Genomic DNA, 110,404 nt, shown 5'->3' with positions numbered 1-110,404 from the left:
CTGTCTGGTGACGATAGCGAAGAGGTTCCACCCGTTCCCATGCCGAACACGGAAGTTAAGCTCTTCAGCGCCGATGATAATGAAGGGGCAGCCCTTTGTGAAAGTAGGACGTTGCCAGGCAATGAAACAAAGCTGTCAGATTGATTTCTGGCAGTTTTTTTTGTTTTTAGTCACATGAATAATTTTCCATGCCAAACCGGTTACTAGTGTTTCCCATAAGGTGAGGAAACGCCAATGCTGGTTATGATTCGTTATTTTATGTAAACCTAATTAGTTAATGTAGCATTGGAATAAGGGAGTGAGAGACCTCCCACCGTTCCATGACGGAAGGAAGGACACTAATCCACCAATTACATATAAAAAATGAAGCCGTTTCATAAACAAAAGAAACGGCTCTCGATCTTACAAGTGAGGCTTCTTTTTAACAGGCGGCGGGGAAAGCAAGGCAAGTATACCAGCTGCAAGTGGTAAAAACATCATGATCCATAGGATTTCATTGTAACTTCCAAAATAGTCGAACGCCATTCCAAATGGAAGCGGTCCAAGAGCAGAACCAACCACGACTGTTGTGGTGGCCATACTTTTTAATTTACCAAGGTTATTCAGTCCAAAATAGTTCGGCCAAATAATGTTATTGCATATTTTTGTAGTGCCGTCAAAAACACCCCACAGCACAATATATATCACGACGAGCCAAATTTGCTGAACATATATCAGCATAATGAGGGTAGCAGCGTTTAAGATAAAACCAGCTGAATAAACATGGTGTATGGGAAGTCTTTCTACGATAAACCCTGCAGCTAAGGTGAAAATAAATCCTGCTATCGGCATTAAGCTTAATAAAAAGGCGATAACGGTTCTTTCAATTCCTTTTTCTCCTAAAATCGAAAACAAATGAATGGTAATTCCAGTATTTATTAAAGCTGGTACAGCAGCACAAAGCATGGCAAACCAAAATTGTCTTGTTCGAACGGCTTCCTGGACGGTCCAAGAGGATGCTTTTCTTTTTTTGGCAGACTCTGCGGCAGCTTGCATTTGGTCTTTGCCCTTTCCTGCATCATCTGGAAGCAGTCCAACATCTTCTGGTTTATTTCGAATAAAAATAAAAGCAAGTGGCACAAACACGACGAGTAATAATATACCCCATAGTTGCCAGGCAAAACGCCATCCCCATGTTTCCATTAAAAATAGATTAATAGGTGGAAGAGCAGCCGCACTAATAAGAACGCCGAGTGTCATAAAACTCAGTGCGCGCCCGCGCTGTTTGTCAAACCATTGCGGGACGAGTGTGTTCGGTACAAGTGTCATAGAACCTTGCCCGAATAGACGAAGCAAATAAAAGCCGATAAACATCATAATCGGTCCAAGCAGCATACTATTCCAAAAGCAAGCGATAGCAAGCATTGTCCCCACAGTAACAGCCATAAAACGCTGACCCTTTTTATCAATTAATCTCCCGATTAAAAATAAGGATAAGCCAGCACATAACGTGGCTGCTGAATAAATACCGGAAATGGTTGTCCTTGAAGCCGAAAAGTCTTGAATATAGGCATCAAAGAAGACAGAAAAGGTATAGGTTTGGCCGGGACCGGAGAAAAACGCCCCTAAGCCGGAAATGAGGACAATAATCCAACCATAGAAAAAAGGAGGATTGACGGGGAGTTTTTGTTTAGCCGCTGGTTCAGCGGAAGATTTGCTCATGTTAGTCATGCTCTTCCCCCTTTTTGATTTTTTCGAGACACTAATATATCTTACCAGTCCCTTTGGGAACTGGCAATAAATAGGAATTAATTTTGACAATCATAGATTTCAAAAACGGTGCATACATTGAAATAGTGTTAACACAGAGAAGGGCAACGATGACGTAGAGATTTTTTAGTCCTTTAAGACAACCTGTCTATGAATTATCACCTCAGATGCACAAAATGGAATTATTTTAAAACATATATAAAGGAGGGCCATTCATGGGAGCTGAACGTTCGTCAGCACTTACATTTAACTTAGAAGAATCAGTATGGCTCGATAAAGGGCAGAAAATGAAGGAACTGCTGTCGCTCGGACTTGAACCTGACATTCGAATTGAAGAAAATATGGACTATGTCGCTATTAAAGGAGGACTTCATTTAAAAGGAGAATATCGGCCGTTAGGAGAAGAAGAACGAAGGGAGGAGCCAGCGGACGATAATCCTCCACCTCAATATGTGAAAGAAAATGAACAAAGAGATGACGGAACTGGTGAAATTAAACACTTTTTCCCGGTAGATGTGACCATACCGCTTAATCGCATTCATAATCTTGACGATATTTATGTGCAAATTGATGGTTTTGATTATGATTTGCCAGAGCCAGATTGTATTCAACTCACAGCAGATGTAAGTATAACGGGTATGAAAAATGAAGATGTAAGCCGTGAGGAAGAAAAACGAGAACCACTCACAGCACCGGAACCAATGCCACGATGGGATATGGAAGCAAAATATCAGCCAGAAGAAGCTGCACCTCCAGATTTCCCGCGTCCATATGATCGTTCATTTTCTTCTTATTTTCAAACCTCCAACCAGGAAAACGTAAACAATGATACAGACGAAGCAGTGGTGAGCCAAGAAGAAGCGGAACAAAGTCAGGAGCAAGTAGAAAACGAGATGGAATTTGAGCCAGAAGTAATACAAGAAACTAGAGCCGAAGAAACGGAAGAAGAAACGGAAGAAGAAACGGAAGAAGAAACGGAAGAAGAAACGGTAGAGAAAGAACCAACAGAGAAAGAACCAACAGAGGAAGAAGCAGATCAAGAGGTATCGGAGGAAGAAGTCGATACCGAGCCTCCTATTGTTACTTCTTTTCATAGTCGCACTGAAGCTGATGACACAGAAGAAGATACAACAGTAATAAGTGAAGAAGATATTGAAGCAGAGGAAGAAGAGCTGACAGAGGAAGATGAAAACGAAACAAAAACGGCATCCTCGTCTGACCGTGATGATAATGCTTTGTATTTGACAAAAGTGATGACAAAAGGGGAAGATGATTTTTCCCGAGTGAAAATGTGTATTATCCAAGAAAATGAATCATTAGATACAATAGCAGAACGTTATGATATTACGATCAGCCATCTTGTACGATACAACCGCCTGGACAAAGAGCATTTAGAAGAAGGGCAAATTTTATATATTCCCGCGTCCGCGGCAGGAAGTAATAAAAATGAAGGGTAACCTTGAAAGCATTCTTCAGCGCTACCCCCTCCATCCTTTACGTGTACAGCCATTTAATAAAGTAGCAAGAGTGGAAACTGCAGAAGGCATATTTGCGCTGAAAGAAACCCAATTAAACAAAGAGCAGGCGGAGCGTTTTTTACAGACGCTCCGTTTTTTTGAAAAGCAGCAAATGAAAACGGTAGTGCCGGTGCTGAGAAATAATTATGGCGATTGGTGCTGTATCGAAGATCATTATATGTATTATGTCACGCCATGGGGAAAGGAATGCAGCGGACTTCGGCGTGAATCGGAATTTTTTAAGGCATTAGCTATTTTTCATCGCTCTACTGAGTATAAAGAGACCATTCCGGAAAATGTATGGAAAGAACAAGGAGAGCTGTTAAAAAAGAAACGTGATCAGCAACTGCTGGAATTAGAAGCGTATGCGGATAGTATTGAAAAAAAACGATACTATTCTCCATTCGAGCTGGCGTTTCTTATGCATTTTCCGTTTTTATATCATCTCCATAAAGATTCCCTTTATTGGTATGATCAATGGGAAAGAAAAGCTGCAGAAAAAGAGAAGATACGCATCGTACGCTGCCATGGGCGCCCCTCCCCGGATCATCTCGTAATAGATGAATTTAGTAACTACCGTTTTATTAATCTCGAATACACCGCAGATGGTCATCCATTGTATGATGCCGCCTATTTGTATCGCTCTTGTCTAAAAGAAAGAATGTGGGAGCCTGTCCAGGCATATCCGTGGATAAAAACGTATGATTACCACTTTCTTCTTAAACCAGGCGATGAAGATCTTCTGAAAAGTCATCTCCTTAGTGAAGCCAATATTTATCCATTTTTAAAACAATCAAGCAGCCGTACCCTTGAAAACGAACCTGCCTTTACCTTCCAATTAGAAGAACGAATTTGGCTTATGGAAAAAATAAAAGAGGACCTAGCCACTTGGCCCGGCTCTTCTAAGAAAACAGAAGATTAATGAAAATCTCCACACAACAGAAAATTTTCGCTGTGTGGAGATTTTTATTTTTTTAACAAGTGAAATAACAATAAACTGTTAAACTGACAAGGATAATTAATAACATTACATCAAAGCTGGTCGGAAAAATTAACGTACGAAATAATTGAAAACATACAAGCGGCACTAATATTTGCGAACATGCTAACTTCCATTTTTTCCACCAGTATGGCTTTGAATTGTGCTTTTTCTTATGCTTTTTTGGGGGAGGATAATATGGAGGACGCGGCGGCCCGTGGTAAGGAGGATAATACCCCATTTTTCACCTTCTCCGCAAATAATGTTTTCTTTAGTGTATGCAGGTGCAGGGAAAGAGTGAGCCAGTGAAAAGAAAGAATCAAACAGGTTTTACATAAATGCAATGATAAACATAACCTCATCATATAAAATGTGAACGAGACTATTATTTTTGGCAGTGAAAAGGGATAAGGATAGTTCAAGGATGAAGACAATCGAATATTTCCGACTGGAACTTGATAATACGCGGTTATCCTTAATAAATTTGTTTACAGTGAGTTAGGATGATCAAGTATTGGTTATAAACGATTACTCAATGTGAAGAAATTTAGGGAATGTACCAGGAAAAAAGGCACCTCCTTGCTTAAATGGAGGGCTGCCTTTATTTACAGAAACACGATATTAAAAACTGTAAATTAGTAAGCTGTTAAAAATTAAAATGAAAGATATTACGAAAAAATGAGAATATTTGTGTGGCTGCAGGAAATTTTATTTAATTAAATGCATCATTTTCTTAAGGATGATTTGATATTTTCACTAGTTAGCACTGAAGTTAAAACGTACTATAGACCTCATCACATTCACCCTGTATTGGCTCATAAAAACAATGAAGTTTATATCGACCTACAAGGGGTTGGCCAAACCAGGTTGGTGGACAATCTCCTGGAGGCCGATGATACCATAAGCTATACTTAGCTGGCCACCGTCTTTCTCCGTTTATATTTCTTCGTGCTAACCGTTTTTCACTCTCTCTTGCTCTTTGATAAAACATACCATGTTCGACTGCTTCATAAGCATTAGGTTGATAAATCACTTGCGGGAGGGTCCGTAACCCTTCAAAATCGGAGCAATTGACTCTCGCTCGATTGACCGTAACAGCTCCTACATGTAGCATTCCTAATTGTCCTTCTCCTACGGCTTCGGCTCTCATCAGTCTGGCCAGAAGATTGATATCCGCATTGGAAGCCTTTATAACCGCCATAATGCACCTCCGTTTATTGAGCTATCTTTATAAATATGAGTCTTCGATTAAAATAATGACCTGTGAAGAACTTTGTTATTTTCTGTCTAATTTATTATGGGTGTATATAAACTGGTGTTCCTATTGGGATAATACTTGCCAACTCTTCTACATCTCGATTATGCATTCGAATACAGCCTCTGGACACCGCTTGGCCAATGGAGCTCGGATCGTTTGTTCCATGAATCCCATAATGTTCTTTGGACAGACTCATCCACATGGTACCGAACGGTCCTCCTGGGTTCGGTGCTTTATTAATGACAATAAAATTTCCGATTGGGGTCGCATACAGCATTCTTCCCACGGCAATCGGATACTGTTTTTGTAATACACCATCTTTTAATAGCCGGAGCCAGCGATTATGAATAGACACTTCTATTTGATATGGAATGGTGTCGGGGGATGGAAAGCCTGGTATAACAATAGATTGACCAGGATAAATAATATTTGGATCTATAGATGGGTTTGCATCGATGATTACAGAAAGCGGGATGCGATAATCTCTTGATATCTGTGTCAATGTTTCACCTGGTTTAACTGTATGAATCAGGGTATACACCTCCATAGGCTTTAGGTATCGCCCTACAGTATATGTAAAAGGTGAAGAGAGTTTACTAAAGGGGAGTGTTCCCTTTATAACCGGTCATTAAGGGCAAGAGAGAAGAGAGCTGGTCCAATGGGTGCCAGCTTGATTTATCCGTGTTAAGATTGTATTTTATTTAAAGCATAAATTAAATATTAGTTAATTTTATAAAGATAAACGAGTATATCTTTTTTTACGGCCTGCTTTCAAATAAGCTAAATTTGTATAGGGTCTGCTTTATCATCTATATAAGTAAATTTTCAATGGAAAGAGGTCGAGTACATATGTTTCGTTTATTTGTTGTTATTGGTTCTATCTTATTATGGGGAGGAATATCGTCAGGGTTTGTCTCTTCAGATGAGCATAAGTCAGATGGGTTGTCTGAAGAAGTTAAAAAATTATCTCGAAGTACAGAATGGAAGCAGGTAGAAAAAATAGATCTGGATTTTAACATCCATCACCCGCAGGGCATGACAAAAATTGGTGATCTTTATTACATTTCATCGGTTGAAATTCTTGAAGAAACAGAACAGTACGAAGAACCCAAGGGTGGTTATGAGCGTAGCCCGGGAGAAGGAATCGGCCATTTATTTATTATAGATGAAGAAGGAAATTTAGTTGAAGATCTGGAGCTTGGAGAAGACGATATGTACCATCCAGGCGGGATTGCTTATGATGGAGAGTATATTTGGGTTCCGGTTAGTGAGTATAGGCCTGATAGTCATTCCATCATTTATAAAGTTGACCCAAAAACAAAAGAGGTAACAAAAGAATTTGAAGCAGATGATCATATCGGCGGGATTGTAAAAGATGAAAAAAACAATAATATTTATGGAGTAAACTGGGGTTCGAGACAATTATATGAATGGAATGGAAAAGGAGAATTAAAATCTGTACAAGATAATAATAGCCATTTCATTGATTATCAAGACTGTGAAGGAGTCGATAAAGGGAATATGTTATGCACTGGTTTAGCTGAATTGACTGCTGATACTGATGAAACATATGAATTGGGAGGATTGGCTTTACTGAACAAAAAGACGAAAGAAATTCAACATGAAATTCCAATTTCAGAGTTTTCCTCTAATAATCACAATATTACTCGTAACCCCGTATTTGTTGAAAAAATGGAGAAAGGACTAAGACTTTTCGGTGTTCCCGATGATGACTATGCATCCCTGTATATTTATGAAACAGAAACGCAATAATATTGTGGAGCATTTTCAAGTTTGCATGAAAGCTTTTAGTACCATTAACCGACATGTTCGATGAATCATAAGGCAGGGATAACTCAGGCAAAAATCAGTTCGTTTAATTAATGAGTACCAATCATTAGTAGATTCTCACTTTATATATATAGAAATATGAGTCGGAGAGAGAAAATATAGATACAAGAAGCTGTCAAAAAGGGTGCCCTATGACAGCTTCTTTTACATTTTAACTTAAATTAAAACCAGTTAATAGGCTGCGGTGCGGTATTTTCAAAGACGTGTTTTACTTCGGTGTATTCTTCGAGCCCTTGTTTTCCCAGCTCTCTGCCGATACCTGAGGATTTGTATCCTCCCCATGGAGCTTGGGCGAAGTAAGGGTGGAAATCATTAATCCAGACGGTTCCCATGCGGAGCTTACTGGATACTCTTTCAGCTTTTTTAATATCTGTTGTCCATACAGCGCCGGCAAGCCCGTACTTGGAGTCATTTGCTAATTGTGTCGCTTCTTCTTCGGTGCTGAAGCGCTCAACGGATAATAGAGGTCCAAATGTTTCTTCCTGAACGATGCGCATGGACGTATCGCAGTTTGTAAAAATAGTCGGTTCAAAAAAGAAACCGTCCTGCAATTCGTCTGCTTCAGGGCGTTTCCCCCCGATAACCAAGTTAGCACCTTCATTTATACCAATCTCTACATAGTTTTCTACTTTTTCACGATGCGCTTTTGAAATGAGCGGACCGGATTGGGTGGACTCATCAAAGCCGTTTCCTAATTTTATTTGTTTAGTTCGCTCCACTAAGGCCTCAACAAACTTATCATGAATCGTGTCTTGCACGATTAAGCGCGCCCCTGCAGAGCATACCTGGCCGGCGTGGAAAAAGACAGCATTCAAGGCCTGGTCCACAGCTGTGTCAAAGTCTGCATCATCAAATACAACATTTGGATTTTTTCCGCCCAGTTCAAGGGCGATCTTTTTAAAGTTTCCTGCAGCGGCTGTCATGATTTTGCGACCGATTTCTACGCCGCCGGTAAAGGAAATAAGGTCTACGGCATGGCTTTCGGCAAGAAGCTGTCCAGTTTTTTGGCCGGCCCCTAAAATTAGGTTCACTACTCCTTTAAGAACACCAGCTTCTTCGATGAGCTCGGTTACTTTAATAGTAGTTAAAGGAGTAATTTCACTTGGCTTTATAATAATTGTATTTCCTGCAGCTAAAGCGGGAGCAATTTTCCATGCAGCCTGCAGCAGTGGATAATTCCATGGTGTGATTTGTCCGCAGACCCCGACAGGTTCTCGTACAACTTTGCTTTTGGAATCAGGGATAGGCGATTCAATCAATTCTCCGCCATCTTTATCGGCTAGGCCAGCATAGTAGCGGAAGACTTCTGCAATATCGGACATATCTTCATGACTTTCTGTCAGCGTTTTGCCTGTATCCAGGGTTTCAAGCTCTGCCAGCTCTTGTTTGTCGCGTTCAATCAGCTCGGCGATCTTCAAAACAAGTTTTCCGCGCTCAACTGCTGGAGTGTGCGGCCAAGTTCCTTCATCAAAAGCTTTTCTGGCTGCATCAATGGCAGATTGCGTATCCGTTTCGTCACCTTCTGGGACTTCTTCAATTGCTTCCTGGTTGAATGGATTAATGATAGTGCGGGTTTGACCGCTCGCAGCAGCAACCCATTCTCCATCTATAAACATTTTTTTAGCGCTCATATCGTAACCTCTTCCTTTATTGAAAATTTAACTAAAAACGCTTGTGCTGTGAGGAGGCTGAACTTTTGTATTCGGATCAATATAATGCTTTGCCTGGCTGATTGCGGTTGGAGCTTCTCCAAAGCCTGTAGCAATCAGCTTTACTTTTCCGTCGTAGGTTGCAATGTCGCCAGCAGCATATATTCCAGGAATGTTAGTCTCCATCTTCTGGTTTACCAAAATTGAATTTTTTTGAAGCTCCAGTCCCCATTCTTTAATAGCTCCAAGACTGGAAAGAAAGCCGTGGTTCACAATCAGAGAATCTACTTCTAAATTTTCGGAGGACTCGCCTTTGTTTTTTTTTAATACGATGGATTGGATAAAATCCTTTTCCCCAACCAATTCATCAATGATCACAGGAGTCTTAATGTTAACCGTAGAGTCTTTTAATTGGTTGACGCTGTGTTCGTGAGCTCTAAATTTATCTCGGCGGTGAACAAGGGTAACTTCGTCTGCGATTTCTTCGAGCATAAGAGCCCAGTCCACAGCTGAATCTCCTCCGCCGGATACGCAAACTCGCTGGTTTTTGAAGGCCTGCAGGTCAGTGATAGAATAGAAAAGGTTCTTTCCTTCGTATTGTTGGGCGGATTCATCTTTAAGACGCCGAGGTTGGAAGGCCCCTGCTCCGCCTGTGATCAAAATAGTCTTAGCGTAGTGAACAGCTCTTGTCGTAGTCACTTTGAAAAGTTGTTCTTCAAGCTTTTCAACATACTGAACGTTTTCTTCCAAGCATATTTCTGGATCAAATTGCTTGGCTTGTTCTTCGAGGTTGGCTACCAAGTCTTTGGCTAATACTTTTGGGAAGCCGGCAACATCATAAATATATTTTTCAGGGTACAGTGCCGCCAGCTGGCCACCGACCTGCGGCAGACTGTCAATCAGTTTGACCGACATTTCGCGCATACCGCCGTAAAAGGCGGCAAATAATCCTGTTGGTCCTCCGCCAATAATAATGGTGTCAACGACATGTTCAGAACTTTTCATATCAAATCACCTTCTCGTCCATTAAATTACTTATATACGATAACGTCTTCGTCCTCTATTCTTACGTTAAAGCTGGCGAGTTTTTTGCTTGGATTAGCCAGCATTCTTCCTTGGTTTTTCATATCGAATTCTCTTCCGTGCCAGGGACAGCGGAGAATCTCGTCTTTATGGCAGTAATGATAATCTCCGGGTGTACTTTCGTCAGTAGTTGCTCCGCAAATAAGACCTTTACCGATAGGAGCCCCCTGGTGGATACATTGATTCATAAAGGCGTAGAAATTGCCGTCCTGCGTTCGGCAAACGATAATATTTTGCTTACCGAAAAACGATTCAAGTATTTCACCGGGCTGTATATCAGATGTTTTACAAATAACTTGTTCCTTCATCATTATCCCTCCTTTTTATCAGGCAGTTTCGGATAAAATGCTCTAGCGTTTTCAGCGAATATTTTCTCTTTCAGTTCAGGTTCCATATTTGGAAGCGCACGTGTTGGAGAGTCATAGTCCCAGTGGGGATAGTCTGTAGAGAAACATAGCATTTCATCTGTCCCCATTTGGTCCAGAACGGACATAAATTCCTTTTTTGTTAATTCTTCAGCAGGCTGAGTAGTAATTCGTACATGTTCTTTCATGATTTCACTTGGCTTTCGTTTCAGCCATGGTACTTCATGGCGTAAATCCCGAAATTGCTGATCCATCTTCCACATCAAGTGAGGGATATGGGTAAAACCGCCTTCTATCATCATCAATCCGAGTTTTGGAAATTTCTCAAATACCCCGTTATAGACCATATTGGCAATTATTTTCATATGAGCAGTCGGGATTAAAGTATGCCATTCGATAAAATATCTCGGCCACTTGCCGTAATAAACGGGCGGTTCATTGTGATGCATGCCGATCATTAAATCGTGTTTTTCCGCTGCTTCAAAAATCGGGTGATAGTATGGATCTCCCCACATAATGTCATCAATTGGGAGTAAAATCTGCACCATTTTAGGATGAGAGCCGGCTCGTTCAATTTCTTTAATGGCTTCGTCACGATCCTGGGCTGCAATGTGAACAGATCCATATAAACGATCATCTTTTTCCAGCCAATGTTCAATTTGCCAGTCATTATAAGCGGTTGCCAGAGCAGCCGCCATTTCGTACCAGCCGTGCATCGAGGACGGCGAAGGGTCTAGGGCGCCGGTTAAAATACCAAACTCATGCCCCACGTCATCTAAAAGCTGTTCTTGCATGAATGCTAAATCTGAACCGGCAGGCCGGCCGTCAGGAAGGATAGCATCTGCCCGATCTACCCCTGCTGTTGCAGGCTGGGTATAAGGCATATGTTTTTCTTGGATCCAATGACAGTTCTTCATATAATGTTTGAACGGTTCGTCAAGATACTCAAGGATATCTTTGTAGTGAACTCGCTCATGTATATCCGTATCTATTAATCGAATTTGCTGCTTCGCCAATGAAATTCCTCCTTGTCGTTTACTGTATGTATCATTTAAATAGTAACAGGGCTTAAAAACAGCGCCAAATCCGCTGAGAGCGATTGAGTATAAATTAGATTGTTCAGTGAATCTCAGTGAACCTCAGTGAAGTTCAGTGATAGATATTTAATTTTTTTAAGAAAAATTAAATTTTTAAAACAAGGTAAGTGTGGAGAAAAGAGCTTAGTCATGCCTTTTAAGACGGGCCTTAGATAGATTTTTAGATAAAGTAATAATGCGGCACTTTATGTGTCTGTTCGGCACATCTCGTTTGCAATTCATTAGAAACATATGTAAGATAAGAAACTGTTGCAAAAATCCATCTATAATCACTGTTGCTTTCTAAGAAAAAAATCATTAGATAAGAGGTGAGTATATGAAGAACGCAACCTATGTTTTTTGGTATAGTATCGCGGTTTGCGCATTGGTTGTTTTGTGGGGAGGTATTGCACCGCAGCATTTAGAGGCTGTCACAACAAATGCGACTACCTTTATCTCTACTAGATTTGGATGGTATTACTTATTGATTATTATGATGATGCTGGCTTTTTGCGTTTATTTAATATTTTCACGATTCAATAAAATTAAGCTCGGTAAGGAAGACGATAAACCTGAATTTAGCCTTCCTACCTGGTTTGCTATGTTGTTCAGCGCTGGAATGGGGATTGGGTTAATTTTTTGGACAACCGCTGAACCAATCTCTCATGCTTTCATAAGCAGTCCGAGTGGAGAGGAAGGTACTCCTCAAGCTATCAAGCAATCTCTCGAATATTCTTTTTTCCATTGGGGAATTCATGCATGGGCGGTCTATGCCCTTGTTGCATTAGTGCTGGCTTATTTTAAATTTCACAAAGGTTATCCAGGTTTAATTAGTGCTACACTAGTACCTTTATTTGGTCAAAAACGGATGGAAGGTTCTGCTGGGAAACTAATTGATATCTTAGCTGTCTTTGCAACAGTGGTGGGTGTAGCTGCTACGCTTGGCTTTGGTTCTGCCCAAATAAATGAAGGTCTGGCTTTTCTATTCAGTACCCCGAATAACTATGGATTTCAATTATTAATACTGGTTGTGGCTACTTTTTTATTTATCATTTCAGCCTGGTCCGGTCTAAGCAGAGGAATTAAGTACTTAAGTAATGTGAATATGGTATTGGGCTTTTTACTAATGGTACTTCTTTTAATTGTTGGTCCTACCTTGTTAATACTGAATATGTTTACTAACTCTATTGGTGGATATATTACCAACTTTTTTGAAATGAGTCTTAGGCTGGAGCCGTTAAATCAAGAAAATCGTACGTGGATTGACAATTGGACAATCTTTTATTGGGCATGGTGGATTTCATGGTCTCCATTCGTAGGGATTTTTATTGCACGAATTTCAAAAGGACGCACGATAAAAGAATTTATGGCAGGAGTTTTATTTGTCCCTGCTATTGTTTGTTTTATCTTTTTTGCGGTATTTGGCGTTTCGGCATTAGAAGTTCAAGAGGCAGGTCTTGCTAATCTAACTGATTATTCTATGGAAACGACGACATTTGCAGTCCTTGAACATTATCCGCTAGGAACGATTTTGTCGATCCTTACTATCGTGGTTATTGCTATATTTTTTATTACCTCCGCAGATTCCGCAACCTTTGTTTTGGGTATGTTGTCGACATCAGGTTCGTTAAACCCTCCACGAACGGTAAAGATTGTATGGGGATTATCCCTATCAGCGATGGCTGCTATCATTGTATACTTCGGTGGCACAGATGGATTGCAAAATGTGCTTATTGTCGCAGCATTTCCGTTCTCGATTGTCATATTGATGATGGGATACTCGTTTTATTTAGCGGCTAACCAAGAAGTAATGGCTTCAAAAAAGAGAACAGAGATCAGAAAAAAAAGAAAAGAAACCCGCCATGTCGAGTCTATGTAAAAGAAAAGCCCTCATATACTAGAAATTCTAGTATGTGGGGGCTTCATTTGTATTCATGTATTATTCCATTACTTCATAAAATGCTGCCTTCTAGTGAAAGATATGAACGGAGGTGATAACCGTGCCAGCACCTGGAATTTTTCAACTTCCAATTGGAGACTGTCCGCTATAGCGCCATTTTAAAATCAACCATGAGAATGCGAGGATGGCTTAAAATACCTCCATACTATCACCCGCCTGCGCCTGTGAACAAACATCTTAATGCCATATAAATTGTTTAACAGCTTATTTGGACGTCCCCAATTTTGTATATTAAACTAAAAGAGGAAAATTAAAGTTTCTTTATATTTTCTAATTATTGACACAGGAGAGGTTAATATGAATATTAAGGACCAGGTTGTGTTAGTTACCGGAAGCAGCAGAGGTCTCGGAGCATCGATAGCAAAAGCGTTTGGAAGAGAAGGTGCCAGCGTAGTCGTTAATTATGTAAAAAATGCCGATAAAGCTTTAGAAGTATTAGAGAGCATAGGCGATGATCATGCGTTAGCAGTTCAAGCAGATGTAAGAGATGAATATCAAGTGGATGAGATGTTTAAAAAAGCGAAAGAACATTTTGGGAAGCCGGTAACCACAGTAGTGAATAATGCTTTAATTCATTTTACTTTTGATGCGGTGAACAAAAAAAACACAGATACACTTACCTGGGAAGATTACCAGGTGCAGCTGGAAGGAAGTGTGAAATCTGCATTGCACACCGTACAAGCCGCTAAACATGACATGGTGGACTTAGGTTTTGGAAGAATCATTAATATTGGAACCAACCTCTTTCAAAATCCTGTCGTTGCTTATCATGAATACAATACAAGCAAAGCGGCGCTCCTTGGTTTCACGAGGAATATGGCAAGGGAGCTTGGTTCTGAAAACATAACGGTTAATATGGTGTCGGGCGGCTTATTAGAAAAAACGGATGCTAGTGCTGCAACGCCAGATGAAGTTTTTCAGGTCATAAAAGAAAATACACCGTTGCAAAAAGTAACAACTCCAGAAGACGTAGCTGATGCTGTGCTGTTTTTCTCATCTCCATGGAGCCGCGCTGTAACAGGACAAAATCTTGTAGTGGATGGAGGCTTGGTAATGGATTAAATTTTGAAGAAGAGGCAATATAACGATTCGGAAAAACTTACCGCACTGGTAAGTTTTTTTGTGAAATATAACTGGGTGACCAAGGAAGGTGTAATTAAAAAAAACCGCTTACATATATTTTTAAAGACACCAGGGAATAAAGACATATTAATTCGTACTACAAAGGGGGCAGGTCTAGACATGGCTTCTTTTCAGCAGGGCCATAAGGAGACTGATAAGTTCGATGCAGTCGTGGTAGGTGCAGGATTTTCAGGTCTGTATATGCTTCATCGCTTGCGGGAGGCGGGCTTTACTACTAAAGTGTTTGAAGCAGGAGAAGATGTAGGCGGCACATGGTATTGGAATCGTTATCCGGGAGCTCGCTGTGATTCAGAAAGTATTTATTATAATTATACTTTCTCGGACGAGCTTTTGCAGGAGTGGACATGGACATCAAGATACCCAGAGCAGCCGGAAATTCTGCGTTATCTTAATTTTGTAGCGGACAAGTTTGAACTGCGGCGTGATATTCAGTTCAATACAAAGGTTATGACGGGTCATTATGACAAGGAAACTAATAACTGGTCCATTCGAACAGATGATGGAAAGGACATATGCGCTCAGTACTTCATTACAGCTGTCGGCTGTCTTTCTGCTGCCAATTTACCTGAGTTTAAAGGTTTAGAACAGTTTAAGGGAGAATGGTATCATACCGGACGCTGGCCTCATGAAAAAGTCGATTTCAACGGTAAACGTGTTGGTGTGATAGGAACAGGCTCAAGCGGTGTGCAAGTTATTCCTGTTATTGCCAAAGAGGCAGAACACCTGACTGTTTTTCAGCGTACGCCTCAATATAGTGTACCTGCCAGAAACCATCCTTATGACCAGGAGTATATACAAAAAACGAAAAATAATTATAACGAAATCAGGCAGCAAACTAGAGAGTCTGTATTTGGTGTGCCGGTAATGCCTAGTGAACGATCGGCATTAGAGGATCCTCCAGAAGAAAGAGAAAAAAAATATGAGGATGCTTGGCAAAAAGGCGGTATTTTCCATTTACCAACCACTTATGGGGATTTGACCATTGATAAAGCGGCAAATGAAACCGTATCCTCCTTTATTCGTTCCAAAATACGAGAAGTTGTAAAGGATTCGAAAACAGCAGAAAAGCTAATGCCTACGTATTATTACGCAACAAAACGACCAATTACAGACACTAATTATTTTGAAACTTATAACCGGGATAACGTTACTTTGGTAGACGTTAAATCGGAATCAATTAAAGAAATTACTGCAAAAGGCATTCGAACAGCTGCAAACGAATATGAACTAGATACTATCATTTTTGCAACCGGTTTTGACGGAATGACGGGTCCTTTGTTTAAAATGGATATTCATGGAAAAGAAGGCCAATCCTTAAAAAGAAAAATGGGAAGACGGCGCGCAAACGAGAACGTATCTTGGCATAGCCACTGCTGGTTTCCCGAATCTGTTTATGATAACTGGGCCAGAAAGCCCTTCTGTCTTAAGCAATATGCCTGTCTCGATTGAACAGCATGTAGAATGGGTTTCTGATTGTATTGAATACTTGCGGGATAATGATGTAAAAACAATTGAATCTTTAGTGGAAGCAGAGGAGAATTGGAGTAAGCATTGCAAGGAGGTAGCTGATAAAACACTTTATCCTGAGACCGATTCATGGTATACGGGAGCAAACATTGCTGATAAGCCTCAAAGATTTCCAATTTATCTTGGGGGAGTAGGTCCTTACCGTGAAATTTGCAACGAAGTCGCCGCTAATGGATATGAAGGATTTTCCTTAAAATAGTTAGAATAATCTGAATTAAGAATTGTTAAATTCAATTATTATATCAAGGAGGAATAATTCGATTATGACTTTAGATCCTCAAGCAAAATTTATTTTGGAACAAATGGAAGCAGAAGAGGCTCCATTATTGCATACGCTCACTCCTGAAGAAGCGAGAGAATCAATCGACATGGGACCGCTGGCGGGTGAGCCTGAAGAGGTTGGTAAAGTAGAAAACAGGACAATCCCTGGTCCTGCTGGAGACATACCAGTTCGCATTTATACACCGCAGGGTCAAGGTCCTTTTCCAGCCCTGGTTTATTATCATGGAGGCGGCTGGGTCATTGGAGATCTTGATGGCGTTGAGGTACCTTGCCGTCTTTTAACTAATAGAGCCAACTGTGTAGTTGTTTCTGTCGATTACAGGCTGGCTCCGGAGCATAAGTTTCCTGCAGCTGCTGATGATGCCTTTGCCGCAGCAAAATGGGTAGTAGGAAATGCTTCAACTATTCAAGTCGACGCTGAGAGGGTTGCTGTCGGCGGAGACAGCGCAGGAGGAAATCTTGCTGCTGTAGTTGCACAGATGGCAAGGGACAAGGGAGGTCCTTCTATTTGCTTTCAAATGCTCGTTTATCCGGTGACCAACCATTCTTATGAAACGGACTCTTATCATGAGAATGCAGATGGATATTTCTTAACAAAAGATAGTATGGTCTGGTTTTGGAACCATTATTTACGAGATGAAACGGACGGAAAGAACCTTTATGTTTCTCCGCTGCTTGCTGAAAACCTTAGCGGACTCCCTCCGGCATTAGTTTTAACCGCAGAGTACGATCCTTTAAGAGATGAAGGAGAAGCTTATGCTGAGCGGTTAAAAAATGCAGGAGTTCCAGTAGAGGTAACGAGGTATAGCGGAATGATTCACGGATTTTTCTGGATGCCGGGTGTGCTCCAACAAGGAAAACAAGCTATAGAACAATCAGCAAATGCTTTAATAAAAGTGTTTTCCAGGTAGTTTATTTTAAAAAGGACACTTCCGTTTTAGGAGGTGTCTTGCTTTTTTAAGGGAAAACATAATTTTCTTAAAAACTCTTATTTGTAAATGGTTATATAATTATTTAATATGAAAAAGAGCGGATGATATCAAAAATAAACATGATCGAAGGAGAGAAAGTTTTGGTTCAAGAAATATTATTAAATAATACGTTAATAAAAGTAAATAAATTTAAAAATGAAAAAGTAAATGGTTTGCACAAGATCTCCTTTAATTTTAAAGTAAGCAGTGAAGAATATTATGAAATCACCACATTATTATATAGAGGGACATTTCAAGTGAGCGTTCTAGAACAGAATTTAACCTTTAAAGGAACGATTCAGCAATATTCCTCTTCTATCACGAATTTGTATGAAAAGGGACAAACAGGCGATTTTCATTTGAGCTTGATCGAAGTGAAACAGTAAGAAAGAAGGCAGAGAACATGAAGCTGAGTATATTAGATTTATCTCCAATTTCGTCAAATCAAACAGCACACGAGGCATTGAATGAATCGATGAAATTAGCGCAGGCTGGGGAAATGATGGGGTATTCGCGTTATTGGACAGCAGAGCATCACGATCTTCCTGGACTGGCTTGTCCGGCACCGGAAGTGCTGCTGAGTTATATTGGCGCCAATACTAGTACAATTCGGATTGGCTCAGGAGCTCTTTTGCTTCCGCATTATAAGCCATTTAAAATTGCAGAACTATTTAATATGCTGGCAGTATTGTTTCCAGGACGAGTCGATCTCGGAATTGGACGGGCCCCTGGAGGGTCTGCGGAGGTAACGAATGCTTTGTCTGATAACTTTTTAAAAAACGTTGGAAAAATGCCAGAGTTAGTAAGAGATCTGCTTCATTTTTTAGACAATGACTTCACAGAGGAGCATCTGCATACAAAAATTACAGCATCGCCCTTTCCAGAAATCCCACCAGCACCATGGATGTTAGGGACAAGTGAAAAAAGCGCGCTGCTTGCGGCCGAGAACGGCGTGACTTACACATTTGGTCAGTTTATGAGTGATCAAGATGGAGCAGCGATCATAAAGAGCTATAAAGAAAACTTTAAGCCAAGAAAAAAAGGGGACAGGCCGCGTGTGATCGTTACGGTGTCTGCTCTTTGTGCAGAAACACCCGAAAAAGCAGAAGAGATCGCGCTAAGTTCGCTCATTTGGGAAGTACAAAAAGATAAAGGAGAAGGACAACTTGGTGTTCCTTCTATGGAAACAGCAAAGCAGACAGAATTAAATCAGAAAGAAAAAGAATCATTATATAAAAGAAAACAAAAGATGATAATCGGCGATCCTAAAGATGTAAAACAAAAACTAATTGAATGGGAAAAGCATTATCAAGCGGATGAAATGATGATAAACACGATTACATACAATCCGAAGGACAGGCTCCATTCTTATGAATTAATTGCAGATCATTTTATTTCGTGAAGTACCTTATGAAAAATACATGACTTCCGATTCCATTTCATGTATAACAAAAGTATAGTGTCTTTCATTCGCAGAAAGAAATATGAAAAAGGTAGGTCAAAATGACAGCAGAAAATGAAAATATTACTAGACTGGAAGTGAATAGCAAGGAAATTATAATTATCGGCACGGCTCATGTTTCTAAACAGAGTGCGGCTCAAGTAAAGGAAGTTATCGAAGCAGAAAAGCCGGATTCTATTTGTGTTGAATTAGATGATCAGCGTTACCAGTCGATAATAAATAGAAACAAATGGCAAGATATGGACATTTTTAAAGTGATTAAAGAGAAAAAGTCAACGCTTCTGTTAATGAACCTTATTATTTCCTCTTATCAAAAGCGAATGGGAAGTCAATTTGGTGTTCAGCCTGGCCAGGAAATGATTCAGGGGATTGAATCTGCCAAAGAAACAGATGCAAATCTTGTATTAGCAGATAGAGATATTCAAATCACCTTTTCCCGTATTTGGCATGGGGTTGGATTTTGGGGAAAAATGAAATTGTTCTTTCAAATGATTTACAGCTTTTTCTATAATGAAGACATTTCTGAAGAAGAACTGGAAAAATTGAAATCTCAAGATATGCTTGATTCGATGCTTAACGATTTAACCATTTATTTTCCCAAATTAAAGGTTCCCTTAATTGATGAACGAGATCAGTATTTATCCCAAAAAATTAAGGATGCACCTGGTAATAAAATAGTAGCGGTGTTAGGAGCTGCACATGTACCCGGCGTTAAAAAAGAAATAAGAAAAGAACATGACTTACACCGGTTATCCCAACGTCCGAAAAAATCAAAAGCTCCTACTATTATTGCCTGGAGTATACCGCTTCTTATTCTTGCAGTGATTGCCTATACCTTTTATGCCAATCCTTCTGTTGGTTTGCAGCAATCCATCAGCTGGCTTCTTTGGAACGGTTCGTTTTCCGCTCTTGGAGCAGCGATTGCATTAGGTCATCCGCTAACCATATTAACAGCTTTTGTGGCAGCCCCGATCACATCTCTTTATCCACTGGTTGCAGCTGGATGGTTTGCGGGAATTGTACAAGCTTATATGAAGCGTCCGCATGTGAGTGATTTTGAAACCTTAAATGAAGATGTTTATAGTGTGAAGGGTTTTTGGGGTAATAAGGTAACTCGCATTTTATTAACTGTTATTTTGGCAAATTTAGGGAGTACATTAGGAACGATGATCGGCGGAGCTGATGTTGTTCGTTTATTTTTAGAAAACTTATAAAAAGTTAAATTTCTGATAAAACAGCCCGTGGAGTGATGCGGGCTGTTTTAAAATTGGATAAAGTAAATGACAGCAATTAAGGAAAGTATTATGATAGAGACAAAAAGTAAGGAAAACTTTCGAGAAGTATAAGCTTCTTGTATCTCCTCCCAGTTTACAGGTTTCATTCCGCTCAGCCAAAATACGACAATAGCAGAGAGAACAATAGATGAAATGTTCACTAACAATAATAAGAGCGGAGTAAGGGCAGCCTGCCATTTGGCAGCACCCACTGTCATTCCAAGTACCACAGCAGGAGGCAGCAAGGCAACAGAAACCATAACCCCTACAAAGGCTTCTGCCACTCTTTTTAAAAAAGAGATTGCTCCTGCAGCGCCAGAGGCCAGGGCAGCAACGATGTCAATCAATTCTATATTCATACGCGACAAAAATTCTTGACTGTTAACGGGAAGAACAAAAAAATAACCGAATGTTATCGCAACCCCTAATGGAATCGCCAGTCCATATAGTGAAGATATTATAGACTGACGTAAAAGCTTATAGTCCCCAAGTACAGATGCAAATGCGACTGCAGAAAAGGGTCCGATAAGAGGCGCGATCATCATAGCCCCGATAACAATGGCGGGGCTGTTTTTAATAATGCCGGCAGTGGCTACCAAAGCAGATAGAAATAAAAACCATGAAAAACTCTTGCTTATCTCACTAGATTCATACACAACAGAATAGAGTTCATGACGGCTGGCCCGGATAAGTTCTCTTTCCTCTTCTTTTTCTTCTTCTGCTTTCTTTTCTAGTTTATCTTGTTTATCTACGACATGGGGGATATACGTTTGCAAGGAAAATAATAGAGCTTTTAATTCCTTGTTTCGGCTGGATTCTTGTTCTAAATAGTTAAGAACGTCTTCTGAATGTTTAGTTTCCACTAAAATTCGAATAAGCATATTATCCGAGGATTCATATGAAGTCCAATGCGAAATAATATCAAACTTTTCTAATTCAGTATTAAACATAGAGAATGAGTCTTGCGGGACATAAACCTCAATGAGCTGCATCGACATTTGTTTATCCTCCGTATACGGATCTACTGATTAGTTTTCTATATTGAAGAAAATTTTAATCTTAAAAAAGAGGCTGAAAAAACAAGACGGCAAGCTAGCATTTAGCGGGCCGTCTTTCTAAAGGAAGTCTGAATTTATTTCCAATTTTTTAAATGATATCCAGGAAGCGGCATTTACTAGCTGAACGTTCCGATTTATTGTCCGTCTTTTCCACGATACGATCCCTTCCATCCGAAATACAATTCAACCACATTCATCTATTTCTTTTTGGCTTAATGTCTGTTTCTTCGGCATCCATATCTATCTGCTCCTGGACATCATATTGAATCTTTTTTTCAGTTAATGTATCTTTTTTAAAGTTTACATCGGGCTGCATGTTGTTATTTCTGCTTGCTTGTTCGTTCCAATCACTCAAAGTCATTCACTCCTGCCAAAAGTTTATTCATAGTCTGCGTTTTCGGCATTAATTTTATGAACGGATTATGAAAAGATATAAAAGTATCTATTCCATGGCAGCATCTCGAATATGTTACAATAGATCATAATGATAACGATTAAGAAAAAGGAGTGAAATTGCATGTCTGTGACAGAACACCGTCAGGAAGCACCAAACATGGTTGGCTGTATGGTTATTACCGTTTCCGATACGAGAACAGAAGAAAATGATAAAAGCGGCAAGTTAATCCACGAATTTCTTGATTCCTGCGGCCATAAGACGGTAGATTATAAAATCGTCAAAGATGAATATAAAGAAATTCAGCATTTGATACAGCAGGCTTCTCAAAATGAAAAAATTGATGCTGTTTTATTAAACGGCGGCACAGGAATTGCAAAGCGGGACACTACATATGAAGCGGTACAAGATATCTTAGAAAAAGAAATACCAGGTTTCGGTGAATTGTTTCGGTATTTAAGTTATGCAGAAGATATTGGGTCTGCTGCTATTCTAAGCCGGGCTGTGGCAGGCGTTTATAATGACACAGCTATCTTTTCGATGCCTGGTTCTTCAGGAGCTGTACGTTTGGCTATGAATAAAATTATTGTACCTGAATTAGCGCATGTGATTAGAGAGGTTCATAAAGATCTTTAAACTGCCGTCAGAACCAGATAAAGGAAGCCCTTAAGTAAACACTTTTGCGGCTTTTTTTATACTGTTAAACAGTATAAGTAAAACTACGGCATACGCCGTAAGGATTCGGTGATAAGCCGAGTTTTTTTATTGTTTAGAAAATTATGTTTTTACAAGCTGTGGATAACTATCTCCATATTGTTTGTTTGATCCGCGTCTAGCTTCAGCGCCCAGCCTCTCGGGGTTAAATAACCTCCAGTCATTAAAGGCAAAGAGCGCCTTTATTGCCTGGAGAACATTTACCTATCGAGGCTTACCAGGGCGCTTGCGCTTATGTTCATGAGATGAAGAAAGAAGTAATGATTGAATTATAGGAAAGAACCGTGCATAATTTGAAGTTAAGGTTTTTATATTTTTATTATAAAAATTAACTGGAAGGGAAGGTGAAAAAATATGTCGGACCGTTCGGAATATAAAGATAAAATTACGTCCTTACAGTTCCGATTAGGACCATTTGGTGCTGCAGTACCGCTAGTCTTTTTTGTTGCTTGGGCGGTAACCACTAGTGTCTTACAAATCTCTTCTGAAATCAGTTTAGTCATGGGAGCTATGATTGGCTTAACTGTCGGTTTGCTTCTTTGTAAAAGCCGGTGGGAACATTATGCACAGGGCTTGTTTGAAGGCTTATCACAGCCAGTGGGTGTTGTAGCTATTGTGGCATGGTTTTATGCGGGCATGTTTTCTCAAGTGCTGCAATTAGGAGGATTAGTAGAAGGTCTTGTTTGGATCGGTATAGCTACAGGAGTAACCGGAGGGATTTTTGTAGCGCTGACTTTTGTTCTGGCTGCGGTATTTTCTACTGCGGTAGGAACAGGATACGGTACTACGGTTGCCTTTTGTACTTTAATGTTTCCGGCTGGTGTAGCGACCGGGGCAGATCCTGTTATGCTTTTTGGAGCCATTTTAGCTGGAGCTGTTTTTGGAGATAATTTAGCACCTGTATCAGACACAACCATTGTTTCTGCTACGACACAAAATGCTGATGTGCCAGGAGTCGTGCGAAGCCGTTTTAAGTATTCGATCGCTGCAGCTGTACCTTCTATTTTTTTATTTGCACTGTTTGGGGGAGGAGGTTCATCCTCGTTAGGAGAACAAGAAGCGCTTACTTCTATGATGAATTCAACGGATCCAACTGGTCTTATTATGTTGCTGCCTTTTGCATTAGTACTTATATTAGCGTTAAGCGGTCACCATCTATTAACTTCTTTAACATGGGGCATCATTTCTTCCATCCCATTAATCCTGTTATTAAACTTAGGGACATTCAGCGATATTATTCATTTTGATGCAACATCTGATGATATCATACAAGGTGCGCTTATTGAGGGGATTAAAGGATATGTAAACATGGCTGTATTAATCTTATTGATTGTAGCGGCAGCACATCTTATGCATTTAGGGGGAACGATGCAGGCGATTACAAATGGAGTGATCAAATGGGTTCGTTCCTCTATGCGGCGGGCTGAATCGGCAATGTGGGGCATTGTGGCACTTTTAAATAGTGCGATTACAATTAACACTGCTGCCGAGATTGCTGCTGCCCCTTTTGTAAGAGCCATTGGCGAAAAATACCGTATTCATAGATACAGAAGAGCCAACATGCTTGACGCTGTCACATCATCTTTAGGCTATATATTCCCGTGGGGAGCACCTGTTTTACTAGGCTGGTCCACGATTCAAAGCATGCAGGAGACGTATACTTGGCTTCCAATTGTTCAGCCAAGCGAAGTATTTCCGTTTGTTTTTCATGGCTGGTTTTTAGCTCTTATTATGCTTTTTGCCGCTTTAACCAGCTGGGGATTACGTTATGAAGGAAAAAAAGGAGAAGCTCTGAAGTACAAACCAAAAGATTAGCCTTAAAAAGATTTCATGAAAGCCGTCCTTATAGCCAGGGACGGCTTTATTGCCATTTAGAAGATACTTGAATATAAACATTTATTATTCTGTTGGAAGCTTTGTATAGAATGGTGGTTTTAACCCTGCCTGTTGAGGAATAATAAAGATATTCGTAAATGGAGCAGTGAAAGGAGGAACAAATGACGCTATGAATCAAGACTCTATAAAGCAAATGATAGATCAAGTACGGCATTGGTTAAAAGAGCATGAGGACAAAGCTTTTCGAGAAATGTTTCTTGATTGGCACGGGAACGATCAGATGCAAGTCATTCGGGAACTGGAAAAACAAGAACGGCTGCTGCTTTATGATTGGCTTACGCCAGAAGAGTTTTCCAATATATTTCAAGAGATGGACTATGAAGATCAATTTTTTACTATTAAGGAAATGGACGAAAATTATGCCGCTCAAATGCTGAATGTAGTAAGCGCAGACGATGCCGCTGCGTTTTTTGATAAAATTCCAAGGGAAGAAAGAAAAGAATCTCTCCTTAGAATGATGGATCCCGCTGAAGCAGCAGATGTAAGAGAAATATTGTCCTACCCTCGTGAAACAGCCGGTGCCATCATGACAAAAGAATATTTAGAGATATTTTCTGATCAAACCGTTGCTGAGGTCATGACATTTTTAAGAAAGTCCGAGCAGGATGTAGAAACCATTTATTATTTGTATGTGGTAAATGAAGAAGGGAATCTTGTCGGGGTTGTATCGCTTCGTGATGTGATCGTAAATAACGAAAATAAAATGATTCGAGATATTATGAGCACGAGAGTCGTTTCTGTAGAGGATGACCTTGACCAGGAAGAAGTAGCGGAAATCATCAAAACATATGACCTGCTGGCTGTGCCGGTTGTTAATAAACAAAAGGATTTGGTAGGGATTGTAACCGTTGACGATGTGATGGATGTGCTTGAAGAAGAAATGACAGAAGATATTGGGGAAATTTCAGCATCAAAAGGGTCAACAGATGCAAATTTAACCGCATTTCAAGCGGCTAAAAAAAGAGCACCCTGGATTGTGCTTCTTATGTTTCTCGGTCTGATCACCGCCAATGTTATTGGGCAATTTGAAGAAACGTTAGAAGCAGTCGTGTTATTATCTGTTTTTATTCCATTAATTATGGATTCAGCTGGCAATACGGGCACGCAGTCATTAGCTGTGGTTGTTCGAAGCTTGGCGACCGGTTCATTTGAACGAAAAGGAATAAGGCAAATGCTGAGGCGTGAACTTGGCACCGGTGTTTTGATGGGATTGATATGTGCTGTGGTGCTGGTGATTACGGTCAGCGTTTTATATGGAAATCCGATGCTTGCCGGCATTGTAGCTGTTTCCATTTTTCTAACTTTAAGTGTGGCTGCATTCATTGGAGCTCTGCTGCCGCTTATTATTAATAAGCTTCATATTGATCCTGCTGTAGCATCCGGTCCTTTTATCACTACGCTGAACGACATTATTGGTTTACTCATTTATTTCACCATTGCTACGGCATTAATTCAATATCTTTAAAAAGAACACCTGCTGAAGGATCATCAGGCTGTTCTCTATCTTTCTAGGACTCATGATAAATTACAATTTTTCCGAAAAATTTCTGGCTTTCTAAGGCCTGATAAGCTTTTTTAGATTGTTCAAACAAAAAGACAGTATCTACGACAGGGTTTAATTTTTTAGCTTCGATGAGGCTGTTCATAGCTTCAAAGTCATCCCGGCTGCCTACTCCAATCGTTCGGATGGAAGCTCTGCCAAACAAGTCAAATTAATCGATTTTTCCCCCACCCGAAAGCTCTTTTGTAATCTTTCCCCAGCTTGGTTTTTTTATAATTGATGACTTCTTTTGTACCTCCTTTCAGCTTTTTCCTCGTTAGAAGTTGTAGCAATGACATTTGCCGCCGTTTCCAAGCGTTAGTACAGTACCTTCAGTAGCCAATGGGCGCGAAAATAATAAAAAGAGAAATGCTCTGCAAGCGGATATAAAATTGGCTTTAAGAGCCGGTTTTTATAAAAGGAGGACAGGTGAATTTCCATCCGAAAGGTAATCAAGGAAGTTTGTCCATACGTTATGTTTTTAATTTCATAGTATAAAAGATGAAAGGAGGGTTTCAAATGAAACTCTATTTAGATCCGGGTCACGGAGGGAACGATACCGGGGCAACGGGTAATGGCTTACGAGAAAAGGATATTAATTTAGATATTGCATTGAGAATAAGAAATATTTTGTTAAACGAATACCAAAATGTAGAAGTACGGATGAGCAGAAGATCGGATAGAGCAGTAAGCTTAAGCCAGCGTACGAATGATGCGAATCAATGGGATGCCGATTATTTTTTATCTATCCATTGTAACGCCTACAATGGGCAGGCAAGAGGCTATGAAGATTATATCCACAACAGCTTGTCTGATTCTTCTCGAACAGCTCAAATCAGGGACAGTATGCACCGGCATATCGTGTCTATGAACCGTCTATCAAACCGGGGAAAGAAAAAAGCAAATTTTCATGTTTTACGAGAATCAAGAATGCCGGCATTACTAACAGAAATCGGTTTTATCGATAACAGCAGTGATGCTGCAATTATGAGGGAATCTTCCTGGCGCCAGGCTGTGGCCCGAGGACATGTTAATGGGCTAGAGGAAGCATTTAACCTGCAGCAAAAACAAGACTATGGCACTTTTTACCGGGTCATAGCGGGATCCTTTGCAAATAGAGAAAATGCAGAAAATCGAGCATCTTATATTGAGGAGAACGGGATTGGTGCCATTGTTGTATTAACGACTATTTCAGGGCAAGTTAGATACAGAGTTCAAGCAGGTTCTTTTAAATATAGAGAAAATGCCGAAACAAGAATAGATCGGCTAAGGCAAATAGGAATCGAGGATGCTTTTATCGTAATTGATCAAGATAATACCAATGAAGATGTTAACGATGGAGAAGAAGCATATACTATTATGGGGCCTGCTTTATTATCTCCTGAACTTTTAAATCGGTTTGCAAAAACTGTTAATCCTGACGCACCAGAATTAGGATATTACTACTTGAAGTATGGAGAATACTATGGAATAAGAGGAGATGTGGCTTTTGCCCAGGCCATACACGAAACAGATTATTTCCGATTTACTGGGGTTGTGAAACCTGAACAAAACAACTTTTGCGGTTTAGGAGCAACAGGTCCGGATAATCCAGGAGCAAGCTTTGAAACACTAGAAGAAGGGGTGCTTGCTCATTTACAGCATTTGTATGCTTATAGCTCTACTTCTGAACTGCCCCGTGAATATCCATTAGTAGACCCTAGATTTCAGCGTGTCGAAAGAGGTTCAGCTACGACCTGGATTGGTTTGAATGGCAAATGGGCCGTGCCAGGAGACAGATATGGACAAATGATATTAAACATTTATGAAAGTAATGTAAAAGCCAGTCAGCAGACATTAGATGACTTACTCGAACAAATTAGAGCATAGGGTAAACATGAAAGACACAAGGATGGAATAATCATTTTTGTGTCTTTTTTAGGATTTTCTTTGAATATAGTTCTTAAGGAAATAAAAAGGAAAAGATAGAATAACAATGACTAATAGGATACTTATTTTGGAGCTGTTTCTTATGAAAACAAATAGAGGGCACATGAGTAATGAATTAGGTATTGTTTTAAAGGAATCAGAATTAGAAGGGTTCCTGCTTCTCTTCCAAAACTATCTCACTAGGTCAAGCAATAAAAAATATAGTTTATATTTCTATCAAAATGTTCCATTGCTAAAAACAAAAATGGATGAACTTTCTTTCGAAGAAAAAAATCTGTTAAAAGTGAAAATTGATTCTTTTATTGCATATCTCGATAATGTTAATAAAATTCAATTTCCTTCTCCATTTATTATCGGGGTATTTACAGCGGTCGTATCGCTGGTTTTAGGAATTATGATAAGAGATCCCGCCACGTTTCCCAATTGGGCGTTTTTACTTGTAATATCTTGTTTTGTATTGGTTATTCCGGGGATCTCCTGGCTTAATTTGGACCAATCGGTAAAAAACGCAGAAATTAAAGAAGTTTTAATCATATTAAAGGGGATATTAGAAATGAATGGTTAATGAACGCCTTAAATTTTAATATAAGGGAGCTTATTCAGAAAGGAGCATGTTTTTGATACCTACCTTTTTTGGAAATAATATTATGTTTCAATTCACAAAGCGCCAATTTTAATGTTTATATATAGTAGATAGATGAAGCAGTCTCACTTCCCATTATTAAAAAAAAGCACATAATTAATGAAACAGTTTATACGAATAGAGTAGAATTCCATACATTATTAATGTAATAAGTTTATAGTTCAAAGGAGGAATGTAATATGTCTTTTATTTCACGTAAACCAGTTAGCAACTTTGCGTTAATAGTTGTACTGTTCATTCTTTTAGTTATCGTTGGTACAGCTTTTGTATCTTGGTAAGATGAAGCAGTAAAGTCTCTGTATACTGTAAAAACCATTCTACAACACCTCCAATCTCCTTTAGCAGAAAAAGGCAAAGGCAATAATTGCTTTTGCCTTTTATTTTTCTAACTTTACGTGCAATCTACTTCAAATTTGTGCCCATTCCTAGATTATTTCTTATTCGATTTCCACTGGATGTAGAGTACAGAAAGATTACTAGGATACCGCCTTTTAAATATGTCACAAACAATTTTATCAAAAGTAACATATGGTATAGGAGTGCATTTTTATTTTAGGAGGAAAATATTAATGAACATGCCAGTGGAAACAGCTGCGCGAAAATTTCTTCAACAATCATTTCCTCAATGTGATGTTGCTTTTTTGGCTGGAAGTGCAGCAAGAAAAGAGTTAACCGAACGTTCCGATTTGGATATCATTATCCTGGATGAAACACAGTCATCATCATTTCGACAATGTTTTTTTTGTTATGAATGGAAAATAGAAGCGTTTGTTTATAACCGAACGTCTCTATCTGTTTCTTTTCAAATGAGTCGTCTAGAAGGTATCCCTTCGATACCCAGAATGTGTGCCGAAGGGATCATTCTTAAAGATGATGGATCAGCTAAAGAAATTCAAGATGAAGCCAAAGAATGTATAAAAAATGGTCCTTCCAAATGGTCAGAGGAAAAGCTGGAACATTCGCGGTTTATGATCACCGATTTATTAGATGATTTAAACAGCTATACCGATGACAAAGAAAAAATCTTTGTGGCTAATAAGCTTTTTGATATCGTTTCTGAATTTCTGTTAAGAGCAAATGGACATTGGATTGGCCAGGGAAAGTGGATGTATCATTCTTTACTTCAATACGATAAACTTTTTTGTGAACGGTATGTAGAAGGCTTTCAAATCCTTATGAAGACGGGAAATACTGAAGTTTTAAGTACATTGATCGATAAAATTTTGAAACAACATGGCGGTAGGCTGTTTGAGGGGTATAAAGAGTTATTATTTTAAATCAATAACTTCCTATTGTCCCTCAATTATTTATCCACACCGTTTTATAAAAAAATCGGGCTATATGTTGGAGGGCTCATATGCTTAATTGAAAAAAAGCTTGTATGTCTCAACAGGATAAAATCCTTTTGAGATTTTTTTTGTTCGTTCTTTTTATTGACTGGGCAGTAAACACTCCATTTCTGGATTGTCTACTAAAAAATTTAGGCATTTGAATCAGGAACATTACCCAATTATCTTTCATAGTTTGTTGGGGAGGGTGATACGAAGTATTAATGATTCAACTGTTACACAGTTATTTTAAAATTATTTTCGTTTTGCTCCTCTTTTATGTTGTGAAGCACCCTATTAATTTCATTTAGGAGGTTATGAAATTGGATGAATTTCAAAACGATCTTCAAAAGTTGAATGTTGGTGATTTCCAGGCGAATGAGGCAGTTCCATGGGACCAAAATCAATATCAAATGGATCAGGCTCGCCAATGCGGAGCTCGTTGCTTCTTTTGCTTCTTTTGTTTTAACTGCTCTAATTGTTTTCGGTGCTCTAATTGCTTTAGATGTTCTAATTGTTTTAGATGTTCTAATTGCTTTAGGTGCGGAGGTAACTGCGGTGGCCGTTGTGGCGGTCGTTGTGGAGGCTAATCATTTAAGTATGCTGCGAAAACTGCTGCTTCCCATATGGATAAAGAATGCCCCTGCAAGAGTTGTAAGGGGCATTCCTCTATAAAATAAGACATAAGAGACAAATTGAACTACATAGGATGTAAGTGGAAGTGATATTTCGTTTTGAGTACAGCTGAAGGTAAGGAGGAATGAAATGACAAATTTAACATCTTCTATGCGTTTGAAAGTGAAAAGAGACACTTTTTTTCTCCCTGATTCAAACAGCAGTGTTTATTTTAGGAATAACTTAAGTTCATTTCGTATGGAAGGCAGTATGGTCGATAAATGGGTTGAAAAGCTGGTACCGATGTTAAATGGGGAACATACATTGGGTTATTTGACAGACGAATTGCCAACCCCATACAAGGACCGCGTTTATGAAATTGCAGAAGTCCTATATCAAAATGGATTCGTTCGGGATGCAAGCCAAGACCGTCCGCATCAATTACCGGATCAAATTGTTAAAAAGTATGCATCTCAAATTGAATTTTTGGATAGTTTTGGAGATTCGGGAGCTTACCGTTTTCAAAACTATCGTCAGGAGAAAGTATTGGCAGTGGGAGCTGGTCCTTTTGTTATTTCCTTAGTTTCTGCATTATTGGAATCTGGATTGCCAAAGTTTCATGTGCTGCTAACAGGCCAGGAACCAACTAATAAACATCGGTTAAAGGAACTCATAGAACATGCCCGTAAAACGGATCCTGAGGTGAAGATTGACGAGGTCAATCTTCAAAAGGAGAGTATTAGTTGGCGGGAGATCCTTCAACCGTATGAGACAGTAATGTATGTATCACAAGCTAGTGATATAGAGGAATTGAGAGTTCTTCATGAGGTTTGCAGGAAAGAAAAAAAGACGTTACTTCCTGCTGTGTGCTTACAGCAGGTGGGTTTGGCAGGTCCTTTGGTCCACCCAGAATCTGAGGGGTGTTGGGAGTCTGCGTGGCGCCGTTTGCATCAATCTGTGATTTATAAAGATGACGAGGAGATTGCAGCTTTCTCTTCGACAGCAAGTGCTATGATGGCTAATCTCATCGTGTTTGAATTATTTAAAAAAGTTACGGGGGTGATTGAACCAGAACAGAAGAATCAATTTTTCCTGCTTAATTTAAATACATTAGAAGGAAATTGGCATCCGTTTATTCCTCATCCAATGGTAACCGGAAGAGTTGAAGCAAAATGGCTTCAAAATTTTGATATTCGAGAACATAACTCAAGGAAAGAAGACTCGGATGGGTTGCTAATTTGCTTCAGCCAGTTAACTTCAAAAGAATCAGGGATTTTCCATATTTGGGAGGAGGGAGACTTAAAGCAGCTTCCGCTGGCTCAGTGTCGTGTCCAGGCTGTCAACCCGTTGTCGGAAGGACCAGCTGAGCTGTTACCACAAATTGTCTGTACAGGTTTGACTCATAAGGAGGCACGAAGAGAAGCTGGTTTGACTGGGATTGAGGAATATGTATCTCAAACGATTGGTCAAATTGTTACAACACCATCTCCACATCAGGAAATGACGGATAGTATGATCAAACCGAAGGAATTTGTTGGTATTGGAGCGGGCGAAACGATAATGGAAGGTGTTTGCCGCGGGTTGAAAAGCTGCTTGGCTGAAGAGCTGCGAAAACAGATTGATCAGAAGAATTTTGTCTCTCCGGTAGAATTAAGCGCGGTAGAAGATGAGCAATGCCGGTTTTATTTACAGACTCTAACCACAATGGAAGGTGCCCCGTTAATAGGTTTAGGAAAGGAAGTGTCCGGATTCCCTGTAGTATGGGTAGGTACAAACGGAATTTGGTATGGCAGTGCAGGTTTAACTAGAACTCTTGCATTACGCAAAGCATTACAACGTCCACTTATGAAGGCACAAAACCAAGAGGATTGCCTCACAACACAAGTGTTTGAGGTTTCGTCCGTAACTTTGGAAGAAACCATGCCTCAAAGCATTGTAATCATGGAAGAGACGACACAAACGGAAGTCTTGCAGTCAGCCATTCAAGTCTTAGAACGGAACCAAAAACGTTTATCCGTGTTTGAGCTAGAACTGGAACCAATATTAAAAGAGGAACTAGCAGGAGTGTTTGGTGTGCTGTTACGAGAGGAGGAAACCCGGTGAGTGCTGTCGTGGTTATTGTGGGAGAAGGATTCTTGGCAGATCGCTTATTCCAAGAACTGTCCCCCCAATATGAAGTAGTTCATCATAATGATTTTAATAGAGAAGTACCCGAGAAAGCTGACTTGGTTTTAGTATTGCATGATACTTGGATACCCTCTATACATCAAAAAGCGGAAGAGGTGCTGCGTCCAACCGAAATCCCATGGTTAAGAGGGTTTGTTTCCTTTGGAGAGGGTGTGGTTGGACCGCTGGTTCGCCCAGGTAACTGTGGCTGCTCCCAGTGTGCGGATATGCGCCGACTCATGGCAGCACGGGACCGGAAAGAGATGTGGGAGATTGAACAGAGGTTGAAGTCCCACGGAAAAAGGTCCCGTGATGTGTGGGCGTCGCGGACAGGGCTTTTACAAATAGCAAATCTGCTGGTGGAAGAAACACAAAGAGTGTTGCAAGGCAGCTTAGCCCATTCGGATGGACAGATCTCTTTAATGAATATGAAAACACTGAAAAGTTCATGGCATTCTTTTCTTCCCGACCCGTTATGTCCAGTTTGTGGTCAATTACCCGATGATTCAGCGGCAATGGCAGAAATTTCGTTAAAATCAAGTCCAAAAATTAGCACGGATTCTTATCGCTGTCGTTCAATGGATGACTTGAGTAAAGTACTAGTTAAAGACTATCTGGATGCAAGGACCGGATTTCTGAACGATAAAATGTATGACCTCGTGCCGCCTTTTGCCGATGTAGGTGTAAATCTTCCGTTGTTTACTGGGAATGAGGGAGTAGGAGGTCGGACTCATTCCTACGCGGAAAGTGAATGGACTGCTATTTTGGAGGGATTGGAAAGGTATTGCGGTCTAGCACCCCATGGAAAACGAACAGTGATTCATGACAGTTACCGTAATCTGGAAGATCAAGCGCTTAATCCTGTTAAAGTAGGCGTGCACGAAAAAGAACAGTATGAACAACCTGGTTTTCCGTTCAAACCGTTTCATCCTGATCGTTCCATCAATTGGGTATGGGGCTATTCGTTTTTTCAAAATCGTCCTATTTTGGTTCCAGAATTACTTGCTTATTACAGCTTGGGCTGCGGACAGGGATTTGTCTATGAAACTTCAAATGGATGCGCACTAGGCGGAAGTCTGGAGGAGGCTATATTTCACGGAATTTTGGAAGTGATAGAGCGTGATTCTTTTCTCATCACTTGGTATGCACAGCTGCCCCTTCAGCGCATTGATCTTTATTCCGCTGACGACAAAGAATTGCACTTAATGGCCGACCGAGTGCGGGCAGTAGCGGGATATGATTTGCATTTGTTTAACTCGACGATGGAGCACGGTATTCCAAGTGTCTGGGCGTTAGCAAAAAATAGGAAGGAAAAGGGATTAAATATCATTTGTGCGGCCGGAGCACATCTAGATCCGCTACGGGCAGTGAAAGGAGCCGTCCACGAATTGGCTGCCATGATGCTAACACTTGACGACAAACTTGCGGAGAATCAGGAGGAGTATGTTCGAATGCTGCATGATTCATCCTTAGTACAGAAAATGGATGATCACGGCATGCTGTACGGTTTACCGGAAGCACAAGAGCGACTACAATTTTTGCTGGACAATAATCGTCCGTTACAAACATTTGACGACGAATTCAAGTGGGAGTCAAGACATTCAGACCTGACTGATGATTTGCAGGACATTTTTCACGAGCTTCAGCGATTGAACCTCGATGTAATTGTAGTTGACCAGACAACACCGGAAATCGAACGAAACGGACTGCATTGCGTAAAAGTTCTGATTCCGGGGATGCTGCCAATGACATTCGGACATCACCTTACCCGCATAACAGGACTAGAGAGGGTGTTGAAAGTGCCAATGGAACTTGGGTATACGAAACAACCACTGACACTTGAACAGCTCAATCCATACCCGCATCCGTTTCCTTAAGTAGTGAGTAGGAGGTAGGAGGATGAGTCTAGACGCATTTTTGCACAATCTACATTTTGACATTGACAAGATAAGCCCACCGGATTGGGAAGTGGATTGGGAAGATGCTCCGCTTCCGTATAAGCTCTACCTTGGCTTACCAGTGGTTCCGCTTTCTCCAGAAATACCGCTCACACTTGAAGAGCAAGAAACACCTGTAAAGCCACAACATCGCGATATCGGCCATTTTCTCTGGTATGTATATGGTCTTACCGAATTTTCCCAGTCAGTCTTGAACACGGGACCTTCAAAACACGCACCGGGCCTTATGGAGTCTTACCGAAGGTTTGTTCCTTCCGGCGGTTCATTGTATCCAAACGAATTGTATGTGTATCTGAAGGTGGAAGATTTACCTACTGGAGTGTATCATTTTGATGCAGCACATCACCGCTTAGTTTTGTTACGAGAAGGGAATTTTGATTCATATATAGCTCGTTCTGTAGGTAATCGCTGCAACGTTTCCGCTTGTTTTGGTACTGTTTTTGTGTCAACGATGTTTCTGAAAAATTTCTTTAAGTATAATAATTTTTCTTACCGTCTCCAAGGTCTGGATACAGGTGTTTTGATCGGACAGCTGCTGGAAGTGGCAAAGCGGTTTGGCTTTAAATCGGATGTGTATTTTCAATTTCTGGACCGGGCCGCTAATCATCTTCTCGGGTTATCTGAAAAGGAGGAAAGCGTTTATGCGGTAATCCCGTTATCCGTAGAACCTATAACTCAGTTTCCTAACGAGGAAGGCATCTCATCAATCCAATTATGTCGAGATTTGAAAAGGAAGGAGTTTAATTATTACGTCCGTTCACAGAAAGAGATAGAGTTTCCGATGTTAATCAAGATGAATGAAGCATCCATGATCGAATCAACAGAATCGATTCGGAAGATCCAATCAAAATCAAAAGAGGTTATGAATGATGAAAGTCAAATGATACCTCTTCCTCAAGGAAATAGGTTGTCTTATGATCTGGTGTCAGTCTGCAGGCAGCGATACTCCCCAGACATGGATTTTGTTTTGGGGAAGGTAAGCCAATACCAACTTGCAGCCCTTCTACGTGAGGCAAAGGCTTCCTTCTTGTATCAAAATGATTTGGACGGAACAAATCAGAAACACGAGGCGCGTGTCTCATTGTATGGTTGTTTGCATAACGTTGAAGGCATTCCTGATGGTGCTTATTATTATGATGGTGCTGCTCATGCGTTACGAGAGATACACCCTGGGGATCATCGACTACGTTTGCAATACGGAATGTCTATGGACAATGTAAATTTGTTCCAAGTACCGCTATGCTTACATGTTGCAGGAAATAAAAACCACTTTAAGACGATATTAGGATACAGAGGATATCGCATTCAACAAATGGAAGCAGGAATGCTTGTGCAACGATTACTATTAGCAGCATCTGCAATCGGATTTGGGGGGCACCCGCTTCTCGGATTTGATGCAAAATTGTGTGATGAGATTTACAAAATGGATCGACAAGATATGACGAGTCTAATCCAAGTCCCGATAGGTCCCCATCACCATCGGCCTTGGTTGAGAGGAAGTTTGTATAGCTAAAAACATTTATGTTTACAGATAGCATCGTGTAGAGCATGAGTTTACGTGTATTCCTTCTCTCTCATTGTTTGTTCATTGTAAAAGTGAAGCTGAAATAAATCATGTATTTGATGAGTTATCAGAAGGAGGAAATGTTTTAAAACAGCTGGCATCCAGTAGTATTTGGTTGTGTTGAATATAAATGCCGGGTGACCTGGCAACTGAATGTAATAAATAACCTAAATAACAGAAGAGACCCGTCCAAACATTCTAGAACTTACGATTTCGGTGTGTGAAACTGGGGGCGGAAGAAGAGAGGGGGGAGCCTCTTATCCGGTTTCGCAATAATCATTCGGTCTGTCGACGAGTTTAACTAATACGTGAGCTATGTGGTTGCGTTCATCTTTGTTAGATACGTTCCACATTTCACGTAATAATGGTTCTTCACGGTTTCTCGGCTCTTCATGTTTCGCTAAATAATCAGCGAGGCGTTTTGCATTCTTCGTCAAGGCATCTTCGCCGATTCCGACCTTTTCCCCTGTTTCAACTTTATGACCTAAAAAGTCACGAAACTCTGTAAAGTTCTTCATAATGTCATCTTTTTTCTCTTCGCTCAATTCTTTCACTTTTTCTTCTGGTCTAATCATATTTACCATTTTTATCTTCCTCCTTTAAGTATTAAGTAGAGGGTTTCCTTTATCTTCGAAATGTTAAATAACGTGCAATTCTTACATAATAAAGAATGTCTACAAAGGCCATCCTATTAAAAATACATGTTGAGGAGGAGTTGTATGAATGAAATTCGACGTGTCTCTTGTTTCACGAATGAGTGATGAGATTGAAGAGTCCGGCAAAAGGATAAGAGAGATGGTTAACTCGCCGGAAGAGCTGAAATCGGAAGTACAGAAGCTTGAAAGCAGTCTTCAATCGTTGAAGTCTTTAACAGAGGAAAACAATGCAGCAGGAGCAAACGCAAATACTACACAAACATACCCTGACCAGAATCAAAGCTGACAACGTAAAAAGACCGCTCCCTTTATTTGTTGTGGAGCGGTCTCTTTTTAGCCTTCTGCTGAAGAAGCGGAAACAGTTGGTTTTCTGGATTGGGCTTTGTATACGTAGTATAAAAGAAAGGCGATAACCGATAATAGGATACCTGAAACATATGGCAAGCCAATGGAAACTGAAAAGAGCCAGCCCCCTAATGGAGGACCGACAATCCTTCCAAGCGAATCGAAGGAAGACAAAAAACCTGTAGCACTGCCATACCCTGCAGCCGATGCTTTTGTGATTAAAGCTGAAACACTAGGACGAATCACACCGTTTCCGATTCCAAAAATGCTTAAAAAGATAGCTGCTGTGGCAAAATTTTCTACGAGCAGGATTAAACCAAATCCAATAGCAGAGGTTACAATCCCAATTTGGATGACGAATCCTTCTCCAAATTTCTTCGTCAGTTTTCCAACCAGACCGCCTTGAACTAATGCACCGGCAAAACCCATGATCATAAAAATATAGCCTAGTTCTACGGTGCCCAATCCCGCTTTTTCAGCAGCAAAGTATGCAAACGTTGCTTCTAAACCCGATAGGGAGAGTGATACAAATAACTGCAGAAAATACAAAATCGATATGGGACCGTTCCATGCTTTACGGATAGGTAATTTAACAGATGATTCTTTTCCATTTGCTGTAGTTAAGGATTCTTTCAACACGAACATAATAAGTAAAAATGTAAGCAAAGAAGAAGCACCAGCTAAATAAAAAGGCAGAGCCAAGCTTGTTTCTGAAAAAATACCGCCAATCGCCGGCCCGAAAACAAACCCAAGCCCGACAGCAGCTCCAATGATACCCATTCCTTTACCGCGGTCTTCTTCACTTGTAATGTCGGCAGCATATGCCATAACAGTTGGCATGTTAGCTGCAGATAGAAAACCTCCGATAATTCTTGCGGCAAAAAGCATCCACAGCTCTGTTGCTGCTCCCATAAAGAAAAAGGAAAAAGCGAGCCCGAAAATTCCCATCATCATAACAGGCTTTCGGCCGATTCGATCAGAAATTCTTCCCCACATTGGTGCAAAAACCAGCTGCATAAACGAATAAACAGCCATTAATAGCCCTAATTGGGCAGGGGAGGCACCGAGTTCTGCTGCATAAAATGGAAGAACCGGAATGATGATTCCAAACCCCACCATGACTAGAAACATGACGCTAAATAATATAGGTAAAGCTTTTTTTGTGTCCAAAAGTTATGTCACTCCCGCTGCTGATAGTTATATGTAATCTGTACAAAATACCTGCTTATACTAATATAGCGTATAACATACAAACTCCGAAAGCTAAAACGAGCAAATTGCATAAAACTACCATTAAAAAAAGTGTCCCTGCTGAAGCAATGTGCAGCGACACTTTTAAAATAAGCCGATTCCAGTTATTTAATCATTATTACTATTTGTTGTTTCTTCTTCTTGCTGGTAAGCTTCATCGGCTTTTTTAAATTCTTTCGGGTAGAGAACCTCTTGTGTATTGCTTAATCCGTTACTTTTATCGGTCATTTGCTTATGAGGCGGTTTTTTCTCATCCATCACTATTCTCCTTCCTCATTGAATTGGTGGTACTATGTTTCCCAATGAATTCGACAATTAATCGTTTATAAGCTTCTCTATGTTTAATATTTGAGATTATTGTGTATGAGCATAACAACAGTTTTTTTAGCACTGTTAGGAAAGTGTAAAATTTTTATTGGTAAACAGTATAAGCAAAACTACGACGCCATAAGGACTTGGCGACAAACCAAGTTTTTCTAATAAAAACATCAAATGTAATGGAGGGGTAAGATGCTTACCACAAATCAAATAAATGAACAGAAAAATAAATTGCTAAGTATGAAAGAGGAAATCGAACAAACGCTGCCTGGGGGGCAGAATGAAACAGAAACACCTGAAAGAGCAGAAGGAACAGGGGAATTATCAAGCTATAGCAATCATCCAGGAGATGAAGCAACGGAATTATTTGAAAGGGAGAAAGACGCAGCTTTTAATAATAATTCCAGAGAACATTTAAATCATATTGAAACAGCATTAACAGCGATTGAGGAAGGAACATACGGTATTTGTGAAATTTGCGGAGAACCGATTTCTTTCAAGCGTTTAGAGGCTGTTCCGGAAACAAGAAGGTGTATTGAACATGCTGATAGTGAAGGAATTTTAAATGACAGAGCGGTAGAAGAAGATGTTATTCAATCTTCTGTAAAAACACGGGACAATAGGGAAGAAGTTATTTTTGACAGAGAAGATGCTTGGGATGCCGCAAGTGATCATGGGACCTCCCAAACTCCATCCGATGATTCGTCCAATCAAGGATATAATGAAGATACACAGGGAAAAATCCGGGGAAGAGCCTGGTAAAACAGAAAAAGTAGAAGATGCCCCCGTTGCTGACACCGGATATAATGCCAACCAACAAGAACGCGGCGAAGACAAAAGAAAAACCAATTATTAATAAAATGGGTGGTGCCTGTCAAAGTTTGGGACAGGCACTGTTAATGACAACAGGCTCAAACGCGGTAGAAGAAAAAGTATCAGAATTTTCTGCATGATGTGAATGTCACTCAAATGAGGAATTACCTTGTATGCAGCTCCTATTTATCATGAGACGAATAGTATGATAAAAGGGGTTGTCATATCGCATATTAATATCACCGAAAGGAAGCAGCTCGAAATAAAGCTGAGAGTATTAGATCATCTTACAAACCTATACAATTCGCAGATACCTAGAGAAAACGCTAAATGAAGGTCGTTTAGCATGCTGAAAAACACGATTCATCCTTCTCTGTCGTCATGCTTGATATTGACCATTTTAAAGAGATAAACGATGACTTTGGAAATAAAGCTGGTGATAAGACAATAACAAAAATCTCCACCCTTCTAAAAGATAACCCAAGATAACTTTCGAAAAACAGACATGTGTGCTCGTTTGGTGGGGATGAGTTTGTTATCTTTTACCAGAGACAAACAAAGATGAAAACTTAGCCGAAAGAATTTCCCAAAGTATTCAAACAGCTGAACTGCATGTATGGGATGAAATGTTAAAAGTTGACCGTCTTGATGGGAGTCGTGACATTAACATCTGATTATAATAGAGAACAAGCTCTTCAAGTAACGGATCAGCATTGTTTAGGGCAAAAAAAAACAAGGCCGCAGCTAGCCAACGCTATCCCATAAAAAATGGCTGTGCTGTTATGGAGAAGCAGAATTTAAAAAAGCCGAGGTTTAAGATGGACGATAGTTCCAAATTCCATTAATAAGCTCTTTTTTAACCTGTGTGGTCGCTTCTAAGTAATCCAGGTGGCCGATAACTTTTGACATTACCAGTGGAAACAGCTTTTCATATTTTTTCTCGTAATAAGATTGCGCTAATGAATTAGCGGTTATCTCTCCATTTTTAATCAATTGCAAGAGAGCTGCGGCTTTATTATTTATCCCATCTAATCGTTTCTTCACTAAAACTTCTGGTTTTTTGATTAACGAGCCGTGTCCGGAAAATATCAGCTCCGGCTGCAGCTCAACAGCTTTTTTCATGGATTTTATATGGTCAAGCAGAGGAGTTGTACGATGGCCGTTCAAATCAGGTTCGATCAGTGCATTGCTTGATATATGATTAATCAACAAGTCGCCGAACAGCCAATCCTTCTTCTTATCGTAAAAAGCAGCTTGGTCGTCTGCATGACCCGGCATTTCAATTATTTTTAAATTTTGGAAGAAAGATTTTAACGGAAGTATTTCTGCTTTTATGGCTTGATTTTTATTTCTTTGGAGAGCTTTCTTCAAATAAGATATGTGTTTTTGTCCTCTTTCCCCGCAGCCTGCTTCCTTGTATAAATTCTCAAAGAAACGGATTCGCCTTTGCAAAAAGTTCTCGTCTCTTTTTAAACGGGGATCGAGTGCGTATGAGCATATACTGGAATAGGATGTTCAGAAATAATACGATTTATAAGACCAATATGATCAATATGATGATGAGTTAATAGAATTTGATCGATATCTAATAGGGAAAACCCATTTTCTCTTAATGTTTTCAGTAAGCTGTTCCAGCAGGCTCCACTGTTTATACCGGCATCAATTAATGAAAGAGAGCTTTCAGCTTGGTATAAATAAAATTATAACTTTTTAGATTATTATCTGCAGTAACAATGACAGGATAGACATATTTTCTTTTACTAATGTTAATGAAGATCCCCACTTTCGTTCTTAATCTGTTCATCACTAAATTATGGTAGCAAAATTATTAAAAAGTAGCATCATTTTAGTAAAAAGGCTTCTCTCTAGGAGAGAAAGTCTTTTTTATTTTACAATCTTTCAAAAATCCGCTTTTAGTAAGAGTTATTATCCTACAACAAAATGAACCTAACTTACTATAATGTGAGTACCTCGAGAAAAAAGGAGGGTTACCATTGGCCCAAAGTAGGCTTAGTACTGCTAAAAGAAAAAGGAAAAGACTCCGTAAAAAAATAGAAAATTTGGAAAAGCGTATAGCAAAAGAGAAAGCCCGGCCAGCTAGAAAGCAGCATTAATAAATTAGTTTTTAATAAATTTTTTAGATTATTCAATTAAATTCATAAAATGGCTTTCTATAACCTATGAGGTCTATATTTCAGAAGACTAATTCAATAAAGATGGGAGAGATTTAATTGGCGGAAAACAATAATTCTAGACTTAATAGATTAAATTCTAGAAGAAATAAATTGCTTGCAGAGTTGGAAGAGCTAGACAAATTCATCAATAAAACACTAGAAAGTGAGAATAGTGAGCTTTCCGGAGAAGAATATAATGGTCCGCTAAATGTGGAAAACAATGCAGAAGCAAATGCTGAAGCGGAGGCGGATTCAGAGTCGGAATCGGATGCTGAGGCGGAAGCGGATTCAGAGTCGGAATCGGATGCTGAGGCGGAAGCGGATTCAGAGTCGGAATCGGATGCTGAGGCGGAAGCGGATTCAGAGTCGGAATCGGATGCTGAGGCGGAAGCGGATTCAGAGTCGGAATCGGATGCTGAGGCGGAAGCGGATTCAGATTCGGAATCGGATGCTGAGGCGGAAGCGGATTCAGAGTCGGAATCGGATGCTGAGGCGGAAGCGGATTCAGAGTCGGAATCGGATGCTGAGGCGGAAGCGGATTCAGAGTCGGAATCGGATGCTGAGGCGGAAGCGGATTCAGATTCGGAATCGGATGCTGAGGCGGAAGCGGATTCAGAGTCGGAATCGGATGCTGAGGCGGAAGCGGATTCAGAGTCGGAATCGGATGCTGAGGCGGAAGCGGATTCAGAGTCGGAATCGGATGCTGAGGCGGAAGCGGATTCAGAGTCGGAATCGGATGCTGAGGCGGAAGCGGATTCAGAGTCAGAATCGGATGCTGAGGCGGAAGCGGATTCAGAGTCAGAATCGGATGCTGAGGCAGAAGCGGATTCAGAGTCAGAATCGGATGCTGAGGCAGAAGCGGATTCAGAGTCAGAATCGGATGCTGAGGCGGAAGCGGATTCAGAGTCAGAATCGGATGCTGAGGCAGAAGCGGATTCAGAGTCAGAATCGGATGCTGAGGCAGAAGCGGATTCAGAGTCGGAAGCGGAATCCGAATCAGTAGCATGGGCAGACTCCGAGTCGGAAGCAGAAGCAGACGCGGAAGCAGAGGCAGAAGCAGAAGCAGAAGCGGAGGCAGACGCAGAGGCAGAATCGGAGGCAGAAGCAGAAGCAGAGGCAGAAGCAGAAGCAGAGGCAGAAGCGGAGGCAGAAGCAGAAGCAGAGGCAGAAGCAGACGCGGAAGCAGAAGCGGAAGCGGAGGCAGAAGCAGAAGCAGAATCGGAGGCAGAAGCAGAAGCAGAGGCAGAAGCGGAGGCAGAAGCAGAAGCAGAAGCAGAGGCAGAAGCAGAAGCGGAAGCAGACGCGGAAGCGGAGGCAGACGCAGAGGCAGAAGCAGAAGCGGAGGCAGACGCAGAGGCAGAAGCGGAGGCAGAAGCAGAAGCAGAGGCAGAAGCGGAGGCAGAAGCAGAGGCAGAAGCAGAGGCAGAAGCAGAAGCGGAGGCAGACGCAGAAGCAGAAGCGGAAGCGGAGGCAGACGCAGACGCAGACGCAGACGCAGACGCGGAAGCGGAGGCAGAAGCAGAGGCAGAAGCAGAAGCGGAAGCGGAGGCAGAAGCAGAAGCGGAAGCAGAGGCAGAAGCAGAGGCAGAGGCAGAAGCGGAGGCAGAGGCAGACGCAGAAGCGGAAGCAGACGCGGAAGCAGAAGCGGAAGCGGAGGCAGACGCGGAAGCGGAGGCAGAAGCAGAAGCGGAAGCAGAAGCGGAAGCGGAGGCAGACGCAGAAGCGGAGGCAGAAGCGGAAGCGGAGGCAGAAGCGGAAGCGGAGGCAGAAGCAGAGGCAGAAGCAGAAGCGGAGGCAGAGGCAGAAGCAGACGCGGAAGCAGAAGCGGAGGCAGAGGCAGAGGCAGAGGCAGAAGCAGAAGCAGAGGCAGAAGCAGAAGCGGAAGCAGAAGCAGAGGCAGAAGCGGAGGCAGAGGCAGAGGCAGACGCAGAAGCGGAAGCAGAAGCAGAAGCAGAGGCAGAAGCAGAGGCAGAGGCAGAAGCGGAGGCAGAAGCAGAGGCAGAAGCAGAGGCAGAAGCAGAAGCGGAGGCAGACGCAGAAGCAGAAGCGGAAGCGGAGGCAGACGCAGACGCAGACGCAGAAGCAGAAGCAGAGGCAGAAGCAGAAGCGGAAGCGGAGGCAGAAGCAGAGGCAGAAGCAGAGGCAGAGGCAGAAGCGGAGGCAGAGGCAGAGGCAGAAGCGGAAGCAGAAGCGGAAGCAGAAGCGGAAGCGGAGGCAGACGCGGAAGCGGAGGCAGACGCAGAAGCGGAAGCAGAAGCGGAAGCGGAGGCAGACGCAGAAGCAGAAGCGGAAGCGGAGGCAGAAGCGGAAGCGGAGGCAGAAGCAGAGGCAGAAGCAGAAGCGGAGGCAGAGGCAGAAGCAGACGCGGAAGCAGACGCGGAAGCAGAAGCGGAGGCAGAGGCAGAGGCAGAAGCGGAAGCGGAGGCAGACGCAGAAGCAGAAGCGGAAGCGGAGGCAGAGGCAGAGGCAGAGGCAGACGCAGACGCGGAAGCAGAAGCAGAGGCAGAAGCGGAGGCAGAAGCAGAGGCAGAAGCAGAAGCAGACGCGGAAGCGGAGGCAGAAGCAGAGGCAGAGGCAGAAGCGGAGGCAGAGGCAGAAGCAGAAGCAGAAGCAGAAGCAGAAGCGGAGGCAGAGGCAGAGGCAGACGCGGAAGCAGAAGCAGAGGCAGAAGCAGAGGCAGAAGCGGAGGCAGAAGCAGAGGCAGAAGCAGAAGCGGAGGCAGAGGCAGAGGCAGAAGCAGAGGCAGAAGCAGAAGCGGAAGCGGAGGCAGAGGCAGAAGCGGAGGCAGAGGCAGAAGCAGAGGCAGAAGCAGACGCGGAAGCAGAAGCGGAGGCAGAGGCAGAGGCAGAGGCAGAGGCAGAAGCAGAGGCAGAAGCAGACGCGGAAGCGGAGGCAGACGCAGAAGCGGAGGCAGAGGCAGAAGCAGAGGCAGAAGCAGAAGCGGAAGCAGAGGCAGAGGCAGAAGCAGAGGCAGAGGCAGAAGCGGAGGCAGAGGCAGAAGCAGAGGCAGAAGCAGACGCGGAAGCGGAGGCAGAGGCAGAAGCAGAGGCAGACTCTGAATCAGAATCCTCTACTAGCTTTGACAATAATACGATTACCGCAGATGCTGGCGGAAATACACTGACAACAGGGGACAATACTCTAATTAATATGTACGATGGAGGTACTCAGCCGATAGCTATGGCTATATCTACACTTGTTATGTTAGAAGCACTCCAAGGTAAGGATACCGATGCACTTATCTCCAAGCTAACAAATACACTAAACGTAATGTCACAAGAAGGTGATGTTAAACGCAAAGCTATAATGGATGCTGTTAACTCTCTTAAAAAAGAATAAATTATTAAATAATTGGAGGAGATAGGATGGCAAAAAAGAACGTATCGCGCTGTTCAATACCTGTAAGAAATAAAAAGGAATTGTATGTAAAAATAAAAAATAATAGTGCTGCACAAAAGCCCCGTAAATTAAACATGAATGCATACGACAAAGACTCAGTTGAAAAAGAATCATTACCGATATATTTAAATGATCAATTAATTAAAGCAGACACCTTAAAATATGGAGAAGAGAAAATTTATAAAATAGAAGCAGCTAATGTGAAAAGAAAAGTTGTTTTTGAAACTACCCAAATAAAAGGAGGATCTGGTCTCACGGTATCTTCTAAAAATAAAGGAGCCATTCACGCTGAAATAGGAATCAAGTAACGGATGACGCCCATCAGAGATGACTCTGTTGGGCGTCACTTTTATTGTAATCTATTTGCTTGCTGCTTTACTTTCTCATTTATGATCTGAAAATTATCTTCTATCACTGAATTTTTCATAGCATCCCTATATATCTGATCGAGTTCTTCTTTATTTCGTTTCGCTTTTTTTAAGAAAACCCCGCCTTTTTTCATATAGCTTTTATATTTTGCAGTAAGTTTATTTATTTCCTTTTCGTACTTTTCATCTGTACCCGGCACTACCGTTTTTTTATAGAGATCAATGATTTCATCGCTGTCTTTCTCTGGGAGATATTCATGAGGATCAGTACTGTCAAAAACGCAAAAATCAAGCTCTCTCACGATGAGCATATCCATGCTTTCTGGATCGAAGCCGCAATGATACATTTCGACATCGAAGCCAAGTTTTTCGGCGGGTGCAGCTAATTTTCTTAACAAGGTTGATTTACCAGTGCCTGCGCGACCTTTAATAAAATATCTTTTCCCCAAATCCTCAGTCAAATTGGGGATGTAGTCTATCACACCGTTTGGGGTGGAAGCGCCAAAAAAACGATGCTTTGTAATGGAATTTTTTCCTGTTGGTTCTAGAGTGCGGTATAATTGTTTTTTTACATCGATGGCGAGTTGATCTGCTTTCGCAAAATCCATGTTTTTAATGTAAATGTCTTCTAAATCATCATGAACGAATAAACCAGTTTTAAATAATTCGAGTGATGACTGAAAAGCTCTATTTATTCGGTGATGGTAACGATTAATCGTATTGTCCTGGTCTGCAAGACGTTCTTTCCTTAGAAATTCGTCGTCTGTGTTTATCTCTGCTTCTGAAACAGTCTCTAATGATATATCACCACAAGCGCTGTCATAAATCCCAATTTTTAAATCCGGAAAAATAATTCCGTCCAATGCTTCGTTGTTTGAGGAACAATGAATCCATTCAATGCTGAAGCCTTTTCTTTGCCATTCCTCTGCAATTTTTTTCATTGCCTCTGATTTTACCGAACTAGAGACACCTGTTAATTTTATGACAAGGTCAAGTCCTTGAAAGTTTGTTGTATACAACGGGTAAAATCCTTTAGCTGTGTAGTCTCCAGCGAAATAGTGTTTATCTTTTTCAGCCATGCCAAGCACACTCCCTAAAAGCGTAATCCGTTTCACTTATACAGTAAAATATGCAGCGTCAGCTTATAGGTGAATGTCTAATTGGCATGAACCTGCTAGTTTTCTGTTTGAGGTTCCTCATTTATCGTCCAGTTCTGGTCTTCATCTGTTTCGATAACTCCTAACGTCACGTCATCTATATCCGGATCGTCTAAAATGTTTTCACGCAGCTGGAATTTAATATCCTCTGCCTGATCAAGAGTAAGCCCTTTTCTCAATTCAACATAACTTTCTACATGATATTGCCGGCCTTCTTGAAGGATTCTCATCGCTTGAATGTCCTGTACGTCCTTATGGTCCAATATTAATCTGGCGATACGGTCCGTCACCTTTTTAGGTGCTGCTACACCGATTAATCCAACGGTATTGTCATAGCCGAGTTTTAATGCAATGATAACTAGCAGTAAACCAATAAACAAGGTGCCCACTCCATCTAAAACATATAATCCTGTAAAATGAGCTAAAACAACAAAGACCAAAGCAAGAAAGGCTCCAAAAGTGGCAATAATATCTTCATAAAAAACCAGTCGTGTCGGCGGCGCTGCATATTGAATATTTTTAAAAGCGGTCGGAACAATTTGAAAACCTGTCGCACTGGAATGGGATTCTTTCACTACTTCTTTCATGGCTTTGATTAATACGAAACCATCAATTAATACAGATATCATAAGGATAATCACATTCAACCAAAAGTTTGAAGAAGCTTTTGGCTCCTTGATCGTTTCCCAGCCTGTTAATATGGTTTCATATGACATGATGGCAACAATAATAACGGCCACTAAAACAAAGAGATTTACAACACGTCCAAAGCCTGTTGGAAACCGTTTGGTCGGCTCTTTCTCAGCGAGCGCGCTTCCGAAAAAAACAAAACCTTGATTGGTGGCATCTGCCAAAGAATGCATGGTAGTAGCAAACATAGCACTGCTTCCGCTGATCGCAGCAGCAAAGCCTTTGATTGTAGCTAAAACAATATTTCCAAGCGCAGATATAGCTGAAGATGTGTTGCCTCGTTTTAAAAAGTTGATAATTCTCATATTTTTATCACCATCCGTTTTATGTCATTCCTTTTTAATATGAACGAAAATATGAATAGCATGCCGAGGCTTTTTGTACAGATATTAAATACAGGGTTTCTGCCTTTTTTTTATTTCTTTAAAGCCTGGGACCGCATGTCTTCTTGACGAAAAAACGATAGATGTATAAAATGTGACTATATATACCAAGATAAAGCGAAAACAGGGAGGAGTACTTTCATTTCCGCCTGTCCAGAGAGAAAAATCCTTGGCTGCGAGATTTTTCAGGTTAAATGAAAGGAAGGTCGCCCTCGAGCAGCTTCCTTGAATGAAAAGTAGGGGAAGACGGTAGATCCGTTATCCGTTTAAGTGCACACAAGGCAAGCATGTCTAATGTTTACTTTTGCGTGAATAAAGGTGGTACCGCGATCCTCTCTTCGTCCTTTAAAGATGAAGAGGGGTTTTTTGTTTAGCAAAAAAAGTGCCGTTTTTTAGTTAAAGTTCTGAAGAAAAAAAGAGAGCCGAAGAAAGCAGTAGAAGAGCTGAACCGGATGGAAGAGAGCTGAACCAGGCGAGAAAAGAGCGGAAACAAGCAGGATAAGAACCGAATCATCAGAGAGAAGAGTTGAAACAAGCAGGAAAAGAGAATGGAGGATCGAACCATCCAGGAGAAGAGCCGAACCCTGCGAAAACAAAGAAGCACCGCATGTTTTGCTTAAATAAACATACCGACGAAGGAACAGAAAAAAGGAGAGTGTAAGATGGCAAATCAAGAAACAGCAATGCCGACAAAGTATGATCCGAAAGACACAGAAGCCAAATGGTATCCGTTTTGGACGGATGGAGAATTTTTTAAAGCAGAAGGAGAAGGCGATAAAGAACCCTATACCATTGTGATTCCTCCTCCAAATGTAACCGGGCGTCTTCATCTCGGTCATGCATGGGATACAACGCTGCAGGATATTACTTCCCGCGCCAAGCGTATGCAGGGCTATGATATGCTTTGGCTTCCGGGAATGGATCACGCCGGTATTGCAACACAGGCGAAGGTGGAAGGTAAACTAAAAGAAGAAGGTAAGAGCCGATATGATCTCGGCCGTGAAAAATTTCTCGAAAAATCATGGGAGTGGAAGGAAGAATATGCTGATTTTATCCGTCAGCAATGGGCGAAATTAGGCTTGTCCCTCGACTATTCCAGAGAGCGTTTTACATTGGATGATGGGCTTTCCAAAGCTGTGCGCGAGGTATTTGTCACTCTGTACAATAAAGGATTGATTTACCGAGGCGAATATATCATTAACTGGGATCCGGCAACACAAACGGCTCTATCTGACATTGAAGTAGAATACAAAGATGTTCAAGGTCATTTTTACCATATGAAATATCCGTTAAAAGACGGCTCCGGACACATAGAAGTAGCAACAACCCGTCCAGAAACGATGTTAGGTGATACAGCGGTAGCCGTTCACCCGGATGATGAGCGTTACCAGCACTTGATCGGCAAAACTGTGGTTCTTCCTGTAGTTGGACGTGAAATGGAGATCATTGCTGATGATTATGTCGATATGGAATTTGGTTCAGGAGCGGTGAAAATTACGCCGGCTCATGATCCGAATGACTTTGAAATGGGCAACCGCCATGAACTGGAACGGGTGCTTGTAATGGATGAAGGCGGAAAAATGAATGAAAACGCCGGTAAGTATCAAGGCCTGGATCGTTTTGAGTGCAGGAAGAAGCTCGTAAAAGATCTCCAGGAAGAAGGCATTCTCTTTAAAATCGAAGAACATATGCACTCTGTCGGTCATTCAGAGCGGAGTGGCGCCGTAGTAGAGCCTTATCTTTCCACACAATGGTTTGTAAAAATGAAACCGCTGGCCGAGCAGGCAATACAACTGCAAAAGCAGGAAGGAAAAGTAAATTTCGTGCCGGACCGTTTTGAAAAAACATATTTGCACTGGCTGGAAAATATCCGGGACTGGTGTATTTCCCGACAGCTCTGGTGGGGCCACCGTGTACCTGCCTGGTACCATAAAGAAACAGGCGAGATTTACGTAGGCCATGAGGCGCCAAAAGATGCACAAAACTGGGAGCAGGATGAAGATGTATTAGATACATGGTTCAGCTCCGCTCTATGGCCATTTTCTACGATGGGCTGGCCGGATACCAATTCTTCTGATTTTCAGCGGTTCTATCCGACGAATGTTCTTGTTACGGGCTATGACATTATCTTTTTCTGGGTATCCCGTATGATCTTCCAGGGTCTTGAATTCACCGGAAAGCGTCCGTTCAACGATGTATTAATTCACGGTCTGGTTCGTGATGCAGATGGCCGGAAAATGAGTAAGTCGCTTGGTAACGGTGTTGATCCAATGGATGTTATTGAAAAATATGGAGCAGATGCCCTGCGCTTTTTCCTGGCGACCGGAACAACACCGGGTAATGACTTACGTTTCCACTGGGAAAAAGTCGAAGCCAACTGGAACTTTGCCAATAAAATTTGGAACGCTTCTCGTTTTGCGCTTATGAATATGGGCGGCCTAAGCTATGAAGAGATTAATTTGGACGGGGAAAAAACGATCGCAGACCGCTGGATTTTAACGCGCCTGCAGGAAACCATTAAAGATGTAACCCGCTTAATGGACAGCTATGAGTTTGGTGAAGTGGGACGTCTTCTTTATAACTTCATTTGGGATGATGTGTGTGATTGGTATATTGAAATGGCAAAGCTGCCGCTTTACGGCGAAGATGAAAATGCGAAAAAAACGACACGTTCGGTGCTGGCGTATGTTCTTGATCACACCATGCGGCTGCTTCATCCAATTATGCCGTTTATCACAGAAGAAATCTGGCAGCATCTTCCACACAGCGGGGAATCGATCACAACAGCTGCTTGGCCGGAAGCTAAGGATGAATATATTGACAGTGAGTCCGTTAAAGATATGGAGCTGTTAAAAAGTGTGATCCGCTCTGTGCGTAACACCCGTGCTGAAATGAATGTCGCTCCAAGTAAACCAATTGATTTGCAAATTAATGCCGCAGATCAAAATGTGCTTACCCAATTAGAGCGCGGCCGCAGCTATCTCGAGCATTTCTGTAACCCAGAAAAACTTATAGTGAAAACCGATCTCGATGCCTCGGAAAAATCTGTGTCGCAAGTACTAACTGGTGCAACGCTCTATATGCCGCTTGCTGGTTTGATTGATCTTGATGAGGAAGTCGCGCGCCTTGAAAAAGAAAAAGAGAAGCTTAATAAGGAAGTGGAACGTGTACAGAAAAAACTTTCAAACGAAGGTTTTGTTAAAAAAGCACCAGAACATGTCGTAGAAGAAGAAAAACAAAAAGAAAAGGATTATCTGGAAAAACGCGAAAAAGTAACAGCTCGTATTAAAGAGTTAAAAGCATAAATGAAAGAAAGACCACCGCGGTAGTCACGCTATGCAGCAATTAAAGAAGGCTCTAGAGTAAATGTTGTGGTGTCTCCTTTAAAATTGGGGAAGAACAAGGCCCGTGGACAAATGGTACGTTATTTTCATGAAATCCTTGCGAAATAGGGGGCACACGGACATGGAATCCGCTATTTACTGCAAATCGAGCAATATCCATCGTTTTTGGCACGTAATAGCGGAATAGATGTCCGATAAACTTTCCATATCTCTGTTTTATGCGAAATAACGGAACAAATGTCCGACCCGTCCCGCAAAAGGTCGGATCAACTTTTGGGACAAACCCATTCTTTCTTTCACACAACATTTGACAGAGCTCCTTAAAGAAAGGGGTAAAGAAATGAATACATATCAGGAAGCGAGACAGTGGCTGCAGGATTTTACAACTTCTGATATACGTCCCGGTCTGGACCGTGTTCGTATGATGCTTGAAGGTGTAGGGAATCCGGAACGCAGGCTCAAGGGGATTCATGTCGGAGGCACGAATGGTAAAGGATCTACCGTAGCTTTTTTGAAAGAGCCGATGAAAGAAGCCGGCTTAGTTTGCGGTACATTTACATCTCCTTATGTTTATGAGTTTCGTGAAAGAATAGCAGTCAATGGAGAGCCTATTTCTGAACAGGATTTTCTCGAATCTGTAAAGGCGGTTAAACCTGCAGCAGAAAGTATAGCTAAAACGCCCTTTGGCACCCCTTCTGAATTTGAAGTGCTGACTGTTATTGCAGCATACTATTTTGCAGCCAAAGCTTTTCCGGATGTTGTTATCTGGGAAGTCGGTCTTGGGGGACGGCTTGATTCAACAAATGCTATGTATCCTATGATTTCTGTTATTACAAATGTCGGTCATGACCACCAGCATATTTTAGGAGAAACGATAGAAGACATAGCCAGAGAAAAAGCAGGAATCATTAAATCTGGTGTGCCGGTTGTAACATGTGAAACAAATCAGAAAACCCTTTCCGTTATAGAACAATCAGCAGCAAGTACGAACGCTAAATTATATAAGCTGGGACGGGACTTTGATATTGTCGGCGTGGAAGCGAACGGAAGCGGCTGGTCATTTTCGTTTCAATCCCTGTTAAGCGGTATAGACAATTTGGAGATAACTATGCTTGGGAGACATCAAACAAAAAACGCAGCAGCTGCTTTAATGGTGTTTCGCTATTTAAAAATGTATTATGCTTTACCGGTGGAAGAAGAGCATATCCGCACCGGTTTAAAAAAGGCTTCGTGGCCGGGACGGTTGGAATACAGAGAAGAAGACCCGCCTGTGCTGCTGGACGGAGCCCATAATAAAGAAGGCATGGAAAGCCTGGCTGATGCACTGAAAGAACACTTTAATGGTCGGCCCATTCATTTGATTGTAGCTATGACAAAAGAAAAAGATCCAGCGGAGCTGCTTGCACCATTTGTTGAGCTGCCAGTAGCATCTGTTTCAGCAGTGTCTTTTGATTTTGAAAGAGCAGCAAGTGGAGAAACAATTGCAGAAAAAAGCCCGATCAGCAGCACACAGGCCTTGGAGGATTGGGAATCGGCCTGGAAAAAGGCACAAAACCAAGCAGGAACCCAGGACCTTATTGTTATCGCCGGCTCACTTTACTTTATTTCTGAAGTGTCCAGGCATATGAATTCATAAAAAAAGGGCCAAACTGCAGTCCTCAAGATGGATAAAAGTTTTTTATACGCATTGAAAGGATGTTATTCGGTTCGTGTCTATACCAAAATAGACCCAGCGGAAAAAGAACCATCTGTATCCAGCAACCGATCTTCTCCCAATAAACGTGGGGTAAAACCAAAAGGATTCTCCATTATCAAGTCAAATGAATGTATACCGATACAGACAGCCGTAAATGGCCCCAGGGTCAACGGCAAACAACGTAGGACCTCCTGCAGCTGTTGGCACGATTTGCGGAGGCGGTCCTGAAGGTCCTCCTGGTCCAGGTCCGGGGCCAGGACCAAATCCGGTACCAGGTCCAGGACCCGGTCCTGGGCCAAATCCAGGGCCTCCCGGACCAGGTGGAAATCCAGTTTGACGATATGGAGACATATTCTTTCTCCTTTCCATGTTAAAAAATTGATGATGGTTTCTTTTTTAACCTATGCAATGCAAACAGGAAGGTGATATTTGCCTAACTGTATGACAAAAGAGAACTCAGCAGCGGTGAGCTTGTCGATTGGACCCTAGTTTCTCTATATTTGTTGAAATGAAGTTTTTGATAAGTGTTGTGGACCCTCACCCTCATTCCGCTATAGGCTAATAAAACGGTTGGTATTGCTTGATTTGAGGCTTCTTCTGTCCTTCAACACGCCCTGAAGCAAGGATTTCTAGGAGATAGCAGATCTCTTGTCCATTCTGAGTTGATCCACCTTACAGTAATCAGAAAAAGCGAGAGCTAAGGCAGCTATCGCTTTTTCTTTGCTTTTTTATCCTGTTTAGCGATGCACACATAAGTAAACAACAAAAAAACAATGACACATAGTGAACAAATACGCTGCAGCAATGGAAGCCATTCGATAGGGATCACCTCTTTATTTAAACGTTTTGTAAAACAGCTGGTATTTATTCACATCTGCTGTATTAGAAAATCTAACTTTGCACATAATATCTTCACCGGTATTCTTTGAAAGGGAGGGATTCCTTTTTATGGATAATGTTATGCTTTCTCGTATGCTTTTTGGTTCATCTATGGCATTTCATATCATTTTTGCCACGTTAACCGTTGGTATTGCCTTAATGATCTTTTTCGCTGAAATCATGCGAACAGTTCGAAAAGATGAGGATTATGCAATCCTTGCAAAGCGCTGGACAAAGGGACTGGCTATCCTGCTTGGAGTGGCGATTCCTACAGGAACAATTGTCGCTATTATGCTGTCTCTTTTATGGCCGGGTTTCATGGAAATAGTAGGCCAGGTCATTGCTCTCCCTTTTCAAATCGAAATCTTTGCTTTTTTTCTTGAGTCTCTTTTTCTAGCCATATATGTATATGCTGCAGACCGTATAAGCCCTCCTATGAGGATTGTTAGTACGTTTTTCGTTGCTTTTGGAGCGGTGGCGTCAGCGGTATTGATAACGAGCGCCCACGCCTGGATGAACACGCCGCGAGGATTTGAAGTTGTCAATGGTACTATAGAAAATGTAGACCCCTTGGCTGCTGCACTGTCGCCTAGTTTTTTCGCCACCTCTCTTCATGTGGTAAGCTCTGCATATATGGCAGGGACCTTCGTCTTGTTAGCAGTGGCAGCCTATAAACTTATGAACCCTAAGCTTTCCGCTCGAGAAAAACAGTATCACCAAAAAAGTTTTGGGCTTACATTAATATTTGCTTTTCTCATGTCGGTGTGGACCGCATTTACTGGGCACGACACAACTGTCATGCTTTATGAAGAAATTCCGGTAAAATTAGCTGCTGCCGAAGGGCTGTTTGAAACCCAATCAGAAGCAGGCCTGACTATTTTTGGGATACCGAGTCCTGAAGCAAATGAAGTAATTGGAGGAATTGAAATTCCGAAGCTTCTCAGTTGGCTTGCAGCGTATGATACGGATGCGGTTATTCAAGGTTTGAATGATTTCCCGCAAGAGGAGTGGCCGCCTTTATTTGTACATACGCTCTTTAATGTTATGGTTTCCATCGGTTTTTTCTTAATAGGGGTTTCAGGATTAGGTTTATTGTTTTTATATCTGCGCCGCAGAACTTCCCGCGGTTTACCTAATTGGCTGCTTGCTTTGTTTGTGGCAGGAGGGCCGCTTGCCATGATCGGTATTGAAACCGGCTGGATTTTCAGCTGCACAGGAAGACAGCCCTGGACAATTTTTCAAGTTCAAACGACAGCTGAAGCAGCAACCGATTCAGGCAACCTGGGAATGATATTTTTCTTTTTTGTTGTACTGTATCTGGCGCTTCTCGTTATAACAGGGGTTGTTATGTATTATTACTTTAAACGTAACCCTTTAAAGCAAGATATTGCTGGATATAAATCCTTTTAATACATGATAAAGAAAGGAAGTTTTTTCTTGGAGCCTGTTTATGTTGCTATTCTGCTGATGTGGGTGTTTTTCTTTATTTATGCCATTTTAGGTTCGATTGATTTTGGCACTGGGTTTTGGGCTATGTATTATCAGCGCAAACAAAATGATGAAGCAGCTACGATTGCGAATAATTATTTGTCTCCAGCCTGGAAGGTGACCAATGTTTTTCTCGTTCTGCTCGTTGTCTCGTTTGTAGGTTTTTTTCCAGGGGCCGCCCCTAACCTTGGCACGCTTATGATTGTTCCTTTTTGTCTTACTTTACTGTTGTTAACAATTAGAAGTGCTTTTTTGGTGTATGCTTACAGCACAGACAAATATGCAGAGCACCTTACCGTTGTCTCTGGCGTTAGTGGACTTCTCATTCCGGCCATTCTTGTCAGTATTCTTCCGGCTGCGATTGGAGGGTTTATTGATTATTCAACCGGACAGCAGTACATTTTAGTAAATAAATTGTTTGCCAGTCCGACTTTTTATACTCATATTGGGTTTGGTCTTTTTACCGAGCTATTTTTATCCTCCCTGTTTTTGAGTGATTATGCGAGAGAAGGCGGACAATTAGAAACATACAGGACCTATAGGAAGAATGCTGTGTATCTTGGGCCGATTACACTCGTGTTTGCTGTCGCTGTTATCTTTACGCTTATTCCGGAAGCTCCATGGATGTTTGATAAATTTTTAGATGTATGGTGGATATATACCCTTTCATTGTTTGCCTTTGCAGGAGGCTACAGCGCGCTGTGGTGGCCGTCTAAAAAAACAGGCAGGGGTCAGCCGCGGATAGGCTTTCTACTCATCGCTCTGCAATTTGGAATTGCTAGTATCGCATATGGCTCAGCACTTATGCCTTACTTTTTGTATCCTGATTTAACAATCTATGATGCGTTTACAAATGAAACGATGTATCAGTCGCTGCTCATTGGCTATATGATTGGCATGGCCATTTTAGTTCCTGTATTTATCGGCTTTTGGAGATTGTTTTTGAAGGATAAAAGATATTTGACAAGTGAAGGAGATTAAATAGAATTGAAAAAATTCCCCCTAAAGGAATGCTAGCAATTCCTTGGGGGAACAATTCGTTTAATTTATTTAAGCAGAACTTCCGGTACCAATTGTACCAAGAATTTCTTTAATACAATTAATTACAATTTGCTGTTGTTTTGAGGTACCGACAAGCACGGCTACTAATAGAGCTAAAAGAAAAAGAAGTGCGATAACAATGGCTACTAGATTCATCTCCATCCCTCCTTTTACTAAGGAATTAAGAGACGTCTCCTATATTAAATAGATTATGTCTAAAAGCATTGATTGCTTGACCAATAGCCTTCGTTGTAAATAAAAAGGCCATACAGCCAAGATAATCAGGATTTACAAAGAGTTGAAAATAAAAGTTTTAAAAAGAACCTATTAAATGGTATGATAGATTTACCATAGTTAATTCGTATCATATTCGTTCTTTTTATTTTTTCACCTAATGATTTATCCCCTCCTCAATTTACTCTTGATTAACTTCACTTACTATCCCAACAAATACTTTCTATATCCTTAAGAAAAAAGATACTCTTACTAATTTAGTACAGAAGGGAACAAAAGATGGAACTGTTTTGGTGGCTTTACATATTTATTGTTGGCCTTGTTCTTGGTTCATTTTTTAATGTTGTTGGGCGTCGCCTGCCTAAAGGAGAGTCTATTATTCAGCCGAGATCCCATTGTGAATCTTGCAGACAAACATTAAAGGCAGTTGATTTAGTGCCGGTTTTATCCTTTGTTATTCTAAAAGGTAAATGCCGAATGTGTGGAATAAAAATTGCCTTTATCTATCCATTGTTAGAGCTGATATCAGGGATTCTTTTTTCGGCAGCTCTGATCACTTTTGGATGGAGTTGGCATTTCGTTGCAGTAATCTTACTTATATCTTTACTTCTTATTATTACAGTCAGTGATATGGAATTTATGTTAATTCCTGATAAAATTCTGATAGTCTTTGCCATACTCATATTCTTGCTCCGTGTAACCATGGCTCCTCTAGATCCATGGTGGGCATTATTGGCTGGATCTGTAGTAGGTTTTTCTCTGCTATTGTTTATAGCTATCATTAGTAAAGGAGGGATGGGTGGAGGCGATATTAAGCTTTTTGCCGTACTTGGTCTTTTTTTTGGGGTACAAGAGATTATTCTTGTTCTATTTCTTTCGATATTTTTAGGAGCTTTTTTGGGCGGTCTTGGTATTCTTATTGGAAAAATAAAAAGAGGAACTCCAATGGCCTTTGGTCCTGACATTGCAGGAGGAAGCTTAATTACTTTATTCTTCGGCAATGAAATCGTACAGTGGTACTACCATTTTTACTAGATGATTTTTATTTTAAAAATGTTAGATACCGAGTACAATTGACAATCTTTTTGAGAACAAGACGACAAGAGTCTTGTTCTTTTTTATGCAGGCTGTGCTAGTGTATTCTTAATCGATATCGTGAAACGTCGAAAGGGGAGCCTGCTATGAAAAAAGACAAGCCTGAGGTTTCTTTTAAAATTAACGGAAAAAAGATAGACCTGGAAAAGGAAGAACAAAACAATCCCGGCCCTCCTGAAACTCAAGAGCATATACAGCTGGACATAGAAGGCATCACAATAGCAGATTGGAAGGAAAAACGAGCTGCAGAAGAAGAACAGGCAGCTGCCTTTTGGGAGAACGAGCCAAAACGACCGAGTGTTCCATATAAGAAAATACGCAAAAAAGCCAATATTCCTCAAAAACCAAGAAAGCAGAAAAATCAACGCAAAACCTATCCGTTGTATTTTATTTCTTTAACCATAGGAGCAGTAGCACTTGGCTTGTTGTTTGGGATTGTCATGCTTCAGTTATTTTCTGAAAATAATTCTTCTACAAGTGCTGCCATTGACATGAATGAGGAAGACCCGCCTATCGTGGCAAACTTTAATGACAGCAATGTCATGCATGTCATCCAGGCTGGTGCTTTCACCAAGAAAGCAAAAGGGCTTGAAATGCAGGAACATCTTCATTCTGGTGGCTACCCTGCTGTTTTAACACATGACGGTGAATATTATTATTTGTTTTCTGGAGTTTCCTTTAATAAAGAAGGGGCGGAAAGCTTGAAAGAATACTACGAAGCTGAAGGTCTTGAAATGTATGAAAAAACCCGGACTATGCCAGAGCCGGATGAAAATGGTAAAGGCAGTGCGAAAAACCAAGAATTACTCTTAACGAGCAAACAGCTGCTGATGGATATTACAGAAGCCGCCTTGCAGGATGAGGAAGGACAAAAAGAAGAGCTTGTTGGAAAAATTGAGGAACATTTGGAACAAACAAAAAACTGGGAGGATGAGAAAGCATTCGGTGATTTAAGAAAAACAATAGAAGAGATACAAAAAGAATGGGAAGAAAACACACAAGCTACGAGCTCGCTTCAAGAATTATTAATAGAATCTCTGCTTTATTATGAAGACGCTGTCTATGCTCATAATGGGGAAGGTGATAATGAGGAGAATACAGACACAAATCAAGAACCGCAATGATATACAAAAAGATAATGGACTGAGGCATGAAGGGTGTTTCCAATTATTTCTTGTTTAGCGGGTCCTGTTCTGGTAAACTTAACTCACACCTTGTACAATAAGATGAAATAAAAACTTATTGGAAAGGTGGACTCCTCTTCATGCCTTCACTACTTTTAGCTTCTCAATCTCCACGGCGAAAAGAACTTCTTGAACAATCCGGTTTCTCTTTTCAGATTCAACCAAGCAGCGTTTCTGAAGAAATAGATCAGGATCTGGCTCCTTTTGAGGCAGTAGAAGAGCTGGCTTGGCGTAAAGCAGAACATGTTTTTGCCGAAAATAAAGATAAAACAGTACTCGGCGCGGATACAATTGTAGCTTCGGGGCCTACTATTTTAGGAAAACCTTCCGATAAATCAGAAGCAAGGTCGATGCTGCGTAACCTTTCTGGTCAGTCCCATTATGTTTATTCCGGTACAGCAATCATATCCAGGGTTGTCACAAAAGTATTTCACGTTAAAACAGAAGTGGTATTTTACCCGCTTGAAGATAAATGGATCGAACCCTATATTGCAACAGATGAACCGTACGATAAAGCAGGCGGATACGGTATTCAAGGAAAAGGACGTTTATTTGTAAAGGAAGTACACGGCGATTACTTCAATGTCGTAGGGCTTCCTATTGCGAGAGTGGCACGCGAGCTGGAGAAATGTCATGTACTTCCTTCCTTCAGACAATAGCCCCCCTCTTCTAAAAAATAGCAGGATGCTTAATCTTTTTTGAAAAAGGAGGAATTTTTATTGACAGACACCTCTATCATGATTAAAGACATACCAATGAGCGAACGGCCAAGAGAAAAAATGGCCAAGGAAGGTGCTGAGCGGCTGTCCAATCAAGAACTTTTAGCGATACTGCTTCGGACAGGTACAAAGACAGAATCAGTGTTACAGCTATCTCAGCGCGTACTTTTTCATTATGACGGGTTACGTTTATTAAAAGAAGCTACGATTGAAGAGCTTCAATCAATTAAGGGGATAGGCAAGGCCAAAGCCCTTGAATTACAAGCCGCTCTGGAACTTGGCAGACGTATATATACTTTTCAGGAGGACGAGCGTTATGTGATTAGATCTCCTGAAGACGTAGCTGGTTATGTGATGGAGGAGATGCGTTTTTTAACTCAGGAACACTTTGTTATTTTGTGCCTTAATACAAAAAATCAGGTTATTCATCGGCAGACGCTGTTTATTGGAAGCTTGAATTCAAGTATTGTGCACCCGCGTGAACTTTTTAAAGAAGCCCTGCGCCGCTCCGCTGCTTCGGTCATCTGCCTTCACAACCACCCTTCCGGGGATCCTGCTCCAAGCAGTGAAGACATTGAAGTCACAAACCGTTTAACAGAATGCGGACGGATATTAGGAATTGACGTGCTGGACCACGTTATTATCGGAGATCGAAAATTCACCAGTTTAAAAGAAAAGGGCTGCATGTAACTGTGGATATTTTCCCTTTCTCATCCTCCTTCTTCCCCTTGCTGAAACTATCCGTTTCTTATACACTAATAAGGTTGCTTAAGAAATTGGAAATGCCTCTAAGAAAATTAGATTAAAATTCTGAAAGAAAACGGAAAGTCTATGTTTTTCAGATTATTTTCAGTATAATAGGGCATAGTAGGCATTTTTTCTGCGTATGATGGAAAGGCCATAGATTAAAAATGTAACTTTTGGGTAATAGGTTTATTATTCTATTAGCCTAAAGATGGAGATATTAGATAAAAGAGTTAGTGAAGGATGAAGGGAGATACATAGATGTTTGGTGGTTTTTCAAAAGACCTTGGTATTGATTTAGGTACGGCAAATACATTGGTATATGTAAAAGGTAAAGGTGTAGTGATTCGCGAGCCGTCTGTTGTGGCTATGAGAACAGATGCTGGGTCCATTGAAGCAGTGGGAAACGATGCAAAAAACATGATAGGCAGAACACCTGGAAATATTGTAGCTGTCCGGCCGATGAAAGACGGTGTGATTGCGGATTTTGATACCACAGCAACTATGATGAAATATTTTATCGGTCAGGCCCAAAGAAACAGGTCTATATTCACAAGAAAGCCAAATGTTATGGTTTGTGTCCCGTCTGGCATTACAGCGGTAGAAAAGCGGGCTGTTGAAGACGCAACAAAACAAGCAGGGGCAAGAGAAGCATATACGATTGAAGAACCATTTGCTGCTGCGATTGGTGCTGATCTGCCTGTTTGGGAACCAACGGGAAGCATGGTCGTTGATATTGGCGGCGGTACAACAGAAGTAGCAATTATTTCGCTTGGAGGTATTGTAACCAGCCAGTCAATTCGCGTGGCAGGCGATGAAATGGATGAGGCGATTATTCAATACATCAAGAAAAAGTACAATTTAATGATTGGTGAACGTACTGCAGAAGCTTTAAAAATGGAAATTGGCTCTGCTGGTACCGCGGAAGGAATTGAGGATATGGAAATCAGAGGACGTGATCTTGTTTCCGGCCTTCCAAAAACCATTTCGGCATCGGCGGAAGAAATTTCAGGAGCGCTTGCTGACACGGTAAATACAATTGTAGAAACAGTAAAAACGACTCTGGAAACCACACCGCCTGAACTTGCGGCAGATATTATGGACCGGGGGATTGTGTTAACCGGAGGAGGTGCCACCCTTCGAAATATTGATAAAGTGTTAAGTGAAGAAACAAATATGCCGGTGTTAGTAGCGGAAGATCCGCTCGATTGTGTAGCGCTTGGCACGGGGAGAGCACTTGAGAATCTTCATCTTTTCCGGTCCAAAGCGGGTATAACGGCCCGATCGAACCGGAATGCACAGTAGAGTAGGTGTGCGGCTATGCCTCATTTTTTCTCAAACAAAAGACTTATCATATTAATGGTCAGCATCATTATTTTGGTTGCGCTCATTGGCTTTTCGATGCGAGAGAGAGATTCGGTAACCTGGCCCGAGAAGTTTGTCCGTGATTCTACTGGCATCGTTCAGTTCGTGTTTAGTCAGCCCGCTCATTTTGCAGCGGGTTTCTTTGGGGATATAAGAGATCATCTGATTGTATACGAAGAAAATAAACTTTTGAAATCGCGCCTCGATCAATATGCTTCTCTTTCAGCAGAATTAGAGAGCGTAAAGCAAGAAAATGAAACGCTGAAAGACATGATAGATGCAGATGAAAGTCTCACAGATTATGTGATGCGCTCGGCCCTTGTTATTCATCGCTCCCCGGACCGCTGGACGGAAACAATCGGCATTAATAAAGGAGCCCAAGACGGCGTAGAAAAAGACATGGCAGTGGTGACTTCTGAAGGCTTAATTGGTAAGGTTCAAACAGCCTCAGAATTCACATCAACCGTCCAGTTATTGTCCGATGGAAACCGGACAAACCGTGTGTCAGCTATGGTTAATACAGACGGAGATCCCGTATATGCTTTTATTGAAGGATGGGATGAAGAACGAGAAGGATTAATGCTTAGAAAAATCGAGTCAGATGCAGAAATTGAAGAAGGACAAATGGTGATGACTTCCGGTTTAGGAGGTATTTTTCCTAGAGGATTGGCAATTGGTGAAATAGTGGAAATAGAACCTGATGAATATGGCCTGACCTATAATGCGCTAGTGGAGCCGGCAGCTAACTTTTATAATATTGAGCAGGTCAATGTGATCGAACGAACCAGCGAAAGATTGGATGAAGATTTACAAATGGAAGAGACCGAAGAAAAGGAAGAAGATGAGGAACCGATTGACCTCCAAGAAGAAGATCTTCAGAATGGAGGCACTCCATGATCCGTTTTCTTCTGCCCGCAGTTGTATTTGGATTATTTATACTAGAAAGTACATGGTTTCAAATTTTCGTTCCTCTTTCGCTTGATCAAGATTATATTCTTGTCCCTCGGTTTGTACTTATAGCGGTGGTGTTGATATCTATATTCCGCGGACCAGGTATTGGCGTTCTTTTTGGAATAACCGGTGGATTATTATACGATTTTGTATACACGGACCTGCTAGGTATTTATATGTTTAGTCTTGCCTTTACGGCTTATATTAGTTCTTTTACTTATACAGCTGTTCGCATTAGTTATTTGTGGCAGATGGTTATTATGCTGGGAGCTATCTTTATTTTTGAATGGATGACTTATGGATTGTATTATGTTATTGGCTATACCGATATTTTATTTGAAGACTTTTTTATAGTGCGTCTGCTGCCTTCTTGGATTTTAAATGGATTAGCAGCGCTTTTGCTTCTATATCCTTTTCAAAAGCTGTTTCATCGGCTGGAAGAATCTGAAGCTTTGCAGCAGCACTAACCAATCGACAATATCTGAAACGATTGCAGGATTAATGAGCTTCTTTGTGGAAGTTAAGTAAATCAGGGCGAACTAGGTGATGATTATGGCTCAAGCTCCAGAGGTGAAGCAGATGAGTACAGGACCCGCAAAAAATTTAGTTACAATAAAAGGAACAAAAGATGGGCTGACTATTATTCTTGATGATCAGTGCTCTTTTGAAGATTTGACGAAAGAATTAAAAGAGAAAATTTCACAAGATAAGCAAGTGTTTGGAAATGGTCCTGAAGTAAAAGTGAAGGTGGATGCGGGTTACCGTTATTTACAGGAACACCAGGAAAAGAAGATTAAAGATCTTTTAGAAGAAGCAGAACCAATCCGAGTCGGAGAGTTTCATTCAGAAGTTATCAGTAAAAAGGAAGCTAGGCGGGAGCGGGAAGAAACAGGCTTAACCGCTGTTACAAAAATTGTTCGTTCTGGACAAGTTCTTCGTATCAGAGGGGATGTGCTCTTGCTTGGTGATGTGAATCCCGGCGGAATTGTAGAAGCAACCGGCAATGTGTACATTCTTGGTACATTAAAAGGAATTGCACGAGCAGGTGTGGAAGGCAGTAAAAATACTGTTGTTTGTGCTTCCGTTATGGCCCCGCACCAAATATCAATTTCCGATGTGATCTTTTACGCGCCGGAGCGATATGAAAAAAAAGACAGAGGGCCTTTGTTTGGAGAGCCCGTTTATGCTTACATAGCAAATCAGGATCTGGAAATTTCGTTTGAAAAAACCAGACTTTTAAATCAGTTTCAATCAGCAGCTGCAGCGAACCAAGGAGAATCCTTCGGTACGTAACGGCTTAGGAAGCTCTCTTGACGTCTGGAAGGAGGAATTGCAGTGGGAGAGGCAATTGTTATAACATCCGGAAAAGGAGGGGTAGGGAAAACTACCACCTCGGCTAATATTGGAACGGCCCTTGCTTTACAGGGAAAACACGTTTGCCTGGTCGATACAGATATTGGCTTGCGTAACCTAGATGTAGTAATGGGACTTGAAAATCGCATTATTTATGATCTGGTGGATGCTGCAGAAGGACGGTGCAAAATCCAGCAGGCATTGATCAGAGATAAACGATTTGATTGTCTTCATTTACTGCCTGCTGCTCAAACGAGTGATAAATCAGCTGTAAATGCAGAGCAAATGAAACAAATGATAGAAGAGCTCAAACCTGACTATGATTACGTCATTATTGACTGTCCAGCTGGGATTGAACAGGGTTTCAAAAATGCTGTATCAGGTGCAGATCAAGCAATTGTCGTAACAACCCCTGACACTTCAGCTGTGCGGGATGCCGACCGTATCGTTGGATTGCTTGAACAAGAAGACATGGCCCCTCCAAAGCTCGTAGTCAATCGAGTACGCAGCCATCTTTCCAATGAAGGGGATATGCTTGATGTGGATGACGTGGTGTCTACCCTTGCAATTGATTTACTGGGCATGATCGTAGACGACGAAGAAGTCCTGAAAGCAGCGCACAAAGGGGAACCGATTGCAATGAACCCAAACAGCAGGGCTTCGCTCGGCTACCGTAACATAGCAAGACGGATTCTTGGCGAATCGATCCCGCTTATGGCTATTGATCAAAAGAAAAGCTTTTTTGCTAAAGTAAAAAGCTTGTTAGGATTAAAAGCATAACAAATCAGCTGCTTCCTATAGAGGGAGCAGTTTTTTGATTGTTTTGGAAATTATGTTTTTACAAGTTGTGGATAACTATCTTCATATTGTTTGATCCGCATCTAGCTTCAGCGCTCAGCCTCTCGGAGGCCCAAGACGGTTTAAGGAACTTTTGCTAGAATCGCGAACATCGTGTTCGCAACGCAAAAGTCAGCACATTCTGTGCAAGCCAGTTCGACGTTGTCACAGGACGTGACGTTCTCAGTCGAACATCCTTTAGGACCCTTCTACTAAATACGCACACGTTGACGCACAGGACGTACTAATGTCGCCAATGCCACAGGACGTGGCGTTTTTGGCGACGAAAGTGCAACGCAGAAGTCACTACATCCTGTGGAAGTAAGAGCGCCTTTCATGACTGAAGAACATTTACCTGTCGAGGCTGAACAGGGCGCTTGCGCTTTTGTTCATTCCGTAGCAGCAGTCTAGTCTTCCGGAAGGTAAAATGACTCTTTCTCATAAGGCCGTTAAAAAATAAGTAAGTAATTTCATTGCACCATGTAATGACTTACTATATACTATTATTAAATCAAAAATATTTGATTAAGGGGATGACCATGAAATCTTTGCCGATTAAGGATAACAGCAAATCTAATATTTCTTTTAACCACTATAAACAGAAATTTAAAGCATTGGCTGATGAAAAGCGTCTTGAAATCATGCATGAACTGGCAAGACACGAAAGCGTGTGTGTTTGTGACTTAACCGATATTCTCGACCTTTCTCAGTCCAAATTGTCTTATCACTTGAAAATATTATTAGATGCTGGTTTTATTTTGAAGGAAACAAGAGGTACATGGAGCTATTATAAGCTGAATGAACAAGAAGTTAACCATGTACTGTCCGAAGAGCTCTGCTGCTTGTTTCGAAAAGGTGCTAAACATTAAATCTTATTTAGATGGCTGTTTTCATAAATCGATATGATAAACCTTGGCTTTTCACCTTCTGAGTGATAAGCCAGGTTATCTTCAATAAATTAATCAAAAAAATTGATTAAAAGGAGGAATATTAATGATTCACGTTGGACTTAATGTCACAAATTTAGAAAAATCTATTCGTTTTTAAAGGAGGATTACGCCAAGTTTATGCCGTCTGGCATTCCGGTAAAATTCACTTTAAATGAGAGTGAAAAAGCAGAAGGAAATCAAATGGGTCATTTCGGTATTCAGCTCCTGAAAGAAGAAGAGGTGCAGCACCACAAAAAAACGGCTCAAAGCCAAAGGTTATTTTTCAAGAGATGAGATCAAAACGACCTGCTGTTATGCGCTGCAAGACAAATTTGGATAACAGATCCTGACGGCAATGAGTGGGAATATTTTTATACAAAAGCGGATACGGATGAAAACCAGGCACCTGACAATGCGTGCTACTACCTAAAGTAAAAGAAAAGGATTTCTCCGAAGGTATAACAAGAATGTCAGAGGAGGGCAGGCAAACTTGCCGACAGAGGGAGCCTTAATACGGGACTTTTTTCAGTGGGGGGTGATCGGACCACAGGCCCTGGCTTCTTCCTGGATCGTTTGTCTTCCTCCCAATGACCGACTGTATCTGTTTTTTGTGCAACGGTCTTCAAGCATCTTCTATAGTGCCAGTTGATCTAGAGAAATAATGGAAAATGTCATCAAGCGTTGATTATAGTGCCCGCTCCACTAGAAATATTATGGGGGTGGGGTTACCAAGCACTTTCCATAGTGCCGTGGCCGTTCTTGTTTCCTTGTAAAACGTCATTAAGGGTTTTTCATAGTGACCACTCATTCTTTTTCCCTTCTGTCTCGGGCACCAAGCCTTTCCCTTGGTGCCTATTTAAATGTCCATTTTCGAATTCAATTTTCTTTCTTCATACTGCTATTGGTACAGGGGAGACCGCTGCACTATAAGTAAGAAAATGCAGCCCATCACTTTGGAGTACACCCCTTCATATGATAAAAAGTGTTTGGTGCAAAGAGATATTGAAAACAGAAAAATTTACTTTTGGTAACGTACTATGGTATATTTTGAAAAGATAATATGTTTCATGCCATCATTTTCCTCGCGAGCGGAAGTCAACCTGACTCATTCTACTGTAAATCTCCTTTTTTCAAAAAGAAACCAGAAAACATGTCTAAAAAAGCTGGAAGTTGCCATAATGACAAATGTACAGGGAAATCCGAGTTCTTTAAAAAAGGAGGGAAAATCCTTGATGACTACGGAATATGACTATTTGTCGGCGGAAGAAAAAGACAAGATTGATGAGCTTGAAGAAAAAGTAAAACATGCAGAAGATGATGATGCCCTTAAACGATATACAACTCAAATGACATTGATATATGAAAAAGCGAGAGTTCGTGAAGAAACAAGCCGCACTTGATACAAAAAGAGCCTAACACGGCAGTGAAGGCTCTTTTTTTACATAAAATGACGGCTTTTCGACATTAAGACTTGGCGATAAGCCGAGTTTTTCTAACGTTTCTTTGGTTTTTACACCCTGGAATGCTCATTTTTTAAGGCGATTCGTTTGTATGGCACTATTACTGTTTTTCCTTTATGATTATCTGCTGTTCTAGCTATCCATTTTCTTTCCTGATAAGCCCGTCCTTCTAGTACAGGATCTTGCGTTTGGGAGGCAAGAAAGCTGTGATTTATAACCCACCAAGAAGCGTTCATCCCGGCACGGTTAAGGTCCTGTTCCAGTCTTTCGGCTTCCAGCACCGGCGTGGTTTCCGGAAGCGTAATAATGACGACGGACGTTTGCTCGGGATCACGCAAGCACGGCAACAGTTCTTTTACTTCTTCAGGCAGTTCACCAGAAGAGCGCAGCACTTCCTGATGATAAGATTCTGCTGCATCAAGCAGTAATAACGTATGCCCGGTTGGAGCAGTATCCAGAACGACAAACTCGCCTTCAGAACGGGCAGCGGTTTTAGCGAACGCATGAAAAACTGCAATTTCTTCCGTACAAGGTGAATCGAGGTCTTCTTTTAAATACGCTAAGCTGTCTTCATCCAGTTCATCACTTACTCGCTCTATAACACTCTGTTTATATTTTTCCGTTTCCGTTTTGGGATCTATACTGCTAACCGTCATATTAGAAGGCAGGCTTCTTTTTCCAAGAGTATGATGCAGATGATTGGCAGGATCTGTTGTTGTCAGATGAACAGGATGGCCCTCTTCTGCTAATCGAAGGGCAATTGCTGCGGCAGTCGTCGTTTTTCCTACGCCGCCTTTTCCCATGGTCATAACAAGCCGGGAATTTTTATTTAAAATATCTTTTATCATCGAATCCAGGCCCGGCAAATCAGGAACAGGTAAGGAAGACTGGTGCATTGGGTCATTTTCAGGTATTGGGGCTTGCATTAGTGCACGAAGTCCTTCTACTCCCTCAATATTTTCAGGAAACAGTGGGATTTGGTATTCCTCTAGATGCTGTAATTCTTCAGGCATTTCATTTACAGCCTGCTGCTGGCGCAGGATATATTCTGCGGCGATTTCATCTTTGCTTTCTTGGAAAGGATGAATCCCATTTAGCAGCAGGTACTGGTTTTCAATCCCAAGCTCTTTCAATTCAGAACTGGCCCTGCCTGCTTCTGACAGAGAAGAGTTTTCAGGTCTGGCTACTAGAAACAGTGCGGTTCTCATTGGATCGGCTAGCGTTTTGACTGTCTGGTTATAAAGGTTTTCTTTTTCCTGTAAACCAGCCATTGGTCCCAGGCAAGAAGCACCGTGTGTACTGTTATCAAGAAAATCGCTCCACGCTGCAGGGAGCCGCAGTAAGCGCAAGGTATGACCGGTGGGAGCTGTATCAAAAACAATGTGGTCAAAAGCGTCATTGGTTTCTGGAGCAGCGAGCAGGCTTGTAAATTCATCAAAAGCAGCAATTTCTATGGTGCAGGCACCAGATAGCTGCTCTTCCATGCTTTTAATAGCTGATTCCGGCAGTTTCCCCCTGTAAGGACCTATTAATTTTTCCCTGTACGCGCGTGCTGCTTCTTCTGGATCAATATTAATGGCATACAAGCCGTCCATATTAGGGATGGCAGTTTGGTTATTAGAAAGCTCCACGTGAAAAACATCCTGTAAATTGGATGCAGGATCGGTACTAACAATTAATACTTTTTTTCCTTCATCAGCCAGCGCAATGGCGGAAGCTGCAGCCGTTGACGTTTTTCCAGCTCCACCTTTACCGGTGAAAAATAAATGCTTTATTTGAGGCAGATGTTTTCGTTCAAAACGCATGATGAATAGCTCCTTTAGTTTATGGAAATGTCAACTTTTGATGTTTTGGTTCCCTTTTCTAATGTCTCAAGAGGGATGTTGAGCCATTCGCTTAGTTCCGATCTAGATGGATATTCTCGTGTCTTAATAACCTCGTCATCTAGCACTGTGATCGGAAGAATATCTGTTCCTTTTTCTTCCATTAATTTTCCGACTTCTGTCTGCTGTACAAAAGGCTCCGGTTCTTGAGCAAGATTATAACGGTTTATGTTGATTCCTTTATTTTGAAGAATATGCAAGTCAGAAGCAATCCTGGTTAGTTCGGGGTCAACATCGGGTCCGCAGACCCCTGTAGGACAGCAAAGGGCTGGATCAAAAATTTCTAATTTCATTTCCATACGTCCTTTCGTAGAAAAAGATATTTATTCATTGACATATAATTATTTGCTTATATTATAATAAGTCATGAGCTGTTTATTTTCAAGATAAAAAGATGAGAGAAGGGAGGAATTATATGAAAACGATGGCGGAAGTACCCATTGAAAAAGCAGCACCAATATTAAAATTGCTTGGTGACAGAACGAGATTGACGATGACGGCGCTTCTGGCGGAAGGAGAGTGCTGTGTTTGTGAATTCACAGAAATTTTTAATATGAGCCAGCCATCCATCAGCCAGCACTTAAGAAAACTGCGGGATGCCGGTGTTGTGCATGAAGAAAGAAGAGGACAATGGGTTTTTTATTCGTTAAACACAGAAAACGAACTTTATCCATTAGTCGAAAGCTTGATCAGTCAGCTTCCATCACAAAAAGATAAACTGGAAGAACTCAAAAAAAGCGGGAATCGTATTGTTTGGTGCGATATCCGCAGATAATATTTGTGGAGAGAAATCATCATAAGGGAGATTAGAGACAGATGACCGACGTAATCATAGCCGTTCTGATCTTTTTGGTGACGCTTGTGTTCGTCATCTGGCAGCCAAAAGGACTGTCGATTGGATGGTCTGCTTCTATAGGTGCTGTAGTGGCTCTCTTAGCTGGTGTGGTCACTTTTTCAGATGTCGGCGACGTTACCAATATTGTTTGGAACGCGACCTTAACGTTTATAGCTATTATCATTATTTCATTAATATTAGATGAAATTGGATTCTTTGAATGGGCGGCTTTACATATGGCCCGTATAGCGAACGGCAGCGGAGTAAAAATGTTTATTTATGTTGCTGTTCTTGGTGCCATAGTAGCAGCGCTATTTGCAAATGACGGTGCTGCTCTTATTTTAACACCAATTGTACTTGCAATGGTGAGGGCGCTGAACTTTAAAGAAGCGATGGTTCTGCCGTTTGTCATGGCAAGTGGTTTTATTGCTGATACGACGAGCCTCCCTTTTATTGTAAGCAACCTCGTCAACATCGTTTCTGCTGATTATTTTGGCATTGGGTTTGTAGAGTATGCTTCAAGAATGATTGTTCCTAACCTGTTTGCTTTAATTGCCAGCATCATTGTGTTGTATATCTATTTTCGAAAAGACGTCCCTTCATCCTATAAGATGGAGGATTTAAAAAAGCCGGCAGAAGCTATTCAGGATCTAAAAATGTTTCGTTTATCCTGGCTTGTGCTTAGCTTGCTTTTAATCGGGTATTTTGTCAGTGAATTTATTCCCTGGCATAATCCGGTTACAGGGGAAGCAGAAGCATTTCCAGTGTCCTTTATAGCTGGAGTGATAGCGATTTTCTTTGTACTCATGGCGCGGCGCAGCCCGGCTGTGGAGACATCTGCTGTTATGAAAGGTGCACCATGGGAAATCGTTGTGTTTTCGATTGGTATGTATGTTGTCGTTTACGGCCTTCGCAACGCAGGATTAACAGATGTGCTAGCTTCTGGGCTAGAGCTTGCTGCGGATCAAGGGTTGTTTTCAGCAACAATTGTTACAGGATTTGTTGCTGCGTTTTTATCATCTATCATGAACAATATGCCGACTGTAATGATCAATGCGCTTGCTATTGCAGATACAGACACGATTGGAGCTCTTCGTGAAGCGATGATTTACGCGAATGTGATCGGGTCTGACCTAGGGCCGAAAATTACACCGATTGGATCTCTTGCTACCTTGCTTTGGCTGCACGTGCTTTGGACGAAGGGTGTAAAAATCAGCTGGGGTTATTATTTTAAAGTGGGGATTGTGATTACAATACCTACGTTATTCATTACACTAGCCGGTTTATATATTTGGCTTTTAATTATTGGATAGGAAAAAGGAGAGAAATAACAATGAGTGATAAAAAGATTATGTATTTTCTATGCACTGGAAATTCGTGCCGCAGCCAAATGGCAGAAGCATTTGGGAAAAAGTATTTAGAGGGCTGGGAAGTATACTCTGCTGGAATTGAAGCTCATGGATTAAATCCCAAAGCAGTCGAGGCGATGAAAGAAGTGGGGATCGATATATCTGATCATACTTCCGACACGATTGACCCGGAGCTTTTAAATAAAGCAGACATGGTTGTAACCCTTTGTGGTCATGCTAATTATGTCTGCCCAACCACTCCGCCTCACGTTAAAAGAGAGCACTGGGGGTTTGACGACCCAGCCCAAGCAGAAGGATCAGAAGAAGAAAAATGGGCCGTTTTCCAGCGCGTGCGCGATGAAATCGGAGAACGCATTAAAACATTTGCTGAAAATCAATAACACTATCATAACAGTTGATTGCTTAACAGCGGTCAGCTGTTTTTTAGTTATTTAGGAAATCGTGGATAACTATCTCCATATTGTTTGATCCGTGTCTAGCTTCAGCGCCCAGCCTCTCGGGGTTAAATAACCTCCAGTCATGAAAGGCAAAGAGCGCCTTTCATGACTGAAGAACATTTACCTGTCGAGGCTTACCAGGGCGCTTGCGCTTTTGTTCTGAAATGATTAAATAAAGTTTAATGTTTAATTTGTAGGCTCAGCACTCAGCAGGCGAAATTCCCGCCATCTTTTAAAGCGTGCATGTTTAATTTTTGTCATAGTTCTTTCCCTCTACCTCATATAATTTTGCAAGGGTCAAAGTGAAACAAAGCTATTAAAAATCCATGTACAGGGTGAAAAGGGGGAAGAAATGGCATGGACAAGGATATAAATAAAGTTCGCCGGCAAATTCAAAACAAAAGAAAAAAACGAGAATGGACACGGGAAAGAGATCAGGCCTCGTCTTATGGTTATTACCCTCATCACAGCGATGCTCCGTATCATGAACCAGAATTTTATAAATGGCGTGACCAGGAAAAAGAGATGGACAGGCCGGACAAGCGCGGAGGGGCCTGGGTCCTGCAAAGTTTAATTGCGGCAACTCTGTTTTTGCTGATAGGGATTTTATTTCAATCCTCACACCCTGCTTTTGAAGGGGCCAGACAATTTATTACCACTTCCTTTGAAGAAGAGTTTCCATTTGCGGCAGCTACAGCGTGGTATGAAGAAAGGTTTGGAAGCCCGCTTGCCTTTCTGCCTTTTGAAAACAATCTAGACGAAAATCATTCCCAGCAAGTCAATGAATCTACAGATTCTTTTGCTGTTCCTGTAACAGGGACAGTGGCAGAAAGCTTTTCTGAAAATGGAAAGGGTATCATTCTCGAAACCGGGCAGAATGAAAGTATAGAAGCGATAAAAGGTGGAGTTGTCGTTCATACCGGACCTCATGAAGACTGGGATCTTGCTGTGGCTGTACAGCATTACGAAGGCGGCGAATCCTGGTATGGCATGATGGATAATGTGGAGGTGAAGCTGTACGATCATGTTTCGACAGGGACAGTGCTTGGCACAGTCGACGCTGAAAAAGGGAACGGCCGCTTTTCTTTAGCCATTAAAGAAAATGATGAATACATTGATCCGGTGGACGTGATTTCCTTTGATTAATCAATTTAGGATTTTTCGTTTTCATCCTTTATTCTGGATATTGGCGGCAGCAGCTGTTTTTACTGGTTTCTTTTATGATCTTCTTCTATTATTTCTTATTGTGTTTCTGCACGAATTAGGTCATGCAGCAGCAGCCCTTCATTACAAATGGAGAATTAAAAAGATTGAACTGCTTCCTTTTGGAGGAGTAATGGAAACGGCCGAGCACGGAAACCGGCCTATTCATGAAGAAGCGATTGTCGCCGCTGCAGGGCCGCTAGTTCATCTTCCTCTTATTGGCTTATCTTTTTTGCTGCTGCAAACTCCGTTTTGGCACTTGTCTGATCATGCCCTTTTTCTTCATTATAATCTTACACTGTTTTTCTTTAATCTGCTGCCAGTGTGGCCGTTAGACGGAGGAAAGCTGCTGTTTTGCTGGTTTACCTCCCGCTTTCCTTACCATCAGGCTCAAAAGTTGATGTGGAAAACTTCTTGCATCTTGTTATGCAGTGCAGCGGCCCTTTTTTTATGGTTTTTCCCTTTTCATATTCAAGCATGGCTTCTATTAATATTCTTTACTGCTGTACATTATACGGAATGGAAGCAGCAGCCTTATAGTTTTTTTCGTTTTTTATTAGAACGAACCAAGAATGAAAATACTCCACCTACAGTGACAGAAAAAATCTCCTGGCACCAGCGCCCCTTGGATGCGGCCAAAACGATATGTAAAAATGAAAGATGTCATTTTTATATTTTAGAAAATGGACAAACTCTCCCCGAATCTTATATCCTTGAAGCAATCACTATGAAAAGAATGGGTATGGTTAAAATAAAAGACCTTCTTTCAGATCAAGAAAAAAAGCCTACTATTCGGTAGAAAGCATAATATTTAAAAGAATCGATGGCGCATTCAATCAAAACGAGGTGCAGGAATGTTTGAGCTTATATTCAATACCGCAACCACAGAAAAGCGGGGGGCGGTTAAAAAGAACGGAAAAGTTATTGAAATATTTATAGAAAGACCAGTAGAAGAACGAATTGCAGGCAGTATTTTTAAAGGAAGAGTGAAAGATGTACTGCCTGGAATGGAAGCTGCTTTTGTAGATATCGGTCGTGAAAAAAACGGCTTTTTGCACAGAAATGAATTAGTTGGTTACAAGCAGTTAAGGGAGCCGGAAACAGAAAAAGAAAAACGCAGCATATCTGAATTTATCACCGAGGGTCAGGAAATAATCGTGCAGGTTACGAAAGAAGAATTCGGCGATAAAGGCGCCCGTTTAACGGAAAATGTTTCTCTTCCCGGTAAATACACAGTATATATGCCAGAAGGCGGTTATATTGGTATTTCAAAACGCATGGCTTCAGAGGAAATACGGGAGCATTGGAGAAATCAAGTCCGCTCTATGCTTAAAGATAGAGAAGGCATTGTCGTACGCACCAGCTGTGAAAATCGTTCAGAAAACATCGTAGAGCAAGACATTCGTTACTTGCGAGAAGATTGGTATGCTGGGCTGAAAACTGCCCAGTTAACGCGCCCGCCTGCTTTAATTTATCAAGACGGCGGTATCATCGAAAGACTTTTGCGTGATTATTCTATCAAGGAAGTGGACAAAATTACGGTCGATCATTTTCCTGATGTCCGTTATATTAAACGTTTATTACGTTTTGAAGAGGAAGATATAAAGAAGGTTTCTTATTATAATGGAAAAGAGAATATTTTTTCTGCGGAAGGAATAGAAAAAGAGATTGATAAAGCCCTGCAGCCAAAAGTTTGGCTGAAAAGCGGCGGATTTTTAATGATAGAAAAAACAGAGGCGCTCACGGTTATTGATGTAAACACAGGCCGTTTCACAGGACGGGATGATTTGGAAAAAACGATTTGTAAAACAAACATAGAAGCAGCTAACGAAATTGCACGGCAGCTAAGGCTAAGAGATATTTCGGGAATCATTGTCATTGATTTTATCGATATGAAACGAAGTGAAAATAAACAAAAAGTAGTCACTGCTTTAAAAAGAGCACTCTCCGATGACAGAACCAAAACTAATGTCGGTGACATAAGTCCGTTCGGCCTTCTCGAAATGACACGGAAAAAAGTAAGACGAAGTCTGGCTGATTATCAGTTTTCGGATTGTGAATTTTGCATGGGGAGCGGACGTCTGCTTTCGGAGGAGGCGATGGCTTACCGGACGGAACGTATTATTCATGAACATAGAGAGATGGATGCAGAGGCTATGGTGCTTGAGCTGCCGTCACGTGTGTTACAATGGCTGCATGAACGTGGAGAACCTTTATTAAAAGAGTGGAAGAAACGTTATCCGTTTTCTTTATATTTCCAACCGCATCCCGAGGCTGACGGCATTCACATTCGCTTTACCGGTACGAATGAAGAGGCTGAAAAGCGTTCCAACGCATAAGGAGGCTGCAAAAAGCTGGGGCGAAACCTTTGTTGACACTGGGATTGCCATATGATATGATGTTTTTTGTTAGTTGTTTGGCTCGCACCCAAACTACAACCGCTCAATGCAGGTTAAAAAGACCATTTAGGCACCTGTATTGGTGAGTCTTAGTCATAGGAGGTGCATATAACATGTACGCAATCATTGAAACTGGTGGAAAGCAAGTAAAAGTAGAAGAAGGCCAGGAGATCTACGTAGAGAAACTGGACGCTTCTGAAGGCGATGCTGTTACTTTTGAAAATGTTGTATTCGTTGGCGGAGATGACGTAAAAGTTGGTTCTCCATACGTGGACGGTGCCAAAGTCACTGCCAAAGTGGATAAGCATGGACGTCAAAAGAAAATTACGGTATGGAAGTTCAAGAGAAGAAAGAACTATAGTCGTAAAATCGGCCATCGTCAGCCATACACCAAAGTTGTTATCGATAAAATCGAAGCATAAGGCCTGCGTGTTATGATTGAAGTCAGCGTAGACCGAAGCAGTAATGGAGAGATCACTGCGTTTTCGATGTCCGGACACGCTGATGCGGGTCCATACGGCTATGATTTAGTCTGTGCCGGGGCATCTGCGGTGTCTTTTGGTTCGGTGAATGCTATTGCTGCTCTTTGTGATGTAGAACTGGACGTGGATATGAAAAATGAGGGAGGCTATCTTCACTGCGCCGTGCCTGATCATGTAAAAGGGCGCGTCAGGGAAGAAGTACAGCTGCTTTTAGAAGGCATGTTGGTTTCTCTTGAAACGATCGCCGAGGAATACGGTGAGCATATAAAAATTTTAGATGTATAGGAGGTGAGTCAGATGTTGAAATTGAACCTTCAATTTTTTGCTCAGAAAAAAGGGGTTGGTAGTACAAAGAACGGCCGTGACTCTATTTCCAAGCGTCTTGGTGCGAAGCGCGGAGATGGTCAGTTCGTAACAGGCGGCTCTATTCTTGTACGCCAGCGCGGAACTCGCGTTTATCCTGGTGAAAACGTAGGAAAAGGCGGCGACGACACTCTTTTCTCTAAAGTAGACGGAGTCGTTAAGTTCGAACGTCTTGGTAAAAAACGCAAGCAAGTAAGCGTATATCCAAAAGAAGCATAAGCAGAAACGTCCCATTTCGGTGGGGCGTTTTTTTGTTGTTTAGGAAATTATGTTTTTACAAGTTGTGGATAACTATCTCCATATTGTTTGATCCGCGTCTAGCTTCAGCGCCCAGCCTCTCGGGGTTAAATAACCTCCAGTCATGAAAGGCAAAGAGCGCCTTTCATGACTGAAGAACATTTACCTGTCGAGGCTGAACAGGGCGCTTGCGCTTTTGTTCTTCGCAGGTATCGTCGCTGGGTTCTTTGAAGCAAAAGTCTGGGGGTAGAAGAGCAGGTTCAGCGGTCAGGGAGGAAAGTTCAGCACTTCGGAGCAAAAGTCCGGCGTTTAAATAGGAATATTCAGCGCTTCGAACGAACGTTAATGCTAAAGGTTCACCGGTAAGTATAGAAAATGACGCTGACTTATGAAGCTCAGATTTTTCATTAAACGCTTTTACATATATACTAAAAACGAAGAAAAAAGAACAGGAGGTTTGGAAATGAAGGTGACAGTAGTAGGCTATTGGCATGCGTTTCCGGAAAAAGGAGAAGCTGCATCCGGGTATTTATTAGAACAAGATCATTATCGTGTTCTTATTGATTGCGGCAGTGGTGTCGTCTCCCAACTTCAGCATTATTGTAAACTAGACGAACTTGACGCTGCGGTTATTTCCCATTACCATAACGATCACATTGGAGATATCGGAGCACTTCACTATTTTCGTCTGCTTCAGCCTTATATCTCTGATAAAACTCCCAATTCATTTTCGATATACGGACACCAGGAAGACGCGGAAGGTTTCAACAATCTTTCTTATAAAGATATTGTACAGGCTTATCCATACACTCCTAACCAAAGTTTACAGCTTGGCCCATTCACTTTTACTTTCTATAAAACGACTCACCCCGTTCCCTGTTATGCCATGAAAATAGAAACAAATGGATCCACTCTTTTTTATACAGCAGACACTGGCTTCACAACCGAGCTTGCAGAAGCTGCAAAAGGTGCAGATTTATTAATAGCAGAATGCAGTCTTTACAAAGGACTGGACGGATCTCCTGCCGGTCATATGAATAGTGTAGAAGCCGGCCGGCTCGCTGATATGGCTGGAGCTTCTTCTCTCTTACTTACCCATCTGCCTCATTTCGGTGAGCATAGCAAACTTATTGACGAGGCAGCAAGTATTTATAACGGTCCTATCGACACTGCCTCCTCCGGTTGGTCGAAAATATTAGAATAGAAATAGGGAGGCGGAACGAGTAATTGGTAACCACCAGTATTCATGGCGCCCGATCATAGAAGATGCCGGTATTGACAAAAACGGTAACCATAAACTGGTAGTCATGAATCGCTCATGGATCCTCTTACATTAAGCTATCCTGATGACCGAAGCAGGTAACGTCAAATGCGAACGGTCAAACATGCCGCAAAATATCAAGCACAGCAAAAAAAAGCTGTCCTTTAGTGTACATCACGTTTGGACAGCCTTTTTCTAAAGAAAAATTTCATTACTTAATCCAGCAAATCAGGTTGTTCTTTTGCAATGCGGTGCCATAAAGGCTGAAATTGGAACCAGCCTGCTTTTGAGGTGCCGACCTCAGAAAAGGCTGTTTTCGCACTTTCGTCATTGATAGAAATTGGGTTTCCGGCTGCTTCGGCCATTAGCTGTGCCTGGCAGGTCCGTTCCATAGTAATAAACCACCAAGCTGTTTCATCTACCGTTTTACCGACAGTTAACAATCCATGATTTTGTAAAATAACGGCTTTGTAATTTTTTAATGCAGCTGCGATTCGAGCACCTTCTGAGGTATCATTAACGACACCGGTATAGTCATCAAACAAGCCATGGTCTTGATAAAACGCACAGGCATCCTGTGTAAGAGGATCTAGCAAACGTCCTAAAGAAGACCAGGTCTTACCATAAACGGAGTGTGCATGAGCTGCTGAGATAACATCCGGACGGGCAGCGTGAATTTGCGAATGAATAGCAAAAGCGGCTCTGTTAACAGGAAGATCCCCTTCGACGACTTCTCCATCGTGATTTACAAGCAATAAGTCAGAGGCTTTAATTTGGCTGAAATGCATCCCAAACGGATTGACCCAAAAATGATCTCGTTTTTCAGGGTCCCTCGCAGTGATATGACCAGCCACCCCCTCATCAAAACCAAATTTAGAAAAAAGCCGGAAAGCTGATGCCAGACGTTGTTTAAGGTGAAGACGCTCTTCTTTTACAGAAGTAAAGGTTGGTTCTTTCAATGTTACTCCCATCACTTACTCCTCCTTCATCTCTTTTACACCAATTCAAAAAAATACATGGAAGCTTTTGGATTAACCTTACGTTTATTTTCGCTAAATGATAGTTGATTTCCTACCGGCATTATTATTGAAGTATTTTCATTCGGAGGCTGAATAGTTTTGAATGTAGTTTCATTAGGTAAATTGGCGGGTCTGTGCGCTGGTTCAGCTAATATTTAATTTCATCTAGCTTTATTTACAAATGTTACCTGCTTGATAGATTATCCATTTTTACTTAATAAATCTCAAAATTCATTTACTTAATCTTTACACAAGCACCATATCTCCTTAATAAACCTCTTCTATACTAGCAATTGTGAGTGGGAGAGACCATTCTCCTAGGAATCTACTAACCTAAAGACAAAAAAGGAGGAAATGCTGTGAGCATGAAAAAGATCTTGATGCTTTTGGCATTAGCTGCAGCTATGGTAGTTGTTGCAGCGTGCGGAAGTGGAGAAGGAGAAGAAGCAGACGGGGGTTCAGAAGAAACAAACGGAAATGAAGAAACAAACAATGAAGATTCGAATAATGAAGAAGCTTCCGGGTCAATTACTGTGTCAGGTTCAAGTGCCATGCAGCCTCTTGTAACAGCTGCTGCTGAACAGTATATGGCAGAAAATCCAGATGCAAGTGTTCAAGTTCAAGCAGGTGGAAGCGGGACAGGTCTTAGCCAGGTATCAGAAGGCTCTGTTGATATTGGAAACTCTGATGTTTTTGCAGAAGAAAAAGACGGTATTCCGGCTGAGGAATTAGAAGATCATCAAGTAGCAGTAGTTGGAATGACAGCAGCTGTGAATCCTGAAGTAGGGGTAGAAGACCTTACCATGGATGAGTTGAAAGACATTTTCACTGGCGAAATAACAAACTGGTCTGAAGTTGGCGGGAAAGATGTAGATATTACACTAGTAAACCGTCCAGATTCTTCTGGTACAAGAGCCACATTTGTTAAATATGGACTTGACGGGGAAGAACCAGCTGAAGGAATTACGGAGGATTCTTCTAACACAGTGAAAAAAATCATTTCTGAAACAGAAGGTGCCATTGGTTATCTTGCATTCTCTTACTTCGAAGATGATGCAGTGACACCAGTTAAATTAGATGGCGTAGAACCAACAGATGAAAATGTACAAAGTGGAGATTTCCCAATTTGGGCGTATCAACATTCTTATACAAACGGAGAACCTGAAGGTCTTGCAGCAGATTTTATCGATTACATGCTAAGTGATGAGGTACAAAGCGAATTGGTACCTGAAATGGGTTATATTTCTTCTACAGAAATGCAAGTAGAGCGTGATGTTGAAGGAGAAATGACTGAAAAAGAATAATAATGACGAATGAAAACAGAAGGGATATTGGAGGGTGAACCTGACACATTTCAGGTTTACCCTGTTCCTTTGCAGCCATCTAAAGTGTTGTCATTCATGATGGTAAAAAGGTTTTTGTTTCTTATTCAAGGGGGATATGAACATGGAATGGACGGAAAGAGAGCAAACAGCTAAAGACCGTTTAATTATAAATAAAAAATCCATCTCTGTGAAAAAAGAGCGGCGTGGAAAAGTGATTATTTTCAGTACAGCTTTACTTATTATATTAGCTACGGTGTCAATAACATTGTTTCTTGTTAGTAAAGGGCTTCAGTCGTTTGTAGTGAATGGTGTAAGTCCTATTGAGTTTATAAGCAGCACGGAGTGGAGTCCGTCTAATGATAAGTTTGGTGCCCTGCCCTTTATTTTTGGGTCATTTGCGGTGACCTTTTTGTCGGCTTTGGTAGCTGCACCGCTCGGAATTGGTGCCGCCATCTTCATGACAGAAATTGCTCCATCATGGGGCCAAAGAATTTTGCAGCCTGTTGTAGAGCTGCTGGTCGGTATTCCGTCTGTTGTTTATGGGTTCATCGGGCTGACAGTAGTTGTTCCATTTATTAGAGAACACATAGGAGGGCAGGGGTTCGGACTGCTTTCTGGTACAATTGTTCTCTCTATTATGATTTTACCTACCATAACAAGTATTTCTACGGATGCTATGCGTTCTCTTCCTGGCGGTTTGAGAGAATCATCGTATGCAGTGGGAGCAACACGCTGGCAGACAATATACAGAGTGCTTGTCCCGGCAGCAACCCCTGTCCTTTTGACAGCTGTGGTGCTCGGTATGGCAAGAGCCTTTGGAGAAGCACTGGCTGTGCAAATGGTAATAGGAAACTCAAGAGACATTGCTACTTCCTTAGTTGAATCAACAGGCACGCTCACAACGATCATTACTTTAAATATCGGCCATACTACCATTGGCAGTCTTGACAACAATGTACTCTGGTCGTTGGGCTTGATACTGTTAATCATGTCTTATGTATTTATCATCATCATTCGATACCTGTCTAGCAGGAGGAAAATATAATGAATGCAAAAACGATAGATAAAATAGCTACTTCCATTTTTATATTAATGGCCGCGGTGATTGTAACAGTGCTGGCGGGTCTTCTTGGCTACATTGTCTTTCATGGTTTTCCAAAACTGACCTTTGACTTTTTAACCTCTCCTCCAAGTTCGTTCCAAGAAGGCGGCGGAGTAGGACCTCAGTTGTTTAACTCTTTTTATATATTATTGCTTACTATGATTTTCACAGTCCCTCTTGGTCTTGGCGGTGGTATTTATATGGCAGAGTACGCCAAGCCTGGAAGATTAACAGAATTTATAAGAAGTTGTATCGAAGTACTCGCATCACTTCCTTCCATTGTAATCGGGATGTTTGGTTTGCTTGCGTTTGTAAATCTAACTGGATGGGGATATACAATTATAGGCGGCGCGCTTGCTTTAACCGTATTTAATCTACCTGTTATGGTGCGAGTTTGCGAAGACGCCATCCGTTCTGTTCAAAAAGAACAAAAAGAGGCTAGTTTAGCTTTAGGTATTACCCATTTTGAAACGATCCGGACGGTGTTATTGCCAGCAGCATTTCCAGCGATATTAACAGGAGCCATTCTTGCATCCGGGCGTGTTTTCGGAGAAGCTGCCGCTCTATTATATACAGCAGGGCTAACAACGCCAAGACTGGATTGGGGAAGCTGGAATCCATTTTCTGAAACATCCCCATTAAATATTTTTAGACCAGCAGAAACGTTAGCTGTGCACATTTGGAGTGTGAATACGCAAGGGTTGATTCCTGATATTAGAGAAGTGGCAGATGGAGCCTCTGCGGTTCTTGTGCTTTCGGTTTTACTGTTTAATTTAGGTGCTCGTATAGCTGGAAGTTACATTTACAAGAAAATGACAGCTCAAAAATAATATTCAGGAGGTTGAAAAATGACAACCGCTCTTCAAGAAAGGAAAACAAAGGCAGAGGAAAACGCTGTTGTTAAGCCACCCGTCCAAGAGAAGCCAAAAAAAGAGCCAAAGGAAAAACGAACGATTCTGGATGTGCGGGATTTAAATATTTATTATGCTGATAACCATGCTGTTCAGCATGTGACCTTTGAGGTGCCGGAGCAGTCCGTTACTGCTTTAATCGGTCCTTCTGGGTGCGGAAAGTCAACTTTCTTAAGAAGTGTGAACCGCATGAACGATCTTATACCGATAAGCAGAACCGAAGGGGAACTTATTTATGAAGGGGTCAATCTTGTCGGTAAGAATATAGACGTTACAGCATTGCGTCATGAAATTGGAATGGTATTTCAAAAGCCGAATCCGTTTCCGAAATCCATTTACCAAAATATAACACATGCGTTAAAGCTTCATGGAATAAAGAAGAAAAAGATTCTTGATCAGAAAGTAGAAGAAAGTTTAAAAAAAGCAGCATTATGGGACGAAGTAAAAGACCGTCTCCATACCTCTGCTTTATCATTATCCGGCGGCCAGCAGCAGCGTCTTTGTATTGCAAGAACGCTAGCCATGGATCCAAACGTTCTTTTGCTTGATGAACCGGCTTCAGCTCTTGATCCGATTTCTACTGCAAAAATAGAAGAATTAATCTCTGAACTAAAAGAAAACCATACCATTGTAATCGTGACCCACAACATGCAGCAGGCCGCACGAGTTTCTGATAAAACGGCCTTTTTTCTTAATGGACGTCTAGTCGAATATGATCATACTGATAGATTGTTTACCAATCCTTCTAATAAAGAAACAGAAGATTATATCTCGGGCCGCTTCGGTTAAAAGGAGGGTGTATAGCGATGAGTCAAATAACAGCAATGCCAGCTGCTTATTCAGTAAATGATTTAAACCTTTGGTATGGAGAACACCATGCCTTATCTAACATTAATATGGATATTTTAGAAAAAGAGGTCACTGCTATTATTGGACCTTCTGGCTGCGGTAAATCTACTTTCATTAAAACATTGAATTTAATGATTAATATGGTGCCGTCCGTAAGAATGACTGGTGAAATTAATTATGAACAAAAAAATCTCTTGAAAGATAAGCCAGACTTAATTGAACTGCGAAAAAAGGTAGGAATGGTATTCCAAAAACCTAACCCTTTCCCAAAGACCATATTTGAGAATGTAGCATATGGACCAAGGATTCATGGCATTCGCAAAAAATCACAGCTGAATGAAATTGTAGAACGCAGCTTAAAAGACGCGTTTTTATGGGATGAAGTAAAAGACAGATTAGATACGAATGCTATGGGCCTTTCCGGCGGACAACAGCAGCGGTTGTGTATAGCGAGAACCCTGGCAACAGAACCGAAAGTTGTGTTAATGGATGAACCAACTTCAGCGCTTGATCCTATTTCTACAGTGAAAGTGGAAGAATTAATTGAGAAGTTAAAAGAGAAGTATACGATTGTGATTGTAACCCATAACATGCAGCAGGCTGCAAGGATCTCTGATAAAACAGCGTTCTTTTTAATGGGAGAATTAATCGAAATGGATAATACAGATACGATTTTTTCGCAGCCAAGTGATCATCGTACCGAAGAATATATTACCGGACGTTTTGGATAGTTTACAAGATATAAGAAAAGAGGGCTGATTCCATGACTTTTACGCGTGGTTCATTCGATAAAGAGTTAGTAGAGTTAAAAACGATGCTAGAACAAATGGGCCAGGAGACGATTTCTTATTTTAAAGAAGTTTTGACTGCCTTTTTTGAGCAGGATGCTGAAACAGGTAGAGCACTTATGAAAAAGGATGAAGCCATTAATAAGCAGGAAGATATCATTCAAGAGAGAGCTATTATGATGATTGCACGCCAACAACCAGTTGCTTCCGATTTAAGAAAAATCATTTGTGCATTAAAAATAGCCAATGATATTGAGCGAATAGCCGATTTTGCGGTGAATGTCTGTAAATCTACTATTCGACTGGAAAAAGGAGCAAATATTGATTATGAAACGATCAAAAAAATGGCGGAGCTTTCTTTAACCATGTTTTCTGAGACATTGGATGCCTATATGACAGAAGATGCAGCAAAAGCCAAAAGCTCAGCCGAAACTGATGATGAAATAGACAGTTTGCATAGTACTACACTTGAAAAGCTAATGATAGAGACGAGTCAGTATCCAAATTCGATTAATCAGCTCATTCAACTTGCTTATGTAAGCCGGTACATGGAACGGGTCGCTGACCATATTACCAACATTGCTGAACAAGTCATTTACCTTGTCAAAGGGGAACGTTTTACATTAAATAATTAGGTAAGAAAGCTTTTGTTGTCTGAACCTTTCAGATAATAAAAGCTTTTTTTTGGTTGGTACTTGAATAATAGGAAATTTACTTATTAAGGGTATATATATAATGAATAGTTGTTCATTCACAAAAAGGAGGGGTTATATGGGAAAAGGGACAACAGGACTCATACATAAAAGAAATATGCTGCCAGCTAAGTTAAATTGGGCAACGTTCTTCCTAGGCTGGAAGAGTATATGAAAGAGTTGGAACATTTCAGCACGATGACAGAACGCGAAACAAATCAAGCAGCAGCTTTTGCTGAATCAGCAAGTGCAGAAGTATTTGCCAAGCGTGGAAGAGCAGGATAAACAAATTAATCAAATGGCAGAAGACTTTCATAAGCTAGAAACAAGAAACAGAGAACTGAATATATTAGTAAAAGAATCAACACAGTAAAAATTGGCTGATTCCGGGTTCCTTCATTTTTTTCTTATATCGATTACCGGTAAAATTTTATAAGAAAAATAGTTTTCCTGGGTTTTATGGTAGAAAAGAGCATAGAAATATAGGTATAATAGACTATGATTAAAGTTTTAAATAGAGAATCCAGCGGTTTGCATGGATTTTTTCTCAGGAAAGCCGATATAAAGAATATCATACCAGTGCCATGCTGTATTTTGAAATGGTCCAGGAGGGTTCGGGAGTTGAGTCAATCAGAATATATAGAAGTGTTTATTGATGAAAGCCAAGAACATTTGCAAGCAGTAAATGATAATCTACTTCAACTTGAAAAAGAACCAGGTGATCTCTCTATTGTTGGGGAGATCTTTCGTTCTGCCCACACGTTAAAAGGTATGGGGGCAACAATGGGATTTGAAGACCTTGCTCATTTAACACATCATATGGAAAGTGTCCTTGAACTCATCCGTAATGAGCAGTTAGAGGCAACATCCGATGTGATGGATGTCGTGTTTGAAGCGGTAGATGACCTCGAAGAAATTGTAGTGGATATTTCTAATGGAGGAGATGGAACACGGGATATCCAGGAGGTGACTAATCATCTTGAAGCACTGCAGGGAATAGAATCGACAAAAACAACCGGGGAAGAAGCGGCAATGGCTGAAGCACTTGCAGGGGATACGAGCATGATCAATGAAAATTATGATGAATATGAACTTACTGTTCTAGCACAATCCAAGGAGCAAGGATATCAAGCCTACCAGATTCAAGTTTCTTTAGATGAAAAGACAATGTTGAAAGCGGCCAGAGTATATATGGTGTTTGAAGTCCTTGAACAGGTGGGGGATATTATTAAATCAACTCCTCCTGCTGAAGAGCTTGAGGAAGAAAAGTTTGTTTTTACGTTTATCATTACCTTAATTTCAGCATCAGAAGCAGAGGAGATAAAACAGCGAATTTTAAAAGTTTCTGAGATTACCTCTGTGGAAGTAGAACCTGTTCATATCGAAACATACAAACAGCAAAGCTTGAAGGAGGAGGAGACGAAGAACAAGAACCAGCTGGATACAACACCTCCGGCAAACAAGAAGACAGACAAGGCAGAGTCATCTCCTGGAAAAAAAGGAACAGAGCTGAATAAAACGATCCGTGTAAATATTGACCGTCTTGATGTATTAATGAATTTGTTTGAAGAACTGGTTATTGACCGCGGGCGATTGGAACAAATCTCAAGCGAGCTGGCCAATAGTGAATTAAATGAAACAGTCGAGCGGATGTCCCGCATTTCAGGGGATCTGCAGGAAATCATTCTGAATATGAGAATGATGCCGGTAGACCAGGTGTTCAACAGATTTCCACGGATGGTAAGAAGCTTGTCTAAAGAGCTTGGCAAAAAGGTGAACCTTGAAATCATCGGGGCGGAAACAGAGCTGGATCGGACGATTATTGATGAAATCGGTGATCCGCTTGTTCATCTGCTTCGAAACTCGATTGATCATGGTATAGAAAATCCAGAGGTTCGAAAAGAAGCAGGCAAGCCGGAAGAAGGAACCGTAGAATTAAGAGCCTATCACAGCGGAAATCATGTGTTTATAGAAATTGAAGATGATGGAGCTGGCATTAATAAAGAAAAAGTAATAGGCAAGGCACTGGAAAAAGAAGTGATCACAGAAGAAGATTTGGAAAAGATGACAGACAAGCAAATTTATGGATTGCTGTTCGCTTCAGGCTTCAGCACAGCTGAAGAGGTTACGGATATTTCAGGACGAGGCGTCGGCCTGGACGTTGTAAGAAGTACATTTGAATCTCTAGGCGGGGTAGTAACGGTCGACTCTCATCTCGGAAAAGGCTCTTTGTTCTCGATTCAGCTACCGCTTACTCTCTCTATTATTGATGTAATGTTAGTAGAAGTAGCAAAAGAAAAATATGCAATTCCATTAACGGCCATTGTGGAAACAGCTATTGTCAATAAAAATGAAGTCTACAGTGCTCATAATCAAAAAGTCATAGACTTTCGCGGAAAAGTGGTACCGCTTGTTTTTTTTGATGAAATATTTCAGGTGCCAACAGAAGAAAAAGATAACGAGTATTACTCACTTGTTATCGTTAATAAAGGTGAAAAAGTTGCTGGTCTTGTTGTGGACTCTCTGATTGGACAGCACGATATTGTATTAAAATCGCTCGGCAATCACTTAAATAATGTCTTTGCTATTTCTGGTGCTACAATCCTTGGAGACGGCCAGGTTGCTTTAATTGTTGATACAAATGCACTCATTAAATAAAAAGAGGAGGTGGAATAAGTGCCAGCAGAATCGAAGGAAGTTAACGATTTAAAGGTTGTCATCTTTCAGCTGAAAGATGAAGAGTATGCAATAGAAGTGGATTACGTGCAGTCCATTGAAAGAATGCAGCCGATTACCCGTATTCCAGGAGTCGATGCTTTTATTAAAGGGGTAATGAACCTGCGTGGAGTAATCACTCCTGTTATCGATCTGCGCAGCAGATTTGGAATTGAGAGTAAGCAATACGATGAAGCCACTCGCATTTTAGTTTTAAACAAGGAAGGTAACGAAATAGGTTTTATCGTGGATGGAGCAAATGATGTGATGGACATTCCAGTCTCTAAAATCGAACCAACTCCTGAGGTAGTAGGAGGAGTTGCAGAGGAATATTTACGCGGGGTTGTGAAATTGGAAAATCGGCTTTTTACCTTGCTGCACTTAGATAAAATTCTGCAGAAACAAGAAGGTAAAGCTGGCGCATAAAACGCCTGTATATAAAAACAACGATGAGGTGATACGATGGCTTCTGTGTTAATAGTAGATGACGCATCATTTATGAGAATGATGATAAAGGATATTTTAGTAAAGAATAATTTTGAGATTGCCGGGGAAGCAGCAAATGGGCAAGAAGCAGTTGACATGTATAACGAATTGCAGCCGGATCTTGTCACGATGGATATAACCATGCCGGAAAAAGATGGTATTGAAGCGTTAAAAGAAATCAAATCAAACAGCCCGGATGCAAATATTATTATGTGTTCTGCTATGGGGCAGCAGGCTATGGTGATCGATGCCATTCAAGCTGGGGCAAAGGATTTTATCGTAAAACCATTCCAAGCTGATCGAGTAATGGATGCGATAACAAAAGTCTTAGAGTAAAGAGAGGAGAAAGATATGCCTTCATCAGTGCAAATGGAAGCAAACCATATGAACGCGATTACAAAAGCGGCTGCTGCAATTGTTCAGGAACATTTAGGAATACAAGCTTCTTTTTCTAAACCAGTTGAAGCAGGTAAACAATTTCAGTCGTCCCATATTTCCGTTGTTATGGGGGTAAACGGAACACTTGAAGGGCAGATTATCTGTTCGATGGAAGAGGATACTGCTTTATCGATTGTAGGTACAATGATGGGCGGTATGGAAATTTCATTCATGGATGATATGGGCTGGAGTGCTATTCAGGAATTTGGCAATTGGTAGCAGGAAAAGCGGCAACCGAGCTGATAAAATCCACAGCTGTTATTGATATTTCTCCTCCTGTAGTAAATGAAGGTCTTTCTACCTTTAGAATGGAACAAACTTTTGTTACACTTCCGCTGCACAGCTCGATTGGAAATCTTTACATACATGTCTCGTAAAGAAACGTAATAAAAAGATGAGCTGCCTAGAAAGATACAGGCAGTTTGTTTTTTAGTGAATGGAAGGGCTCGACAGCCTCTTATTCTGTTATATCAAAGATTTGCACATATACTATGTAGGGTATAAAATGGTGGCATGATATATACTCAGGAGGAGAATAAATGAAAGACGAAAAAAACATGTGCAAAACCGGCCAGTGAAGTGTGCAGGATAAGCAGTCAGGTCAGGGAGAAAAGAAAAAATCAATACCTCCCATATGACCAGGTGCTTATTTATGGCTCCTGGCAGGAGCTGTCTTTATAGGCTACAACATCTTCATCGCTCTGTTTTAAAACGCTTGTATGGAAGGGAATCCCTCAATTTTACTTGAAGGGGCTCCCTTTTTTATTTGTAAGTAAACCTTCTCCACAATTTTTCCATTGGTCCCTGGTCATAGTTTCCAAGCCAAAACCAGCTTAATAGTGTTTGAACGGCATAAATAACAAGTGTAATCAATATGCCGGTGGCCGCGTAAATGGTGCCGTATAGTTGAAGGCCGAATCCATAAAAAATAAATATACAAACAATAGATTGTAACAAATAATTGGTAAGTGCCATTTGGCCCACCATCGTAATAGGCTGGAACAATTTTTTGAAAGCAGGTTTTTGGAAAAGCAGTACAGCACTTGATACGTAAAAAAGCATAAATAAAGGACCCGCAATAATATTTAAACCTTCAGCCAAGCCGTTAGAAAGCCAAGGAGCAATGGAGAAGATCCCGTTTTTCAAGCAGGCGTACAATCCCGAAAGCAGGCCGCCGCTCATAAGTGTGAAAAGGAGCAGTTTTTTCCAGAAAGAAAGATGTTCCTCTGCATTACGGATAAAACCTTGTTTACCGATATATAATCCGATCAAGAACAGCCCGAGAATATTTGGAATGCTCAATAGGAGGTTCGACAAAACGATAGGTATTTCGTTGGAAATTCTAAACGAAAGAATATCGATATAAGAACCGCTGCTATACGTGGATAGAGCTGTACTTACTGCATTTTGAGCGTCTTGTTCAAAAGCAGTCCCCTCTTGATAAGCAACAAAAAGATTGCTCGTCGTAACAAGAACTCCTAATAAGAATGCAGAGACAAGAATCAGCATAATACCCCATATAAGAATCGTTTTAGGTTTACGGTGGATAAATAGTAATAATAAAAATCCAGTAATGGCGTATGTATGCAGGATATCACCTGACCAAATGAATAAGAGGTGGACAGCACCAAGCGCAAGCAAAAAATACAACCGCCTCGAATACATTTTGCCTGCGTCTAAGCCTTTTTCTCGCATTCGTTCATAAAATAAATAAAACCCAAGCCCAAATAAAAAAGAAAACATCGGATAAAACTTACCGATTACAAACCAATCGATGCCAAACACTGCCCATTGGTTTAAATGATCAGCCGGCAGAGATGCGAGCTCTCCAGGCAGGCTCTGCAGTTGAAAAACAGGAGATTTAAAAAATGCCATGTTGGCAAAAAGAATGCCTAAAAGAGCTATACCCCGGATAAAATCAAGGGAAAGGATACGTTCATTTCTTGCAGTGGAAGAAACTTTCATTCTATTATCCACTCCTTTCTATTATTATTGTATATTTACTTACGGAAACCCATTCCCTTTTGTTGCGAAAACAAGTATATCTTAGCAAAAAGACTGCATTTTGTCTCTGTTATATGTAAATAAAAGGAAAAACAGGACTAAGAATTCAGGTCTTTAGGATAGTCATTATAGATGAAGGAGTATATCTTCACGGCGAACCGCGCTTAAGCACTAAAGCAGAAGGAGCTGTCTCTAAAGCTCTTGCATGGTAATATGAAATAAATCACGACCGGCTGTTTTGCTTGGTTTTCTCTTTTCTGCAGGCGGTGCCACTACGCTTAATCAGAAAGTTCCTCCCTCAAGCATGATCTGTAGCAACATCACTGAAAAGCAGGTAACTGGTATTTTCAATCTTTCTCCAACTTAGGTCTTCAATCCTCTTCCTTGGTTATTGCTTCAACTTTCAATCTCCTGTCTCGGGCTTCAAGAACTTTGCTTTGGCAAAGGAGCCACAGGAGATCCTAATCTCGCGAATGCTTCCAAAAGAAGATGGGGGCTGTCTCTTACATTCGAGACAACCCCTTCTAACGGCATCAAGCTTACTGCGTTACTTTGCCTGCTTTATTTTATTTTCTGCGTTTGTCTGCTGCTGAGAAGAAATGGCAGATCCAGCATGTTCACCAGGAAGCTGCTGCACAGCATAAATCAATATATCCATCTTTTTTTCCATACGGTGCAGCAAATAAAAAGCGATAACAGCTGTCACTCCATACTCTCCGGCGGCAGTGAACCATATATCCATCTTTTCTCTCCTTTTCAGCTAAAATAGAAGGAGACTGGCTCCCTAATGACTGCCAGTCCCCTGATATAATGCTTAACCTTCGAAAACAGTATCTACTGTTCGTTCCACAACCCTTGCATCCCGCTTTTCAACCAGGTCGCCTCCCGAAGAATGAAATGTATTGGCGCTGATAATAGCATCCATTGCTGCTTCTACCGCTTCTTCATCCACCGGTTCTGCAGGCTGGTCCAGGGCTACCGTGACATTTCTTCCATCTTCATTTGAAAAACGTAATTCTAATCGTTTACTCATTCATCATTCCTCCTTTCATTCAATGGTTTTTGTTAAAACGTAGAGATGTCGTACTCGTTTACTCGCTTTATGGAAACGAGTGGAAGTTCTTGAAGTCCGCCGAGGCTTATGGCAACAGATTGAAGGTCTTCATCAGCGGCATCTGTTTTTACATTTTGAAAGCTTTTGTACTTTAAAATCGTATCCCCGTTGTCATTGGCTCCTCCGTTTAACTCAAGCGTTAGACGGCTGTTTACGATTTCTGCCATGGCTTGCTCACCTCCTTTCACTCTATATATGGATAAGAGCAGTAAAAAAGGGGGAAGAGTTTCAAATATTTTCTTTCTTTGGCATAAACGTTTAGAATGAGAAGGGCAGGGAAAAAACAAGAAAGGATACCACTTTAGGTGGAGTTCTTAGCATGAAAGTATTAGTAGTAGGAGCAATTGGAAAAGTGGCAAGACATCTTGTTAAGAAGCTGGCCGATGATTCAAATCATGAAGTAACAGCGGTGATCCGCTCCGAGGAACAAGCTCCAGAGCTAAAAGAGCTGGGAGCAGACCAGACGGTAATTGCGGATCTTGAAGAAGATATTTCCCACGCTTTTGAAGGGATAGATGCGGTGCGGTAGTATTTGCCGTCGGCTCAGGACCTCATACAGGTGGGGACAAAACGATCCTTATTGACCTGTGGGGAGCAAGAAAAACAACAGATGAAGAGAAAAAACATAATATTAACCGGTTTGTCATGCTGGGATCAATGCGCTCCGAAAATCCGGAAGCCGGGCCGGTTAAAATGCGTCACTATCTGGTTGCTAAAAAGCTCGCAGATGAGTATCTAAAAGAAAGCGGACTTGATTATACAATCGTACGTCCAGGCCCGCTAACTAACGATGAGCCAGAAGGCACGGTCTTAATAGAAGAAAGAATCGAAAACGCCAGCGGAAAGATTACAAGGGCGGATACAGCCCATGTACTAGCAGAAACGCTGGATAAGGAAAATACGATTGGAAAAACGTTTGATCTGCTTGGAGGAAGCACCCCTATCGAAGAAGCCGTTCGCAAAGTTTAAATACAAAAGTACCACGGGGCTGTCTCACAAACCCCTTAATTGGAAAACAGCTCGTTGTAAAATTTATATTTTACGACCGGCTGTTTGTTTTTTCTCTATTGGTTACCGATATGATTCTCATACTCCAACATTTTTAACTAAGCGTGCCCCTTGGTAACCATTCCGCTTCTCAATCCCCAGCATCGGTCATCAAGATAGCTCCTTGTTAACCGTTCTGCCTCGTTTACTCCAGCTCCGGTTATCCAGCCCCTTCTTTGATTACCACGCCCCCTTTTTTTCTAATACCTCGGGTTTTAAGGCGTTTGTTTGGTAAGGGATCTCAGGACGTGCTAATACCATCAGTGAACCTTTTTCGAATTACGTTGTTATTTATTTTCAAATGTCACAGCCAGGGCCGGGGAACATGGCAAAGGATTTGCCGTTGTTGCCGAAGAGGTGAGAAAACTTGCTGATGAATCAAATACATCGGCAGAAGAAGTGAAATCTATTTTAACGAGGCTGACAGAAGAGACAGAAAAAGTTCACGTTACCGTTGCTCATTCGAAAGACGTAACAGCAGGTCAGCAGGACACTGTGGATCAAGTAAAAACATTCGAGCAAATAAAAGAAACCGGAGATGCCGTTTCTATTGTGGTAAAAAGACTGCTTGAAGAAATTCCAATGATGGAAGAAAGAAGACAGGTTGTTGAAGATGCTATTTCCCGTATGGCTTCTGTCTCTCAATCGAATGCCGCCTCAGCAGAAGAAGTGAACGCTTCCATTGATGAACAGCAGCAGGCCATGCGGTCAGTCGCTAGTTCAGCTGAAGCATTAAATGAAGAAAGTGAAGCATTAACTTCTTTCATTGAACAATTTAACATAGAAGAAAGCCACGAAGAAATTGGTTTAGAAGAAGAAAACAAGCGTCCTGAATAAGGGCGCTTTTTTCAATAAATCGTTATAAGTTGTTTGTGTACATGGCATAGTAAACATTTATACTAAAAACGAAGCTTACAATATCTCTCGCCCCTTTTTTAAAAAGGGCAGCTTGAACATACGTGTGTGTTCGTGAGAAACTATACATATCAAGGTGTATACGCAGGAGGGTTAGCAGATGTCCAAAAAACGCAAACGGTTTCTAATGCGTTCATCCATATTAAGTGTGTTAGCTATTTTAATTGGATATGTTTTTTATACCAATTTCATAACTGGAGAAGAGTCCGCTATTGAAGAGGGTGATACAGCACCTAATTTTATTTTGACTACCATGGAAGGGGAACAAATAGAACTTGAAGATTTACGCGGCCAAGGAGTCTTTTTGAATTTCTGGGGCACTTATTGTCCGCCCTGTGTAGATGAGATGCCTTATATGGATAATCAATACCAGGATTTTAAAGAAAGAGGAGTAGAAATACTGGCGGTAAACGTAGGAGAATCTGATCTTGCCATCAAACGTTTTGTTGATCGTTTAGGCTTAACCTACCCTATATTAAAAGATAAAAACAAAAATGTAATGGACCGTTATGGTATAGGTCCTCTTCCATCTACGTACTTAATAGATGAAAACGGGGAAGTGCAGCGTATACTAACCGGAGCGATGACGGAAGAAGACATTAAAGGCTATATGGAAGAGATCGAACCATCTTAATAGCACTACTACCTTTATGGTGCCGCCCGAATAAACGGGAGGCATTTTTCTTTGTCCTTGCGAAATGGATACAGAGAGCTGCCAACAGGCTGCCTTTCTCTTGAAGAAGGAATAGTGTCACTTTTTGTCGAATAGAGAGAGTGTAATTGTTAGATAATTGCAATGTGATAATAAGATGAATGCAACAGCCATGTACTATGATAGAAGTTGGACTTAATTAATAGACAGAAAGGAGTGAGCGCTCATCGAACGTATAAGAATGATTGCTATTTTGGTTTTTATCGCTATCTTGATACATAATATAATGGCCTCAGGTTTCGTACATGCAGAGGACAAAGCAGCGGCGCAGCTGTCTTTGCATAGTGAAACAGCTGTACTAATGGATGCTGATACGGGCCAGATTTTATATGATAAAGAAGGGGATAAGCAGATGTACCCTGCCTCCATCACAAAGATTGCAACTGGAATTATGGCTATTGAAACAGGGTCTCTCGATGAAAAAGTAACAATCAGCAAGGAAGCCACGGAAGTAGACGGAACGTCTGTTTATTTACTTGAAGATGAAGAAATGGAGCTCAAGCAGCTGATTCAAGGAATGCTGATTAATTCCGGCAATGATGCGAGTTCCGCAATTGCAGAACATATTTCTGGATCGGAAGAAGCATTTTCCAAAGAAATGACAGAGTATATGGAGAAAAAAACAGGCATTGAAAATACATCTTTTACAAACCCACACGGTCTGCATGGACCAAATCATTATTCTACCGCCGAGGATATGGCGGTAATCACGAGGTATGCTATGCAAAATCAAGTTTTTCGTGATATTGTCTCGACAAAAGAAATGCATTGGCAAGGAGAAGGCTGGGAAACAGACCTTCGTAACCATCATCAGCTGCTTTGGGATTATGAAGGAGCAAATGGTGTGAAAAATGGATATGTAACGCAAGCCGGGTTTACCCTCGTAACTTCCGCAAAAAGAGAAGGGCGGGAGCTGATCGCTGTTGTGATGAAATCAGGAAACAGCGCCCAGGCCTATGAAGATACAATCGCACTGCTGAACGTAGGTTTTGATGAATTTGAAGAAAAAAAGCTAGAAGAAGGCGAGCGTTTCGAATCTCCAGACGGAACTTCCTATATCGTGCCCAATTCAAGAACCTACTCTGTTCGAAAACATGCGGAGGTTGATTTTCAAGTCAATAATAAAGGACAATTAACTGGAGAAGATGAAAATGGCCGCATCATCTATACAACCTATTTGTCACAAGAAAAGGGCAAAGGCTCTTCAGAAAAAAAGAACACTACTGAGCCATCAGCATTAGAAACAGAACGTGACAATCAAACGGAAAGAGAACTGGCTCAGCAATATTGGAAGTCGTGGCCGGAATCGAGCTATATTATGGCAGACATCATGAATTACCAATTAAAGCATATATTTAATTTTAGTAATTTGCAGACGGAGGATGCTTCATAAAATGGAGACGGCAGAAAATGTAAAATAGATGAGCAGCGTGCAGTGTGTATTTCTACCATTGCCGGTATGTGAATAGTGTTAAATAAAACAATGTTCATCTGGTATGTTTTCTCCAAATGGTCCCCCGTTTAGAAGGGAATGTGCTTTACCGCTTACTAGGGCTTTCTTCCAGCGGCATTGGTAAAAGTCGGGAGATGATCAATTGGAAGAGAATAAGAAATTGCCAGATGACATTACGCTCACAAGTGTTTGGAAAAGCTTTGGCTTGTTTGTGGTCGTTGGAATTGTCATCATCTTAATTTTTCACGGCGAGGGACGTATTGCGCATTTACAGCAATTATGGCTCACAGATGCTGCTTTCATGGAAATACTGATTGGGGCAGGGGTCGGCGTTGGTTTTACAGGCCTTATTACACTACTGTATTATCTTACTAACCTGTCGCTGCCAAGAAATGAATATACCAGGCTCATTAAAAGGATGCTTTATAAAAAATACGGTATATTTACAATTGCTTTTGGAGCAGGCATTTCAGAGGAAATTTTATTTCGGGGCGCCATACTTGGCGTTCTTATGAATTACTTTGGAGCAGTTCCTGCCCTTGTGGTCGTATCGATTGTATTTATGGCCCTGCACATTCCGCAGTACAAAGGGAGCGTTTTCATTCATGTTATTGTGTTTGGGATGGGAATGGTTCTCGGTGGATTATTTATTTGGACGGAAGCGTTATGGGCACCGATTGCTGCTCATGTAACCTATAATGGATTGACGGCATGGCTTATGAAAAAACAAAATCAAGCTCAAGCATTGGAAACTTAAAGGGTGAGCGGGCAAGGTTCGTCATGACGTTTTGTCATTAAGGAGACATGGATGGCAGTTGCTGGACGAACAGCTTAGAAACCCGCACGTGATGGTTGTCGTGCAGTACGTAGTAATGGAGATAAGATACGTTATTTTGATAAATCCCTTGCGAAATGAAGATGTTGCAAGACATTGAATCCGTTATTTGCAGTTAATCAAGCGAAAATCATTCATTTCGCACCTAATAAGAGAATATATGTCCGCCGAACCTCCTGAAGTCTCTATTTTTAGCGAATTGGCGGAACAAATATCATCGTAAAGCCCCTTGAAACATAAAGGCTGGCCCAATACTTTTGACCAGTCCCTGCATAAAAAAGAAACAGTGCTCCTTTTTTGGTCACTGTTTCTTTTGATGATTTTGCAGGCGCAGTGATGCTTTCTGCCATTCTTGCTCAGGCACAAGATAATAACTTATCCCATCCTGCATCTCATTTTCTCCAGCTAATTCGAATGAGCGTGAATATTGCAGGGCGGAACGATAACTGGTAAATAGAGTTGTTATATCATCCATTGTCAAGTTCGTTTTTATATTTTCGCCAAGAATATTTAACATCTCCCGTCCATGCCAAAGGTTTTCCATGGAACGGGCTTTTTGAAGAAGTGCTTTTAAGACTTGCTGCTGTCGTTCGTTTCTTCCCAGATCACCGCGTGGATCCTTTTTCCGCATCCTTACGTAATCAAGAGCACGTTCTCCATTTAATTCGATCAGCCCTTGATCGTAATGATGGGTTTTCGTATTTCCGACATTATTCTGGGAAAAAGCAAATTTGTTGTCTACTTCCACTCCTCCCAGCGCATCCACTATATCTTGAAAACCTTGCATGTTCGCTTCTACTACAAAATCAAAGGAATGCTGCAGCTGCTGCTCGGCTGTTTCCTTTACTAACTTTGTTCCTCCGTAGCTGTATGCGTGGTTTATTTTCTCTGGTTCGTCCCTGCCTGGTATAGGTACCTGCGTATCTCTTGGAATATTAAACAAAAGCATGGATTTATCCTCGGGGTTAACAGAAACGCTCATAATAACATCAGCAAGCCCTGGTTCACCAGGGCGGTCTCCAACGCCGACAATCAGAAAAGAAACAGCACCTTTAAGAGACGTATTTCTAGCGTGTATTGGCTCTCCCACTTCCTCTGTATAGCTCTGGTTCATTTTGTCAATATTATCGGATGCTGCATCGTAAAGGTAATAAGAATAGCCAGCTCCTGCGATAAGGACCGTAAAAAAGACAGTGATAAAAATGACAAGTGCAGCTTTCCACATCGCAAGGCAGCTCCTTTTCTGAATCGTTTATACTGATTTTTCCTGAACGGAGGTCACTTTTTTAACGACAAAAATAAGAAAGACTCCTGCTATAAAATATATCACTTCAGATGCGATAAAAGAAGGTAATTCTCCTTGAAGCTGTTCAAATGTTTCTTCTTCTGCGCCAAGATTGCCGGGAATAGATAATAGGTAAGAGCTCCAAAATAAAATCCACCAGGCATAGATCAGCCATACTTTCGGTTGAATCTCACTTTTCTGCACTTCTGAAGCCCGATTTGTTCCGCCTTTATGCAAGTGAATTAAAGATAATAGTGGAAGCACTAAATTTACGAGTGGAATAAGATAAAAAGAAACCGACCAGCCAGGTGCATAAATGGTACCTTCATACTGAAGAGCCCTTCCATTTTGATGAATTCGGTATATCCATAGTAGAAAGATTAAAATGGATACGATAAAGAAAAAGGTTTTCGGCAGGTGAACACCTACTGCTACTGCAGCTACCTTGGCCATGTCCTGGGGTGCCAAATTTTCAAAGGTATCATTGGCACTATACTGGTTGTATGTATTCCATTCGATCACACTGCCGATGATAGAAGCAATAGAAAATACAAGACAGATAACGATAAAAGTGATTACCCATTTCGATAGTTTTTGGGGCGGTTTAAACGTATAATCTTTTTCCATGTTGTTTCCTCCTAGTGAAATATATGTATGATTTAGAGATTCGAAAGAGCAAGAGTGCTTGCGCTTTTCATTATCCATGAATTACTTTAGGAGAAAAGCATGTATTTTACAAGCTAAAAGCGATGGCATTCTCCTGAAAAATTATGAACGATGGCCGGGTGGTGCTTTCTGTTCAGAAAGCATAAACTGCTTTACAATAAAAGAAAAATGACAGAGAAAAAGGGAGAGAGTTTTGTGGAAGTCAAAATGGCAGACTTACCAGGAATCGGCAAGAAAATGTCGTTTTTAACAGCAGAAGGAAGCATGGTAGTTCTTGTTACTCATCACACGGGTAAGCGGGAACTATACTTTTTTACAGACCCGGATGAAGATGAGGCGGATTTTTCCATGGAACTTACGTCAGATGAAACTCGTGAATTAGGAGCTCAATTACTAGGTGCTGTCTTCCAGCCAGTGGACAGCGACAAAATGAAATTATTCAGAAGCAAAATTGTAGTAGAATGGGTAAGTTTAAAAGAAGGCACTACCTTTGCCGGCAAAACAATTGGTGAAGCGGAAGTAAGAAAAAAAACAGGGGTTTCCATTGTCGGTATATTTCGCGATGATGAAGTTATCGCCAGTCCAGGGGTGAAGGAGACACTTCAGGTAGGAGATACTGTAATGGTTGTGGGGAAAAGCAGCCAGATTTCAGAATTTGAGGATTTAGCAGAGGGGGAGGCGAACTAAAGAGTGGAAGCTCATGTGCCAGAATTATTCGCGGCAGGGCTTATTCTTCTAGCGATGTTTGCCATCGGATTTATTGGCTTGAGGTCGAAAATCCCTGATGTCATATTATTTATTATTGTAGGTATCGCAGTAGGCGGCCTGTTAGCCGATTCGGAAATTTTATATTTTGCTGGAGAAATCGGAATTGTGCTTTTATTTTTTATGCTTGGGATGGAATTTCCGATCAAGCAGCTGGCTGGGATCGCAAAAAGAGTGACACCGGCCGGCACGCTTGATCTGTTTTTAAATTTTGTATTATCGGTAATGATAGGTGTGCTATTTGGCCTGGATGCGTTATCTGCTCTTTTTATAGGCGGGGTATTATATGCGACCAGCTCATCGATCACCATGAAAATGATGGAAAATACAAAACGTACGGCAAATCCGGAGTCGGAATTTTTACTTGGTGTGCTTATTTTTGAAGATTTAGCCGCTCCCATTATGGTAGCCGTTCTAGCGGGTCTTAGTGCTGGAGAAGGCTTAAGTGGACTGGAATTTGCCTGGCTGCTTGGGAAAGTAGTTCTTCTTATCATTTGTGCTGTGTTATTGGGACGATTCCTATTTTCTAAGCTTTCGAGGTTTATAGAACGAAACGCCGGATCGGATATCTTTCATTTACTTATTATAGGAATTGCTTTTACTTACAGCGGTCTTGCTATTAATTTGGATTTATCAGAAGTACTGGGAGCTTTTCTTGCAGGTATTATGCTGGCTGAAGCTAGAAAAAGCAGCAAGATGGAACCGCTCGTATTACCGGTTCGTGAATTGACGCTGCCGTTGTTTTTTCTTTGGTTCGGAACACAGATAGAGATTGGAAATGGGATTTCCTGGCCATGGCTTTTAACCGTGCTTATTATTTGGTCTGTTTTGGCCAAGCTTCTTGTTGGAATGGCTGGGGGAAGGATGTATGGTTTGTCAGCCAGGGTGTCTTTTCGAGCCGGCCTGTCTTTTACCCAAAGAGGCGAGTTCTCTATTATTATTGCCAGTCTTGCTGCGGCAGAAATCATGGCTTTCAGCAGTATCTTTATACTCTTATCAACATGCATTGGGATATTATTGTTCCTTTACGCACCGGCTATGACAACAAAGGTTTACGGAAAGAAAAAGAAACCAGAGAAAGTGAGGGTGCCTGGTACTTAAATAGTATCTTTAAAAAAATTAACCATCAGGTAATTGACATATACACTTCGTTGGCGTTATATTCTACCATGTACTATTTAGAAGTAACCTCGTTAGGTGAGGCTCCTGTACGGAGAAACGCTGCTGCCCAAAAATGTCCAAAGACGCCAATGGGTCAACAGAAACCATCGATATAAGGTGGTTTTTAATGCAGCTGGACCTGGCCCTATGCCGTACAGTGCTAAAGCTCTACGAATGGGGACGTGTATGGTCATGCCTTTGTCAGGAAACAGCACGCCCTTTCATCTCAAGAGGGCGTGCTTTTTTTGTTGTTTAGGAAATTATATTTTTCGAATTGTGAATAACTATCTCCCTACTGTTTGATTAGCGTCCAACTTCAGCGCCCAGACTCTCGGGGTTAAATAACCTCCAGTCATTAAAGGAAAGAGCGCCTTTATTGCCTGGAGAACATTTACCTGTCGAGGCTTACCAGGGCGCTTGCACTTTTGTTCTAAGGTATATAATTTTGCGCTTTGATGTCCAGCTTCAGCGCCCAGCGTCTCGGAGGCCCAAGTTAATTAGGAACTTCTGCTAAAAATGTGAACGTCCTGTTCACAACGCAGAAATCAGTACTTCCTGTACAAAGCAGTTCGACGTTGTCACAGGACGTATTTCCACAGGGGAAGTGGTGACTTCTACGTTGCACTTTCGTCGCCAAAAACGCCACGTCCTGTGGCATTGGCGACATTAGTACGTCCTGTGCGTCGACTTGTGCGAATTTAGTAGAAGTTCACTAATGTTAGCCGAACATCATTTAAACCAGGGCGCTTGCGCTTTTCTTTTTTTTTGCAACACCTAATCGTCAGTTAGCACATCCTATATTACAAAGTGAGGTGAGGGGATTTGGATAGTTGTCCATACAGCAGGATGGACTGGTTGGGATTACAACGCAAAGATTTAGGCAATAGAATAAGGAGAGGTCCATATCCCCTGCGTCTCACTGGGATGGCGTAGATGAAAGGATCTCTCCAGATGGAGGGATGCCCTGTGGTCGAATTAAATGAGCAGACAAGAGAAGAATATATGGATCAGATTATAAAAGCCGCGATGAAAGATGAGATTGATAAATTTCGCGAGCTGTTTTTAGAGCTTCACCCTGCTGACCAAACCGATGTATTTCTTCATTTAGAAGAACCGGAACGAAAACGGGTATATGAATTTTTAAGCCCAAATGAATTCGCAGAAATTTTTGAGGGCTTAGAAGTCGAGGAACAAAAGAATATAGCGCTGGAGTTAAATGATCATTATGCGGCAGAAGTGTTTAATAATATGTATGCCGATGATGTTGCAGATTTTTTAAATGAGCTTCAGCAGGATAACGTCAGTGATATTTTAAAGGCTATGGATGTTGAAGATGCCGAAGACGTAAGAGAGCTGCTGGGTTATGAAGAAAAAACTGCCGGCGCGATAATGACAAAGGAATTTATATCTATTAAAGCCTCTGATAATGTAGGCGATGTTATTGAGCTGCTTCGTCAGGAGGGTCCTGACGCAGAGACTATTTATTATTTGTATGTAGTAGATGAACAGGACCGCTTGGCCGGTGTTACTTCTATTCGTGACTTGATCACCTCTATCTCTACCGAAAAAATTGAAAACATTATGAGTACGCGTGTCGTATCCGTCCACGAAAAGACCGATCAGGAAGAAGTCGCTCACCTCATTCAAAAATATGATTTTCTGGCTGCACCGGTCGTGAATGATGATAACTTGCTGCTAGGTATTGTAACAGTAGATGATGTGTTAGACGTCATTGAAGAAGAAGCAACAGAGGATTTAGGAGAAATTACAGCAGCAAGAGGATCAACGGATGTTACGTTAACATCGTTCCAAGCTGCAAAAAAACGAGCTCCATGGATTATTATGCTGATGTTTTTCGGTTTATTAACTGCAGAAGTGATTGGAAGATTTGAAGAAACGTTAGAAACAGTGGTGCTGCTTGCAGCATTTATTCCAATGATTATGGGTTCGGCTGGGAATACGGGTACGCAGTCTTTAGCAGTATCCGTTCGAGCTCTAGCAACAGGGAGTCTGGAAAAGCGGGGATTATGGAAAACAATTATCCGTGAATTCTCTACTGGACTTTTAATAGGGGTAATGGCCGGAGCAGTCATCACTTTATTGCTTGCTATTTTTTATGGAGACCTGCTGCTTGGAGGAATAGTCGGTGCTTCGATTGTATTATCACTCGGAATGGCAAGTGTAATCGGCAGTACGATTCCATTAGTTATTAACAAACTGAAATTAGATCCGGCTATTGCATCAGGACCTTTTATTACTACTTTAAATGACCTTATTAGTTTAATGATTTACTTTACTGTTGCTACCTCTTTACTCCAATATTTATAATATATCAGCGGCGGATGCAAAAGTTAGCTCCGCGGCTGATTTTTTTATTGTTTAGGAAATTATTTTTTTTACAAGTTGTGGATAACTATCTCCATATTGTTTGATCCGCGTCTAGCTTCAGCGCCCAGCCTCTCGGGGTTAAATAACCTCCAGTCATGAAAGGCAAAGAGCGCCTTTCATGACTGAAGAACATTTACCTGTCGAGGCTGATCAGGGCGCTTGCGCTTTTGTTCTTTACAAGGTTTTCACTCAGGGCGTACAATGAAGGTAGATAAAGGAAAGGAGGAAGGGAGATGGAAGAAAAGTTTGACTCTTTTTTCAAACAAGAAGGACCCTTCTATCCAGTTCAGGGCTTTCAAATAGACAGTTGGAAGCGTGCTGTACAAGAGGTTATAAATGAAGTAGTCACAGAAGTGTTAAAATATAGTCAGAAACATCGGACGCCGACTCTTTTGACAGAGGTATTTAAAGAAAAATGGCAAATGTTATCGCCATTGTGGTTCCGGCATGATACCTCCTATTATTTGTGGCTGGTTCATATTTCCGGATTTCTGCTGCCTTTCCTTGAAAAGGAAACAGGTAATTTAGCGGGCTGGATTCAATACAGACAATATCCAAAAGCATGGAGCCGTCAGCATTTTACTGTTCCTATTATTAAAGAAGATCCATATTTAACGGTGTATGTTTTTGAAAAAAACCCCAAAGTTTTACAAAACGCAGCGAAAGCAATGGCTTTCACTGCTTCTTACAGCAGCAGTGAGCCCCCTGAAATTCTCAAGCTGCGTTCGATGGAAAGCGGACGGACCGCGATTTACCGTCTCACATATACAGATAAGCGAAAGCAGGGCTGAAATGATCAGAACCCTGCTTTTTTGTTGTTTAGGAAATTATGTTTTTACAAGTTGTGGATAACTATCTCCATATTGTTTGATCCGCGTCTAGCTTTAGCGCCCAGCCTCTCGGAGGCCCAAGACGGTTTAAGGAACTTTTGCTAGAATCACGAACATCGTGTTCGCAATGCAAAAGTCAGCACATCCTGTGGAAGTAAGAGCGCCTTTCATGACTGGAGAACATTTACCTGTCGAGGCTGACCAGGGCGCTTGCGCTTTTGTTCCACTGTCAGGAAAGTATAAAATTTTATTTTTGAGCCGTTACCACAGGACTTGGCGTCTTTAGGCGGTTTCCTTTAAAACGCGACAAAATTGAGTTTTGCTATACGTTCGAAAAGCTTACGCTTGTTTCTTATTTTTCTTTCAGGATAGATTCAACAAGGTGGCGGGGAGAAAACTCGTTTCCTGTAACCCAGCTCATGACAGTACTTTTTGCCAGCAGCTTCTCGGTTATTCTTTTGCTGTTATACCCCTGGCGCTGAAGAGCTCTTGTTTGTTTAGAAAGGTCTAGAAGAAAGTTAAGCTTTGCCTGCAATGCCTCTTTTCCTTTTCTCACAATCCCCGCATGACCGCAGAATACAGTCTCAATTTCGCATTGAAGGATGGTCTTTAGCGATTGAATCATCTGCGGGACCGAATCTTCTTTCATCCCATATCGAAGCTTTTTTGCTAAAAACAAGTCTCCGGCAAACAGCCACTTTCTATTTGGATCATACAAGCTGTAATGATCGGTTGAATGCCCCGGAGTGTGAATAAGAAGGAGCCTGCCGTTTCTGTGCTCCACATACGGGTCAGTGGTCGTAAGAGGAGTGAAACGATTTATGTCTTTTCCCCAAACTACCTTTCGATATAAAGGGAGATGGAAACCTTGTTTTAATACCGAAGCTGTTTTTTCTCCGCTCCAGATCTGAAGCTGATTGTTTTTCTGTAAAAAGCATGCGTTTCCGCTATGGTCTTCATGGTAATGAGTAAGAAAGACTTTATCAGGCTGTTTTGCCTGTACAAATTTTTCAATGTGCTTTCTTGCACGAGGAGGCCCTGTATCAATCAGGACCCCTTGATAAAAATACACATGATAAAAAAAAGACTGTCTTCCAATTTTTATTTTTCCTCTTGCTGCCTGCAGGTCATGATAATGTTTATCCGGCAGTACGGTCTTTTTTACAATCATACATTTCCCTCGTTATTGTTTGATTGGTGGAGCGGACGGGGTGTTTAAAAGACTTTTTAAGACCGATCGGTTCGTTATGATATCGTCAAGTGTATAGCTATCAAGAACTTGCAGATAAGCTTTCAGTGCTTCTTGTAAAACCCCTCTTAAACGGCACTGGCCGGTGAGAACACAAGTGCTCTTTTCAGGGTTAAAGCATTCCACTAATTCTAAATTGTCTTCGGTACGGCGTACCACCCAGCCAATATTTATTTCCTCTGGGCTTTTTGCTAATCTTATTCCGCCGTTTCTCCCTTTAATGGACTGAATGAGACCGAGTTTTACTAATTCATGTCCGACCTTTGTTAAATGATTATAGGAAATCTGGTAAGCAGATGATATCTCTTTAATACTGGCAAGCCTGGGATAATCAACCGCTGCCAGATAAATTAACATGCGTAAAGAATAGTCTGTGTAAGAAGTAAGCTGCATGGTGAACGCTCCATCTACGTTAGGTTTTGTATGTAATATATAATATCATATTTACACGAAATAGATATATGAAGATGAAAAACATGCATTTTGTATGCTTTTTTTATGATAAGATAAATCATGTATTGGAAATGCATATTAAATGTTGGGGGTATTTTTGATGAGTCAAAGTAAAACAGCATTACATCCAAAAACAATGGAAACGGTGAAAGCGACAGCTCCTATTTTAGAAGCAAGAGGAGCAGAAATTACCACTCACTTTTATAAAAGAATGTTCGAGAGAAATCCAGAGCTGTTAAATGTATTTAACCAAGTGAACCAAAAAAAAGGCCGGCAGCCGCAAGCCCTGGCAAAATCTGTACTGGCCGCGGCCAAAAACATTGATCAGCTGGAAAACATACTGCCCGTCGTAAACCAGATTGCTCATAAACACCGCAGTCTTCAAATTAAGCCGGAACAATATCCAATTGTAGGGGAAAATCTGCTTGCTGCTATGAAAGAAGTTCTAGGAGATGCAGCGACAGATGATGTGCTTGCTGCCTGGCAAGAAGCATATGGAGTCATTGCAGATGTTTTTATTTCGGTGGAAGAAAAAATGTACGAAGAAGCTGCACAGAAGTCCGGCGGATGGGAAGGATTTCGAGCGTTTACGGTCGACAAAAAAGTTCCTGAAAGCGACGTCATTACTTCATTTTATCTGCGCCCTGCAGACGGAGGAAGTCTTCCGTCATTTGAACCGGGCCAATACATAACGTTGAAAGGGGAAATACCAGGAGAAGAGTATTTACACCTTAGACAGTATTCATTGTCTGATATGCCTGGTAAAGATTACTTTCGTATAAGTGTGAAGCGGGAAGAAGGAGGAGAAGAATTTCCGGATGGCATTGTTTCCAATTATCTTCATCATTCCGTTGCAGAAGGAGATATATTGGAGATAACCGCTCCAGCCGGTGATTTCTATCTTCAGCCAACAAACCGTCCGGTTGTTTTAATCAGCGGCGGCGTAGGAATTACTCCGCTCATGAGTATGTTTAACAAGCTTCTCGAAGAAAAAAATCGTCCTGTTACTTTTATACAAGCAGCCCAAAACCGCGCTCAACATGCCATGCATGCCCATACAACGAAAGCAGCGGATGAACATGAAAAGGTATCTTATCACGTATGTTACGATGCTTTAACGAAAAAAGATAATACAGATCCTTATGTTCAAAAAGAAGGACATATTGATAAAGAATGGCTGAAATCTCTGCTGCCTGAAGAAGAAGCAGATTACTATTTCTGTGGTCCGCTGCCTTTTCTTCAAACTATCAATCAATTGCTGAAACATGAGTTTAATGTTTCAGAGGACCGCCTGCATTTTGAATTTTTCGGCCCTGCGACTGATTTAGAAGCTAACTAAATAGTGCAGTTCCACCCTTTTAGTTTGACTTGAAAGCTGTTAGGGAATCTAGTCAATGAATAGAGGAGAAAGGGTGGGGCAGCATGCGTACTATTTGGAAACGACTGCTTCTCATCTCTCCGGCTGCGGCAATGATTTACGGCATAATTAAGCCGCTTCCTAAGGGACTGGCGATGAGAGGAAAAAAACATAAAGCAAAAGATTTACAATTCTTGTATAACCTCTGGTATGAAAAAGAGGAGCCTGTGTGGGAAAATGATCTATATCTTAAAATTTTAAAGATAATAGAAGAAGCGGAATCTTTTATCGTTCTTGATCAGTTTCTGTTTAATGACTATCATCGCAACGATATTGAATACCCAAGAATTGCTGAAAATATAACCGAAGCATTAGTGGAAAAAAAGAAATCATATCCTGATATGAAAATTGTGTTTATTACCGACCCGGTTAACACCGCCTATGGGGCGCATGAGTCTCCCCATTTAAGCAGGCTCGAAGCGAACGGGGTGGAAGTCATCATGACAGACCTGCGAAAAATTCGGGATTCCAATCCGATCGTAGCTGGGTTCTGGCGAGCTTATTTTCAGTGGTTTGGGACCAGAGGGTATGGATGGCTTCCTCATGCTATGAGCCGGAAACAGCCTTCCTTAACGCTTCGTTCCTACTTAAAAATGTTAAATCTAAAAGCGAACCACCGCAAAATAGTTTATACGGACCGAGAAGCGCTGATTTCCTCTTTTAATCCTCACGATGCAAGTGCGTATTTTAATAATATCGGCTTTGCAGCAAAAGGAAATATTGTTGATGATGGCCTTGAATCCGAACAAGCAGTTGCGGCGTTCAGTGGAGGCACTGTATTGCCAAAACGGACAAAAAGGATGAAAAAAGCAGGCGCTTCTACTGCTGAAGATGACGCAGCTATTCAGCTTTTGACAGAAGGCGACGCGAAAAGAGGCTCTCAAATTAATTAATGAAACCAGGGCAGGCAGCAACATTCACCTGGCAATTCTATACTTATCGGATACGAAAATTATAAAAGCCCTGTTAAGAGCACACAACAGAGGGGCAAAGATAAGGATCATTTTTGATCAGAATATGGAAGCGTTCGGTCAGCGAAAAAACGGGATCCCAAACAAGCCGGTGGCTTATGAGCTTATGAAAAGTAAGAAAAAAGATCTGGATGTCCGTTGGTATGAAACGAAAGGCGAGTAGTTTCATACGAAGCTGCTTTTGATTGAGAATGAAGAAAAAGTGGTGGCGCTTGGAGGTTCTGACAATTTCACACGCAGAAATCTAAAAAATTATAATTTAGATGCCAGTGTGCTTGTGGTAGGAACAAAAGAGACGCCTGCTTTAAAAGATGCCCAAGTTTTTTTCGACCGGATCTGGTTCAATAAAGATACCCTCTATACTTTTCCGTATGATGCTAGAAAAAATGCTTTTTTTTGGTTGAAATTTATATATTACCTCCAAAAACTAACAAATACGTCTACGTATTAAAATTTTGTATCTAGAGGGGATGTCTCAAAAGCAAGGGGCATCCCCTTTTATCGTGTGATTATGTCCTGTTTCTCCTTCGCCAAACAAGGGGGTTGAAACCCGAGGTATTAGAAAGAAATGCGAAGTGGTAACCAAGGAAGGTTCTTGAAACCTGTATTTGGAGACAGCGAGTTGGAACGGTACCAAGGAGGGTGCACGAAGCCCGAGGTTGGAGGAAGTAGGTTGGAACGGTAATCAAGGATGGCTCTTGAAGACCGGAGTCGAAGGAAGAGAGGAAATTCAGTAACCAAGCAAGAATCTTGAAAAAGATTTTGGAGTCCCAGTTACTTGCATTAAAGGGTTTTGAGCGAGGTCCTGCCCTAAGAAGGAAGTTTCACATCGAGCATTGCTGCCATCTTCTGAAAAAATGCATAAAAAGAAAAGTAAACAAAACAGCGGGTCAAGTTTTATTTTCACGACCCGCTGTTTACCATACAAGTGCTTTTGAGGCAGCTCCTTCGTTTTCTATTTTCTTTTTTCGTTTTTACTTTTAGAAGAGACGGAAGAGGAGTCTCGAGAAAAGTCATCAATCTCTTCTTCTAATTCATCCAAAATTTCTTCTTTCATTTCTTTCATTTGGCGCTGGTGTATTTGTTTTCTTTCTTTCTTCAAGTCTTGTGTAAACATTTTAAACATCGAGAAAACCATCACAGTCATAATAATAGAAAACGGAAGGGCAGCAACAATGGAAGCAGTTTGAAGCCCTTCAAGCCCATTCGACAATAGCAGCACAGAGGCTGTACCTGCAATGAGGACCCCCCACGTAATTTTTGTGAATAAAGTCGGGTCCAGGCTACCTTTAGAGGTCATTGCTCCTAGTGTATAAGAAGCAGAGTCTGCTGATGTGATGAAGAAAATCAGAATTAATACTAATGCCAGACCGTTTGTCAAACCTCCTAACGGGAATTCCTGCAAGGTTGCAAATAATGCAAGTTCGACTGTGTCATTAACGATTCCAGCAATAGGAGCTATTCCGTTCATTTCAAGATTTAAGGCCGCTCCTCCAAATACGCTGAACCAAATAACAGCTAGCAGTGAAGGAACCAACAGCACTCCTGCGATAAATTCTCTGATGGTTCGTCCTCTTGAAATTCGGGCGATAAACATCCCCATAAATGGAGCCCAGGAAATATGCCAGGCCCAATAGAAAACTGTGTTCGTACCTATCCAGGTACTGTCCGTGAACGGAGTCATCGTTAAGCTCATCGGTACAAATTTTGAAATATAAGCACCAAGAGACGTTGTCACGCTTTCCAGCAAATAAATCGTCGGCCCTAGAAAAATAACAAAGATTAGAAGCAGGCCGGCAACGGTTAAGTTGACGATACTTAGATAGCGGATCCCTTTATCAAGGCCGGAGGCTGCAGAAGCCATAAACAGTATCGATACAATTCCGATAATAATCAGCTGAGTGGCAGCATTGTTCGGCAGCCCCGTAAGATAGGAAAGCCCTCCGCTGATTTGCATTGCGCTTAAACCAAATGTAGTAGCAACCCCTGTTGAGGTAGCTAATACAGCAAGAATATCAATGCTTTGGCCGATTTTGCCGCGGACCCGGTCTCCAAACAATGGATAGAAGGCTGAACTGATTAGTGCCGGCTGGTCTTTTCGGAACTGTACATACCCAAGGGCAAGGGCTACTAAAGAAAAGATGGCCCATGGATGAAGAGCCCAGTGAAATATACCATAATTGAGCCCCAGCTGCGCGGCTTCTGCCTGGGTTTCAACATCTTGATCGAGCGGCGTGTCAACATAGTAAAGAACTGGTTCTGCTACTCCCCAAAATACAAAGCCGACCCCAATTCCCGCTGAAAACAGCATGCCCAGCCAGGCATAAAAGGAATATTCAGGCTGGTCTTCTGGTTTTCCCAGTCGAAGTTTTCCATACGGACTAAGCGCCAAAAATATAATAAAGGTTACAAAAAAAGCTGCAACCATCATGTAAAACCAGCCAAAGGTTTCAATTGTAAAATCAAGGGATGTCGCCGCAACACTGGCCAATTGATTCGGCCGGACAAATCCCCATAATACAAATAAGAATACAAACACGGCTGATATAATAAAAACTATTCCAGGTTTTTTTGTACTGTATGTATAATTGCCTGTTCCCAAGTAAGTCACTCCTAAGTAGATAATAAAACGGATTGGTCGTCTGCCATTTTGGAAATTCTTATCAAGCAAGCCCTATAAGCAAACGCTTTAATTGCTTTCTTCAAAACGTTTTAAATCGTTTTTATGACCGATAACTATTAAAACGTCATTTTCAAATATTTTGTCGTCTGCCATAGGAGATATGTTGATATCTTTTCCTCTTTTTATTCCCAAAATGGTTACTCCAAATTTTGCACGGATATTTAGTTCGATTAATGTTCGGTTATCCATAAAACGGGGGGCAGCAATTTCAACAATCGAAAAGTCATCGGAGAGTTCAATGTAGTCAATAACCTTTTCCGATACGAGATGCTGTGCGATTCGGTTACCCATATCATGTTCTGGATGGATAATTTTATCTGCACCAATTTTGTCGAGAACTTTGTGATGATAATAATTTTGGGCTTTTACCCAGACAGAATCAATGCCCATTTCTTTTAGAAGCAATGTGCAAAGAATGCTGGCCTGAAGATTATCTCCAATTGCGACAATTACATGGTCAAAATTTGTAATTCCCAAGCTGCGAAGCGCTTTTTCATCCGTTCCATCAGCTACAGCACTGTGGGTAGAATCGTTTACAATCTCGTTTACTTTTGTTTCGTTGACATCAATTGCAAGAACATCATGACCAAGCTTGTATAGTTCTGTGCTGACACTGACGCCGAATTGTCCCAGCCCTATGACTGCAAATTGCTTTTTCACAGCATTGTCTCCCTCCTGGTTCTCCTGGTTCTGCTTTGTTTCCAAAAACGAGCTAGCTGTTCCATTGGTGTTTCAAGCCAGCCCGGCTTGCGTTTTTCTTATTGTAATGTATCTCTCGTGTTTAGTGTTTGTCAATTATCCATTTCATTACAGAAAATTTTCATTTTTAATGAAGGA

109 protein-coding genes, 1 rRNA gene, 4 pseudogenes, 1 riboswitch and 2 other annotated features (1 of these 117 cut by a window edge) are annotated in these 110,404 nt (G+C 41.3%); of the genes and pseudogenes, 81 read left to right on the top strand and 33 right to left on the bottom strand.

Annotated elements, in window-relative coordinates; genetic code table 11:
* Positions 1-3 precede the first annotated feature (3 nt).
* Positions 4-120: ribosomal RNA gene (gene rrf / locus ACE1TI_RS03835) — 5S ribosomal RNA — on the top strand.
* A 282-nt stretch (positions 121-402) separates the two neighbouring features.
* On the opposite strand, the gene ACE1TI_RS03830 is transcribed toward rrf, so the two are convergent.
* Entirely contained in the window at positions 403-1,710 is a 1,308-nt protein-coding gene (locus ACE1TI_RS03830) for an MFS transporter (RefSeq protein WP_375006251.1), read from the bottom strand.
* A gap of 254 nt (positions 1,711-1,964) precedes the next feature.
* Between ACE1TI_RS03830 and spoVID the strand changes: the two genes are divergently transcribed.
* Complete coding sequence (spoVID, locus tag ACE1TI_RS03825; RefSeq protein WP_375006250.1) at positions 1,965-3,206, top strand: stage VI sporulation protein D; 1,242 nt, start codon at positions 1,965-1,967, stop codon at positions 3,204-3,206.
* Positions 3,196-4,188 carry a hypothetical protein gene (locus ACE1TI_RS03820; RefSeq protein ID WP_375006249.1) on the top strand — a complete coding sequence of 331 codons (993 nt, stop codon included), beginning with the start codon at positions 3,196-3,198 and terminating at the stop codon, positions 4,186-4,188. The genes spoVID and ACE1TI_RS03820 overlap by 11 nt, the downstream gene beginning before the upstream one ends.
* An 829-nt stretch (positions 4,189-5,017) precedes the next feature.
* On the opposite strand, the gene ACE1TI_RS03815 is transcribed toward ACE1TI_RS03820, so the two are convergent.
* Both ACE1TI_RS03815 and ACE1TI_RS03810 read right to left on the bottom strand, forming a co-directional pair.
* Positions 5,018-5,446 carry a cell wall hydrolase gene (locus ACE1TI_RS03815; protein ID WP_375006248.1) on the bottom strand — a complete coding sequence of 143 codons (429 nt, stop codon included), beginning with the start codon at positions 5,444-5,446 and terminating at the stop codon, positions 5,018-5,020.
* A 94-nt stretch (positions 5,447-5,540) separates the two neighbouring features.
* Positions 5,541-6,035: a L,D-transpeptidase family protein gene (locus tag ACE1TI_RS03810; protein WP_375006260.1), complete on the bottom strand. Its 495-nt coding sequence runs from the start codon at positions 6,033-6,035 to the stop codon at positions 5,541-5,543.
* Positions 6,036-6,352: 317 nt separating this feature from the next.
* On the opposite strand from ACE1TI_RS03810, the gene ACE1TI_RS03805 reads away from it, so the two are divergent.
* Positions 6,353-7,276: a DUF6454 family protein gene (locus ACE1TI_RS03805; protein ID WP_375006247.1), complete on the top strand. Its 924-nt coding sequence runs from the start codon at positions 6,353-6,355 to the stop codon at positions 7,274-7,276.
* A gap of 239 nt (positions 7,277-7,515) precedes the next feature.
* On the opposite strand, the gene betB is transcribed toward ACE1TI_RS03805, so the two are convergent.
* The 4 genes from betB to ACE1TI_RS03785 are packed head-to-tail and all read right to left on the bottom strand — an operon-like array spanning position 7,516 to position 11,467.
* Positions 7,516-8,985 carry a betaine-aldehyde dehydrogenase gene (gene betB, locus ACE1TI_RS03800; protein WP_375006246.1) on the bottom strand — a complete coding sequence of 490 codons (1,470 nt, stop codon included), beginning with the start codon at positions 8,983-8,985 and terminating at the stop codon, positions 7,516-7,518.
* A gap of 27 nt (positions 8,986-9,012) precedes the next feature.
* Entirely contained in the window at positions 9,013-10,008 is a 996-nt protein-coding gene (locus ACE1TI_RS03795) for an NAD(P)/FAD-dependent oxidoreductase (RefSeq protein WP_375006245.1), read from the bottom strand.
* Between the two features lie 26 nt (positions 10,009-10,034).
* Positions 10,035-10,394, bottom strand: a complete 360-nt coding sequence (locus tag ACE1TI_RS03790; protein WP_375006244.1) for a Rieske (2Fe-2S) protein — start codon at positions 10,392-10,394, stop codon at positions 10,035-10,037.
* Between the two features lie 2 nt (positions 10,395-10,396).
* Positions 10,397-11,467 carry an amidohydrolase family protein gene (locus ACE1TI_RS03785; protein ID WP_375006243.1) on the bottom strand — a complete coding sequence of 357 codons (1,071 nt, stop codon included), beginning with the start codon at positions 11,465-11,467 and terminating at the stop codon, positions 10,397-10,399.
* A 397-nt stretch (positions 11,468-11,864) separates the two neighbouring features.
* Between ACE1TI_RS03785 and ACE1TI_RS03780 the strand changes: the two genes are divergently transcribed.
* The 8 genes from ACE1TI_RS03780 to ACE1TI_RS03745 all read left to right on the top strand — a co-directional run bounded on the left by ACE1TI_RS03780 (position 11,865) and on the right by ACE1TI_RS03745 (position 20,086).
* Entirely contained in the window at positions 11,865-13,406 is a 1,542-nt protein-coding gene (locus tag ACE1TI_RS03780) for a BCCT family transporter (protein ID WP_375006242.1), read from the top strand.
* Positions 13,407-13,784: 378 nt separating this feature from the next.
* A complete protein-coding gene (locus ACE1TI_RS03775) occupies positions 13,785-14,549 on the top strand; it encodes a 3-oxoacyl-ACP reductase (RefSeq protein WP_375006241.1) in 765 nt (254 codons plus the stop codon).
* Between the two features lie 180 nt (positions 14,550-14,729).
* Complete coding sequence (locus ACE1TI_RS03770; RefSeq protein WP_375006240.1) at positions 14,730-16,079, top strand: flavin-containing monooxygenase; 1,350 nt, start codon at positions 14,730-14,732, stop codon at positions 16,077-16,079.
* Entirely contained in the window at positions 16,063-16,356 is a 294-nt protein-coding gene (locus tag ACE1TI_RS03765; RefSeq protein WP_375006239.1) for a hypothetical protein, read from the top strand. Before ACE1TI_RS03770 ends, ACE1TI_RS03765 begins: the two co-directional genes overlap by 17 nt.
* A gap of 64 nt (positions 16,357-16,420) precedes the next feature.
* A complete protein-coding gene (locus ACE1TI_RS03760) occupies positions 16,421-17,350 on the top strand; it encodes an alpha/beta hydrolase (protein ID WP_375006238.1) in 930 nt (309 codons plus the stop codon).
* Positions 17,351-17,511: 161 nt separating this feature from the next.
* Positions 17,512-17,796 (top strand): DUF3219 family protein, encoded by a 285-nt coding sequence (locus ACE1TI_RS03755; protein WP_375006237.1) that lies wholly within the window; start codon positions 17,512-17,514, stop codon positions 17,794-17,796.
* A 17-nt stretch (positions 17,797-17,813) separates the two neighbouring features.
* Positions 17,814-18,812, top strand: coding sequence for an LLM class flavin-dependent oxidoreductase (locus ACE1TI_RS03750; RefSeq protein ID WP_375006236.1), 999 nt, complete (start codon positions 17,814-17,816; stop codon positions 18,810-18,812).
* Positions 18,813-18,913: 101 nt separating this feature from the next.
* Complete coding sequence (locus ACE1TI_RS03745) at positions 18,914-20,086, top strand: TraB/GumN family protein (protein WP_375006235.1); 1,173 nt, start codon at positions 18,914-18,916, stop codon at positions 20,084-20,086.
* A gap of 47 nt (positions 20,087-20,133) precedes the next feature.
* Here ACE1TI_RS03745 and ACE1TI_RS03740 read toward each other — a convergent pair whose 3' ends face one another.
* Both ACE1TI_RS03740 and ACE1TI_RS03735 read right to left on the bottom strand, forming a co-directional pair.
* Complete coding sequence (locus tag ACE1TI_RS03740) at positions 20,134-21,144, bottom strand: TIGR00341 family protein (protein ID WP_375006234.1); 1,011 nt, start codon at positions 21,142-21,144, stop codon at positions 20,134-20,136.
* Between the two features lie 253 nt (positions 21,145-21,397).
* Positions 21,398-21,559 carry a hypothetical protein gene (locus ACE1TI_RS03735; RefSeq protein ID WP_375006233.1) on the bottom strand — a complete coding sequence of 54 codons (162 nt, stop codon included), beginning with the start codon at positions 21,557-21,559 and terminating at the stop codon, positions 21,398-21,400.
* A gap of 162 nt (positions 21,560-21,721) precedes the next feature.
* Here ACE1TI_RS03735 and ACE1TI_RS03730 point away from each other — a divergent pair, with 162 nt between their 5' ends.
* The 3 genes from ACE1TI_RS03730 to mgtE (ACE1TI_RS03720) all read left to right on the top strand — a co-directional run bounded on the left by ACE1TI_RS03730 (position 21,722) and on the right by mgtE (ACE1TI_RS03720) (position 25,673).
* Complete coding sequence (locus tag ACE1TI_RS03730; protein ID WP_375006232.1) at positions 21,722-22,234, top strand: MogA/MoaB family molybdenum cofactor biosynthesis protein; 513 nt, start codon at positions 21,722-21,724, stop codon at positions 22,232-22,234.
* Between the two features lie 432 nt (positions 22,235-22,666).
* A complete protein-coding gene (locus ACE1TI_RS03725) occupies positions 22,667-24,127 on the top strand; it encodes a Na+/H+ antiporter NhaC family protein (protein ID WP_375006231.1) in 1,461 nt (486 codons plus the stop codon).
* 190 nt (positions 24,128-24,317) lie between these two features.
* Positions 24,318-25,673: a magnesium transporter gene (gene mgtE / locus ACE1TI_RS03720; protein WP_375006230.1), complete on the top strand. Its 1,356-nt coding sequence runs from the start codon at positions 24,318-24,320 to the stop codon at positions 25,671-25,673.
* Between the two features lie 43 nt (positions 25,674-25,716).
* On the opposite strand, the gene ACE1TI_RS03715 is transcribed toward mgtE (ACE1TI_RS03720), so the two are convergent.
* Complete coding sequence (locus ACE1TI_RS03715) at positions 25,717-25,914, bottom strand: zinc-binding dehydrogenase (RefSeq protein WP_375006229.1); 198 nt, start codon at positions 25,912-25,914, stop codon at positions 25,717-25,719.
* A 353-nt stretch (positions 25,915-26,267) separates the two neighbouring features.
* On the opposite strand from ACE1TI_RS03715, the gene ACE1TI_RS03710 reads away from it, so the two are divergent.
* From ACE1TI_RS03710 to ACE1TI_RS03670, 9 genes and pseudogenes are all read left to right on the top strand, one after another.
* The gene (locus ACE1TI_RS03710; RefSeq protein WP_375006228.1) at positions 26,268-27,617 is read left to right on the top strand and encodes an N-acetylmuramoyl-L-alanine amidase; all 1,350 of its coding nucleotides are present in this window, start codon (positions 26,268-26,270) and stop codon (positions 27,615-27,617) included.
* A gap of 142 nt (positions 27,618-27,759) precedes the next feature.
* Positions 27,760-28,242 carry a hypothetical protein gene (locus ACE1TI_RS03705; protein ID WP_375006227.1) on the top strand — a complete coding sequence of 161 codons (483 nt, stop codon included), beginning with the start codon at positions 27,760-27,762 and terminating at the stop codon, positions 28,240-28,242.
* Between the two features lie 257 nt (positions 28,243-28,499).
* The gene (locus ACE1TI_RS03700; RefSeq protein ID WP_375006226.1) at positions 28,500-28,598 is read left to right on the top strand and encodes a YjcZ family sporulation protein; all 99 of its coding nucleotides are present in this window, start codon (positions 28,500-28,502) and stop codon (positions 28,596-28,598) included.
* 291 nt (positions 28,599-28,889) lie between these two features.
* Positions 28,890-29,597: a nucleotidyltransferase domain-containing protein gene (locus ACE1TI_RS03695; protein WP_375006225.1), complete on the top strand. Its 708-nt coding sequence runs from the start codon at positions 28,890-28,892 to the stop codon at positions 29,595-29,597.
* A 368-nt stretch (positions 29,598-29,965) separates the two neighbouring features.
* Entirely contained in the window at positions 29,966-30,238 is a 273-nt protein-coding gene (locus ACE1TI_RS03690; RefSeq protein ID WP_375006224.1) for a heterocycloanthracin/sonorensin family bacteriocin, read from the top strand.
* 175 nt (positions 30,239-30,413) lie between these two features.
* Complete coding sequence (locus ACE1TI_RS03685) at positions 30,414-32,366, top strand: putative thiazole-containing bacteriocin maturation protein (protein ID WP_375006223.1); 1,953 nt, start codon at positions 30,414-30,416, stop codon at positions 32,364-32,366.
* On the top strand, positions 32,363-34,306 hold the full coding sequence (locus tag ACE1TI_RS03680) for a TOMM precursor leader peptide-binding protein (RefSeq protein WP_375006222.1): 1,944 nt from the start codon (positions 32,363-32,365) through the stop codon (positions 34,304-34,306). Before ACE1TI_RS03685 ends, ACE1TI_RS03680 begins: the two co-directional genes overlap by 4 nt.
* A 22-nt stretch (positions 34,307-34,328) precedes the next feature.
* A complete protein-coding gene (locus tag ACE1TI_RS03675; protein WP_375006221.1) occupies positions 34,329-35,900 on the top strand; it encodes a SagB family peptide dehydrogenase in 1,572 nt (523 codons plus the stop codon).
* A gap of 46 nt (positions 35,901-35,946) precedes the next feature.
* Positions 35,947-36,075, top strand: a pseudogene (locus tag ACE1TI_RS03670) (hypothetical protein); the annotation flags it as partial.
* A 133-nt stretch (positions 36,076-36,208) separates the two neighbouring features.
* Here ACE1TI_RS03670 and ACE1TI_RS03665 read toward each other — a convergent pair.
* On the bottom strand, positions 36,209-36,535 hold the full coding sequence (locus tag ACE1TI_RS03665; RefSeq protein ID WP_375006220.1) for a DUF3243 domain-containing protein: 327 nt from the start codon (positions 36,533-36,535) through the stop codon (positions 36,209-36,211).
* Between the two features lie 139 nt (positions 36,536-36,674).
* On the opposite strand from ACE1TI_RS03665, the gene ACE1TI_RS03660 reads away from it, so the two are divergent.
* Positions 36,675-36,893, top strand: a complete 219-nt coding sequence (locus tag ACE1TI_RS03660) for a hypothetical protein (protein ID WP_375006219.1) — start codon at positions 36,675-36,677, stop codon at positions 36,891-36,893.
* Between the two features lie 47 nt (positions 36,894-36,940).
* Here the strand turns inward: ACE1TI_RS03660 and ACE1TI_RS03655 are convergent, their stop codons facing one another.
* Together ACE1TI_RS03655 and ACE1TI_RS03650 are read right to left on the bottom strand one after the other, a co-directional pair.
* Positions 36,941-38,122, bottom strand: coding sequence for an MFS transporter (locus tag ACE1TI_RS03655; protein WP_375006218.1), 1,182 nt, complete (start codon positions 38,120-38,122; stop codon positions 36,941-36,943).
* Between the two features lie 189 nt (positions 38,123-38,311).
* Positions 38,312-38,461: a YfhE family protein gene (locus tag ACE1TI_RS03650; protein ID WP_375006217.1), complete on the bottom strand. Its 150-nt coding sequence runs from the start codon at positions 38,459-38,461 to the stop codon at positions 38,312-38,314.
* A 252-nt stretch (positions 38,462-38,713) separates the two neighbouring features.
* On the opposite strand from ACE1TI_RS03650, the gene ACE1TI_RS03645 reads away from it, so the two are divergent.
* From ACE1TI_RS03645 to ACE1TI_RS03635, 3 genes and pseudogenes are all read left to right on the top strand, one after another.
* Positions 38,714-39,283, top strand: coding sequence for a TraR/DksA C4-type zinc finger protein (locus ACE1TI_RS03645; protein ID WP_375006216.1), 570 nt, complete (start codon positions 38,714-38,716; stop codon positions 39,281-39,283).
* A 26-nt stretch (positions 39,284-39,309) separates the two neighbouring features.
* The gene (locus ACE1TI_RS03640) at positions 39,310-39,474 is read left to right on the top strand and encodes a hypothetical protein (RefSeq protein WP_375006215.1); all 165 of its coding nucleotides are present in this window, start codon (positions 39,310-39,312) and stop codon (positions 39,472-39,474) included.
* Between the two features lie 220 nt (positions 39,475-39,694).
* Positions 39,695-39,823, top strand: a pseudogene (locus ACE1TI_RS03635) (GGDEF domain-containing protein); the annotation flags it as partial.
* A gap of 324 nt (positions 39,824-40,147) precedes the next feature.
* Here the strand turns inward: ACE1TI_RS03635 and ACE1TI_RS03630 are convergent.
* Positions 40,148-40,786: an MBL fold metallo-hydrolase gene (locus ACE1TI_RS03630; protein ID WP_375006214.1), complete on the bottom strand. Its 639-nt coding sequence runs from the start codon at positions 40,784-40,786 to the stop codon at positions 40,148-40,150.
* 17 nt (positions 40,787-40,803) lie between these two features.
* On the bottom strand, positions 40,804-40,986 hold the full coding sequence (locus ACE1TI_RS03625) for an MBL fold metallo-hydrolase (RefSeq protein WP_375006259.1): 183 nt from the start codon (positions 40,984-40,986) through the stop codon (positions 40,804-40,806).
* Positions 40,987-41,565: 579 nt separating this feature from the next.
* On the opposite strand from ACE1TI_RS03625, the gene ACE1TI_RS03620 reads away from it, so the two are divergent.
* On the top strand, positions 41,566-44,847 hold the full coding sequence (locus tag ACE1TI_RS03620; RefSeq protein WP_375006213.1) for a hypothetical protein: 3,282 nt from the start codon (positions 41,566-41,568) through the stop codon (positions 44,845-44,847).
* 26 nt (positions 44,848-44,873) lie between these two features.
* Positions 44,874-45,215: a hypothetical protein gene (locus ACE1TI_RS03615; RefSeq protein WP_375006212.1), complete on the top strand. Its 342-nt coding sequence runs from the start codon at positions 44,874-44,876 to the stop codon at positions 45,213-45,215.
* A gap of 41 nt (positions 45,216-45,256) precedes the next feature.
* Here the strand turns inward: ACE1TI_RS03615 and ACE1TI_RS03610 are convergent, their stop codons facing one another.
* Together ACE1TI_RS03610 and ACE1TI_RS03605 are read right to left on the bottom strand one after the other, a co-directional pair.
* On the bottom strand, positions 45,257-46,354 hold the full coding sequence (locus tag ACE1TI_RS03610; protein ID WP_375006211.1) for a hypothetical protein: 1,098 nt from the start codon (positions 46,352-46,354) through the stop codon (positions 45,257-45,259).
* Between the two features lie 95 nt (positions 46,355-46,449).
* On the bottom strand, positions 46,450-47,427 hold the full coding sequence (locus tag ACE1TI_RS03605) for a cation diffusion facilitator family transporter (protein WP_375006210.1): 978 nt from the start codon (positions 47,425-47,427) through the stop codon (positions 46,450-46,452).
* A 189-nt stretch (positions 47,428-47,616) separates the two neighbouring features.
* Positions 47,617-47,854, top strand: a binding site (T-box leader).
* Positions 47,855-48,167: 313 nt separating this feature from the next.
* Here ACE1TI_RS03605 and ACE1TI_RS03600 point away from each other — a divergent pair.
* Both ACE1TI_RS03600 and ACE1TI_RS03595 read left to right on the top strand, forming a co-directional pair.
* Positions 48,168-50,810, top strand: a complete 2,643-nt coding sequence (locus tag ACE1TI_RS03600; protein ID WP_375006209.1) for a valine--tRNA ligase — start codon at positions 48,168-48,170, stop codon at positions 50,808-50,810.
* A gap of 379 nt (positions 50,811-51,189) precedes the next feature.
* Positions 51,190-52,485 carry a bifunctional folylpolyglutamate synthase/dihydrofolate synthase gene (locus ACE1TI_RS03595; protein WP_375006208.1) on the top strand — a complete coding sequence of 432 codons (1,296 nt, stop codon included), beginning with the start codon at positions 51,190-51,192 and terminating at the stop codon, positions 52,483-52,485.
* Positions 52,486-52,527: 42 nt separating this feature from the next.
* Here ACE1TI_RS03595 and ACE1TI_RS03590 read toward each other — a convergent pair.
* Positions 52,528-52,896 (bottom strand): annotated as a pseudogene (locus tag ACE1TI_RS03590) (hypothetical protein).
* Between the two features lie 597 nt (positions 52,897-53,493).
* Here ACE1TI_RS03590 and ACE1TI_RS03585 point away from each other — a divergent pair.
* Both ACE1TI_RS03585 and ACE1TI_RS03580 read left to right on the top strand, forming a co-directional pair.
* On the top strand, positions 53,494-54,834 hold the full coding sequence (locus tag ACE1TI_RS03585; RefSeq protein WP_375006207.1) for a cytochrome ubiquinol oxidase subunit I: 1,341 nt from the start codon (positions 53,494-53,496) through the stop codon (positions 54,832-54,834).
* A 27-nt stretch (positions 54,835-54,861) separates the two neighbouring features.
* Positions 54,862-55,893 carry a cytochrome d ubiquinol oxidase subunit II gene (locus ACE1TI_RS03580; RefSeq protein ID WP_375006206.1) on the top strand — a complete coding sequence of 344 codons (1,032 nt, stop codon included), beginning with the start codon at positions 54,862-54,864 and terminating at the stop codon, positions 55,891-55,893.
* 69 nt (positions 55,894-55,962) lie between these two features.
* Here ACE1TI_RS03580 and ACE1TI_RS03575 read toward each other — a convergent pair whose 3' ends face one another.
* On the bottom strand, positions 55,963-56,109 hold the full coding sequence (locus ACE1TI_RS03575) for a hypothetical protein (protein ID WP_375006205.1): 147 nt from the start codon (positions 56,107-56,109) through the stop codon (positions 55,963-55,965).
* A 357-nt stretch (positions 56,110-56,466) separates the two neighbouring features.
* Between ACE1TI_RS03575 and ACE1TI_RS03570 the strand changes: the two genes are divergently transcribed.
* The 12 genes and pseudogenes from ACE1TI_RS03570 (at position 56,467) to ACE1TI_RS03515 (ending at position 66,764) form a co-directional block, all read left to right on the top strand.
* Complete coding sequence (locus ACE1TI_RS03570; protein ID WP_375006204.1) at positions 56,467-57,222, top strand: prepilin peptidase; 756 nt, start codon at positions 56,467-56,469, stop codon at positions 57,220-57,222.
* Between the two features lie 146 nt (positions 57,223-57,368).
* Complete coding sequence (locus ACE1TI_RS03565; protein ID WP_375006203.1) at positions 57,369-58,406, top strand: hypothetical protein; 1,038 nt, start codon at positions 57,369-57,371, stop codon at positions 58,404-58,406.
* Between the two features lie 140 nt (positions 58,407-58,546).
* Positions 58,547-59,125: a Maf family protein gene (locus tag ACE1TI_RS03560; RefSeq protein ID WP_375006202.1), complete on the top strand. Its 579-nt coding sequence runs from the start codon at positions 58,547-58,549 to the stop codon at positions 59,123-59,125.
* A gap of 78 nt (positions 59,126-59,203) precedes the next feature.
* Positions 59,204-59,875, top strand: coding sequence for a RadC family protein (radC, locus tag ACE1TI_RS03555; RefSeq protein WP_375006258.1), 672 nt, complete (start codon positions 59,204-59,206; stop codon positions 59,873-59,875).
* A gap of 315 nt (positions 59,876-60,190) precedes the next feature.
* A complete protein-coding gene (locus ACE1TI_RS03550; RefSeq protein WP_375006201.1) occupies positions 60,191-61,234 on the top strand; it encodes a rod shape-determining protein in 1,044 nt (347 codons plus the stop codon).
* 15 nt (positions 61,235-61,249) lie between these two features.
* Positions 61,250-62,191, top strand: coding sequence for a rod shape-determining protein MreC (gene mreC, locus ACE1TI_RS03545; protein ID WP_375006200.1), 942 nt, complete (start codon positions 61,250-61,252; stop codon positions 62,189-62,191).
* Entirely contained in the window at positions 62,188-62,712 is a 525-nt protein-coding gene (mreD, locus tag ACE1TI_RS03540) for a rod shape-determining protein MreD (protein ID WP_375006199.1), read from the top strand. Before mreC ends, mreD begins: the two co-directional genes overlap by 4 nt.
* A gap of 79 nt (positions 62,713-62,791) precedes the next feature.
* Positions 62,792-63,538 carry a septum site-determining protein MinC gene (locus ACE1TI_RS03535; RefSeq protein WP_375006257.1) on the top strand — a complete coding sequence of 249 codons (747 nt, stop codon included), beginning with the start codon at positions 62,792-62,794 and terminating at the stop codon, positions 63,536-63,538.
* A 42-nt stretch (positions 63,539-63,580) separates the two neighbouring features.
* Positions 63,581-64,378 (top strand): septum site-determining protein MinD, encoded by a 798-nt coding sequence (gene minD, locus ACE1TI_RS03530; protein ID WP_375006198.1) that lies wholly within the window; start codon positions 63,581-63,583, stop codon positions 64,376-64,378.
* A gap of 596 nt (positions 64,379-64,974) precedes the next feature.
* Positions 64,975-65,304, top strand: a complete 330-nt coding sequence (locus ACE1TI_RS03525) for an ArsR/SmtB family transcription factor (protein ID WP_375006197.1) — start codon at positions 64,975-64,977, stop codon at positions 65,302-65,304.
* Between the two features lie 118 nt (positions 65,305-65,422).
* Positions 65,423-65,799: pseudogene (locus ACE1TI_RS03520) on the top strand (VOC family protein).
* A gap of 794 nt (positions 65,800-66,593) precedes the next feature.
* Positions 66,594-66,764: a hypothetical protein gene (locus tag ACE1TI_RS03515; RefSeq protein WP_375006196.1), complete on the top strand. Its 171-nt coding sequence runs from the start codon at positions 66,594-66,596 to the stop codon at positions 66,762-66,764.
* A 110-nt stretch (positions 66,765-66,874) separates the two neighbouring features.
* Here ACE1TI_RS03515 and arsA read toward each other — a convergent pair whose 3' ends face one another.
* Together arsA and arsD are read right to left on the bottom strand one after the other, a co-directional pair.
* Positions 66,875-68,629: an arsenical pump-driving ATPase gene (arsA, locus tag ACE1TI_RS03510; RefSeq protein WP_375006195.1), complete on the bottom strand. Its 1,755-nt coding sequence runs from the start codon at positions 68,627-68,629 to the stop codon at positions 66,875-66,877.
* A 14-nt stretch (positions 68,630-68,643) separates the two neighbouring features.
* On the bottom strand, positions 68,644-69,000 hold the full coding sequence (gene arsD, locus ACE1TI_RS03505; RefSeq protein WP_375006194.1) for an arsenite efflux transporter metallochaperone ArsD: 357 nt from the start codon (positions 68,998-69,000) through the stop codon (positions 68,644-68,646).
* 122 nt (positions 69,001-69,122) lie between these two features.
* Here arsD and ACE1TI_RS03500 point away from each other — a divergent pair, with 122 nt between their 5' ends.
* The 10 genes from ACE1TI_RS03500 to ACE1TI_RS03455 all read left to right on the top strand — a co-directional run bounded on the left by ACE1TI_RS03500 (position 69,123) and on the right by ACE1TI_RS03455 (position 77,237).
* Positions 69,123-69,482 carry an ArsR/SmtB family transcription factor gene (locus tag ACE1TI_RS03500; RefSeq protein ID WP_375006193.1) on the top strand — a complete coding sequence of 120 codons (360 nt, stop codon included), beginning with the start codon at positions 69,123-69,125 and terminating at the stop codon, positions 69,480-69,482.
* Positions 69,483-69,523: 41 nt separating this feature from the next.
* Positions 69,524-70,855 (top strand): arsenic transporter, encoded by a 1,332-nt coding sequence (locus tag ACE1TI_RS03495; protein ID WP_375006192.1) that lies wholly within the window; start codon positions 69,524-69,526, stop codon positions 70,853-70,855.
* Positions 70,856-70,875: 20 nt separating this feature from the next.
* Entirely contained in the window at positions 70,876-71,292 is a 417-nt protein-coding gene (gene arsC, locus ACE1TI_RS03490) for an arsenate reductase (thioredoxin) (RefSeq protein ID WP_375006191.1), read from the top strand.
* 414 nt (positions 71,293-71,706) lie between these two features.
* Complete coding sequence (locus ACE1TI_RS03485; protein WP_375006190.1) at positions 71,707-72,495, top strand: peptidoglycan DD-metalloendopeptidase family protein; 789 nt, start codon at positions 71,707-71,709, stop codon at positions 72,493-72,495.
* A complete protein-coding gene (locus ACE1TI_RS03480; protein WP_375006189.1) occupies positions 72,488-73,351 on the top strand; it encodes a M50 family metallopeptidase in 864 nt (287 codons plus the stop codon). Before ACE1TI_RS03485 ends, ACE1TI_RS03480 begins: the two co-directional genes overlap by 8 nt.
* Positions 73,352-73,406: 55 nt before the next feature.
* Positions 73,407-74,891 (top strand): Rne/Rng family ribonuclease, encoded by a 1,485-nt coding sequence (locus tag ACE1TI_RS03475; protein ID WP_375006188.1) that lies wholly within the window; start codon positions 73,407-73,409, stop codon positions 74,889-74,891.
* Positions 74,892-74,978: 87 nt separating this feature from the next.
* Positions 74,979-75,051, top strand: a sequence feature (ribosomal protein L21 leader region).
* A gap of 13 nt (positions 75,052-75,064) precedes the next feature.
* Positions 75,065-75,373, top strand: coding sequence for a 50S ribosomal protein L21 (rplU, locus tag ACE1TI_RS03470; protein WP_375006187.1), 309 nt, complete (start codon positions 75,065-75,067; stop codon positions 75,371-75,373).
* A gap of 12 nt (positions 75,374-75,385) precedes the next feature.
* Positions 75,386-75,718, top strand: coding sequence for a ribosomal-processing cysteine protease Prp (locus ACE1TI_RS03465; protein WP_375006186.1), 333 nt, complete (start codon positions 75,386-75,388; stop codon positions 75,716-75,718).
* 12 nt (positions 75,719-75,730) lie between these two features.
* Positions 75,731-76,015 (top strand): 50S ribosomal protein L27, encoded by a 285-nt coding sequence (gene rpmA / locus ACE1TI_RS03460; RefSeq protein ID WP_091586821.1) that lies wholly within the window; start codon positions 75,731-75,733, stop codon positions 76,013-76,015.
* A gap of 481 nt (positions 76,016-76,496) precedes the next feature.
* Positions 76,497-77,237 carry an MBL fold metallo-hydrolase gene (locus ACE1TI_RS03455; protein ID WP_375006185.1) on the top strand — a complete coding sequence of 247 codons (741 nt, stop codon included), beginning with the start codon at positions 76,497-76,499 and terminating at the stop codon, positions 77,235-77,237.
* A gap of 272 nt (positions 77,238-77,509) precedes the next feature.
* Here the strand turns inward: ACE1TI_RS03455 and ACE1TI_RS03450 are convergent, their stop codons facing one another.
* A complete protein-coding gene (locus ACE1TI_RS03450; protein WP_375006184.1) occupies positions 77,510-78,265 on the bottom strand; it encodes a class II aldolase/adducin family protein in 756 nt (251 codons plus the stop codon).
* Between the two features lie 413 nt (positions 78,266-78,678).
* Here ACE1TI_RS03450 and ACE1TI_RS03445 point away from each other — a divergent pair, with 413 nt between their 5' ends.
* The 11 genes from ACE1TI_RS03445 to ACE1TI_RS03395 all read left to right on the top strand — a co-directional run bounded on the left by ACE1TI_RS03445 (position 78,679) and on the right by ACE1TI_RS03395 (position 87,996).
* The gene (locus ACE1TI_RS03445; RefSeq protein WP_375006256.1) at positions 78,679-79,617 is read left to right on the top strand and encodes a phosphate ABC transporter substrate-binding protein; all 939 of its coding nucleotides are present in this window, start codon (positions 78,679-78,681) and stop codon (positions 79,615-79,617) included.
* Positions 79,618-79,759: 142 nt separating this feature from the next.
* Complete coding sequence (gene pstC, locus ACE1TI_RS03440) at positions 79,760-80,683, top strand: phosphate ABC transporter permease subunit PstC (protein ID WP_375006183.1); 924 nt, start codon at positions 79,760-79,762, stop codon at positions 80,681-80,683.
* Positions 80,683-81,570 (top strand): phosphate ABC transporter permease PstA, encoded by an 888-nt coding sequence (gene pstA / locus ACE1TI_RS03435; protein ID WP_375006182.1) that lies wholly within the window; start codon positions 80,683-80,685, stop codon positions 81,568-81,570. Before pstC ends, pstA begins: the two co-directional genes overlap by 1 nt.
* Positions 81,571-81,588: 18 nt before the next feature.
* The gene (gene pstB, locus ACE1TI_RS03430) at positions 81,589-82,440 is read left to right on the top strand and encodes a phosphate ABC transporter ATP-binding protein PstB (RefSeq protein ID WP_375006181.1); all 852 of its coding nucleotides are present in this window, start codon (positions 81,589-81,591) and stop codon (positions 82,438-82,440) included.
* Positions 82,441-82,457: 17 nt separating this feature from the next.
* A complete protein-coding gene (gene pstB, locus ACE1TI_RS03425; RefSeq protein WP_375006180.1) occupies positions 82,458-83,231 on the top strand; it encodes a phosphate ABC transporter ATP-binding protein PstB in 774 nt (257 codons plus the stop codon).
* Positions 83,232-83,263: 32 nt separating this feature from the next.
* Positions 83,264-83,923 carry a phosphate signaling complex protein PhoU gene (gene phoU, locus ACE1TI_RS03420; protein WP_375006179.1) on the top strand — a complete coding sequence of 220 codons (660 nt, stop codon included), beginning with the start codon at positions 83,264-83,266 and terminating at the stop codon, positions 83,921-83,923.
* A 678-nt stretch (positions 83,924-84,601) separates the two neighbouring features.
* A complete protein-coding gene (locus tag ACE1TI_RS03415; RefSeq protein ID WP_375006178.1) occupies positions 84,602-86,638 on the top strand; it encodes a chemotaxis protein CheW in 2,037 nt (678 codons plus the stop codon).
* Positions 86,639-86,656: 18 nt separating this feature from the next.
* Complete coding sequence (locus ACE1TI_RS03410) at positions 86,657-87,121, top strand: chemotaxis protein CheW (protein WP_375006177.1); 465 nt, start codon at positions 86,657-86,659, stop codon at positions 87,119-87,121.
* Positions 87,122-87,157: 36 nt separating this feature from the next.
* A complete protein-coding gene (locus ACE1TI_RS03405) occupies positions 87,158-87,517 on the top strand; it encodes a response regulator (protein ID WP_375006176.1) in 360 nt (119 codons plus the stop codon).
* 15 nt (positions 87,518-87,532) lie between these two features.
* On the top strand, positions 87,533-87,838 hold the full coding sequence (locus ACE1TI_RS03400; RefSeq protein WP_375006175.1) for a chemotaxis protein CheX: 306 nt from the start codon (positions 87,533-87,535) through the stop codon (positions 87,836-87,838).
* Positions 87,832-87,996, top strand: a complete 165-nt coding sequence (locus tag ACE1TI_RS03395) for a chemotaxis protein CheC (protein ID WP_375006174.1) — start codon at positions 87,832-87,834, stop codon at positions 87,994-87,996. The genes ACE1TI_RS03400 and ACE1TI_RS03395 overlap by 7 nt, the downstream gene beginning before the upstream one ends.
* Before the next feature lie 385 nt (positions 87,997-88,381).
* On the opposite strand, the gene ACE1TI_RS03390 is transcribed toward ACE1TI_RS03395, so the two are convergent.
* The 4 genes from ACE1TI_RS03390 to ACE1TI_RS03375 form a co-directional block, all read right to left on the bottom strand.
* Positions 88,382-89,584 (bottom strand): DUF418 domain-containing protein, encoded by a 1,203-nt coding sequence (locus tag ACE1TI_RS03390; protein ID WP_375006173.1) that lies wholly within the window; start codon positions 89,582-89,584, stop codon positions 88,382-88,384.
* A gap of 586 nt (positions 89,585-90,170) precedes the next feature.
* Positions 90,171-90,365: a YvrJ family protein gene (locus tag ACE1TI_RS03385; RefSeq protein ID WP_375006172.1), complete on the bottom strand. Its 195-nt coding sequence runs from the start codon at positions 90,363-90,365 to the stop codon at positions 90,171-90,173.
* 72 nt (positions 90,366-90,437) lie between these two features.
* Entirely contained in the window at positions 90,438-90,656 is a 219-nt protein-coding gene (locus ACE1TI_RS03380; protein WP_375006171.1) for a DUF2922 domain-containing protein, read from the bottom strand.
* Between the two features lie 32 nt (positions 90,657-90,688).
* Positions 90,689-90,904, bottom strand: a complete 216-nt coding sequence (locus ACE1TI_RS03375) for a DUF1659 domain-containing protein (protein WP_375006170.1) — start codon at positions 90,902-90,904, stop codon at positions 90,689-90,691.
* 152 nt (positions 90,905-91,056) lie between these two features.
* Here ACE1TI_RS03375 and ACE1TI_RS03370 point away from each other — a divergent pair, with 152 nt between their 5' ends.
* The 6 genes from ACE1TI_RS03370 (at position 91,057) to ACE1TI_RS03345 (ending at position 95,621) form a co-directional block, all read left to right on the top strand.
* The gene (locus ACE1TI_RS03370) at positions 91,057-91,266 is read left to right on the top strand and encodes an NAD(P)H-binding protein (protein WP_375006169.1); all 210 of its coding nucleotides are present in this window, start codon (positions 91,057-91,059) and stop codon (positions 91,264-91,266) included.
* Positions 91,267-91,310: 44 nt separating this feature from the next.
* Positions 91,311-91,706 (top strand): NAD(P)H-binding protein, encoded by a 396-nt coding sequence (locus tag ACE1TI_RS03365; protein ID WP_375006255.1) that lies wholly within the window; start codon positions 91,311-91,313, stop codon positions 91,704-91,706.
* 435 nt (positions 91,707-92,141) lie between these two features.
* The gene (locus ACE1TI_RS03360) at positions 92,142-92,621 is read left to right on the top strand and encodes a hypothetical protein (protein ID WP_483860638.1); all 480 of its coding nucleotides are present in this window, start codon (positions 92,142-92,144) and stop codon (positions 92,619-92,621) included.
* 178 nt (positions 92,622-92,799) lie between these two features.
* Complete coding sequence (resA, locus tag ACE1TI_RS03355) at positions 92,800-93,333, top strand: thiol-disulfide oxidoreductase ResA (RefSeq protein WP_375006168.1); 534 nt, start codon at positions 92,800-92,802, stop codon at positions 93,331-93,333.
* Positions 93,334-93,592: 259 nt separating this feature from the next.
* The gene (locus ACE1TI_RS03350; RefSeq protein WP_375006167.1) at positions 93,593-94,804 is read left to right on the top strand and encodes a D-alanyl-D-alanine carboxypeptidase family protein; all 1,212 of its coding nucleotides are present in this window, start codon (positions 93,593-93,595) and stop codon (positions 94,802-94,804) included.
* 202 nt (positions 94,805-95,006) lie between these two features.
* On the top strand, positions 95,007-95,621 hold the full coding sequence (locus tag ACE1TI_RS03345; protein ID WP_375006166.1) for a CPBP family intramembrane glutamic endopeptidase: 615 nt from the start codon (positions 95,007-95,009) through the stop codon (positions 95,619-95,621).
* Between the two features lie 379 nt (positions 95,622-96,000).
* On the opposite strand, the gene ACE1TI_RS03340 is transcribed toward ACE1TI_RS03345, so the two are convergent.
* Positions 96,001-96,924 carry an LCP family protein gene (locus tag ACE1TI_RS03340; RefSeq protein WP_375006165.1) on the bottom strand — a complete coding sequence of 308 codons (924 nt, stop codon included), beginning with the start codon at positions 96,922-96,924 and terminating at the stop codon, positions 96,001-96,003.
* 27 nt (positions 96,925-96,951) lie between these two features.
* Positions 96,952-97,611 (bottom strand): DUF4328 domain-containing protein, encoded by a 660-nt coding sequence (locus ACE1TI_RS03335; protein ID WP_375006164.1) that lies wholly within the window; start codon positions 97,609-97,611, stop codon positions 96,952-96,954.
* A gap of 234 nt (positions 97,612-97,845) precedes the next feature.
* Here ACE1TI_RS03335 and ACE1TI_RS03330 point away from each other — a divergent pair, with 234 nt between their 5' ends.
* The 4 genes from ACE1TI_RS03330 (at position 97,846) to ACE1TI_RS03315 (ending at position 102,755) form a co-directional block, all read left to right on the top strand.
* A complete protein-coding gene (locus ACE1TI_RS03330; protein WP_375006163.1) occupies positions 97,846-98,337 on the top strand; it encodes a cation:proton antiporter regulatory subunit in 492 nt (163 codons plus the stop codon).
* A 3-nt stretch (positions 98,338-98,340) separates the two neighbouring features.
* Positions 98,341-99,516: a cation:proton antiporter gene (locus ACE1TI_RS03325; RefSeq protein WP_375006162.1), complete on the top strand. Its 1,176-nt coding sequence runs from the start codon at positions 98,341-98,343 to the stop codon at positions 99,514-99,516.
* A gap of 81 nt (positions 99,517-99,597) precedes the next feature.
* A riboswitch (M-box (ykoK) riboswitch) is annotated at positions 99,598-99,762 on the top strand.
* A 780-nt stretch (positions 99,763-100,542) separates the two neighbouring features.
* Complete coding sequence (gene mgtE, locus ACE1TI_RS03320) at positions 100,543-101,904, top strand: magnesium transporter (RefSeq protein ID WP_375006161.1); 1,362 nt, start codon at positions 100,543-100,545, stop codon at positions 101,902-101,904.
* Positions 101,905-102,197: 293 nt separating this feature from the next.
* The gene (locus ACE1TI_RS03315) at positions 102,198-102,755 is read left to right on the top strand and encodes a hypothetical protein (protein WP_375006160.1); all 558 of its coding nucleotides are present in this window, start codon (positions 102,198-102,200) and stop codon (positions 102,753-102,755) included.
* A gap of 391 nt (positions 102,756-103,146) precedes the next feature.
* On the opposite strand, the gene ACE1TI_RS03310 is transcribed toward ACE1TI_RS03315, so the two are convergent.
* Both ACE1TI_RS03310 and ACE1TI_RS03305 read right to left on the bottom strand, forming a co-directional pair.
* Positions 103,147-103,965 (bottom strand): MBL fold metallo-hydrolase, encoded by an 819-nt coding sequence (locus ACE1TI_RS03310; RefSeq protein WP_375006159.1) that lies wholly within the window; start codon positions 103,963-103,965, stop codon positions 103,147-103,149.
* Positions 103,966-103,977: 12 nt separating this feature from the next.
* Positions 103,978-104,436, bottom strand: a complete 459-nt coding sequence (locus tag ACE1TI_RS03305) for an RrF2 family transcriptional regulator (protein WP_375006158.1) — start codon at positions 104,434-104,436, stop codon at positions 103,978-103,980.
* 160 nt (positions 104,437-104,596) lie between these two features.
* Here ACE1TI_RS03305 and hmpA point away from each other — a divergent pair, with 160 nt between their 5' ends.
* The 4 genes from hmpA to ACE1TI_RS03285 all read left to right on the top strand — a co-directional run bounded on the left by hmpA (position 104,597) and on the right by ACE1TI_RS03285 (position 107,335).
* Entirely contained in the window at positions 104,597-105,835 is a 1,239-nt protein-coding gene (gene hmpA / locus ACE1TI_RS03300; RefSeq protein ID WP_375006157.1) for an NO-inducible flavohemoprotein, read from the top strand.
* Positions 105,836-105,918: 83 nt separating this feature from the next.
* Positions 105,919-106,806 (top strand): phospholipase D-like domain-containing protein, encoded by an 888-nt coding sequence (locus ACE1TI_RS03295; RefSeq protein ID WP_375006156.1) that lies wholly within the window; start codon positions 105,919-105,921, stop codon positions 106,804-106,806.
* Positions 106,802-107,047, top strand: coding sequence for a phospholipase D-like domain-containing protein (locus ACE1TI_RS03290; RefSeq protein WP_375006254.1), 246 nt, complete (start codon positions 106,802-106,804; stop codon positions 107,045-107,047). Before ACE1TI_RS03295 ends, ACE1TI_RS03290 begins: the two co-directional genes overlap by 5 nt.
* Positions 107,048-107,065: 18 nt before the next feature.
* On the top strand, positions 107,066-107,335 hold the full coding sequence (locus ACE1TI_RS03285; protein WP_375006155.1) for a phospholipase D-like domain-containing protein: 270 nt from the start codon (positions 107,066-107,068) through the stop codon (positions 107,333-107,335).
* Between the two features lie 504 nt (positions 107,336-107,839).
* Here the strand turns inward: ACE1TI_RS03285 and ACE1TI_RS03280 are convergent.
* The 3 genes from ACE1TI_RS03280 to ACE1TI_RS03270 all read right to left on the bottom strand — a co-directional run.
* Positions 107,840-109,486, bottom strand: a complete 1,647-nt coding sequence (locus ACE1TI_RS03280) for a BCCT family transporter (RefSeq protein WP_375006154.1) — start codon at positions 109,484-109,486, stop codon at positions 107,840-107,842.
* An 87-nt stretch (positions 109,487-109,573) separates the two neighbouring features.
* Positions 109,574-110,227, bottom strand: coding sequence for a potassium channel family protein (locus ACE1TI_RS03275; protein ID WP_375006153.1), 654 nt, complete (start codon positions 110,225-110,227; stop codon positions 109,574-109,576).
* 166 nt (positions 110,228-110,393) lie between these two features.
* Positions 110,394-110,404, bottom strand: the 3' portion of a protein-coding gene (locus tag ACE1TI_RS03270) for a YhjD family protein (RefSeq protein ID WP_375006152.1). Its footprint extends 460 nt past the window's final position; 11 of the gene's 471 nt are visible here — the last part of the coding sequence; its start codon lies beyond the right edge, outside the window — the gene reads right to left on this strand; it ends in the stop codon at positions 110,394-110,396.

Origin of the sequence: Alteribacillus sp. JSM 102045, assembly GCF_041949975.1 — a bacterium.
Classification (GTDB): Bacteria; Bacillota; Bacilli; order Bacillales; family Marinococcaceae; genus Alteribacillus.
This window is presented reverse-complemented; position numbering and strand designations above follow the sequence as displayed.

What these genes read in the sequence shown, in the direction of transcription:
- ACE1TI_RS03830 (WP_375006251.1), bottom strand. Translation starts at nt 1,710, where the DNA reads ATGACTAACATGAGCAAATCTTCCGCTGAACCAGCGGCTAAACAAAAA.
- spoVID (WP_375006250.1), top strand. Translation starts at nt 1,965, where the DNA reads ATGGGAGCTGAACGTTCGTCAGCACTTACATTTAACTTAGAAGAATCA.
- ACE1TI_RS03820 (WP_375006249.1), top strand. Translation starts at nt 3,196, where the DNA reads ATGAAGGGTAACCTTGAAAGCATTCTTCAGCGCTACCCCCTCCATCCT.
- ACE1TI_RS03815 (WP_375006248.1), bottom strand. Translation starts at nt 5,446, where the DNA reads ATGGCGGTTATAAAGGCTTCCAATGCGGATATCAATCTTCTGGCCAGA.
- ACE1TI_RS03805 (WP_375006247.1), top strand. Translation starts at nt 6,353, where the DNA reads ATGTTTCGTTTATTTGTTGTTATTGGTTCTATCTTATTATGGGGAGGA.
- betB (WP_375006246.1), bottom strand. Translation starts at nt 8,985, where the DNA reads ATGAGCGCTAAAAAAATGTTTATAGATGGAGAATGGGTTGCTGCTGCG.
- ACE1TI_RS03795 (WP_375006245.1), bottom strand. Translation starts at nt 10,008, where the DNA reads ATGAAAAGTTCTGAACATGTCGTTGACACCATTATTATTGGCGGAGGA.
- ACE1TI_RS03790 (WP_375006244.1), bottom strand. Translation starts at nt 10,394, where the DNA reads ATGAAGGAACAAGTTATTTGTAAAACATCTGATATACAGCCCGGTGAA.
- ACE1TI_RS03780 (WP_375006242.1), top strand. Translation starts at nt 11,865, where the DNA reads ATGAAGAACGCAACCTATGTTTTTTGGTATAGTATCGCGGTTTGCGCA.
- ACE1TI_RS03775 (WP_375006241.1), top strand. Translation starts at nt 13,785, where the DNA reads ATGAATATTAAGGACCAGGTTGTGTTAGTTACCGGAAGCAGCAGAGGT.
- ACE1TI_RS03770 (WP_375006240.1), top strand. Translation starts at nt 14,730, where the DNA reads ATGGCTTCTTTTCAGCAGGGCCATAAGGAGACTGATAAGTTCGATGCA.
- ACE1TI_RS03765 (WP_375006239.1), top strand. Translation starts at nt 16,063, where the DNA reads ATGCCTGTCTCGATTGAACAGCATGTAGAATGGGTTTCTGATTGTATT.
- ACE1TI_RS03760 (WP_375006238.1), top strand. Translation starts at nt 16,421, where the DNA reads ATGACTTTAGATCCTCAAGCAAAATTTATTTTGGAACAAATGGAAGCA.
- ACE1TI_RS03750 (WP_375006236.1), top strand. Translation starts at nt 17,814, where the DNA reads ATGAAGCTGAGTATATTAGATTTATCTCCAATTTCGTCAAATCAAACA.
- ACE1TI_RS03745 (WP_375006235.1), top strand. Translation starts at nt 18,914, where the DNA reads ATGACAGCAGAAAATGAAAATATTACTAGACTGGAAGTGAATAGCAAG.
- ACE1TI_RS03740 (WP_375006234.1), bottom strand. Translation starts at nt 21,144, where the DNA reads ATGTCGATGCAGCTCATTGAGGTTTATGTCCCGCAAGACTCATTCTCT.
- ACE1TI_RS03730 (WP_375006232.1), top strand. Translation starts at nt 21,722, where the DNA reads ATGTCTGTGACAGAACACCGTCAGGAAGCACCAAACATGGTTGGCTGT.
- ACE1TI_RS03725 (WP_375006231.1), top strand. Translation starts at nt 22,667, where the DNA reads ATGTCGGACCGTTCGGAATATAAAGATAAAATTACGTCCTTACAGTTC.
- mgtE (WP_375006230.1), top strand. Translation starts at nt 24,318, where the DNA reads ATGAATCAAGACTCTATAAAGCAAATGATAGATCAAGTACGGCATTGG.
- ACE1TI_RS03710 (WP_375006228.1), top strand. Translation starts at nt 26,268, where the DNA reads ATGAAACTCTATTTAGATCCGGGTCACGGAGGGAACGATACCGGGGCA.
- ACE1TI_RS03705 (WP_375006227.1), top strand. Translation starts at nt 27,760, where the DNA reads ATGAAAACAAATAGAGGGCACATGAGTAATGAATTAGGTATTGTTTTA.
- ACE1TI_RS03700 (WP_375006226.1), top strand. Translation starts at nt 28,500, where the DNA reads ATGTCTTTTATTTCACGTAAACCAGTTAGCAACTTTGCGTTAATAGTT.
- ACE1TI_RS03695 (WP_375006225.1), top strand. Translation starts at nt 28,890, where the DNA reads ATGAACATGCCAGTGGAAACAGCTGCGCGAAAATTTCTTCAACAATCA.
- ACE1TI_RS03690 (WP_375006224.1), top strand. Translation starts at nt 29,966, where the DNA reads ATGAAATTGGATGAATTTCAAAACGATCTTCAAAAGTTGAATGTTGGT.
- ACE1TI_RS03685 (WP_375006223.1), top strand. Translation starts at nt 30,414, where the DNA reads ATGACAAATTTAACATCTTCTATGCGTTTGAAAGTGAAAAGAGACACT.
- ACE1TI_RS03675 (WP_375006221.1), top strand. Translation starts at nt 34,329, where the DNA reads ATGAGTCTAGACGCATTTTTGCACAATCTACATTTTGACATTGACAAG.
- ACE1TI_RS03665 (WP_375006220.1), bottom strand. Translation starts at nt 36,535, where the DNA reads ATGGTAAATATGATTAGACCAGAAGAAAAAGTGAAAGAATTGAGCGAA.
- ACE1TI_RS03660 (WP_375006219.1), top strand. Translation starts at nt 36,675, where the DNA reads ATGAAATTCGACGTGTCTCTTGTTTCACGAATGAGTGATGAGATTGAA.
- ACE1TI_RS03650 (WP_375006217.1), bottom strand. Translation starts at nt 38,461, where the DNA reads ATGGATGAGAAAAAACCGCCTCATAAGCAAATGACCGATAAAAGTAAC.
- ACE1TI_RS03645 (WP_375006216.1), top strand. Translation starts at nt 38,714, where the DNA reads ATGCTTACCACAAATCAAATAAATGAACAGAAAAATAAATTGCTAAGT.
- ACE1TI_RS03615 (WP_375006212.1), top strand. Translation starts at nt 44,874, where the DNA reads ATGGCAAAAAAGAACGTATCGCGCTGTTCAATACCTGTAAGAAATAAA.
- ACE1TI_RS03610 (WP_375006211.1), bottom strand. Translation starts at nt 46,354, where the DNA reads ATGGCTGAAAAAGATAAACACTATTTCGCTGGAGACTACACAGCTAAA.
- ACE1TI_RS03605 (WP_375006210.1), bottom strand. Translation starts at nt 47,427, where the DNA reads ATGAGAATTATCAACTTTTTAAAACGAGGCAACACATCTTCAGCTATA.
- ACE1TI_RS03600 (WP_375006209.1), top strand. Translation starts at nt 48,168, where the DNA reads ATGGCAAATCAAGAAACAGCAATGCCGACAAAGTATGATCCGAAAGAC.
- ACE1TI_RS03595 (WP_375006208.1), top strand. Translation starts at nt 51,190, where the DNA reads ATGAATACATATCAGGAAGCGAGACAGTGGCTGCAGGATTTTACAACT.
- ACE1TI_RS03585 (WP_375006207.1), top strand. Translation starts at nt 53,494, where the DNA reads ATGGATAATGTTATGCTTTCTCGTATGCTTTTTGGTTCATCTATGGCA.
- ACE1TI_RS03575 (WP_375006205.1), bottom strand. Translation starts at nt 56,109, where the DNA reads ATGAATCTAGTAGCCATTGTTATCGCACTTCTTTTTCTTTTAGCTCTA.
- ACE1TI_RS03570 (WP_375006204.1), top strand. Translation starts at nt 56,467, where the DNA reads ATGGAACTGTTTTGGTGGCTTTACATATTTATTGTTGGCCTTGTTCTT.
- ACE1TI_RS03565 (WP_375006203.1), top strand. Translation starts at nt 57,369, where the DNA reads ATGAAAAAAGACAAGCCTGAGGTTTCTTTTAAAATTAACGGAAAAAAG.
- ACE1TI_RS03560 (WP_375006202.1), top strand. Translation starts at nt 58,547, where the DNA reads ATGCCTTCACTACTTTTAGCTTCTCAATCTCCACGGCGAAAAGAACTT.
- radC (WP_375006258.1), top strand. Translation starts at nt 59,204, where the DNA reads ATGATTAAAGACATACCAATGAGCGAACGGCCAAGAGAAAAAATGGCC.
- ACE1TI_RS03550 (WP_375006201.1), top strand. Translation starts at nt 60,191, where the DNA reads ATGTTTGGTGGTTTTTCAAAAGACCTTGGTATTGATTTAGGTACGGCA.
- mreC (WP_375006200.1), top strand. Translation starts at nt 61,250, where the DNA reads ATGCCTCATTTTTTCTCAAACAAAAGACTTATCATATTAATGGTCAGC.
- mreD (WP_375006199.1), top strand. Translation starts at nt 62,188, where the DNA reads ATGATCCGTTTTCTTCTGCCCGCAGTTGTATTTGGATTATTTATACTA.
- ACE1TI_RS03535 (WP_375006257.1), top strand. Translation starts at nt 62,792, where the DNA reads ATGATTATGGCTCAAGCTCCAGAGGTGAAGCAGATGAGTACAGGACCC.
- ACE1TI_RS03525 (WP_375006197.1), top strand. Translation starts at nt 64,975, where the DNA reads ATGAAATCTTTGCCGATTAAGGATAACAGCAAATCTAATATTTCTTTT.
- arsA (WP_375006195.1), bottom strand. Translation starts at nt 68,629, where the DNA reads ATGCGTTTTGAACGAAAACATCTGCCTCAAATAAAGCATTTATTTTTC.
- arsD (WP_375006194.1), bottom strand. Translation starts at nt 69,000, where the DNA reads ATGAAATTAGAAATTTTTGATCCAGCCCTTTGCTGTCCTACAGGGGTC.
- ACE1TI_RS03500 (WP_375006193.1), top strand. Translation starts at nt 69,123, where the DNA reads ATGAAAACGATGGCGGAAGTACCCATTGAAAAAGCAGCACCAATATTA.
- ACE1TI_RS03495 (WP_375006192.1), top strand. Translation starts at nt 69,524, where the DNA reads ATGACCGACGTAATCATAGCCGTTCTGATCTTTTTGGTGACGCTTGTG.
- arsC (WP_375006191.1), top strand. Translation starts at nt 70,876, where the DNA reads ATGAGTGATAAAAAGATTATGTATTTTCTATGCACTGGAAATTCGTGC.
- ACE1TI_RS03485 (WP_375006190.1), top strand. Translation starts at nt 71,707, where the DNA reads ATGGACAAGGATATAAATAAAGTTCGCCGGCAAATTCAAAACAAAAGA.
- ACE1TI_RS03475 (WP_375006188.1), top strand. Translation starts at nt 73,407, where the DNA reads ATGTTTGAGCTTATATTCAATACCGCAACCACAGAAAAGCGGGGGGCG.
- rplU (WP_375006187.1), top strand. Translation starts at nt 75,065, where the DNA reads ATGTACGCAATCATTGAAACTGGTGGAAAGCAAGTAAAAGTAGAAGAA.
- ACE1TI_RS03465 (WP_375006186.1), top strand. Translation starts at nt 75,386, where the DNA reads ATGATTGAAGTCAGCGTAGACCGAAGCAGTAATGGAGAGATCACTGCG.
- rpmA (WP_091586821.1), top strand. Translation starts at nt 75,731, where the DNA reads ATGTTGAAATTGAACCTTCAATTTTTTGCTCAGAAAAAAGGGGTTGGT.
- ACE1TI_RS03455 (WP_375006185.1), top strand. Translation starts at nt 76,497, where the DNA reads ATGAAGGTGACAGTAGTAGGCTATTGGCATGCGTTTCCGGAAAAAGGA.
- ACE1TI_RS03450 (WP_375006184.1), bottom strand. Translation starts at nt 78,265, where the DNA reads ATGGGAGTAACATTGAAAGAACCAACCTTTACTTCTGTAAAAGAAGAG.
- ACE1TI_RS03445 (WP_375006256.1), top strand. Translation starts at nt 78,679, where the DNA reads ATGAAAAAGATCTTGATGCTTTTGGCATTAGCTGCAGCTATGGTAGTT.
- pstC (WP_375006183.1), top strand. Translation starts at nt 79,760, where the DNA reads ATGGAATGGACGGAAAGAGAGCAAACAGCTAAAGACCGTTTAATTATA.
- pstA (WP_375006182.1), top strand. Translation starts at nt 80,683, where the DNA reads ATGAATGCAAAAACGATAGATAAAATAGCTACTTCCATTTTTATATTA.
- pstB (WP_375006181.1), top strand. Translation starts at nt 81,589, where the DNA reads ATGACAACCGCTCTTCAAGAAAGGAAAACAAAGGCAGAGGAAAACGCT.
- pstB (WP_375006180.1), top strand. Translation starts at nt 82,458, where the DNA reads ATGAGTCAAATAACAGCAATGCCAGCTGCTTATTCAGTAAATGATTTA.
- phoU (WP_375006179.1), top strand. Translation starts at nt 83,264, where the DNA reads ATGACTTTTACGCGTGGTTCATTCGATAAAGAGTTAGTAGAGTTAAAA.
- ACE1TI_RS03405 (WP_375006176.1), top strand. Translation starts at nt 87,158, where the DNA reads ATGGCTTCTGTGTTAATAGTAGATGACGCATCATTTATGAGAATGATG.
- ACE1TI_RS03400 (WP_375006175.1), top strand. Translation starts at nt 87,533, where the DNA reads ATGCCTTCATCAGTGCAAATGGAAGCAAACCATATGAACGCGATTACA.
- ACE1TI_RS03390 (WP_375006173.1), bottom strand. Translation starts at nt 89,584, where the DNA reads ATGAAAGTTTCTTCCACTGCAAGAAATGAACGTATCCTTTCCCTTGAT.
- ACE1TI_RS03385 (WP_375006172.1), bottom strand. Translation starts at nt 90,365, where the DNA reads ATGGATATATGGTTCACTGCCGCCGGAGAGTATGGAGTGACAGCTGTT.
- ACE1TI_RS03380 (WP_375006171.1), bottom strand. Translation starts at nt 90,656, where the DNA reads ATGAGTAAACGATTAGAATTACGTTTTTCAAATGAAGATGGAAGAAAT.
- ACE1TI_RS03375 (WP_375006170.1), bottom strand. Translation starts at nt 90,904, where the DNA reads ATGGCAGAAATCGTAAACAGCCGTCTAACGCTTGAGTTAAACGGAGGA.
- ACE1TI_RS03370 (WP_375006169.1), top strand. Translation starts at nt 91,057, where the DNA reads ATGAAAGTATTAGTAGTAGGAGCAATTGGAAAAGTGGCAAGACATCTT.
- resA (WP_375006168.1), top strand. Translation starts at nt 92,800, where the DNA reads ATGTCCAAAAAACGCAAACGGTTTCTAATGCGTTCATCCATATTAAGT.
- ACE1TI_RS03350 (WP_375006167.1), top strand. Translation starts at nt 93,593, where the DNA reads ATGATTGCTATTTTGGTTTTTATCGCTATCTTGATACATAATATAATG.
- ACE1TI_RS03340 (WP_375006165.1), bottom strand. Translation starts at nt 96,924, where the DNA reads ATGTGGAAAGCTGCACTTGTCATTTTTATCACTGTCTTTTTTACGGTC.
- ACE1TI_RS03335 (WP_375006164.1), bottom strand. Translation starts at nt 97,611, where the DNA reads ATGGAAAAAGATTATACGTTTAAACCGCCCCAAAAACTATCGAAATGG.
- ACE1TI_RS03315 (WP_375006160.1), top strand. Translation starts at nt 102,198, where the DNA reads ATGGAAGAAAAGTTTGACTCTTTTTTCAAACAAGAAGGACCCTTCTAT.
- ACE1TI_RS03310 (WP_375006159.1), bottom strand. Translation starts at nt 103,965, where the DNA reads ATGATTGTAAAAAAGACCGTACTGCCGGATAAACATTATCATGACCTG.
- ACE1TI_RS03305 (WP_375006158.1), bottom strand. Translation starts at nt 104,436, where the DNA reads ATGCAGCTTACTTCTTACACAGACTATTCTTTACGCATGTTAATTTAT.
- hmpA (WP_375006157.1), top strand. Translation starts at nt 104,597, where the DNA reads ATGAGTCAAAGTAAAACAGCATTACATCCAAAAACAATGGAAACGGTG.
- ACE1TI_RS03295 (WP_375006156.1), top strand. Translation starts at nt 105,919, where the DNA reads ATGCGTACTATTTGGAAACGACTGCTTCTCATCTCTCCGGCTGCGGCA.